Annotated in this window: 103 protein-coding genes, 1 tRNA gene and 2 pseudogenes (2 of these 106 cut by a window edge); 59 read left to right on the forward strand and 47 right to left on the reverse strand. The window is 56.0% G+C overall.

Translation table 11 applies throughout. The features are described 5' to 3' along the window. A protein-coding gene (locus GXX95_02470; protein ID NLT37007.1) for a hypothetical protein crosses the window boundary here: on the reverse strand, positions 1 to 787 show its 5' portion. It extends 41 nt beyond the left edge of the window; the window shows 787 of its 828 coding nt (coding positions 1-787); its start codon is at positions 785 to 787; its stop codon lies beyond the left edge, outside the window. 530 nt (positions 788 to 1,317) lie between these two features. Here GXX95_02470 and GXX95_02475 point away from each other — a divergent pair. The 4 genes and pseudogenes from GXX95_02475 to GXX95_02490 all read left to right on the forward strand — a co-directional run bounded on the left by GXX95_02475 (position 1,318) and on the right by GXX95_02490 (position 5,378). Continuing rightward, positions 1,318 to 1,935 carry a dimethylamine methyltransferase gene (locus GXX95_02475; GenBank protein NLT37008.1) on the forward strand — a complete coding sequence of 206 codons (618 nt, stop codon included), beginning with the start codon at positions 1,318 to 1,320 and terminating at the stop codon, positions 1,933 to 1,935. A gap of 4 nt (positions 1,936 to 1,939) precedes the next feature. Beyond that, positions 1,940 to 3,319 (forward strand): annotated as a pseudogene (locus GXX95_02480) (monomethylamine:corrinoid methyltransferase). Positions 3,320 to 3,392: 73 nt separating this feature from the next. Next, on the forward strand, positions 3,393 to 4,607 hold the full coding sequence (locus GXX95_02485) for an ammonium transporter (GenBank protein ID NLT37009.1): 1,215 nt from the start codon (positions 3,393 to 3,395) through the stop codon (positions 4,605 to 4,607). A 213-nt stretch (positions 4,608 to 4,820) separates the two neighbouring features. Continuing rightward, entirely contained in the window at positions 4,821 to 5,378 is a 558-nt protein-coding gene (locus GXX95_02490; protein NLT37010.1) for a hypothetical protein, read from the forward strand. A 137-nt stretch (positions 5,379 to 5,515) separates the two neighbouring features. On the opposite strand, the gene GXX95_02495 is transcribed toward GXX95_02490, so the two are convergent. The 7 genes from GXX95_02495 to GXX95_02525 form a co-directional block, all read right to left on the reverse strand. Beyond that, positions 5,516 to 5,794 (reverse strand): DUF2098 domain-containing protein, encoded by a 279-nt coding sequence (locus tag GXX95_02495; protein ID NLT37011.1) that lies wholly within the window; start codon positions 5,792 to 5,794, stop codon positions 5,516 to 5,518. 5 nt (positions 5,795 to 5,799) lie between these two features. Continuing rightward, entirely contained in the window at positions 5,800 to 7,464 is a 1,665-nt protein-coding gene (gene mcrA, locus GXX95_02500; GenBank protein NLT37012.1) for a coenzyme-B sulfoethylthiotransferase subunit alpha, read from the reverse strand. A gap of 3 nt (positions 7,465 to 7,467) precedes the next feature. Beyond that, complete coding sequence (mcrG, locus tag GXX95_02505; protein NLT37013.1) at positions 7,468 to 8,241, reverse strand: coenzyme-B sulfoethylthiotransferase subunit gamma; 774 nt, start codon at positions 8,239 to 8,241, stop codon at positions 7,468 to 7,470. A 5-nt stretch (positions 8,242 to 8,246) separates the two neighbouring features. Beyond that, complete coding sequence (gene mcrD, locus GXX95_02510) at positions 8,247 to 8,672, reverse strand: methyl-coenzyme M reductase operon protein D (GenBank protein NLT37014.1); 426 nt, start codon at positions 8,670 to 8,672, stop codon at positions 8,247 to 8,249. Positions 8,673 to 8,689: 17 nt separating this feature from the next. After that, positions 8,690 to 10,009 (reverse strand): coenzyme-B sulfoethylthiotransferase subunit beta, encoded by a 1,320-nt coding sequence (gene mcrB, locus GXX95_02515; protein NLT37015.1) that lies wholly within the window; start codon positions 10,007 to 10,009, stop codon positions 8,690 to 8,692. A 246-nt stretch (positions 10,010 to 10,255) separates the two neighbouring features. After that, positions 10,256 to 10,909: a TfuA-related McrA-glycine thioamidation protein gene (locus GXX95_02520; GenBank protein NLT37016.1), complete on the reverse strand. Its 654-nt coding sequence runs from the start codon at positions 10,907 to 10,909 to the stop codon at positions 10,256 to 10,258. After that, complete coding sequence (locus GXX95_02525; protein ID NLT37017.1) at positions 10,902 to 12,098, reverse strand: YcaO-related McrA-glycine thioamidation protein; 1,197 nt, start codon at positions 12,096 to 12,098, stop codon at positions 10,902 to 10,904. Before GXX95_02525 ends, GXX95_02520 begins: the two co-directional genes overlap by 8 nt. Positions 12,099 to 12,214: 116 nt before the next feature. On the opposite strand from GXX95_02525, the gene GXX95_02530 reads away from it, so the two are divergent. Next, positions 12,215 to 13,048 (forward strand): hypothetical protein, encoded by an 834-nt coding sequence (locus GXX95_02530; GenBank protein NLT37018.1) that lies wholly within the window; start codon positions 12,215 to 12,217, stop codon positions 13,046 to 13,048. Between the two features lie 42 nt (positions 13,049 to 13,090). Here GXX95_02530 and GXX95_02535 read toward each other — a convergent pair whose 3' ends face one another. The 4 genes from GXX95_02535 to GXX95_02550 all read right to left on the reverse strand — a co-directional run bounded on the left by GXX95_02535 (position 13,091) and on the right by GXX95_02550 (position 17,908). Next, positions 13,091 to 14,731, reverse strand: coding sequence for a methylamine methyltransferase corrinoid protein reductive activase (locus tag GXX95_02535; GenBank protein NLT37019.1), 1,641 nt, complete (start codon positions 14,729 to 14,731; stop codon positions 13,091 to 13,093). A 229-nt stretch (positions 14,732 to 14,960) separates the two neighbouring features. Then, positions 14,961 to 15,962, reverse strand: coding sequence for an MtaA/CmuA family methyltransferase (locus tag GXX95_02540; protein NLT37020.1), 1,002 nt, complete (start codon positions 15,960 to 15,962; stop codon positions 14,961 to 14,963). A gap of 350 nt (positions 15,963 to 16,312) precedes the next feature. Further along, positions 16,313 to 16,957 carry a hypothetical protein gene (locus GXX95_02545; GenBank protein NLT37021.1) on the reverse strand — a complete coding sequence of 215 codons (645 nt, stop codon included), beginning with the start codon at positions 16,955 to 16,957 and terminating at the stop codon, positions 16,313 to 16,315. A 225-nt stretch (positions 16,958 to 17,182) separates the two neighbouring features. Beyond that, entirely contained in the window at positions 17,183 to 17,908 is a 726-nt protein-coding gene (locus GXX95_02550; protein ID NLT37022.1) for a metallophosphoesterase, read from the reverse strand. 215 nt (positions 17,909 to 18,123) lie between these two features. On the opposite strand from GXX95_02550, the gene GXX95_02555 reads away from it, so the two are divergent. Both GXX95_02555 and GXX95_02560 read left to right on the forward strand, forming a co-directional pair. After that, positions 18,124 to 18,795 (forward strand): exonuclease, encoded by a 672-nt coding sequence (locus GXX95_02555; protein NLT37023.1) that lies wholly within the window; start codon positions 18,124 to 18,126, stop codon positions 18,793 to 18,795. A gap of 10 nt (positions 18,796 to 18,805) precedes the next feature. After that, positions 18,806 to 20,392 carry a DHH family phosphoesterase gene (locus GXX95_02560; protein ID NLT37024.1) on the forward strand — a complete coding sequence of 529 codons (1,587 nt, stop codon included), beginning with the start codon at positions 18,806 to 18,808 and terminating at the stop codon, positions 20,390 to 20,392. Here GXX95_02560 and argF read toward each other — a convergent pair. Further along, on the reverse strand, positions 20,376 to 21,284 hold the full coding sequence (gene argF / locus GXX95_02565) for an ornithine carbamoyltransferase (protein NLT37025.1): 909 nt from the start codon (positions 21,282 to 21,284) through the stop codon (positions 20,376 to 20,378). The genes GXX95_02560 and argF overlap by 17 nt on opposite strands. Positions 21,285 to 21,569: 285 nt before the next feature. On the opposite strand from argF, the gene GXX95_02570 reads away from it, so the two are divergent. Further along, positions 21,570 to 21,642, forward strand: a tRNA-His gene (locus GXX95_02570). A 172-nt stretch (positions 21,643 to 21,814) separates the two neighbouring features. On the opposite strand, the gene GXX95_02575 is transcribed toward GXX95_02570, so the two are convergent. Genes GXX95_02575 through GXX95_02585 form a run of 3 tightly spaced genes read right to left on the reverse strand, consistent with a single transcriptional unit; the run spans position 21,815 to position 25,448 of the window. Continuing rightward, complete coding sequence (locus tag GXX95_02575; GenBank protein NLT37026.1) at positions 21,815 to 23,020, reverse strand: DUF835 domain-containing protein; 1,206 nt, start codon at positions 23,018 to 23,020, stop codon at positions 21,815 to 21,817. Positions 23,021 to 23,071: 51 nt separating this feature from the next. Next, a complete protein-coding gene (locus GXX95_02580; GenBank protein ID NLT37027.1) occupies positions 23,072 to 24,271 on the reverse strand; it encodes a DUF835 domain-containing protein in 1,200 nt (399 codons plus the stop codon). A gap of 52 nt (positions 24,272 to 24,323) precedes the next feature. Then, the gene (locus tag GXX95_02585) at positions 24,324 to 25,448 is read right to left on the reverse strand and encodes a hypothetical protein (protein ID NLT37028.1); all 1,125 of its coding nucleotides are present in this window, start codon (positions 25,446 to 25,448) and stop codon (positions 24,324 to 24,326) included. A gap of 121 nt (positions 25,449 to 25,569) precedes the next feature. Here GXX95_02585 and GXX95_02590 point away from each other — a divergent pair, with 121 nt between their 5' ends. Continuing rightward, the gene (locus GXX95_02590; protein NLT37029.1) at positions 25,570 to 28,443 is read left to right on the forward strand and encodes an RNA-splicing ligase RtcB; all 2,874 of its coding nucleotides are present in this window, start codon (positions 25,570 to 25,572) and stop codon (positions 28,441 to 28,443) included. Here GXX95_02590 and GXX95_02595 read toward each other — a convergent pair. The 5 genes from GXX95_02595 to GXX95_02615 all read right to left on the reverse strand — a co-directional run bounded on the left by GXX95_02595 (position 28,440) and on the right by GXX95_02615 (position 32,102). Beyond that, on the reverse strand, positions 28,440 to 29,750 hold the full coding sequence (locus tag GXX95_02595) for an HD domain-containing protein (GenBank protein NLT37030.1): 1,311 nt from the start codon (positions 29,748 to 29,750) through the stop codon (positions 28,440 to 28,442). The two genes, GXX95_02590 and GXX95_02595, sit on opposite strands and share 4 nt — an antisense overlap. Positions 29,751 to 29,828: 78 nt before the next feature. Then, entirely contained in the window at positions 29,829 to 30,125 is a 297-nt protein-coding gene (gene sepF / locus GXX95_02600; GenBank protein NLT37031.1) for a cell division protein SepF, read from the reverse strand. Between the two features lie 132 nt (positions 30,126 to 30,257). Next, on the reverse strand, positions 30,258 to 31,238 hold the full coding sequence (locus GXX95_02605) for a hypothetical protein (protein ID NLT37032.1): 981 nt from the start codon (positions 31,236 to 31,238) through the stop codon (positions 30,258 to 30,260). 40 nt (positions 31,239 to 31,278) lie between these two features. Further along, positions 31,279 to 31,776 (reverse strand): RNA-binding protein, encoded by a 498-nt coding sequence (locus GXX95_02610; GenBank protein NLT37033.1) that lies wholly within the window; start codon positions 31,774 to 31,776, stop codon positions 31,279 to 31,281. Between the two features lie 44 nt (positions 31,777 to 31,820). Then, positions 31,821 to 32,102 (reverse strand): hypothetical protein, encoded by a 282-nt coding sequence (locus GXX95_02615; protein NLT37034.1) that lies wholly within the window; start codon positions 32,100 to 32,102, stop codon positions 31,821 to 31,823. A 144-nt stretch (positions 32,103 to 32,246) separates the two neighbouring features. Between GXX95_02615 and GXX95_02620 the strand changes: the two genes are divergently transcribed. The 4 genes from GXX95_02620 to GXX95_02635 all read left to right on the forward strand — a co-directional run bounded on the left by GXX95_02620 (position 32,247) and on the right by GXX95_02635 (position 34,765). Continuing rightward, positions 32,247 to 33,062, forward strand: a complete 816-nt coding sequence (locus tag GXX95_02620; protein ID NLT37035.1) for an LEA type 2 family protein — start codon at positions 32,247 to 32,249, stop codon at positions 33,060 to 33,062. A gap of 1 nt (position 33,063) precedes the next feature. Continuing rightward, positions 33,064 to 33,567, forward strand: coding sequence for a hypothetical protein (locus GXX95_02625; protein ID NLT37036.1), 504 nt, complete (start codon positions 33,064 to 33,066; stop codon positions 33,565 to 33,567). Between the two features lie 106 nt (positions 33,568 to 33,673). Further along, complete coding sequence (locus GXX95_02630; GenBank protein ID NLT37037.1) at positions 33,674 to 34,387, forward strand: hypothetical protein; 714 nt, start codon at positions 33,674 to 33,676, stop codon at positions 34,385 to 34,387. A 9-nt stretch (positions 34,388 to 34,396) separates the two neighbouring features. Then, entirely contained in the window at positions 34,397 to 34,765 is a 369-nt protein-coding gene (locus GXX95_02635; GenBank protein ID NLT37038.1) for a PadR family transcriptional regulator, read from the forward strand. A gap of 3 nt (positions 34,766 to 34,768) precedes the next feature. On the opposite strand, the gene GXX95_02640 is transcribed toward GXX95_02635, so the two are convergent. Then, entirely contained in the window at positions 34,769 to 35,497 is a 729-nt protein-coding gene (locus GXX95_02640) for a HesA/MoeB/ThiF family protein (GenBank protein ID NLT37039.1), read from the reverse strand. A 120-nt stretch (positions 35,498 to 35,617) separates the two neighbouring features. On the opposite strand from GXX95_02640, the gene GXX95_02645 reads away from it, so the two are divergent. Continuing rightward, positions 35,618 to 36,565, forward strand: coding sequence for an ABC transporter ATP-binding protein (locus GXX95_02645; GenBank protein ID NLT37040.1), 948 nt, complete (start codon positions 35,618 to 35,620; stop codon positions 36,563 to 36,565). Then, positions 36,562 to 37,677: an ABC transporter permease gene (locus tag GXX95_02650; GenBank protein NLT37041.1), complete on the forward strand. Its 1,116-nt coding sequence runs from the start codon at positions 36,562 to 36,564 to the stop codon at positions 37,675 to 37,677. Before GXX95_02645 ends, GXX95_02650 begins: the two co-directional genes overlap by 4 nt. A 59-nt stretch (positions 37,678 to 37,736) precedes the next feature. On the opposite strand, the gene GXX95_02655 is transcribed toward GXX95_02650, so the two are convergent. The 4 genes from GXX95_02655 to GXX95_02670 all read right to left on the reverse strand — a co-directional run bounded on the left by GXX95_02655 (position 37,737) and on the right by GXX95_02670 (position 42,292). Beyond that, positions 37,737 to 38,762, reverse strand: a complete 1,026-nt coding sequence (locus GXX95_02655; GenBank protein NLT37042.1) for an ABC transporter permease subunit — start codon at positions 38,760 to 38,762, stop codon at positions 37,737 to 37,739. After that, positions 38,759 to 39,682, reverse strand: coding sequence for an ABC transporter ATP-binding protein (locus tag GXX95_02660; GenBank protein ID NLT37043.1), 924 nt, complete (start codon positions 39,680 to 39,682; stop codon positions 38,759 to 38,761). The genes GXX95_02655 and GXX95_02660 overlap by 4 nt, the downstream gene beginning before the upstream one ends. A gap of 326 nt (positions 39,683 to 40,008) precedes the next feature. After that, positions 40,009 to 40,665 (reverse strand): hypothetical protein, encoded by a 657-nt coding sequence (locus GXX95_02665; protein ID NLT37044.1) that lies wholly within the window; start codon positions 40,663 to 40,665, stop codon positions 40,009 to 40,011. A 46-nt stretch (positions 40,666 to 40,711) separates the two neighbouring features. Continuing rightward, positions 40,712 to 42,292, reverse strand: a complete 1,581-nt coding sequence (locus tag GXX95_02670; protein NLT37045.1) for an aldehyde dehydrogenase family protein — start codon at positions 42,290 to 42,292, stop codon at positions 40,712 to 40,714. A 95-nt stretch (positions 42,293 to 42,387) separates the two neighbouring features. Here GXX95_02670 and GXX95_02675 point away from each other — a divergent pair, with 95 nt between their 5' ends. Then, positions 42,388 to 43,419, forward strand: a complete 1,032-nt coding sequence (locus GXX95_02675; GenBank protein NLT37046.1) for a HAMP domain-containing histidine kinase — start codon at positions 42,388 to 42,390, stop codon at positions 43,417 to 43,419. Here the strand turns inward: GXX95_02675 and GXX95_02680 are convergent. Both GXX95_02680 and GXX95_02685 read right to left on the reverse strand, forming a co-directional pair. Further along, complete coding sequence (locus GXX95_02680) at positions 43,416 to 44,684, reverse strand: oligosaccharide flippase family protein (GenBank protein NLT37047.1); 1,269 nt, start codon at positions 44,682 to 44,684, stop codon at positions 43,416 to 43,418. The genes GXX95_02675 and GXX95_02680 overlap by 4 nt on opposite strands. A gap of 318 nt (positions 44,685 to 45,002) precedes the next feature. After that, positions 45,003 to 45,842 carry a universal stress protein gene (locus tag GXX95_02685; protein ID NLT37048.1) on the reverse strand — a complete coding sequence of 280 codons (840 nt, stop codon included), beginning with the start codon at positions 45,840 to 45,842 and terminating at the stop codon, positions 45,003 to 45,005. A gap of 228 nt (positions 45,843 to 46,070) precedes the next feature. Between GXX95_02685 and GXX95_02690 the strand changes: the two genes are divergently transcribed. Next, a complete protein-coding gene (locus GXX95_02690) occupies positions 46,071 to 46,973 on the forward strand; it encodes a DMT family transporter (protein NLT37049.1) in 903 nt (300 codons plus the stop codon). Between the two features lie 505 nt (positions 46,974 to 47,478). Further along, a pseudogene (locus GXX95_02695) lies at positions 47,479 to 47,757 on the forward strand (helix-turn-helix transcriptional regulator). Positions 47,758 to 47,851: 94 nt separating this feature from the next. Here the strand turns inward: GXX95_02695 and GXX95_02700 are convergent. Next, a complete protein-coding gene (locus tag GXX95_02700) occupies positions 47,852 to 48,745 on the reverse strand; it encodes an NAD-dependent epimerase/dehydratase family protein (protein NLT37050.1) in 894 nt (297 codons plus the stop codon). Between the two features lie 129 nt (positions 48,746 to 48,874). On the opposite strand from GXX95_02700, the gene GXX95_02705 reads away from it, so the two are divergent. Together GXX95_02705 and GXX95_02710 are read left to right on the forward strand one after the other, a co-directional pair. Then, positions 48,875 to 49,087: a hypothetical protein gene (locus GXX95_02705; GenBank protein NLT37051.1), complete on the forward strand. Its 213-nt coding sequence runs from the start codon at positions 48,875 to 48,877 to the stop codon at positions 49,085 to 49,087. Between the two features lie 122 nt (positions 49,088 to 49,209). Then, entirely contained in the window at positions 49,210 to 49,515 is a 306-nt protein-coding gene (locus GXX95_02710; GenBank protein ID NLT37052.1) for a hypothetical protein, read from the forward strand. Between the two features lie 517 nt (positions 49,516 to 50,032). Here the strand turns inward: GXX95_02710 and cobO are convergent. The 3 genes from cobO to GXX95_02725 all read right to left on the reverse strand — a co-directional run bounded on the left by cobO (position 50,033) and on the right by GXX95_02725 (position 52,429). Beyond that, on the reverse strand, positions 50,033 to 50,578 hold the full coding sequence (gene cobO, locus GXX95_02715; protein ID NLT37053.1) for a cob(I)yrinic acid a,c-diamide adenosyltransferase: 546 nt from the start codon (positions 50,576 to 50,578) through the stop codon (positions 50,033 to 50,035). A gap of 74 nt (positions 50,579 to 50,652) precedes the next feature. Beyond that, complete coding sequence (locus GXX95_02720) at positions 50,653 to 51,717, reverse strand: hypothetical protein (GenBank protein NLT37054.1); 1,065 nt, start codon at positions 51,715 to 51,717, stop codon at positions 50,653 to 50,655. A gap of 133 nt (positions 51,718 to 51,850) precedes the next feature. Then, positions 51,851 to 52,429 carry a flavodoxin family protein gene (locus GXX95_02725; GenBank protein ID NLT37055.1) on the reverse strand — a complete coding sequence of 193 codons (579 nt, stop codon included), beginning with the start codon at positions 52,427 to 52,429 and terminating at the stop codon, positions 51,851 to 51,853. Between the two features lie 100 nt (positions 52,430 to 52,529). Here GXX95_02725 and GXX95_02730 point away from each other — a divergent pair, with 100 nt between their 5' ends. The 21 genes from GXX95_02730 to GXX95_02830 all read left to right on the forward strand — a co-directional run bounded on the left by GXX95_02730 (position 52,530) and on the right by GXX95_02830 (position 70,763). After that, positions 52,530 to 53,891, forward strand: coding sequence for an anthranilate synthase component I family protein (locus tag GXX95_02730; protein ID NLT37056.1), 1,362 nt, complete (start codon positions 52,530 to 52,532; stop codon positions 53,889 to 53,891). Further along, entirely contained in the window at positions 53,888 to 54,469 is a 582-nt protein-coding gene (locus GXX95_02735) for an aminodeoxychorismate/anthranilate synthase component II (protein NLT37057.1), read from the forward strand. Before GXX95_02730 ends, GXX95_02735 begins: the two co-directional genes overlap by 4 nt. A 62-nt stretch (positions 54,470 to 54,531) precedes the next feature. Continuing rightward, positions 54,532 to 55,437, forward strand: coding sequence for an anthranilate phosphoribosyltransferase (trpD, locus tag GXX95_02740; protein ID NLT37058.1), 906 nt, complete (start codon positions 54,532 to 54,534; stop codon positions 55,435 to 55,437). Positions 55,438 to 55,450: 13 nt separating this feature from the next. Then, on the forward strand, positions 55,451 to 56,221 hold the full coding sequence (locus GXX95_02745; protein NLT37059.1) for an indole-3-glycerol-phosphate synthase: 771 nt from the start codon (positions 55,451 to 55,453) through the stop codon (positions 56,219 to 56,221). Beyond that, the gene (locus GXX95_02750) at positions 56,218 to 56,838 is read left to right on the forward strand and encodes a phosphoribosylanthranilate isomerase (protein ID NLT37060.1); all 621 of its coding nucleotides are present in this window, start codon (positions 56,218 to 56,220) and stop codon (positions 56,836 to 56,838) included. Before GXX95_02745 ends, GXX95_02750 begins: the two co-directional genes overlap by 4 nt. Next, positions 56,829 to 58,016 carry a tryptophan synthase subunit beta gene (gene trpB, locus GXX95_02755; protein ID NLT37061.1) on the forward strand — a complete coding sequence of 396 codons (1,188 nt, stop codon included), beginning with the start codon at positions 56,829 to 56,831 and terminating at the stop codon, positions 58,014 to 58,016. Before GXX95_02750 ends, trpB begins: the two co-directional genes overlap by 10 nt. Beyond that, complete coding sequence (locus tag GXX95_02760) at positions 58,013 to 58,789, forward strand: tryptophan synthase subunit alpha (GenBank protein NLT37062.1); 777 nt, start codon at positions 58,013 to 58,015, stop codon at positions 58,787 to 58,789. Before trpB ends, GXX95_02760 begins: the two co-directional genes overlap by 4 nt. A 372-nt stretch (positions 58,790 to 59,161) precedes the next feature. Next, on the forward strand, positions 59,162 to 59,464 hold the full coding sequence (locus tag GXX95_02765; GenBank protein NLT37063.1) for a hypothetical protein: 303 nt from the start codon (positions 59,162 to 59,164) through the stop codon (positions 59,462 to 59,464). Positions 59,465 to 59,468: 4 nt separating this feature from the next. After that, positions 59,469 to 59,807 (forward strand): hypothetical protein, encoded by a 339-nt coding sequence (locus GXX95_02770; GenBank protein ID NLT37064.1) that lies wholly within the window; start codon positions 59,469 to 59,471, stop codon positions 59,805 to 59,807. A 567-nt stretch (positions 59,808 to 60,374) separates the two neighbouring features. Beyond that, positions 60,375 to 60,899 (forward strand): precorrin-6Y C5,15-methyltransferase (decarboxylating) subunit CbiT, encoded by a 525-nt coding sequence (gene cbiT, locus GXX95_02775; protein ID NLT37065.1) that lies wholly within the window; start codon positions 60,375 to 60,377, stop codon positions 60,897 to 60,899. Then, positions 60,899 to 61,507, forward strand: a complete 609-nt coding sequence (locus GXX95_02780) for a cobalt-factor II C(20)-methyltransferase (GenBank protein NLT37066.1) — start codon at positions 60,899 to 60,901, stop codon at positions 61,505 to 61,507. Before cbiT ends, GXX95_02780 begins: the two co-directional genes overlap by 1 nt. Before the next feature lies 1 nt (position 61,508). After that, complete coding sequence (locus GXX95_02785; protein ID NLT37067.1) at positions 61,509 to 62,228, forward strand: cobalt-precorrin-4/precorrin-4 C(11)-methyltransferase; 720 nt, start codon at positions 61,509 to 61,511, stop codon at positions 62,226 to 62,228. Beyond that, positions 62,225 to 63,091 (forward strand): cobalt-precorrin 5A hydrolase, encoded by an 867-nt coding sequence (gene cbiG, locus GXX95_02790; protein NLT37068.1) that lies wholly within the window; start codon positions 62,225 to 62,227, stop codon positions 63,089 to 63,091. Before GXX95_02785 ends, cbiG begins: the two co-directional genes overlap by 4 nt. Beyond that, a complete protein-coding gene (gene cobJ / locus GXX95_02795) occupies positions 63,060 to 63,860 on the forward strand; it encodes a precorrin-3B C(17)-methyltransferase (protein NLT37069.1) in 801 nt (266 codons plus the stop codon). The genes cbiG and cobJ overlap by 32 nt, the downstream gene beginning before the upstream one ends. After that, positions 63,808 to 64,470, forward strand: a complete 663-nt coding sequence (locus tag GXX95_02800) for a precorrin-8X methylmutase (protein ID NLT37070.1) — start codon at positions 63,808 to 63,810, stop codon at positions 64,468 to 64,470. Before cobJ ends, GXX95_02800 begins: the two co-directional genes overlap by 53 nt. Before the next feature lies 1 nt (position 64,471). Next, on the forward strand, positions 64,472 to 65,479 hold the full coding sequence (locus tag GXX95_02805) for a cobalt-precorrin-5B (C(1))-methyltransferase (protein NLT37071.1): 1,008 nt from the start codon (positions 64,472 to 64,474) through the stop codon (positions 65,477 to 65,479). After that, complete coding sequence (locus GXX95_02810) at positions 65,476 to 66,066, forward strand: cobalt-precorrin-7 (C(5))-methyltransferase (protein NLT37072.1); 591 nt, start codon at positions 65,476 to 65,478, stop codon at positions 66,064 to 66,066. Before GXX95_02805 ends, GXX95_02810 begins: the two co-directional genes overlap by 4 nt. Continuing rightward, complete coding sequence (locus GXX95_02815; protein ID NLT37073.1) at positions 66,063 to 67,418, forward strand: cobyrinate a,c-diamide synthase; 1,356 nt, start codon at positions 66,063 to 66,065, stop codon at positions 67,416 to 67,418. Before GXX95_02810 ends, GXX95_02815 begins: the two co-directional genes overlap by 4 nt. A 192-nt stretch (positions 67,419 to 67,610) precedes the next feature. Further along, a complete protein-coding gene (locus tag GXX95_02820; protein NLT37074.1) occupies positions 67,611 to 68,705 on the forward strand; it encodes an iron ABC transporter permease in 1,095 nt (364 codons plus the stop codon). After that, positions 68,702 to 69,493 carry an ABC transporter ATP-binding protein gene (locus GXX95_02825; protein NLT37075.1) on the forward strand — a complete coding sequence of 264 codons (792 nt, stop codon included), beginning with the start codon at positions 68,702 to 68,704 and terminating at the stop codon, positions 69,491 to 69,493. Before GXX95_02820 ends, GXX95_02825 begins: the two co-directional genes overlap by 4 nt. Before the next feature lie 181 nt (positions 69,494 to 69,674). Beyond that, the gene (locus GXX95_02830; GenBank protein ID NLT37076.1) at positions 69,675 to 70,763 is read left to right on the forward strand and encodes an ABC transporter substrate-binding protein; all 1,089 of its coding nucleotides are present in this window, start codon (positions 69,675 to 69,677) and stop codon (positions 70,761 to 70,763) included. Positions 70,764 to 70,963: 200 nt separating this feature from the next. On the opposite strand, the gene GXX95_02835 is transcribed toward GXX95_02830, so the two are convergent. Together GXX95_02835 and GXX95_02840 are read right to left on the reverse strand one after the other, a co-directional pair. Then, positions 70,964 to 71,923 carry an FAD-dependent oxidoreductase gene (locus GXX95_02835; protein NLT37077.1) on the reverse strand — a complete coding sequence of 320 codons (960 nt, stop codon included), beginning with the start codon at positions 71,921 to 71,923 and terminating at the stop codon, positions 70,964 to 70,966. A gap of 883 nt (positions 71,924 to 72,806) precedes the next feature. Then, the gene (locus GXX95_02840) at positions 72,807 to 73,544 is read right to left on the reverse strand and encodes a metal-dependent hydrolase (protein ID NLT37078.1); all 738 of its coding nucleotides are present in this window, start codon (positions 73,542 to 73,544) and stop codon (positions 72,807 to 72,809) included. 173 nt (positions 73,545 to 73,717) lie between these two features. Between GXX95_02840 and GXX95_02845 the strand changes: the two genes are divergently transcribed. The 3 genes from GXX95_02845 to GXX95_02855 all read left to right on the forward strand — a co-directional run bounded on the left by GXX95_02845 (position 73,718) and on the right by GXX95_02855 (position 76,413). Then, on the forward strand, positions 73,718 to 74,467 hold the full coding sequence (locus GXX95_02845) for an ABC transporter ATP-binding protein (protein NLT37079.1): 750 nt from the start codon (positions 73,718 to 73,720) through the stop codon (positions 74,465 to 74,467). Next, a complete protein-coding gene (locus tag GXX95_02850; GenBank protein NLT37080.1) occupies positions 74,443 to 75,669 on the forward strand; it encodes a SufD family Fe-S cluster assembly protein in 1,227 nt (408 codons plus the stop codon). The genes GXX95_02845 and GXX95_02850 overlap by 25 nt, the downstream gene beginning before the upstream one ends. A 297-nt stretch (positions 75,670 to 75,966) precedes the next feature. Then, a complete protein-coding gene (locus tag GXX95_02855) occupies positions 75,967 to 76,413 on the forward strand; it encodes a hypothetical protein (GenBank protein NLT37081.1) in 447 nt (148 codons plus the stop codon). 111 nt (positions 76,414 to 76,524) lie between these two features. On the opposite strand, the gene GXX95_02860 is transcribed toward GXX95_02855, so the two are convergent. Beyond that, positions 76,525 to 76,947, reverse strand: a complete 423-nt coding sequence (locus GXX95_02860; GenBank protein ID NLT37082.1) for a hypothetical protein — start codon at positions 76,945 to 76,947, stop codon at positions 76,525 to 76,527. A 476-nt stretch (positions 76,948 to 77,423) separates the two neighbouring features. Here GXX95_02860 and GXX95_02865 point away from each other — a divergent pair, with 476 nt between their 5' ends. From GXX95_02865 to GXX95_02885, 5 genes are read left to right on the forward strand one after another with little or no spacing between them, the layout of a single operon-like run. After that, entirely contained in the window at positions 77,424 to 78,260 is an 837-nt protein-coding gene (locus GXX95_02865) for an ABC transporter permease (protein ID NLT37083.1), read from the forward strand. Continuing rightward, the gene (locus GXX95_02870) at positions 78,260 to 79,504 is read left to right on the forward strand and encodes an ABC transporter ATP-binding protein (protein ID NLT37084.1); all 1,245 of its coding nucleotides are present in this window, start codon (positions 78,260 to 78,262) and stop codon (positions 79,502 to 79,504) included. The genes GXX95_02865 and GXX95_02870 overlap by 1 nt, the downstream gene beginning before the upstream one ends. A gap of 21 nt (positions 79,505 to 79,525) precedes the next feature. Then, positions 79,526 to 80,626: a GDP-mannose 4,6-dehydratase gene (gmd, locus tag GXX95_02875; protein NLT37085.1), complete on the forward strand. Its 1,101-nt coding sequence runs from the start codon at positions 79,526 to 79,528 to the stop codon at positions 80,624 to 80,626. Positions 80,627 to 80,629: 3 nt separating this feature from the next. Continuing rightward, positions 80,630 to 81,844 (forward strand): DegT/DnrJ/EryC1/StrS family aminotransferase, encoded by a 1,215-nt coding sequence (locus tag GXX95_02880; GenBank protein ID NLT37086.1) that lies wholly within the window; start codon positions 80,630 to 80,632, stop codon positions 81,842 to 81,844. Beyond that, entirely contained in the window at positions 81,841 to 82,782 is a 942-nt protein-coding gene (locus GXX95_02885) for a GDP-L-fucose synthase (GenBank protein NLT37087.1), read from the forward strand. The genes GXX95_02880 and GXX95_02885 overlap by 4 nt, the downstream gene beginning before the upstream one ends. Before the next feature lie 87 nt (positions 82,783 to 82,869). Here the strand turns inward: GXX95_02885 and GXX95_02890 are convergent, their stop codons facing one another. Further along, complete coding sequence (locus tag GXX95_02890; GenBank protein ID NLT37088.1) at positions 82,870 to 83,685, reverse strand: glycosyltransferase family 2 protein; 816 nt, start codon at positions 83,683 to 83,685, stop codon at positions 82,870 to 82,872. Between the two features lie 594 nt (positions 83,686 to 84,279). On the opposite strand from GXX95_02890, the gene GXX95_02895 reads away from it, so the two are divergent. Further along, entirely contained in the window at positions 84,280 to 85,203 is a 924-nt protein-coding gene (locus GXX95_02895; protein ID NLT37089.1) for a glycosyltransferase family 1 protein, read from the forward strand. 44 nt (positions 85,204 to 85,247) lie between these two features. Here the strand turns inward: GXX95_02895 and GXX95_02900 are convergent, their stop codons facing one another. Together GXX95_02900 and GXX95_02905 are read right to left on the reverse strand one after the other, a co-directional pair. Then, the gene (locus tag GXX95_02900) at positions 85,248 to 86,474 is read right to left on the reverse strand and encodes a glycosyltransferase family 4 protein (protein ID NLT37090.1); all 1,227 of its coding nucleotides are present in this window, start codon (positions 86,472 to 86,474) and stop codon (positions 85,248 to 85,250) included. A 218-nt stretch (positions 86,475 to 86,692) separates the two neighbouring features. Continuing rightward, complete coding sequence (locus tag GXX95_02905) at positions 86,693 to 87,994, reverse strand: hypothetical protein (protein ID NLT37091.1); 1,302 nt, start codon at positions 87,992 to 87,994, stop codon at positions 86,693 to 86,695. Positions 87,995 to 88,265: 271 nt separating this feature from the next. Between GXX95_02905 and GXX95_02910 the strand changes: the two genes are divergently transcribed. Next, positions 88,266 to 89,600: a nucleotide sugar dehydrogenase gene (locus tag GXX95_02910; GenBank protein NLT37092.1), complete on the forward strand. Its 1,335-nt coding sequence runs from the start codon at positions 88,266 to 88,268 to the stop codon at positions 89,598 to 89,600. Between the two features lie 42 nt (positions 89,601 to 89,642). On the opposite strand, the gene GXX95_02915 is transcribed toward GXX95_02910, so the two are convergent. The 4 genes from GXX95_02915 to GXX95_02930 all read right to left on the reverse strand — a co-directional run bounded on the left by GXX95_02915 (position 89,643) and on the right by GXX95_02930 (position 95,357). Further along, positions 89,643 to 90,740 (reverse strand): glycosyltransferase family 4 protein, encoded by a 1,098-nt coding sequence (locus GXX95_02915; GenBank protein NLT37093.1) that lies wholly within the window; start codon positions 90,738 to 90,740, stop codon positions 89,643 to 89,645. Continuing rightward, positions 90,734 to 91,843 (reverse strand): glycosyltransferase family 4 protein, encoded by a 1,110-nt coding sequence (locus GXX95_02920; GenBank protein NLT37094.1) that lies wholly within the window; start codon positions 91,841 to 91,843, stop codon positions 90,734 to 90,736. Before GXX95_02920 ends, GXX95_02915 begins: the two co-directional genes overlap by 7 nt. A gap of 221 nt (positions 91,844 to 92,064) precedes the next feature. Further along, positions 92,065 to 93,393 (reverse strand): hypothetical protein, encoded by a 1,329-nt coding sequence (locus tag GXX95_02925; protein NLT37095.1) that lies wholly within the window; start codon positions 93,391 to 93,393, stop codon positions 92,065 to 92,067. A gap of 938 nt (positions 93,394 to 94,331) precedes the next feature. Then, complete coding sequence (locus GXX95_02930) at positions 94,332 to 95,357, reverse strand: hypothetical protein (protein NLT37096.1); 1,026 nt, start codon at positions 95,355 to 95,357, stop codon at positions 94,332 to 94,334. A gap of 149 nt (positions 95,358 to 95,506) precedes the next feature. Here GXX95_02930 and GXX95_02935 point away from each other — a divergent pair, with 149 nt between their 5' ends. Both GXX95_02935 and GXX95_02940 read left to right on the forward strand, forming a co-directional pair. After that, complete coding sequence (locus GXX95_02935) at positions 95,507 to 96,508, forward strand: GNAT family N-acetyltransferase (GenBank protein NLT37097.1); 1,002 nt, start codon at positions 95,507 to 95,509, stop codon at positions 96,506 to 96,508. A 551-nt stretch (positions 96,509 to 97,059) separates the two neighbouring features. Further along, entirely contained in the window at positions 97,060 to 98,046 is a 987-nt protein-coding gene (locus tag GXX95_02940; protein NLT37098.1) for an SDR family oxidoreductase, read from the forward strand. A gap of 138 nt (positions 98,047 to 98,184) precedes the next feature. Here the strand turns inward: GXX95_02940 and GXX95_02945 are convergent, their stop codons facing one another. Both GXX95_02945 and GXX95_02950 read right to left on the reverse strand, forming a co-directional pair. Beyond that, a complete protein-coding gene (locus GXX95_02945) occupies positions 98,185 to 99,288 on the reverse strand; it encodes a glycosyltransferase family 4 protein (GenBank protein NLT37099.1) in 1,104 nt (367 codons plus the stop codon). A 77-nt stretch (positions 99,289 to 99,365) separates the two neighbouring features. Next, a complete protein-coding gene (locus tag GXX95_02950) occupies positions 99,366 to 101,540 on the reverse strand; it encodes a DUF2206 domain-containing protein (GenBank protein NLT37100.1) in 2,175 nt (724 codons plus the stop codon). Between the two features lie 346 nt (positions 101,541 to 101,886). On the opposite strand from GXX95_02950, the gene GXX95_02955 reads away from it, so the two are divergent. Beyond that, the gene (locus GXX95_02955) at positions 101,887 to 103,149 is read left to right on the forward strand and encodes a glycosyltransferase family 4 protein (protein NLT37101.1); all 1,263 of its coding nucleotides are present in this window, start codon (positions 101,887 to 101,889) and stop codon (positions 103,147 to 103,149) included. Positions 103,150 to 103,165: 16 nt separating this feature from the next. Here GXX95_02955 and GXX95_02960 read toward each other — a convergent pair whose 3' ends face one another. From GXX95_02960 to GXX95_02970, 3 genes are all read right to left on the reverse strand, one after another. Beyond that, positions 103,166 to 104,683 (reverse strand): oligosaccharide flippase family protein, encoded by a 1,518-nt coding sequence (locus tag GXX95_02960; GenBank protein NLT37102.1) that lies wholly within the window; start codon positions 104,681 to 104,683, stop codon positions 103,166 to 103,168. 205 nt (positions 104,684 to 104,888) lie between these two features. Further along, positions 104,889 to 105,320 carry an acyltransferase gene (locus GXX95_02965; protein NLT37103.1) on the reverse strand — a complete coding sequence of 144 codons (432 nt, stop codon included), beginning with the start codon at positions 105,318 to 105,320 and terminating at the stop codon, positions 104,889 to 104,891. Between the two features lie 202 nt (positions 105,321 to 105,522). Continuing rightward, positions 105,523 to 106,083: a GNAT family N-acetyltransferase gene (locus GXX95_02970; GenBank protein NLT37104.1), complete on the reverse strand. Its 561-nt coding sequence runs from the start codon at positions 106,081 to 106,083 to the stop codon at positions 105,523 to 105,525. Positions 106,084 to 106,196: 113 nt separating this feature from the next. Between GXX95_02970 and GXX95_02975 the strand changes: the two genes are divergently transcribed. The 5 genes from GXX95_02975 to GXX95_02995 form a co-directional block, all read left to right on the forward strand. After that, positions 106,197 to 107,189, forward strand: a complete 993-nt coding sequence (locus tag GXX95_02975; protein ID NLT37105.1) for a PHP domain-containing protein — start codon at positions 106,197 to 106,199, stop codon at positions 107,187 to 107,189. 205 nt (positions 107,190 to 107,394) lie between these two features. Continuing rightward, a complete protein-coding gene (locus tag GXX95_02980) occupies positions 107,395 to 108,546 on the forward strand; it encodes a GNAT family N-acetyltransferase (protein NLT37106.1) in 1,152 nt (383 codons plus the stop codon). Positions 108,547 to 109,171: 625 nt separating this feature from the next. Then, the gene (locus tag GXX95_02985; GenBank protein ID NLT37107.1) at positions 109,172 to 110,557 is read left to right on the forward strand and encodes a hypothetical protein; all 1,386 of its coding nucleotides are present in this window, start codon (positions 109,172 to 109,174) and stop codon (positions 110,555 to 110,557) included. A gap of 447 nt (positions 110,558 to 111,004) precedes the next feature. After that, positions 111,005 to 113,449 (forward strand): hypothetical protein, encoded by a 2,445-nt coding sequence (locus GXX95_02990; GenBank protein ID NLT37108.1) that lies wholly within the window; start codon positions 111,005 to 111,007, stop codon positions 113,447 to 113,449. A 240-nt stretch (positions 113,450 to 113,689) separates the two neighbouring features. Further along, positions 113,690 to 115,343, forward strand: the 5' portion of a protein-coding gene (locus GXX95_02995) for a hypothetical protein (protein ID NLT37109.1). 71 nt of this gene lie beyond the right edge of the window; only the first 1,654 of its 1,725 coding nucleotides appear in the window; its start codon is at positions 113,690 to 113,692; its stop codon lies off the right edge, out of view.

Genomic DNA, 115,343 nt, shown 5'->3' on the forward strand with positions numbered 1-115,343 from the left:
TGCCGACCTTCTTGATGTTATTCTCGTTGTTCTTAATCATCAGAAGCCGCTCCAGACCAAAACCTGCACCTGACCACGAATCAGTGATACCGTGTGCCGGGTCCAACTTGTGAGGGCCCAGAGCGGCCGAGGCCACCTCCACGCCGTTCACCTCGACATCGATCGTCCTTCCGTAAACATCGGACTCGCATTCGCACAGCTCGTATTGCAGACCAATGGCGTCCATAACGGTCTGTATGTGATGACGAAGGCGAACCAACGGATCCTCCTTCGTACCCATCTCCACTAGGTTTAGCATGGTGAACTCTTCGAGATGATTGGAGCCGTGTGATTCCTTCCGGTAGCATGGACCGATCTCGAACATCTGAAGTGGCATCCTGACATTTCTTTTCAGGTGACGCATAAGGAAATAAAGGTTAGGAGCCAGCATCGGCCTTAGGCACCTTGAACCATCCAGCCAGAAGACCTGATCATGAAGGGGATGTTTTTGGTCGATGCCCATCTTGGCCAGCGCGTTGCCGGAGATGATGGTCGGGGTCCTGACCTCGAAGAAGTCATCGGCGATCAGTGCTTCGGCGATCCTCCCCTCTATATCCGCGAGAAGATGACGCTCACGTCTATCCTGTAAATCCCTGATCTCCTTACGATTCAGGGATTGATAGTAAGCTACCTCTTTAGTGAAGGCCGCGTCCCGTTCCCCCACTGTTTCAAACTTCATCTCCCCATTGTCCGCTCTACCCAGCTCTCGGAGACGCTGTTTCTGTGAAGGGCTCCATTCAACGGCCATAGAAGTCTCCTCCGTTGAGTTCGTATCGACTAATAATGGCGAAGGGCCCGGGAGTTGAACCCGGCTGCCTTAGCTGTAGAGGCCAGGTGGTCCCGGACCAACCCTCCAAGGCTGCGCTAAACGCACTCACCGCTTTTATATTAGTTAAAAGGAACTTCCTTTTCTTATAGAGTTCTATCGCATCTAGGGGGGCCTTAACGACAGCATGCCTAGGCGAATGATTATCGAGACCGTGATTTTTATATAAGCCTTTTCCTCCGCTCAGCTTCATATAACTCTCCCTAACGCCTTCTCGATCTCCTCAACCCCATAACTCCATTATACAGTATATAAACATTTTCACTTAAAAAAAATAAAAAATAAAGATGTATAAGAAACTATGCTTCTAACTATAAAACCTAAACTTTATTAATATATAAGTTTATCTGTTCAACAGTATTAGTTTTTATACTAGAAAAACCATTGAGACACAAACTATTTCAACCATAGATTAAACAGGAGGTAAATGTGTGAGTGACAAAGCTGCAATAATGGGACGTCTCAAGAAATCCATAGAGACTTGGGACAAAAATCTCGCCGAATCTGCGGCAAAGGAGGCTTTGGCAGCGGGAATCGCACCGGGCGATGCTGTCGAGAATGGCCTGGGAAAGGGGATGGAGGTCATCAGTCAACAGTTCGACGATGCTAAGATCTACCTGCCTCAGGTCCTGGCCGCCTCTGTGGCCATGGAGACCGCGCTGAAGGTGTTCGAGCCATCAATGACCAAGGGTCAGACGGCGCAGAAGGGCACCGTTGTAATCGCGACGGTCCTTGGTGACATCCACGAGATCGGCAAGAATGTGGTAGCGGCCATGTTGAAGGGCGGAGGATACAACGTCATCGACCTTGGAAGGGATGTGGCTCCCGAGAAGTTCATCGAGGCGGCCAAGGAGCACAAGGCCGGCGTGGTTGGCGCATCCGCTCTCATGACAACTACGGTCGTCGTTCAGAAGGACATCGTTGACCTTCTGAAGGAAGAGAAGATGAAAGCAAAGACCATATTCGGTGGCGCACCCGCGAACGAGGAGTGGGTAGAGAGCATCGGCGGTGATATGTACTGCCCGTCCGGGGCCCAGGCCGTAGAGATGGTCAACACTCTGATGGGGTGAAAAAATGGCACCAGCACGAGCATTGACAATCTTCGACGTGTACGAGCGGTTCACTAAGGGAAAGAAAGTGACCGAGGCCGAGTGGGACTACCAGATAATCCCCACAAATGCCGCCGCCATGAAGGACAAGTACAAGATCAAGTTCGGCAAGGAGATGATCCCTGAGGACAAGGATATGAAGAACCGGCTGTTCCAGGCTGGTATGGATATGCTTGTCACTACTGGTTTCTACAACTGCGACCTTGGTCGTGTGATGAACGTAACCGAGGAAGAGGTATGGGACGGCATCAAGAAGACCCCCAAGTGGTTGCTACTTGGAGAGGGCAAGGATGCAGCGCGTTTCGATCCCCGGCACGGGAACGATGCCAGAAAGCCCATTATCCAGGGTGGACCGACCGGAGCCCCGGTCTCTGAGGAAGTGTTCGTTCAAGTCATGCAGAGCTATGCACAGGAGGCCGTGGTGGACACTCTGGTCAACGGAGTTATGGCCACCATCGAGGGTCACAGTGCCAAGACCAACACTCCTTGGGAGATAAAGGCAGAGCTCGCAGAGCTTAGAGCGGTGAGGGAGGCCAGGATCAGGGCCGGACGACCGAATATGGCTATATAGGGTCCGGAGACACCGCTGTCCGCAGCGGGGCGTCTCGCTTCGAACCTTATGGGCGGCCTCAGGCCTTGCGATTCTCACGAATGCTCTCAGCTGAACGAGCTGAAGATCGACATGGCGGCCCTCAATATGCTTTCGGGATGGAGCCAGAACGGTGACACCATCATGATAGAGCAGATGCCCATCTTCGGTGGGTACTGCGGAGGAGTGGAGGAGACCACCATATGTGACATCGCCACCACTCTAGCGTCGTTCACCATGTTCCAGGGCAACTTCCATCTAGATGGACCGATCCACATCAGGTGGGGTATCACGACCGCGAGGGAGACCCTCCAGATCGCCGGTCATGCCGCTGCGGCAATTGATGCCAACACCGACCTGCTGATCGCCAACCAGTACTACCCCATCGCCGGCCCATGCACGGAGATGTGTCTGCTCGAGACGGCCGCTCAGGCCATCGTGGACACTGCTTCCGGCCGTGAGATGCTGTCCGGTTCCGCCGCCGCCAAGGGCGTTGCCATGGACAAGACCACGGGTATGGAAGCCAGGATCATGGGAGAGGCGGCCATCGCCACATGCGGGAAAAAGATCTCGGAGATCAACGGCATCCTCGAAAAGCTCATCAGCAGCTACGAGAAGAACTATCACAAGCCTCCTGCTGGAAAGCGCTTCCAGGAGTGCTACGATGTGAAGACCGTGATGCCCACGGACGAGTACCTGCAGATCTACGACAAAGCTGTCGAGACCCTAAATGGCTTTGGCCTTGCGATAAAGTAAGCCTGGCTAAATCCCTTAAACCCTCTTTTTTTTATTTTTTTAAACTCGAGGAGGAGCGATAGGAGGAGAAAAAATGAGAGTGGAAACGAAAAGACTGCTGACGTTGGTGTTAGTTGTTTCATGTCTCCTAATGGTCATGCTGCCAATGGGTTCGGCATCGGCGGCGGGGGAGGAGCTGATAACGCCCTCGGGGCAACCAGGCACCACTTCCGATACATCCCTGATAGATGATGAGAGCGATAGATGGACCAAGAACATGGATGTCTGGTTCATGCTCATGTTAGTGGCGTTCTTGATGATGTTCATCCGGAAGTTCGAATGGGCTGTTGCCCTGGCCGTACTTCTCGTGACCGTCACTAGCTTCCTGACGTATATGGCAGTTCAGGAGTTCTATTTCGACCGGTCATGGGACATGTCATTGATGCTGATGGGAGTGATATGCTCGATAACCGTGGTGATCGCCATCGGGATGTTCCTCGGAACCGTGAAGATGTGGCAGTACCTATTGGTAGGTGCCATCTTCGGTCCGGTGTTCGCCCTTGTGGAGTGGTTCATGTTCTCATATCTTGATGGTGTGGTCGATCCCGGTGGGTCTATACTTGTGCACATGTGCGCCGCGTACTTCGGTATGGGTGCAATCTTGACCATCAGAGAAAAACGAGCGTTCAATGAACCGATGTACTATTCCACACACAGCATAAGCTTCGTGTGGTTGGCGTCGATGCTACTCTGGATATTATGGCCATCTTTCGTCACGTGTCTGCTTCCCGCAGATCAGCAATCGTGGGGTATGATCACGTGCTACATGGCTGGCATAGGGTCCATCTTAACCACCTATATCGTCTGCGTGGCCGCACAGAAGAAGGTGAACCCGACGGTCTTCACCTACGCGATGCTTGCTGGACCCGTGGCCATCGGTTCCCCGTTGCTTTCGGTGAACCAGTGGGGCGCTCTGGTCATCGGCCTGATCGCAGGTACTCTGTCCGCCCTTTCGTTCATCTATCTGCAGCCATGGCTGTGCAAGAAGATAGGTGCACTGGATGTCATGGGTGTGCACAACCTGCATGGCGTCGGGGGCTGGATAGGCGCCCTTACTGCTGCCATTATCGTCGGGAGCGGGACCAATGTCATAGCTGCTGTCGGTGTCGTCGCTATAACCATGGTCACTGGTGGAATCACCGGTGCGATACTGAGGGCGACACGGGGTAAGATCGCTGATGAGGACATGTTCGAGGACAAGGCCGACTTCATCCTGAACGAGGCGCCTTCGACGGAGGCTAGCCAATAAGATGGACGCGTTGGCCAAAACAGGAGGTGGTCCTAAGAAGGGTTGTCAGGATCAAGCAAGTTCGTTTAGCATCGGTCCCTTTCCGATGCCTGGAGTCTGCCACCTCCAAAACCTCTACAAACCCTTTCCCATATTTTTTTCCACACCATCCCTCATTCACGCAAGCATTTTATCGTCCCGGAATAGTCTGTTTACGGTCAAGGTAGATCCGATATGAAAACGAAGACATTGAACGATATTCTCGATATGCTGAGGAGCATGAGAGGCACGGTCGAAGCCTTCGTCCTCGATGATGGATGCAGGGAGAGGATCATCAACATCGAGAGGAGCATCAAAAGCACCATGGGCATCCCCATCATCAATAAGGGAGTCGAAGAGTGCCTTCAACGTAAGTATGTAGTTTGCATAATAAAGAGGGTGGGTTTTAGACCTCCCCCCGAGCCCACAGTCATGTTGCTAACAGATACCGGAGTGGTCCTGGGAGAAGAGGTTCTTCTGCCATACAGGAAGAGGTTTCTGGAGAATATCAACGAGAACTTCATTTGGCTCGCGGATGACTTCGTAGTCTATCCTGATAGAAGAGGTGGTACGAGGGAATTCTTCATCATGCCTCCGGTCTCGTTCCCGGAAGTGTCACAAATGGGAATGAGGAACGTGGTGTCCTGCTCACCCTCCGCTCCTTCCGACGCGATGTTGAGGAAAGAACATGGTTTCGAGGACAATCCCAAGCTAGCCTCGATCCTCATCGGATTCGATCCCGATGAGGAGTAGGAATTATAACGACCATCTTTAGATCGAGGCCTCCATGTTTTTAAAAAATATTCCACTTGTTGGTGGTGTATAGAGCTTCGCCTAAGCGGTAGATATCAGAAAAATGTGAAGGGAAGGGGTTTGGGTTGGGTCGAAGCTCAACCCGCGCCAGAGGGAGTGATCCGCTGGGCCTTCTCAGCAGCCTCCGCCATTTCCTGACGGAGCCTCTCGAGGTCCTGCAGCTGGTCCCTCTTGCCGAAATCACGCTCGGTGGCCGCCTTGTACTCGTCCTCGGTGGCAGGGTCGAGCGCGGACATATCATAGTAGAGGTCCGTGGTGTCCAGGAGAGCCCAGTTCACCTTTTCCTCTTCCATGATGTCCACTATCTTCCCTACTGTTCCGGTGTTCCGATACTTGGCAAGGTCACCTACGATCATTCAGCTCACTGCGCGGGGATGATGGTGCTTCTCTCGCCGGCGGGCATGAACTCCCGCAGTGCGCCACGGCCGAACTCCTTCGTGATGTTGGCGAAGTCGAACGGCATGCTCTTGTCGGCGAAGGCGACCTTGATCAGCGGGTTGCAGGCGAAGGCATCGCCGCGGGCTGCGTGAGCAGCAGCCGCGATACCGCCGTATCCGGACAGGTGACCGACGTTCATGGCGTAGTTGGGGTAGTTCGGGCCCCTCAGCTCGAAGGGCAGGCCTTCGTCGCTCCTGTAGGACAGAGAGTTGCAAGAACCGCACTGGTCCTGCAGGTCGTACCCATAGAAGCCGAGACGTCCGTGCCTTTCCTTGTGCTGGAGCATGGAGAGGTACCAGCCGTTGACACCGAAGTCAGCGTTACCAGTGGCCATCGCGCAAGCGATACCGGTGGCAGCAGCAGCGACGGTCGCACGCTGGGATCCACCGAAGTGGGTTTCCATGGCGGCGGGGTACTTCTCGTACATCTCGAGGGCGTAGGTGTTGACCTCAGAGCCTAGCTTCTCCATCAGGTCCATGGAGGGCTTGCTCTTGCAAAGCCCGCCGTACTTGGACTTGACGAGATCAAGGGCCCAGTAGGTGTAGTCCTCGAGGATGTTGTCGGTGTAGGCGGCGGTAGCGTACTGGGTGAACCCGACACCACCGGACATGTAGGACCCGAGGTATATCTGGTCGAACACGACTGCGCCCAGGGCGACGGTCTCCAGAGCCTGGCGGCCGGGGTCGTCGGGGTGCACACGGAGCGACTGGACCATATCGGCAAGGAACCCGAAGGGTATTCCACCGGGCTCGTTGGGTCCACGGGCACGCCTGGCGGGCATCATGGTACCCATCTCCACGACGGACGCGTGCTTCGCGGCGAAGGCGAAGTCGGCGATGGCGGCCTCACCGGCGGCCAGTCTGTAGGCGCTGATGAAGGACATCGAGATCTGCATGGCGCTCCAGCGGGACATGGTACCGCCGTCGCAAACACGGCCGACGATGGTCGGGCAAGCGACCTTCTGCCACATGGACTTGCCAATGGCCTCCTTCAGCTGCTTGGCCTGGTCCTTGGGGAACTCCTTGTTGATGTCGATGACGAACCGCTTGTCGATCTGGCTGATGAGCTCGTCGTCGCCCGAGAAGACCTTGACGTAACAGTCGGAGGTAAGGGCGGGGCTGCACTCGGCCATGTGCTCCTGCACAACGGCGCCACCGGGCATCGCGTGGTTCACGGTCTCGAGGTAGTGGTTAATGGTCTCAGGAGTGACCTCCTTGCCCAGCCTCTTCTCGATGACAGCGTGCGCGGTGTCCAGGCCGGAGATGACGGTCCTGCGGATATCGTCCCACGCCTGCTGCATAGCGGCGTTGTTGACGAAGTGCAGGTCATCGCCCTCGGCGTATATGTCGGTGTGGGACAGCTGGTAGGGCATCAGGACACGCTGGCCGAGAGGAACACCGATGTCGGGGTTCATCATCGGGATGCCACGGGCCTTGGCGACCTTGTTAGCCTGCTCGACCCACTCCCTCTTCCTCTTGGACTGCTTCCAGCCACCGTAGGTGTAGTAATGGGTGCTTACTTCCGTCGGGGCCTCCTTGAACTTCTTCTTCATCGAATCCAAGAATAACTTTTCCTTTTCCTTAGCCATTGTTTACTCCCCCTTAAGGGCGTAGGCCTGGAATCCGCAAAGGGTCCTCAGCCTGTGGATCCTCAGGTTCACAGCGGTTACCTCGGGGTCGTCCCTCATGTCCACGCCGTCCACCCTGAAGATGGTGGTCATCTTCTTCAGCTCGGCATCGGGCAGGGGCTTGCCCACGGATATGGGCTTGTCCAGCGGGATGGCGACCTGGTCCTTCGTGTACTCGATCTCACCCTTCTTGGCGTTCCAGCGGTACCTCTGCCAGGCATCGAACATCAGGCCGTTCTCGTCCAGCCTGCAGGCGTGCCCGTGCACAGTGGCGCCTCTGATACCGGTCTTTGCGGGGTCAAAGGTCTCGTTGTCGATGAGCTCCTTGGCGACCTTCTCAAGGTCCCTCTCCCTCATCTCAATGATCTGTCTGCCAGAAAGGGTACCGGTGTCGAAACCGCGCATCCTGGTGAAGTACATCCAAGCCCTCAGGTATGGAACCATAGGGGCGAAGTACACCGAGTCGGTGAACTGAATGTACCTGATCCTGTCTCCCTTCTTGGCACCCTCAATAGGGGTGACCAGCTTTCTGATGAGGTCATCCGGCTCGTTGCCCTCCTCGAGTGGGGGGTGGATGGACTTGTACTCCTCACCAGGGGCCCTGTGGCCCATGATCCTCACAACATCGTCCATGGACACATCCCTCAGCTTCTTCAACTTCTGGGAGGGGTCCATGTAGCGGCGCCTGTTCTTGGCGACCTGGCTGGTCCCGGGATAGAACTGTCTCTGGTATGCCATAATAATTACCTCTTGCATCCTTTTGCGTAATCGGTCACTGTTGGCTTGTACTTGGAGTACCTTCCGACCTCCAGATTGAACCCGAAGGGCATGAGATCGGTGCATATCGCATCGATCTCTTCCAATGCCTGCTGGACATTGTCGATATCGTCGATCTCGACGAACACCCTGCCCACTAGCAGGCGCAGCTCCACTTCCTTACCCTTCACGTTGATCACTTTTCGCTCAGGATGCTCATTGGCCAGGCCTTTTCCTGGTCCAGAGCCTAGCACAGCCGGTAGACTTTCACCAGATATGTTTACCTGTCTAACGTGAGGGACTTCGTAGAGCTTGTTCAGGAGCTTTTCGGTCGTTTCCGCTTTTAAGAGCCTGGTCGGAAAGATCAGGATCTCAGGCAACGGGACCGCTTCGGAGGAGTTGGTACTTTTCATCAAGCCACACCAACCGTTTACTTCAGCTTCTTTGCCTCCTTACCGATAGCCTTCAGCGGTGCCTTGAACTCAGGAATGTCACCGAACACGTCCCTCACGAGGGAGGAAGTGCTCTCAGGCGAGAAGTACTGAGTACCAGCATCGAGCGAGCAAGCGGCGGCGATGCACGGGATGACAAAGCCCTTGGAGTGCTTGGTCACGACGTGGTTACCATGGAACAGACCGGGTCCTCCGCCACCGTAGATGGAGTGGCTGAAGAAGGACATACCAACGGAAACACCCATGGCACGGCCGAAGTCGACACCGGGAAGTCCGGTCTCATGCTCTAGCAGATCGTTGTAGTACAGGATGGTCGCAGGCACGGCCTGAGAAGCCCTAGCAGCACCGATGTTGACCATGTTGGCGGCCAGCATACCGGCGGCGGCGTACGCGTTCCATAGCGGGAAGTCGTTGGTGGTGTACACCTTGTATCCAGAAGGCAGCTTCTCCTTCACCTTGATGACCTTGTCCTCGATGGCGCGTCCGACGATGGACTCGATAACGGTACCGACGGTTCCGGTCTTGCCGTTCTCCTTGACCATCTCCACAACGAGGTTGTTCGCGTTCAGACCCTGGTAGGCCAGACCTAGCAGGTGGTACCTCTCGAAGGGTCCAATGGCGTCACCGAGCTCGAACATTGCGGTCTGCTCGAAGATCGAGGACAGCGCCGCGGCGTTCATCGAGTTCTTTCCGGACAGAGCGACCAGGTGGTTGGCCATGATGTTCCTCAAAGCGTAACCAGCACCCTCGTTGTTCTGCGGGACTTCCAGGATGGACTTCAGGTTCGATCCCAGGAAGTTCAGGGACTGAGGATATCTGCCCCATACTGCTCCCTTGACCATGTTCGCACGGAACATGTCAACGTTGAATTCATCTATGACGGCCTGGGTGACCGCAGCAGCTGCAGCGGTGAAACCAGTGGTGTACTCAACACCGGCGTCGACCCTGTTGGTGGGGACCTGGATGATCATTCTCTTCCCACCCATGATGACCTTTACTTCAGTGTCATCGTCCTTGTCGACCTTCAGGATGTCCTTGACCCTCTTGGCGATCTTGTCAGCGCTGCCAACTATGTCCGCGTTGATCTCCTTGCCCTTGATGACTCCGCCGCCGACACGTCCGGTCTTGAGGCTCTTCTCAAGTCCAGGAAGGTCTACCGCGATGGTTCTCTTGGCCAAGGAGGCGATCCTCTTTACAGCGGGGTTGTTCAACGGGCTGATCGCATCGAGGGGCACATCCTTCTCGATGAGCTTACCCCTGTCGTCATACAAGTCTATCTTGTCCTTGTATTTCGCCAATTTCATACCTCCATTCCATGTTTTCCTGCACCCGGAAGAGTCGCCCCGACCGGGCTAAAATAATTAGTGATCTTCATCGCTTGAGCAATGTTACCCTTGGATGAAAATCGAATCCCCTTGTTGAGCCCCTGTAAGCATGGAGAGGCATATAAACATGATGTTAGTTGGATGTATTTTTCACTTTATTTCTTGCATTTTTTTACCATTAGCCAGCTAAGGATCGCTTTTCTTAACGGAACAAAATTTTCAATTTTTTTCGATAACTGCTTTAACGGCGTTAATTAACAAAATCGCATCATTTCGTTTGAAATCGATTTTGTTCTTTCGCAAGTGTTCCTCTAAGACCTGCGCATCCTTGTTTAATAATATATTATTTGCTATATAAAATAGTTTTTCGTATGAACGCCAAGGGTAGAACTCCTTCTTTAATTCTCTTATTAATGCACACACATCTGACGGGGTTATGATCCCCCTCTCACAGGCATCAATGAGGTTGAGACGCAGGTTGATCAACGGCTCTGAGAGAGCTGCCTGGGTGAAGGGATCGAAGGATAGGACCACCTCATCATCCCCTTCCACGCGTCCAGAGCTGTATTCCTCGAATATCCTTCCCACACCGACCATACCCATATCCGCAAGCTCGGCTGCGCGCAGGGCGCCCATGCTTCCACCGCCGAAGACCGATACACCCCGATCGAGCAGGCTGAGGATCTCGCGGTGGCCGACCGCTGCATCCGTCAACATCAACCCGTCCACTATCCCCACGACCTCAACCTCTTGGGGTATCTGGAGCAGATCACCTCGCTTCACTGGAGGCTTGTAGTCAGCATCCAAGATGGATATCGCCTCATTAATGTCAAGGCTCGGCCCGAGGAATATCACTGGTCTCAGCTCAACCACCCAACATCCTACGACCTACACGGTCCTCGTCTATGGCGAAGATCTCCAATCCCGGCACTATCACCCTCACCACCGGAATGTCCAGTTCCCTCCTGGTCAGGTTCACCACCACCGTGCTGTTCAGCCCCCTGGAGTTCAGCTGGGTCCGTACCACCTGCAGATCATCAAATATGTCGTCAGTCTCCCGGTTTGGCAGGTCGGAGAGCCTCATACTATCACCTTCCTCGGTCAACCACATGGCATTGATACGCTTCATGCGCTCGTAGCCAAGCTTCCTGGTGTGCTCCCCCCTCACCGTATCCTCGCGAGCTCCATGGATCTGGGTGAGACGACTTTGAGCGACCTCAAGGAGAGCCTTCACCGCTGCCACCTCCGGGTTCAGATGGCAACCGATGCCCAGGGTAAGGAGGGCAGGGTCCTGCATCTCCATGTCGTCGGTGGCCGCAGCTATGACAGGTACTCCGATATCAGATGTGAGGTTCTTTAGATGGACCTCGATGCCCTTGGATGTGAAACGGTCGTATAGATCCCGGACCCTCCCGTTCTCCGGTACCTCCACATTCCCGTTGAGCTTCCTACGCCCCTCTGCCAGGGACCAGGCATCCCGCTCGATGACCTCGCACATGCCATGGAGTATGGCCTCCTCGAGGTTGTTTCCCGAGGCCAACCCGTTGGTGTTCGTTCTGAACAGGGCCAGGTCCGATTTCGCGACATAGGGGTGGAAGACCCCGCTGGCAGGGACCCATGTCTCGTCCATGGAGTTGAGTTCCACGCCCTTCACCCAGGCCACGGACATACCTGCCAGGTGATATGCGGCCACGGGCGTGATGATGAGGTCCAATGGGTGAACGGCGTTGTGAGATGCCATGAACTCCTCTACCCCTTGGCGGATGATGTTGTACCCCCTCACTTCGGCGCTGTACCTCTCCACACCCTCCATGATGGCAGAGACCTTGGCCTCCTCATTGGTGAAACCCTTCCCGTTGTAGACGGAGATGGCCCCCGTCTCCGCCGATGGCCTTATGGCCGAGAACACAGGGATGCCCACGCGGTCCAGGTCGGTGATGTCCGCCACCCTGGTTATTCCAGCCTTCTTCATCACTGGCTCTATACGGGCCAGGGTATCATTGATATCTACTGTTCTCTGCCCATCTGTCGTGGACCTCTTGGGAGAGGGGGCGAGCTTCATGGTTCTGCCAATATTATCTATCTGTAATAAACCTCGCGAACCTCGAACTGCCTTTCAAGCAAGTGTATGAGCTGAAATATAGGGGGTCCGCGTTCTTATCCCGGCCGGGGTTCCGCATGAAGCTTTTCGATATCATTGGTTTGCCGAAGTTAGATTTTTTAGAGCCTGCTTTCAACGTGCTGCCTGACGAGGCGTACACGGACAGTTTGCTGATGTTGTCGGCGGACAAGGCCTTAATGGTCGTGGATGAGGAAGAATGGCCGGTCGCCCTTGCAGTAAGAACGGAGCATGGTTGGAAAGGTGCGAACTTCATACTGCGGGGACCGACGGTGGAGGTGGTGGAGAGGTATGGGGAACTGGGCGGGGAAGTGATGGAGACCACTCAGGAGGCTTGGATGAGGGGGACCAGGGAGATGTACTCGCTCGCCCTACAGCGGCTGACGCCCCCTTCCATGGAGGACTTCTCACCAGAAAGGGCATCTCTCGTCAAGAAGCTGATAGAGGACAATTGGGGAGAGGGTAATGGAGAGGTGTGCCTCGACTGCGGGTGCGGCTCAGGGATGGGCGCAGCGGTCCTAAGGGGCCTGGGGTTCAGCTCACTTGCCTACGATAACGATCCATCCCTGCTGAGCCTGGGCCTCGCCAAGGGGCGGCTCCTCCCCGAAGAGACCATGCTCATCGACGCATCACTGGCCACCCATTATTTGCGCCCTTCGGAATATGGTCTGGCACTAATGGCCGGCACCATTAACGAGTACACCGCACTGGTGTGGAAGGGCATATTGAAGGAGCTCATGGACCTATGCCAGGAGACCATGGTGACCGTGGAAAGCCAGAAGGAGGCCGACCTGGTGCGCCTGTGGGCGCTGGGAGCGGGCAGAAGGGCACGTATCGTTGAGAACCTGAACGATGCGTTCTACGACCGCTGGATTTGCCTCATCGAGGATTGATGCCCCGATCGCGCCCTGACACGAGCTGATATCCGGTAAGGATCAGGAGCGATCGGTTATCTTGAGGTCGCTGAACATATACACGCCCTGAGGACATATCTCTTCGCAGTGCTTGCATGCCGTTCCCAGACAGTGTTCCGTGGCGACCCTTATGAGATAACGTCCCGGCCCTGCATCCAGTACCTCCAAGGCATTCTCGGGGCACTCTTGGGCGCAGGTCCCGCATCCGACGCAGCCCGCGAAGCTCCCGGTCAGGTACACTCCGATGTTGTCCAGTACCCTGAGACCATTATCGCCGAGCACGGGTATGTCCGAGCTGACGATGCGTGTGCTAGAGCGTGGGCGAACGATGGCGGGGAGCTGCCTGAGGCCGGCGTTCCTGAGGGAGGTGTTGTACATCTCTATCGGCATCCCCTCTCCCCAGTAGGCGATCTCGTTCACGTACATCTCTTCGAACACCTTGCTCATTGCGAACATCACATGCTTGGAGGCGAGGGAGTCCGCCACCTGCTGCATCTCGTCCAGAGTCTCGTCCTTGACCAGCAGATCATAGGCCATCATCAGCGAGGTGTTGCCCACCTGGACGGTCCTCTCCACCACCCTAGGGACCATTCCCACGGTCTGGGCCTTTATGGGGTCGACATATGTGCCCGAGGCCCCCGCCAGGTACATGGTACTGACCTCCTCGTCATCGATACCTACCTCCTCGATGAGGGTACGGTGGCCAGCCCGGATGGCCCCCATGGCCTTGCCGGCCTCTCCCAGGTCCTTCTCGCTGAAGGTCAGGCCGCCCTGGAAATGAAGCATGTTATCTCGCGTCATTATGTGAGGCAGCTTGATGAGCCCGGACTCCAGGCCCAGGGCCACGGCCGCGACCACTCCTGTTCCGGTTATTCCCCTGGCTTGGCATCTGCTGCTTTCCAGGACCGTACCGTTGGAGGGATCTACCCTGGAGGCCAGAACAGGTTTGAGGGTCTCATCGAGTACCATGTTGTCCCACAGGCCGTCCTCTCCGATGTTGAGGTCGGAGATCGCGAAGGGCGCCGCCAGCATCCCATGCTTTATGGCCTGCCCCTCCATCGCCGGCCCGGCCGCGGCCGATCCGGTGAACAGCTCCCCATCGTGGAACAATCCCATCTCGGCGTTGGTGCCATAGTCTGTCACCATGCACGTCTCTTTAGAATCAAGGAGCCCCGATTTCATCACCATGGCCAGAGCATCGGCGCCGATCTCATGACGTATGGCCGGGGGTATGACCACTTCCGATTCGGGCCTCAGGGCCGTCAGGCCTATGTCCCCTGCGGTCACGGTCTTACCCCTCCTGTCCGGCACATTGACGTTCAACCGCTTCAGCATGGACGGGCCAGCATATGTCAGGTCCCTGACCTCGATGCCTTCGAACATTGACACCTGAGCCGGGTTGCCGCATACGGCGAGACGGGAAATGCTCTCGATCTCGGCCCCATGCGTGCGGATGAGGTTGCCGACCGTATCCATTATTATCTTGTGGCCCACTTCGGCGCCGTTCTCCAACCAGAAGTGCAGGTGGTCCATGATGTTGGCCCCGGGTAGGGGGTGCCTCATGGTGATCGCTGTGGAGATTATCTTACCGTTCCTGGAGAGATCGACCAGCTGAGACCTATACCCGCTGGTGCCTACGTCGAGAGCTATGCCATAGGACAAGGAAGTTTCCCGACCGGAAATGTCTTGAGGTAATAATAATCTGCTCGGTTCCTAGGCCTGAGATCAAAGGCCAGGTCATGCGATATGCAGCATCGTCAGGCGTAATCAAACTTGACATGGGCCTCATGACCATAAAAGATCGACCGTTCGCAAATAAATAATATAAAAAACGGGACAAAAAATGAAGGTTGAAGGGGTTTGATCTACCAGATCCGGTATCGGGACCTGTTCAGCCCTTGACGGCCTTGACCATGGCCTCGAGGTTGGCCTTGGGGACCTTGGCGGCGAGGCCGCAGCCGGGAGCTACAAGGTTGAAGCCTGCATCCACGACCTTCTTGGTCTCCTCGAAGGACTGCTCAGCGTTGCCCATGAAGAGGGGCTTGACGACGCCGACATTTCCGACCAGGGCAACTCTCCCTGCGACGATGTCCACTGCGGAAGAGGGCGAGACCTTCTCCTCGATGCTGACGGCGCTGGTGCCGGTAGCGATCATGTTCTCGAGCAGAGGGGTAGTGTTCCCACAAATGTGCAGGATGTTCTTGGTGCTGCCGCAAGCCTCGACGATCTGCTTGATGTAGGGAGCAGCGAAGACGTTGAACATGTCAGGGTGCATCATGTCGGTGGAGGCAGAGGGATCGACGATGACGATGACGTCAGCTCCAGCCTCGATCAGGGCCTTCACGTACTTGACCTCGAAGTCGGTGGCCGCCTGAACGAACTTCTTCACGGTGTCCGGCTCGGTTATGCACCAGAGCAGCAGGTTGCCGGTCTCAACGAGGTGACCAGCGAGGGTGAAGGGTCCTGCGATACCAACGACAATGGGGTACTCCTTGCCGTACTGCTCCTTCAGTATCTTGGTGGCCTCGATGACAACGCCAGGCCTTCCCTGGTGGGGGTCCTCGGGGATAACAGGCTCGGACTCGGAATCGAAGGGGTGGGCCTTCAGCATCGGGGTCCTGTCTACCTTTCCCAGATCGACGGTGGCGCCGAAAAGCTCAGCCTCAGCGGTAAGGTCGAAGGGGATCCTGATGGTCTCCAGACCCAGGTCGGTGGCGGCAGCAGCGAGCTTGGCCATGAGCTGGGGGTCGCTGTGGGCCTCGGGCCAAGATACACCTACTGCGTTCATCTGGTCAATGGTTGCGCTCTGAGTGACTATGCCTACTGGAGGCCTGTCCAACTTCTCAAGGTTAAGGGCTGCCAATACTCTCTCTCTTGGAGTCACAAAATTCATCTCCTTCTTGTGCTACCTAATCAAAGGTACGTTATTTCCGAATGAAACCACCGTATAAATTAATTTTGCATCTTTGAAGATGTTAACATATGTCCTCTGGCTGAGCATATTGCGACTCATTCCTCCATCCATACCATGGTGACATTTATCAGTCCTGGGATCAGCCGGCCGCTCATCTCTCTGATCCCGTAAACTAGCTCACCCATCGTCGGAGAAATGAGGTCAAAAGACAATGAGATGGAGCTGTTACGTACGAAGAGGTGTTGAGTTGGAAGTAAAGAACGAAAAAGGAGAAGTTGTTTGATGCAAATTATTTGAGATGTATGGGAATGGTATCTCCACACCGTCCCTTACTCAGCAAGCATGCCGTCCACGACCTCAACGGCTTCTACGGCATCGTACGCCCACGCATCGCAACCGATCTGGGCTGCGAACTCTTTTGTGGTCGCCCCTCCGCCGATGATGGTCTTTACCTTTCCCTTGAGGTTCTCTTCCTTTAGCACCTTTTCGATCTCCTTCATGACCGCCAGAGTTGGTGTCATAAGAGTAGAGGTGGCCAGCACTTCAGCGCTCTCCGCCTTGCACTTGTCAATGATGTTCTTCACGGGCACATCTCGTCCCATGTCAAATATGGTCAGGCCCGCCCCGGTCAGCATGGCCTTGACGATGTTCTTGCCGATGTCATGAACATCTCCCTCGACGACCGCTAGCACGACCTTCCCCGGCATCTTGGCCTTGGTGTCCACCTTCATCTTGGGGAGCACCACGTCCAGGGCCTGATACATGGTCTGGGCGGCGAGGAGAACCTGGGGAAGGAAGTACTGCTTGGTCTCGTACTTCTGCCCTACCGAAGCCATGGCCTTGCTCAAACTATCAAAGATTATCACCTTGGGGTCGACCCCGGCCGCCAAAGCCTGCTCCGCCAGAGGCTTCGCTTCCTTGATCTTACCCTTTACAACGACATCCGCCAACTTGTCAAGTATCTCGTTGCTCAAATGAATCCCTCCAATGATGGGAATTGCGATTTTACAGTGGTAATACAGCATGATTATATAGTCTTTTATAACCCCTATGTCTACAAAAAGAAACCGCCTTTTAAGCCCCATCTAATATGATATTATCACGCTGGCTCTGAAAATTTTATCGTCGTAATCAATTATTCAATATAAAAGTAAATATAGTATAATATGAATAATAACATCTATTCATAGCCTCCTGCATCACAACCTTAGGTCGCCAAGAGACGCCACCTTTCCAAGGGGCAGGATGCCGATGTCGCTGCAGGCGAAGACCTCTCCGTTGTTGATGTCAACGTTGCTCAGGATAGGGGACAGATAGTCCGATGATGGGACCCCGGTTATGTCCGTTCCTGAGGCCAATGGACTGAATGCCGGTAGAACCAGTACCTTCTCGTCCCTCAGGAACATGTGGCAGGGAAGCTTGATGTAAGCCCCCACCCGGTCCACTATCTTCACCGAAGGGTGCTCATGGCCAATGACCAGGGGTCTAGAATCACAGGGCTGGTGCCCATGGACGAAGGTTATGCCGCCCAGGGAGTACCTGTCGACCACGGGTATCTGGATGCGTGAGACTATGTTCTCGATGAAGTTGTCATGGTTGCCCTTCACTATCACGATGTCCACCATCTCAGATATGCTGTCCAGGACCGAGCGGACGTCCCTGACCTCCTGCCCCAGGTTCCTAGAGAACTCATGCTTCACATCGCCCAGGAGGACCACCCTCTCCGCCTCATGCCTCTCGATCAATCGGACCAGGGCTTCCTTCACGGTCTTTGTCTGGACCCTCGGGATGTGTATGCCCTCCGCCTCCAAAGCCGATTCGTAACCCAGGTGAAGGTCTGCCACCACTATCGTTCGTTCGTCTGGTAGATGAAGGCACAGGTCCGAGGTTATGCGCGCGCCATAGAAGACCTCTATCTCGTCCATATACATCCGCCGTCTGGTAGGTTTCCAAACATGGTGCCCTATTTCAACTTACTCCCGGCCATCCGACCAGGTTCAGGCCGGCTCCCGAAAATTGTTTGAACCCGAACGATTGTTGGTGGTTCGTGATAAGGAGGACCTTTCAGATACTCCCATCTGTTGGACGCGGAAAGGAGAGGAATCTCTGGAAGAGCGGAGTATCCACCTGGGAGGACTTCATGTCCGTCAGTAAGGTCCGGGGCATCTCCGTCGAGCGGAAGGCAGGCCTGGACAGGCACATCGAGCGGGCCGAGAATTTCCTGGCGAGGAGGAATACTGAATATTTCTGCAAGATCCTGCCTTCGGTGGAGCACTGGCGCCTGTACGATAAGTTCCGTTCGGACACGGCCTTCCTGGACATAGAGACCGATGGACGCTCCGCATATTCCAACGTCACCGTGGTGGGCATCCACCGTATGGACGGAAGGGATCGGACGCTGGTGAGGGGGCAGGACCTTAGCGCGGCCAGTCTAAGGGAGGCGCTGGAAGGAGTCAAGATGCTGGTCTCCTTTAACGGAAGCTCCTTCGACCTCCCCATCCTGGAATATCATTTTCCCCTGACCGTGCCCCGTGTGCCTCACTTCGACCTTCTTCACGGCTGCCGCCGGGTAGGCCTCCGTGGGGGCCTGAAGTCGGTGGAGAAGCAGATGGGGATTGCCCGAGCGAGGGAGGTGGAATACATGACCGGAGAGGAGGCGGTCTACCTCTGGCGAGCATGGGAGAGGTCAGGTAGGGAGAACGCCCTCAGAATGCTGAAGAGGTATAACGAGGAGGATACCGTCAACCTCGAGCCCATCGCAGAGCATGTCTACACGACCCTCCAGGAAAGGACCTTGGACCTTACCAAATGAGGTGAACGGAATGATCAGGGATGTCGACGGTTTCGAGCGGGCCAGCAGGGTGGCGGCAGAGAGGTTGAAGCGAGTAGGCTCCGCCCTCATCGTAGGCCACATCGATGCCGATGGCATCACTGCCTCTTCCATCGCCACCATGTCCCTCAGACGGGCAGGCATCGCCAACAGAGTGCAGTTCGTGAAGAAACTGGATGAGGCTGCAATCTCCAAGGCCCACGCAGATCCTGCCGAGGTCCTGTGGTTCGTCGATCTGGGCTCGGCCGCACTATCGAAGCTGGATGTGGACAGGTGCATCATAACCGACCATCACCGTCCTGAGCCCTCGAAGGATGAGGTGCTTTACAGGGAGGGTCATGTCAACCCCCATCTCTTCGGCATCGACGGCTCCACCGAGGTCTCGGGCTCGGGGGTGACGTACACGGTCGCTAAGTGCATGGACACCCGGAATCAGGACCTCTCCGCACTTGCCATGGTAGGGGCCGTGGGGGACTTTCAGGAGGCCGCGGAGGGGCGGCTGGTCGGATACAACAGGAGGATCTTGGACGATGCCTTGGTCCTGGGATTGATCAGGGCGGAGAAGGACGTGCGGTTGTTCGGCCGGCAGACGCGGTCCATTCCCGCTCTTCTGCAATATTCCAGCGACCCTGCCCTGCTGCCGTTCATCACCCACCGTCGGCGCGTGTCCATCGCGGACGTGATCGACGAGGACCGAACCGCTCACGACGAGGACCATATGGAATGCATAGACCTGGTACGGAAGGCGGGTGTGGAGATCATGGAGGACGGTGGCATGAGGACCTGGAGCCAGCTCACCCGGGACGAGAAAAGGCGTATCGTAAGCGCCGTGGTCGACCGCATCATCGAGGCCGGCAAGGGGGTGGCGACGGTGAGGCGCCTCATCGGAGAGGTGTATTCCCTATCCCCGGACCTTCCCGGTTCACCACCAGGCTGGCTTAAGACAGTCAGTGTTGATAGTTCTGGGAAGGTGGGCGAGGGGGCGTTCCCACTTGCCATGAGGGCGGTCCTGGACGCCAAGGAGTTCGCCACATTGCTGAACGCCTGTGGCCGTCATGATCGCCCCGAGGTAGGTCTGGCCGTTTGCCTGGGAGACAGAGGGGAAGGGCTCGAGGAAGCCGTACGGCAGCAGGAGGACCATCGCCAGAGCTTGAGGAAGGCCATCGAGCTGGTCCAGTACGATGCGGCGTTCGGCCTTGCCACCGTGACCGGCGGAGGTACGGCCCTGACCTCGGTGCGTTATTTCAATGCGCGAGACCGTATCGAGGACACCATTCTGGGAACGGTCGTGGGCATCCTCATCGGGAGCGCGGGCACTCCGGCGGACCGCCCCCTCATAGGGTTCACTCAGTCCAGCGATGGTACCTGCACCTTAAAGGTCTCTGGCAGGGGCACGCCAGGTCTGACCGCCTTGGGGCTGGACCTGGCAACAGCGATGCGGGAGGCCTCGGCCTCCGTAGGCGGTGCCGGGGGCGGCCACAACGTGGCCGCAGGTGCCACCATCCCCGAAGGGAGGGAGGAGGAGTTCCTCCTCGCCATCGACAGGTTGGTCAAGGGACAGCTCAGCCCATCAGCTTGATCAATATGGCCTTCTGGGCGTGCAGCCTGTTCTCCGCTTGGTCGAAGACCACACTGTGCTTGCCCTCGATGACCTCCTCGGTCACCTCGTGGCCGCGGTGCGCCGGCAGGCAATGCATGAACAAACTGTCCTTTCTTGCCAGGGACATAAGGGAGTCGTTGATCTGGTAAGGCCTCATCACCTGTTCCTTGCGGTGCGCCTCACGCTCCTGGCCCATGGACACCCAGGTATCCGTATAGATAACATCGGCATCCTTGGCGGCAATTTGGGGATCGGTGATGCACTCGCAGGTATGCCCCTTAGTTCGCGCGATCGAAGCCGCCTTATCCATGATGGAAGCGTTCGGGGCATACTCCTTCGGGGTAGCGGCCACGAAGTCCATCCCCATGAGGGCAGCTCCCAGGGCCAGGGAGTTGCATACGTTGTTGCCATCCCCCACGTAGGCCAGCTTCAGTCCCTCCAGCCTCCCCTTCTTTTCCTTTATGGTGAGCAGGTCGGCCATTACCTGGCAGGGATGCTCGAGGTTGTCAAGAGCGTTGATCACGGGCACCGTGGAATGTTTGGCCAGTTCCACCATGTTCTTGTGGTCGAAAGCCCGGTAGATCATGCCGTCCACATACCGACTGAGGACCCTGGCGGTGTCGGCCACGGTCTCTCCCCTTCCCAACTGAGAATCATGCTGACTTAGGTAGATGGTGTTTCCACCGAGCTGGAACATACCGGTCTCGAACGATACCCTTGTGCGCGTGCTCGACTTCTCGAATATCATCGCCAGGGTCTGCCCCTGAAGTTGCCGGCCGTTCTTCTTGTTCCTCTTTAGCTCTTCGGCTAAGGAAAGGAGGTCGAAGATATCGTCCCGTACGTCCAGCAAAGAGATTAGGTCCTTCTTCATGTTTTCGAGGTGTGAAGATGGGGGCTTATTATAACGGTTATGTAGTGAATTGTACACCTGTACAGTTTTTTGTCTCAAGATGGTCGCCTTCATGGCCTCTCTCGTTGACCCGAGGATGTGATCCGACGAGATAACAGGGCGAAGGCCGCCCACGGGTCTAGATGCACTCCATTGGACGGCCCACTCTGTTGCTCACGCTCTCCACCATGGTCTTAAAATGTTCCGCACCATACAATCTCAAAGAAAGATTTAATTAGATTAAGGCATTGAGGAGATGCCATTATGGCCGGGTTGGGGTAGCCTGGCATCCTGTGGGACTGTGGATCCCTAGACTCGAGTTCAAATCTCGGACCCGGCCCCCTACATTGTTCTGAAGATCTTCGAACGGCTAGACCGCTTCGGGGTCAAATTCTAACACCTGTTGGAACTGTGTCTTGGTCGGGAGGATAGATCTGAGGCCTTGTCCGCTTTGGACTCCATCATCCATAATCTCGACCCCCTCAGAAATTTGGTGGTCTCCATCTCAGAGATCATTCCATTTTGGGTAAGGCATCCTCGATGACGAAGAACTCCCTCTCGAAGAAAGCCATGTCCTTGGTGGACATAATGTTGGGATCGATAGGCACTATGAGCTTGGAGCCTGTGATCACCACTGCATCATGCACCGAGTAGATGAGCCTCAGGACCTTGTCCACCTGGTTCTCCGTGGCCAGGTACTCCAGTCCGTCCAGCAGTATGACGGACTGGGGGCTCTTCTGGAGGAAGTCGATCATGGTGTGCTGTACGATGGAGAGTGAGGCCGGGTCCAGGCGATCGGGGCCCGGCTGTCCCGACAGCCACATTATCGGTGTCTTAACGAGACCGTACTTCTCCCTGATCTGATCAGGATGCACCCTGGTGATGAGGAGACCTTTATTGCCTGCAGCGATCTCCGAAACGAACATGCGGTATGATAGGTCCACCTTCTTGCTCTTGACCAGATCGCAGCGTCCCGGGACCAGCTTGATATTTACCTCCTTTGTCGGTTCGCTCTCGTCCATGGTTTCCAAGGGCTTGGAGAGGCTGCGGGGGTTGGAGCGTATCTCGAAGGCGAACAGTAATGCTGACAACAGCATGCCCAGGGGAGTTAGGTGAACTATCTCGATGCCGGACCATACCATGAACATATCGAAGCATACGAGGAGGAACGGAACAATGGTCCCCAGTGTGACCACCGAAGCCCTCTGCTGTATGATGTTGTCATCTGACCTGTTGTTAAGACCGAGGACCATCACCAGGGGGATCACCGCCAGGACCCCCAGCATCACCAGCCATGCCAAGAGCGAGTAGCTGGGCTCGGGCCAGTAGCCGAAGGTTCCCGATGCGAAGGGACCGGCGATGATGGCAGATGTCAACGCCATGACCAAGATGATCGCATAGGAGTGATACCTCTTCTCCAGTAAGCGCTGCTTTTTTGTATCGAACACCAAGTCCAGGGCCAGGTACAGGAAGGAGACGAAGACGAGTACACCAGTGAAGTACATCACCCGGCCGAAGGATTGGGCCGACTGCGCATCCGGGGCATTAGCGAGAAGGAACAGGGCAGCACAGTTCATGAGGACCATGCACATGGATATCATGTACGCCTGGGAGATGCGCTGGTCACCTTTTTTTGTTAGAACGTAGACGCCTAGACACAGACACACTAGCCCTATCGATAGGGGGATCAGTGAATAAGTTAAGGCTGGGTCTACCATGAACGCGTCAATATATTCATCTATGTAAAAAAATTAACGCATCCAATGATACTAATCTGAAACGGAGAAACCAGTCATTACGGTGAACTCCCTCTCGATCAAGGCCTGGTCCTTTATCGACAGCGTGCTCGTGTCCAGGGGCATTATCAGTTTCGCCCCGGAAATGACCGCGGCGTCCCTGAGGGTGTATATAAGGCGCAGCACCTTGTCGATGCTGTTCTCCGAGACCAGGTATTCCACGCCCTCCAACAGTATGACGCCGTTCTTGTTGTCCCTCATATGCTCCAGGAGGATGTTCTGAAGAATGGAGAGGCCTAGGGGGTCCACCCTGTCCGCACCCGGTTGGCTGCACAGCCACAAGGTGCGGGAGCTTCCGATCTCGTACGTTTCCCGCACCTGGTCGGGATGGGTCCGGGTCACGATCATCCCCTCCTTACCTTTGGATAGCTCCTGGATGAACATCTCGTACGCCGGTCTGGTGTCCTTGCTTTCGATGAGCAGAGTGGAACCGGTGAGCGCAGGATCGATGATGTCGCCATCGGCCTGCATGCCCCGGCCATCCATATCGGGAAGCTGGAACAACTTGTGGACGACCACCAGGTGTATGAGGACGCCTTCAGTGGCCAGAAAGCATATGGCAGAAAACGTTATCAGGCCTCCCAGGCCAAGCCCCATGTATATCGATTCCACACCCGCGAGGGTGATGATTAGCCCGCCGGACAGGATCACGCACTGGGATCGAAAGGTCTCGTCAGTGGAGGAGGCCCTCGCCTGGAAATAGCTCTTTATGGATGCACCGGCGAGAAGGGAGATCGATGATATAAGGACCATCACGCTCAGGCCGCCGGTGGTTCCGAACCCGGACCAGCTCTGCGGCCTCCCATCCATCATAAGTGCGATGATAACGCCGGCGGTGGACACGCCCACGAGTATGGCCCTGCGCCCGTTCATCCTCCTGGTGGCGTCCATGCTGGTGTCCAGTTCCAAGGAGAGCGCGAGCATGGTACCGAAGCACATCATGCTCGCCAGTGCGTGCAGGCGGATGGCCAGGTTTATAACATCGGCCTGCGAGGTGTTCTCTATCAGCACCTCCAGCAATGTGATCGCCGCGAGGGAGAAGGCGGCTATGGCGAAGTACACGGAGGACTTCTGCCGATGGTTCTTGGAGAGCACGTAGATACCCAGAGACAAGAACAGGACCCCTGTGGTCCCGAGCACCACCGAATCGAACCCTAGCACGCCAGATACCATCCATAGGCACTTCTTTTTCCTTTATAATATCATCTAGGACAATATCTTGAGCTCATACCCAGTCGGTGTCCCCGAGCATTATGTGGGCCCTCAGGTCCTTTTTCTTCATGATGTCCATTAGGGCGTGGCCTCCGCCCCTTTCCAGGGCGATCACGCTCATTGGTCGCTCCCCCGTGTACCGGACCTCGGATCGGAAACCGGCCTCGGAGAGGCTCTTCTCATAGGGATGTCCTTGGGGAAGGCAGCAGAGGATGGTCTCTATTTTTAGGTCCTGGGCAAGGGACTTGCAGTCGGAGATTAGCCTGGAGTGGAGGTGGGAATATTGGGGATCCATGAGATAGTCCACAATGTTCAGGAATCGCGTACCGTCACGCTCCTCCTCCTTGTGCACCATGTAGCCTGCCAGATCACCGTCGCTGCGTATGATACGTATAATGAAGCGGCCGGCACGAGGGTCCCCATAACGCCAGGCCAGGTGACCGCTGTCCCTGACGATCATCATGTCGAAGTCCCTGCTCGCGCTCTCATGGAGGCGATCGAACTCCGCCCCTATGGTCGTTGCCTCCTCCACCACTATGCCCTCCCCCAGGTCCACGGGCCTGCTCAACGACCTCCTGACAGCCTCCATGGAGCCGTAGCCCAGCTTCTTTATGGAGCCGAAGCGTACCTTGCTGAAGAACAGCTCGGAGTCGACGATGTAGCGGTGCTGCAGCATGGTGATGTTAAGGTCCTGGAACCCCTGCTTCACAAGGCTCAGCTGGTACGCCGCGTGGTTGGGAAATCCGAAGTCCAGTGCTACGGAATGATCGTCCTTTATCTTGTTGCGGCACTTCATGGTCTGTCCGATCAGACCATGGCCACGGAAGGCGGGATCGGTCACCAGGTCCACTCCCTGGGAGGCGATCACTATCCCCTGACCGACCTTCATTCGTGTGGGAAGCGATGCTGAGTGCGATATCATCTCGCCGTTGCGTTCGGCCACGCATACCAGGTGGAACCCCAGGGGGTTTCCGAGGAACTTCCACCGCCAGTGGTCCAGATGGGGGACCGAGGATATCACGGAGGGCCATCCCATATACTTCTCCAGGAAGGGTACGATCCTGTTCTCGTCCCCATCCTCGTATCTATGGACGCGGGCGTCCCCGGTCGGGTCCCCCTCGGCAGTGGTTGATGACAATGTCTTCGACCCCAGATGCCAGGTGAAAATGTAACGGGGATTAATAATCTTCCGCCCAGGAGGCCTAACGGTGCTAAGATGGCGTTTCTGGAAGGGATTATATCATAGTTTCCCATAGACAATGATGGAGAGCACTATGGGCTACAACGGACCGCTGGAGAAGGTGGACGACTATCGCTGGAAGATTCCGAGGGAGTACAAGAGCGGGATGAGGACCGACGCCATAATCTATGCCAGCGAGAAGATGGTGCCCAGTCTGAGAGAGGACAACGCCCCCGAGCAGGCCGCCAACGTGGCCTTCTTGCCGGGTATCGTCGGCAACTCCCTGGCCATGCCTGACATCCACTGGGGCTACGGCTTCCCCATCGGTGGGGTGGCGGCAATGGACGCCGAGGAGGGAGTGATCTCTCCGGGCGGAATAGGTTTCGATATAAACTGCCTCTGCGAGGGCTCAAGGATCAGCACTGACCTTGGCGGATGGATGCGGATAGAGGACTTTGAGCAGGAGTTCAGGACGATCATCCAGGCGAGCGAATACTCGCTGGGCATTCAGGGTGGGAAGACATGGATAAAGACGCATGGTGCTGGCCTCATCGAGAAGAGGCCTTCCGCCTTCATGAAAAAGGCCAGCGACAAGAAGGTCTGCAGGATCAAGACTAGGACGGGCCTCGAGCTTCTGTGCTCAGAGGACCACCCCGTGCTCACAAGCATGGGGATGAGGGAAACAGGGTCCTTGAGCAGAGGGGACAGAGTGGCGGTGACCTACTTTCAGGGGGTAGAGCTTGACCCTTCAGCAGATAGGCGGGAGATCATTCTAGCCAAGATCTTAGGCTACCTCCTGGGCGATGGCTCTCTACATACGACGGGGAAAAGGATCCGAAGTTGTGCCTACGGTGAGCTAGCGGATCTGGAGAGGATGCAGAAAGACCTCCATGAGCTCGGCTACAGCTCCAAGATCTATCAGAGAAAGAGGGATCATCACATACCAACACAGTATGGTCTGGTCGAGTTCAGCTCGACCAACTATGAACTTCACATACACTCAGCGGATTTCTCACGATTGCTTAAAGAGAGGGGGATGCCCGTCGGGGTGAAGACCGTCTCCGACCACAGGGTTCCTGATTGGATAATGGCGGCAACGCCCGCAATAAAAAGGGCATTCCTGTCAGGCCTCTTCGGTGCCGAACTCACAGCTCCTCGCACCAATACTAAAAATGGTTTTTACTGCCCGATCATCGCCCAAAACAAGAACGATGATCACTTGGAGGCGGCAAGGTGGTTCTTCATCGATCTCATGCATCTGCTTCAGGAGCTGGGCATAGAGACGACCAAGATCAGCGAGCGGAAAGAGCATTTCAACAAGCATGGAAGCACTTCCAGGCTCAGGCTCCTGATTAGTTCGGAAGAAGAGAACTTGGTAAAACTTTATCGGACTATCGGTTACGAGTACTCCGGAAGGAAGAGCAGGATAGCGGAGATCGCTACCAGATACATCCTCCTCAAGAAAGAGCTCCACGCGAGAAGGGTCGCGGCCGCTAAGAGGACCAAGGACCTGAAGGAGAGGGGGCTGAAGCTGAAGGAGGTGCAGGAGCTCCTTAAGTGCGATGACATCAACACGCGCTTCATTGAAAGGCACTACTCTGAGGATGCAGGACAGCGCATAACGCTGGACTTCGTCTCTTTCGAGGAGTTCCTTGATAGAGAGCTTAAGCAGATAGAATCAACTGGTTTCCTCTATGACGAAATCATCTCTAAGGAGAGTGTCCCGTACGAGGGTCAGGTCTACGATCTCACGGTTCCAGAGACCCATAATTTCATTGCCAACGGTTTGATAGTCTCTAACTGCGGCGTCCGCCTGGTGCGCACCGATCTGGAGGAGAAGGACGTTCGCCCGGGCATCAAGGACCTTATCGGCACGCTCTTCAAGAACGTCCCCGCCGGGGTGGGTTCCAAGGGCATCGTCGACGTGGTGTCCTCGCAGATAGAGGATATCCTCCTTCTGGGGGCGGAATGGGCCGTCGAGAGCGGTTACGGCTGGGATGAGGACCTGCAGAGCACGGAGGAAGGGGGCCGCATGAGGACCGCGGACCCCACCAAGGTCAGCTCCAAGGCCAAGCAGAGGGGGATCCCCCAGGTAGGCTCCCTGGGCTCGGGGAACCACTTCCTGGAGGTGGACGTGGTGGAGAAGATATTCGACCAGGAGGCAGCTGAGGCCTTCGGTCTGCGAGAAGGGCAGGTGACGGTGATGGTCCATTGCGGCTCTCGCGGCTGTGGGCACCAGATAGCCACCGATTACCTCCAGGTGATGGAGCGGTCCATCAAGCAGAGCAACCTCGTACTTCCTGACCGGCAGCTGGCCTGCGCCCCGGTACAGTCCAAGGAGGGGCAGGACTATTTCCAGGCCATGTCCTGCGGGGCCAACTATGCCTGGGCCAACCGCCAGATGATACTCCATTGGATCCGAGAGTCCTTCGAGGAGCACTTCAAGCGTGAGGCTGAGAGCATGGGGATGCACCAGGTGTACGATGTGGCTCACAACATCGCCAAGCTCGAGGAGCACAACGTGGAAGGGAAGAGAAGAAAGGTCTATGTGCACCGCAAGGGCGCCACCCGGGCCTTCCCCCGCGACCATCCCGAGATACCTCAGCAGTATCGCTCGGTGGGGCAGCCAGTGCTGATCCCCGGGGACATGGGCCACGGCAGCTACGTGCTGGTGGGCACGGACCGGGTCATGGAAGAGGCGTTCGGTTCCACCTGCCACGGGGCCGGAAGGGTCATGTCGCGGAACGAAGCGTTGCGCAAGTTCACGGTCCAGGGGATCAAGGACGATCTTGCTGGCAAGGGCATTTTCCTCAAGTCCGCCACGAAGGACGGGATCCTTGAGGAGGCGCCCGAGGCCTATAAGAACATCGAGTCCGTGATCGACGTGGTCGCCGGTGCCGACCTGTCCCAGAAGGTGGCCAAGCTCACCCCCATCGGGGTCATGAAGGGCTAGTCGAACAGTACCTTCATGGTGGCCCTCTCCACTTCCTCGCGGTGCTCCGGGAGGGTGGAGACCATCACCGCCCAGTCATGGACCCCTCTTGCTTGGATGGCCTTGGCCAAGGGGCTGTAACGTGAGAGCGGTCTCACCCTGTCACCATCCAAAATGGGCACGTCGGTCTTGCCGATGCGAAGTTCGGATAGGAGAAGGGAACGGTCGGGGATATCCAACAGGACGGCGGTTTCAGGCACCCCGGCCCGCGACGCGATCTCCTTTTCCTTGACCTTCCGTTTCCGGTACTCAGAGAGATCGATGAGCAGGTCCAGCCTATCATCGGAGAGTGAGGATATGGGAAGCATCAGCGCCCTCTTGTACAGACGCCGGTAGTCGAGCTTGGTCATGAGGACCGAGGTAGGTCCGGGACAGGAGCGCAGGAGGGATGCCAGCGAGCAGTCGGTCTCCAGATGCAGGTCCACCAGCAGCTCGGAGGGAGAGTTCTCCACCGACTTGCATAGCATCTGCTCTGCTATGCGCGCGGTCTTGTGGTAGTACACCGAGGTGTACATCAAGGCCCTGGCCACCATCAGGCCCTCGGCCGCCACCAGGCCTCCCTTGTTGATGACCAGGTCCCCGTGGAACAGCGCCACCGTCTGCAGGAGACGGTCCACATCTATGGTGCCATGGGCCACTCCGGTGTAGTAGGCGTCCCTCTTGAGGTAGTCCATCTGGTCCACGTCCAGAGGCCCCGAGATCATCTGCCCCAGGTACCGCTTGGTCCCGAAATGGGCCTGCCCTTCCTCCACCAGAAGGGTCTGCCCCGAACGCAGGTCCTTCCTGGATGAGGCTATCAGCTCGCACACCTCTTCCACGTTGACATCGTTCTCCTCCAGGACCTCGCTGATGGGCTCCAGGGGGCCGAGGACCTCGGCCACATTGTCCTTCATCAACCGCGCCCTTCCCCGGATTATGTCCGTGGTCACGTCCATATGGTCCTTGCCGATGCGGTCCTGCAGGACCTCCTCCAGAGTGTGCGAGAAAGGGGGATGTCCGATATCGTGAAGGAGCGCGGCCACCAGCAGGGTCCTCCTTTCGTCATCAGGTAGCTGGAGGGATTGGCTCATGAGATGGGCCATGTGGTAGGTGCCTAAGGAGTGCTCCAGGCGCGTGTGGTTGGCCCCCGGGAACACGTAATGTGCCAGGCCAAGCTGATGAACCCCATGGAGGCGTTGCATCTCCGGCCTCTCCAGCAGTTCCAGGATAAGGCCCTCGACCTTAACGCTGCCATGCACGCAATCATGGATTATCTTGGAACCAGGCACGAACTATAAAACGACCAGAAATATAATAATCCTTGGCCCGACCAGTCAAGGGGGACAAAGGATGGAAAGAAGGGGCGACTACTTGAATCCACCGCGGATCTTGTTACGGTCGATCTTGTAACCCCTAGGCGTCACCACGATGAGATCGTGCCCGATGGCCGCAACATCCCCATTGGTGTCCCTGGCGACCGCCTTTAGCTCGCTGGTGATCCTTCTGAGCGTGTCGGTGTCGTTGGCGATGTTGGCATAATCAAGTATCAGCACGTTCCCGTCATATACAGGCTGGGTAAGATCGGAAAGGTCCTCATAACGATAGATCTCCGCGAGCTTGACCATTCCCTTTCCGGCCGTGGCGGCCTCCTCCTCGAAGTACATGGCCCCTAGGTCGATGTACTGGTCCGTCTCCACGGTTTGAACGTCCTCCTTCTTCGTAATAAAATTCCTTCTACCTAGCAAAGGCATGGCATCCCTACTTTTTAGGAATAAGCGGGTGCCTATATATCTTTTTCACACACCGTCCGAAATATCAAGACTATCATATCTGGATAATATGCGGTGCACAGCGTAGGTCAGGATCCGGGAAGGCGCCTTCTTCTGCCCGAAGTCCCAATCCTTCCAAGGCAACCACACCGAACCCGGAGTGTACCGGCCGTCCTCATCGCCCTGCGCGGCGATCACTTTGACCATGTCCTGGAGGCGAGGGTCGTCGCGAGATCGGTCGGAGCGGGCCAGTACCTCGGCCACGTGCATTATGTCATACCACACCAGTGGGTACTTCAGCTTCCGGAAGTCTGTTCCCATGTGGAATATGTAGGGATGCTTGGTACGGCTGTGCTCCCACAGGTCCAGGAGGCATTCCCTCGCCCTCCCCGTTTCCTCCGATGCGGGGAAGACCAAGGACAGGAGTTTCAACATCAGCAGGGTGGCGTACGGGCAGGGGTCCTCCTTCCGGCCAGGGCCTCGGAAGCCTCCCAGCGACGATGAGGTCACGCAGCGGTACCCGTTGGGGCTGGCGAGGGAGGTCAACTGACGAGTGGCCGATTGGATGTCAGCATCGTCCCCTCTGCCTAGCTTGATGGCAGAGTAGACCAGGGTGGGAGCGTCGCACAGAGCCCAGGCGAGGGTCTCCTTGCCGGTACCGCCGTGCTGGGGTGTTATGACCATGGGGAGCCGGGGCACGCCCTCCTCATCCACCGAGGCGATGATGCGGTCCAAGGCCTCCTCCACACCCAGCTCCTCGCCGCTCGCTCCCAGCTCTGCCAGGAAGGAGAGCTTGTGCAGCGGGTGGTGGGCGCTGCGATGGCTATTGATCGGAGGCCAGGGATAGGTCGAGACGTCGTACACGAGGGCGCGGACCTCAGGGAGGGCGAGCATCCTCTTCATGCGTTTCTCCCGCCCCTTGCCGCTCATGCCGGAGTCGACGGCCATCAGGAAGTCCACCATCGGGTCCTTCTTCAGCCACCCCTCGTCGGCATGATTCGCCTTCATATCACCATATCGCAGGGGCGGGTATTAATCCAAGGGGTCATCACTGGTCCTCATCGACCTTCCATAGCTTATCAGCGACATGGTGTATGCTTTTAATGACCTTGCCCGGGGAACGCGTCCTCATCTCCTCTCCGGATATGAGCGCCTCGCCGATCGCCAGCGGACGGCCGTTCTTTACGTCCTTGATCCATACTATGTCCCCTGGGACGATGGCGGGATCTGCGTCGACGATACCCGGCCCCATGACGTCCGCGCCCTTGGTGACGAAGGGGACCGCTCCCATGTCCACGACCACGTAGGCCTTGGGAGCGGGATGCTTCAAAAGCCCTCTTACCGTCAAGAATACCTTTCCTTGGTAGATCATCCCTTGGACTTGGTTGTCGATGAACAGGACATCGAACTCGGTGCTTTCCGCCCTATCTACCGCCTCCCCGGGGACGAACACGTCAACACCTAGGCGGGAGCGGAGCTCCTCGTCTAAGACCTTTATCTCCTTCTCCCGAAGACGATGGCGTTTCCTGATCCTGATATCGCTCATCGGGCGCTCATTCCCCTACCAGGTAATAACCTTTTCAAGCCGCCCTACCGCTTCTTCTTGAAAAACTTACCTAACAGGCTATCTTTGCGTTTCTCCTCCCCGGCCGATTCTGGAGAAGAAGTGGCTACAGGCACCGGGTCTACGACCTCCTCGGTCGCAGTGACCACTGCCTCGGCCTCCTGCACATTGATATCCTGGGCGACCTTCTGCAGCTCCTCCACGCCGGAGAAGGAGAACTCCGCCCCGCAGTTGGGGCACTGGGTCGCATCCGAAGGTACCTTGTGATCGCATACCGGACATTCGACCTCTAATTTATCTGATACCATCTCTTAACCCGACGTTCCTATCCTGAGCGCCGATATAAAATTACTGGTCTACCTTGACGATGTCGATATCATGACCTACTGATCATTCTCAAATCGTGTCCCTAATGTCGCAAAGATGAAAATACCTGAAGGGTACGCACCATCATGCGTTGGAGCCTTTGGGCGGTCAGATCGGCCATCATCGCGGTCGACCTGATCATCGTAGCCATCATAGTGCTTAGCATCCTCCCCCTGGCCACCGGGGACCTCAGTGTCAGCATCCCCGATGACCAGGAGAACGAACCCATCATGGAAGGCGACAAGATCACCATGTCCCTGCCCATCGACGTCACCAACTACGGCTACTTCAGCATCGACGACCTGACGCTCATGCTTAAATTGAGCAACGGGGACCTGGTGTTAACGGACCAGAGGTCCCAGCCGGTGGACATTCCCACCGGTGGTACCACCCGGGTGAACCTCGCCCTGAGCATGGACCTGGACTCCATCTCCGATGAGGCCCTGAAGGACATGGTCTTCAATAGCACGGAGCTCCTGATGAAGCTGGGGGTGGAGGCTGGTTACTCCCTGAGCCTTGTCAAGGCGACGGTCAACATTGAGGAGAGCATGGATTGGGACCCCCTGATAAGCAACTACAACGTGGACACCAACAATGTGCAGGTCGTTGCCAACGGCTCCAACTACGACATGTCCGTTCCTTACACCTTCAGTGCTTCCGAGCTTATTCAAGGACGGACCCTGGACATACATTCACAGCTGGTCAACAGCACAGGGGTGATGAGTACGGCCGTGAACACCGTGGCGATAGGGCAGAACAATAACGGGCTTATCACACTGGCGATACCCCAAGAGGCCGCCATATGGTTCATGGAGCATCCCGAAGAGCTCCGCCTGCTGATGGACCTGGACTTCGAGGGCGCCACCATGCACCAAGAGGCCGCGATTGTCTGGGCGGGTTGATATGAACGAGTTCTCTTTGAATGAAGGCAATGTCGGAAAGGGTATTGCGGCATCCATCATCTCGGCCGTGAAGTACCTGATATTTCCACTGCTGATATTGATGAGCGCCACCTCCCTTCTGATAAATAATGGAGGGGGAGAGGTGGCGGAGCAGCTTAGACTGGAGGACATCAAGTACGTCCTTCTCATATTGGGCATCCCCATAACCATCCTCAGCTTCTTCCGTGGGTTCTACCCCAAGGGCTCGATCTCCCGCTTCACCTTCGGGGCCATCATCACCGTCCTGATCTGCCTCTGGATATGGATGGTGACCATGGGGGGCAACCTCATCCTGGAGTTCGAGCAGTTCGGGGTGACCCTCAACTTCACCGGGCTGGTACTGCTGTTCATACTGGCCGCGGCCTTGAAAGGCGTGTACTACTTCGTGGAGATGCTCTCTTACCGTCGCGAATGGCTAGGCTCCAAGAACGTCGCTCCGGTGCTCGGGTCTCAGATCGTCCCCTGAGAGTATGATCCTAGGAGGGTCACCGTTTAGGTCATCGTGCAAGGGAACCCATAAATAGCATCCCGGAGCTAATGCCCCAAATCGGGGAACCATTATGGGTATCAGCATGGCAATTTGTGAGCTGGACAGCGTGAACTCTCTATGCAAGATCGGAAAGGAGACCGTCGTAAAGGCTCGCTTGGACTCGGTGCAGGGCTTGGAGGCATTCGCTGATTACGATGAGGTGGTGGCGAGCGAGGACGCCAAGAAGGTCTTCGGCCCGGACTGGGAAGGGTTCCTCAAGAGGAACCGCCTGGACGGGGAGAGGGAAAGCTTCCTCCTAGACAAGGTCAAGAAGGAGGAGGACGTGGCGAAGCTGCGTCCTGTCGCCAGGAAAGAGTATTCGGGCTGGCTCGTTCTATCGAAGATGCCCCAGGCCCAGGCGGGCGAAGCCACCAAGAAGGCCGGACCCGATAATCTCCTGACACAATGGGACACCATCCCTCTGGACGAGACCAACGTGATCTGCGGCAAGTGCGTGATGTCCTGGGACAAGGGCCGCGGATGCATCGGCTCCTTCGGCCCGGAGAACTCCCAGCTGCCTGAAATCGCCAAGAAGTACGACTGCTCCATCGTCGCCAGAGTGCCAGAGCTGGCCAGGACCCGGGAGAAGCTCTCGGCGCAGGACGCCGCGGAGCTGGTGAGGGAGTGCAAGGTCCTCAAGGAGAAGCTGGAGGTGGAGGGCAAGGGCCCCGCCCGCAGGTACGGTGGCGTGGTGGAGCGTATGGAGGCCATGGCCAGCCTTTGTGCGCAGAACGGCATGAGGTTCTATTTCCTGTGAGGGCTGGGATTGGCTAACCTTGGGACGCCATGCAACAAGGGGCTCAAGGAGACCTTCAATCTAACCACCTTTCACTCCGGCTTCTTGAAACTGGCCATCCTTAAGCTGGTGTCCGTACGGCCGATGCATGGGTACGCCCTCATGAAGGAGATATACCGTCTGTCGGACCGCACCTGGAAGCCCAGCCCCGGCTCGGTCTATCCAGCTCTCGGAGAGCTGCAGTCATTGGGCCTCATCATCCAAGAGGTGGACGGTCGCAAGAGGGTCTACCGCCTGACGTCCGCGGGGGAGGATGTTCTCGCCGATGCCGTCCTGCACACCCAGAACGGTATCCGGAGCCTGCAGGGCCTTCTCGACTATCAGCCACTGGACGAGTGAGGTTCACTTCTTCTTTCCGCAGGCCGGGCATTGCCGAGAGCGGGAGATGTCTATCATCTCCCAGCTATTGTACTGTAGATCTCCCACGAGGAGCTTGGATAACAGGGGTTTGCCTGCGCCGGTTATGAGCTTCACTGCCTCCGCCGCCTGCAGGCTACCGAACACCCCGGCGGTCGCCCCAAGGATTGGGATTTGATCTTTCTTAGGGGGCGGATGGGGTACCAGGCATCTCAAGCATGGTGTAAGGCCGGGCTCGATCACCGTGATCTGCCCGTGGAGGCCTTCCACAGCTGCATGTACGAAGGGTACACCTTTGCTCAGGGAGTGATCGTTAAGGATGTAGCGGGGGGCGAAGCTGTCCAGGCAGTCCAGGACCACGTCGACGCCCTCAAAGACCTTCCCGATGTTGAGGGAGCTGACCTCCTCCTCCCTCACCTCGACCATAATATCCGGGTTGAACCTCTTCAGCTTCCATGCGGCCGATGCCGGCTTGGAGCGCTGGCCGATGTCCTCGGTCCAGTGGAGTATCTGGCGGTTGAGGTTGGTGATATCCGGTTTCTGATAGTCGGCGAGGATCAGGTGGCCCACTCCGGCCGCAGCCAGATAGTAAGCGGCGGGACTGCCCAGCCCCCCCACGCCCATTATCCCCACAGCGCTGTCCGTCAATTGTTCTTGAGCCCTCTCGCCAAAACCCGGTAGGGCAATCTGTCTGCTATATCGCTCTCTCGACATCCTCCACCGCCCTTAGTTACATAAGAAGATTATATATTTAAAAAAATAGTAGATGTCAATGGATATCATCCACAGGTCAGCCTTATTATATGTCCGGTTTCTTTCATATCTCGGGAAAAAATGGTCGAGAGCGTCATCACAGTGCAGGGTCTTGTGAAGCGATATGGCGACCTCACCGCCGTGGACCACATTGATTTTGAGGTCTTCCGGGGGGAGGTCTTCTCCATGCTGGGCCCGAACGGGGCGGGAAAGACCACCACCGTTGAGATCATGGAGTGCCTACGGACCAAGACCGATGGGGACGTCACGATCCTGGGAATGGATATCGAGAGGAAGGTCCGGGACATCAAGAAGCGCATCGGGGTGCTGCCTCAGGACTTCAACGCCTTCGACCTACTGACCGTCAAGGAGAACATCGAATACTTCGGAGGGATGTTCAAGCACCAGCTACCCGCCGATGACCTCATCGAGATAGTTAACCTGGGCGAAAAGAGGGACGTCTACTTCAAGAACCTATCCGGGGGGTTGAAGCAGCGGGTGGGGGTCGCCATCTCCATGGTGAACGATCCCGATATCATTTTCCTGGACGAGCCCACCACCGGCCTGGACCCTGTAGCCCGGAGGGAGGTATGGGAGGTCATCAAGGACCTCAAGTCCAACGGCAAGACCATCATCCTGACCACCCATTACATGGAGGAGGCCGAGGTGCTATCTGACCGGGTGGGCATCATCGACAGGGGCAAGTTCATCACCATGGGCAGCCCCAACGACATAATCGATCGTTACGGCACTGGTACCACTATGGTCGTTCGGGGCGGGGACGGTTCCGCCCTAGAAAAGCTGCAAGGCCTCTCCAGCAAGGTGGAGCGCAAAGGTAACGACATCGTGGTGAACGTGGACTCCAAGGATGTGCTCCCAGAGGCGATAATGCGCCTCCATGAGGGCGATGTTCACTACGAGGAGATAATGTTGAGACGATCGACCCTGGAGGACGTGTTCCTGACCCTCACCGGCAAGAGGCTGGAGAACGGGGAGGAAGTGAAGAAGAAGGGGAGGGGCAAGAAATGAGCGGCAGGCTGATGTCCAGCAAGGTGATGATCAACCTCGTCGCCCAGATCAAGATGTTCTTCCGGAGTCCAGGATCGGTGTTCTGGACAGTGGCGTTCCCTGTCCTTCTGATCCTCCTGTTCGGGGCCATCTTCAGCGGCACCGGCAACACCAAGTACAGCCTCTATGTCCAGGACCTCGACGGCTCGCCGATCTCCGAGGAGTTCGTGCAGGCGCTCAACAAGACCGGCGTGCTCATAATAAATGAGGTAGACCCGGATATCGATGCGGACCGATACATCAAAGATAACTCCATAGCGTCCTTCCTGACGATACCTCAAGGTTTCAGCTCGTCATTCCTACCGGAACCCGAACGGCAGAATTCCACGTTGTTGCTGAGGATCGATAATTCCAGTTCCTCCGCTGGAACGGTGGCTCAGATCCTGAACTCGGTCTCTCAGAGCATCAACCTGGAGCTGGCAGGAGGGTCCATCGTCGTAAGCACCGCCATTATGGGAATATCCAATACTGCGCAATACAACTTCATCGACTTCTTCCTGCCCGGGGTCATAGGCCTCACCGCATTGACATCAACGGTCAACTGGATGGTAGGCTTGCAGACCCGTTACCGGCAGAACGGCATCTTCAAGAAACTGGCCACCACGCCCATCACCCAGATGGATTGGCTGGTGTCCCTGATCATATGGCAGATCGCGACCGTGTTCATGTCGGTGGTCATCATCCTCGCGGTAGGGATCCTGGCGTTCGACGTCCATCTCACATTGGATCCCATATCGATAGGGATCATCACTCTGGCCAGCGCTTTATTCTCGGCCTTGGGCCTTATCATCGCCCGGTTCGTTAAGGACGAGGAGACGGCGGGGGCGGCGGCTGGAGCCATCACCTTCCCCATGATGTTCCTGTCGGGGAGCTTCTTTCCTCTGGAGTCGATGCCCTCGTACCTGGCAGCGATCGCCAAGGTCATGCCCCTGACCTATGTGAACAACGGGCTCAGGGATTCTATGATATACGCCAACACCGCCGGCGCCATCAACAACCTGCTGATCGTGGCCATGCTGACGGTGGTGTTCATGGTGGTAGGCGCCGCGATATCCACATGGAAGCAGGAGTGAGCAGATTCGCCGAGGTCCCTTGAAGGGCTCCCCGAGTTCTTCGAAGAGCCCCGAGGGACTTACTTCCAGCGCACCAAGATGGACTCCCTCTGGAATACCTTGAGACTGAAGTAGATGATGGCGAGGTCCACCAGGAGCACCGCCCCCGACAGCAGCAACATTATTTCAGGTCCGAGCGTGAACACTCCTGCCAGGGCGACGATGAAGAACACCACCAGGGGAAGGACCACCAAAGATCCCAGCTGCTGGGATGCCCGGACGTCGTTCACCTTAGATGATATGATCACGTTCAGGCAGATGCTCATGATGCAGAACAGTGGCGCGATGATGAAGACACCTATGAGCCACACCAGGTCCGGTAGAGGAGCATAGCCCAGGATGCCGGAGACCATGAAATCCACTATGATGGTGAAAGGTATGAACGAGAGCCAGGTCGCCAGCATGCAGGGTATGAATATGGCTGCGGCCTTACCCAGAAGCAGCTCGGAATCGGTCGTGGGGGTGGCCAGGAGAGGCTCCAGGCTCCGGTTGAGCTTCTCGCCCACGAAGGAGTAGGAGGCCATGACCGTAGGCAGCACCACCGGGATCATGATGAAGAAGATGAGCAGGAAGCTGATGAACTGCTTCAGGAACTCGATGTCCTCGTTGACCCCGCTGACATCGACCGACCCGCTGATCGTGGAACCTGATGTCGTCAAACCTTGGAAATTGGAATGGAACAGAGCTGAACCATTAAGTGTGGAGTTGCCGACGAAAGAGTCCCGCACCAGGCAATTGGTGAGGTTCGAGGCCTCAAATCGGCAGTTGCTCGCCACCACGTCGCGGAGCTCGCAGCGTATGAAGGACGTGTCCTCGTAGGTGCCGTTCACCACTACCTGGTCCATGATCTGCATGGATATGCCCTCGTTACCAACGTCAAGAGCCTGGGTGGCCGGTGGCATCATCACGAAGGCGCTGAGGTATATCACCGGAAGAACGGTCGCCAGCAGCAGGGGCATGAGGAGTATGGAGTACATCACATACTTGTTGGTGCGGAACTCGGCAAGGTCCTTCTTTGCCACCACCCACAACTTGTCCAGCCTCATTTTCCACCTCCCAGGAGCCTAAGGTACACGTCCTCGAGGCTGCGCTTGAGCTCGTTTACCGACTGCACCTGACCGCCCTGATGGACCAGCTCCCTCACGATGTCAGGGTTCACGGAGGCGGGATCGGTGACATCTATCATTAGATGGTCCCCCTCCTGAACGACATTGGTCACTCCGCTCAAGCTCCGTAAGCCGCTGATCATGTAGGGGCTGATGTTGTGCAACTGCACCACGGTGGTTCGCCCCCAGAACTGCCGGGACAGCTCCGATGGCGATCCTTTCGCCAGTAGGCGGGTCCTCATCACTCCCACGGTATCGCACAAGCGTTCCGCATCATCGAGGTTGTGGGTGTTCAGGAATATGGTCCTGCCCTCCTTCTTCAGCTCCAGGAGGAAGTTGCGAACGGTGAGGGCGGCCTCGGGGTCCAGACCGGACGTGGGTTCGTCCAGGAACAGCAGCTCAGGTTCATGGACCAGGGCCCTGGCTATGGCGATCTTCTGCTTCATGCCCTTGGAGAACTTCCCCACGATATCATCGCGGCGGTCCCATATCTCCAGCATCTCCAATAGCTCCCTTATCCGGACCTTCCGGCGGTCGATGGGCACACCATAGAGAGCGGCAAAGAAATCCAGGTTCTTGTAGGCGGAGAGGGCCTCGTATAGACCAGGGATCTCCGGTAGCAGCCCGACCTGGGACCGTATCTGCAGTGCCTCCGAAGGTTTGGACGCATCGAGGCCATTGACCAGAACGGTCCCGCTGGTAGGGGATATGAGGGTGGTGATCATCCTTATGGTGGTGGTCTTCCCGGCGCCATTGGGGCCGATGAAGCCGAAGACCTTGCCATCCTCGATCGTGAGATTTAGTGAGTCCACCGCCACATTGCCGTTGAACCGTCGGGTGAGGTCCTGCAGCTCGATCATAAAACATCCTCCATCTCGTACCCGGCCTGCTGCTGGAACGGCATCTTCATCATCCTGGTGCATTTGGTGCAGGGACCTTCTAGCAAGTCCGCCTCATTCATCAAACTCGTCCGGATCGCACCTGCTTCGTGGAGCAGTTCACGGCCTCCCCACATCCATCGATCCTGCCCCTGGTCCCGCATGCCCGGTTAGATGGAAGAAAGGGATAGAAAAGGATTGTCCTGAGATATCGACAGTTCGAGAAGTGGGCGGGGGCAAGGTAGCGTGTAGGAAGGATAGGCCTGGTGCTGCGGACCGATCGGCGAGCGGCATCTATCCCTAATTGGTCAATGGACGGACCTTCCCTCAGCACCCCCCGTGTTCAAAGCATCGCTGATTTCCCTCTCGCTCCCCTCGCGGACCTGGTTGACGGTGAGCGACAGGATCACCATGTCCCCCACGGCCCTTATCGACCCGGTCGTGACGTTCACCAGTGGGGGGGCCGCCTTGTCGCTGCCCTTTTCCCACAGGCCCTTTGCCTCCCTGGAAAGCTTGACCTGTATGAAAGGGATGCGCCACCCATCGCTGGTGTCGATCAATATGTTGTCGACATGTCCCAGAAGGACAGCGTCGTCACACATCACCCTCATCCCTATGAACGCACCGGCGGGCATCATCCTCTCATCCTCGGGCATCACCTGTTCCTTCAGTGCCGCCAGGGGTTGCTTCATCATCACCGCGTCCGAGACCCGTCCGAGATTAACAGTGTTGATCAGGACCTTGTCCAGCATGAAGAACCTCGTCTGGCGACCGATCAGCTTCTCGGTGCCGCGCCGCAGCCCCACCCTGATGGCCCTCACATACCATTCCGATACGTCTATGGACACGCCCTCCACCGTGCCAATGGCCCTGGCGTCCGAGCTGATAAGCTCCAACCCTACCAGCTCCTCGAGGCCCTGCATCGAGAGAGGTATACTGCCTTTTCCATAAAAATCCTCGGTCATCGAGCCACCTCGTCCCAGAGAGCATGGAGGCTGCCGCTGTCCGCGATCAACGGCAGACCGTCCGGCTCTGTTCACGCATGAACTGAGGAAGGTAGTGGATCGAACCTGTCCCCTTGCCAGTGGACCCTGATACCTTCCACCCGGCGAAGGCCTGCCCTCCCACCATGGCCCCGGTGGACCCGCCCCGTTCCCTGTTCACGTAGACCACGCCGAACTCGATCCCCTCAAGGAACTCGGATATCTCCGTTTGGTCCCGGGAGAACAGTCCTGCGGTCAACCCGAACTCGGTGGAGTTTGACTTCAGCACAGCCTCTGATAGGGAAGAGCAGGGCTGGGCGCACAGCAAGGGTGCGAACAACTCCTTTTGCATCAGTTCATGGGCATCAGGCAGGCCGGTGACTATGGTCGGCCGGGCATAGTACCCATGGGTCAGCGCTCCAGTCCTGTCGCGGCTTCCCCCCGTCAGGACCTTGCCGTCCCGCGAGGCTTTCCTCGTCCAACGTAGATAGTTGTCCATCGACGTCTTCGTTATGAGCGGGCCGATCGATGTTTCCCTCTCGAAGGGAGACCCAACCGTTAGGTTTTCCGCCATCTCCACCATCATCAGCATGAACTCGTCGAAGACCGCCTCGTGGACGTATAGCCGAGAACAAGCCGAGCATTTCTGGCCCGAGAAACCGAAGGCAGAGGAGGTCACACCCTGAGCTGCCTTCTCCAGGTCTGCGGAGAGGGAGACGATGATCGGGTTCTTGCTTCCCAGCTCCGCTATGACCGGCCTCGGCCTGCCCAGCGGGGCCGACCTCATGATCTCCTGCCCCACCTGAATAGACCCGGTGAAAGCCACGCCGTCTATGGTCGGATGGTTGGCCAGAGGATCCCCCACCTCGGTGCCGTAGCCGGACACCAGGTTCAGCACCCCGTCGGGGAGACCGGCCTGGTCCAGGACATCGTAGAGCAGGTGCACGGGCAGGGGCGCGGAGGAGGATGGTTTCAACACCGCGGTGTTCCCAGTGAGAAGGGCGGCCACGGTCATCCCCGTGGTGATGGCCAGGGGGAAGTTGAAGGGACATATGACAGCCCACACGCCGTACGGCCTCAGCAGCACCCTGACCTCCTCTTCGGGATACGGGGGGTCCCCCATCCTTTCGAAACCATTGTTCCGCCGCATCTCCGAGCAGTAATAATTGATGAAATCGATGGCCTCGTCCACGTCCGCCACGGCCTCATAGCGGTTCTTCCCGTTATCCAGGGAGATGGCCGCCGCGAGCTCGTACTTCCTCCTCCTCATGATGTCAGCGGCCTCCGTGAAGAATCGCATCCGCTCCGCCCAGTCCATCTTCGACCACATGGGAAAGGCGTTACGGGAGGCCCTCACGGCATCGTTGACATCACCGGAGTGCCCTCTCTGGAAGACCCCCACGAGGAGGCGCTCGTCCCCGGGGCTGACGTCCCGAAAGCGATGGGCGGAAAGTCTCTCCTTGCCATCGATGTGGTCCGGATGATTTAACGGAGACTCCTTGACCTCGTCCAATAGTCTCTCCACCTCCCTCTCATAGGATGTGTGGAAACATTCGCCGTTGCCCTGAGACTCCAGACGATGGAGGGTGTTCTCGTTCTTGTAGGTCATACACCTCGTTCTTAACAGGGTCGCTCAGTATCTATAAAGGTTGTTGGCATCGATAGGTATATGATTTGAGGCCATCGTTCGCGGGATTGGATCCGATGAACATGCCAGCATCTGATGGGAGTGGGGATCTGTGGACCAGGGCTTTCGCGGAGGCCAAGTTCCCCGTGTTTGTTCTCAGCAGCGTCCACCAGGTCGTCAGGGCTAACCGCGAAGGGGAGGCCTGGGTGTCCCGTAATGGGGGCCTACTCCCGCAAACTGAACGCAAGGGTGACGGTAGCCAGAAGCTGTATGAGGTTCCTCCCGATGGCAAGACCCCCGCGGCAGTGATGCTGGACCTGAGCGACGGCAGCACCCTGGTGTGCCTCGCCACTGAGGGCTCGTGCGGGGTGAAGGACTACGTTCGCCTGTACCAGGTCGCTGCTGCCCAGGAGGAGGTCATCCGTTCCAGGGACGACCGACTTGAGGTATACCATGAACTCTTCACCCACGATGCGCCCAACTACCTCACCGCCATCTACGGTTACCTTCAGATGATGCAGGGCCAGGACCTCCCCCGGGAGAAGATACAGAAGTATGTGGACACCTCCATCCGCCAGGTGGAGACCCTGAATCATTTGATCGACAATACCCGTAACATTCGGCAGATGGAGACCGCCCCCCGGAGCATGGTCATTCCCATGGACCTGGGGACCGCCATCGGCAAGGCCATCACCGCGGTCCAGACCTCGGCAAAGGCCAAACCCGTGGAGATAAGGAACGATGTTCCGATGGGAGTTCATAAGGTGATGGTGGAGGAGCAGTTCACGGAGACCTTCCGGATCATCCTGAACAACGGTGTCGCCTACTCCGAGCGGCCGGTCATCTCCATCTCGGTCCAGGACGGAGGTCAGTATTGGAATGTCCGTTTCATGGACAATGGACGGGGCATACCGGACGATAAGAAGGAGTTCCTGTTCCTGCGATTCCACTGCCTCAACAAGGAGAAGAAGATCAGGGGAAGCGGCATAAGCCTATCTCTGGCCAAGATTCTCACGGATAGGCAGGGAGGCAGGATCTGGGTGGAGGACGCTGTACCCGGAGACCACACGAAGGGCAGCGTGTTCGTGGTGGCACTGCCCAAGGCCTAGCTGGAAGAGCCGTTCTTCTTCATCGGCCGCCACTCCCTCTCCACGATTATCAGGTAGATGGCGCTCAGCACCACGATGAACATTCCCGTGGCCACCATCACCAGGACCAGGATCATGGGGGTGAAGGTGATGCCGCTCGCAACCACTGCGAATATCATTGCCATCAGGACGATGACCGACATCCCCAAAATGGTCACGTAGGCATGGCCATCGGTGGCTAGACCGTAAAGCATGAACAGGTTGGCGAGCCCCAGCAGGAGGTATGCGATACCCAGCCCCTGCAGCAGCGGAGCGATGAGTTCCCTGTACGGGTTGGCAGGTATGAGGATGCTGAGGATGAAGTCAGGCAGTAGGAAATACACGGCCACCACCAGTCCGGAGAGGGCCAGGGTCATGAAGAAGGCCGTGGTCAGGATTCGGGAGGTCTCGCCCTTCACCGCGTGCGCCCGGGAGATCTTGGGGAACATCACCGTGGAGACCGCTCCCGGCAGGAAGAGGATTATCTTTGCCAGGGAGGACGCGGCAGCGTAGTAGCTGGCCTGGTCCTTGGGCAGAAGGCTGGTGGCGAAGATGACGTCCACCATAGTTAGGATGGTGAAGCACAGCTGGGCGACGGTGGCGGGGACCGTGTACCACCAGATCTCCCCGCTGTCCGTCGGCGTACCCTTGCGCAGGAGGTACTTCCTGACCATGAACAAGGATAGCCCGCTTGCGAAGGCCAGCCCGATGAGCACCCCGCCGATGCCCCCCGCCACACCGTAGCCCAGAATGACCAGGCCCACGCCCATCGTGAGCTTCAGGACGAAGTTACCTACGGTCAGAGTGCCGAAGGCCACGAAGCGTTGGAAGGCCTGCAGGGGGCCCTGCCCTACAGGCGACAGCATGGCGAAGAGGACCGCAATGCCCAGAAGGAGTACCCCCAAGTTCGAGGAGATCTTCAACGTGGATGCGACCTCAGGGATGCTCAGTACCAGCACTATGACTATGGCGAGCGCAACACCCGCCGATGTTGTCAATATGAATATCCTCTTCATCAGCCAGGAGATCACCTCCGGTTTTTCCAATGCGTTGTACTTGGAGACATAACGAATTAGCACGTTCTGGACGGCCGACGCAGGGACGGTGACGATGTAGAGGATGGCCAGCAGTGTGTTCAGCTCTGCCAGGTCATCGGGGATCAGGTTCGCCATCATAACCTGGTAGATGAAGTTGCATCCACCTCCGGCAACGGTGGCGATGAGCATGATGAACGCCGCACCGGCCATCCCTCCAGCGCCAAGAAAGCGAGCTGATCTTTCGAACATCGGTCACGAAGGCCATGACGACCTCTATCTTAATGGTTACCTTGGGCCGTAGTTACGTGCCTCGGTAGTTCCATAGTACGTGGACAGGCGAAGATGCAGTGAATTGCTCCATTAAGAAAGGTTCAGATCTTGATCTGCTTCAACCCTTTGTGATAGACATCCGGGTAATAGCTAATGACTTTACGGTCGCGAGCAGCGCAGAGGTCGGACGGTCCTAGGGGACCGTTAATGATGGACCGATGTCTTCTTACTCGGGGAAGCAGCATGGTGCTTCGCTTCTCAATCGCAGGGAATTACCAGCAGAGGTATGGTGGACCTGCGCACCACGGTCTCGGAATTGCCTCCCAGGGTTATCTCTCGAAGTATGCTCTTGCGGTGGGCACCGAGAATGATGACGGAGGCATCAAGCTCCCTGGATGCCTCGAGGATGTTGTACGGGACCGTGCCGAAGTGAACATGGGTGGACACCCGGCCTCCCCGACCCTCCAGCTTGCTCCTCATCTCGTCCAGGTCCAGCATCACCTTGTTCAGTACCTTCTGGAAACGCTTCCCATCCTGGATGTTGGAGCGACCGCCCTCCACGACGTGGAAGAGGACCGCCTCCCTGAGGCCATGGCTGGAAAGCTCTGGAAGCATCTTCATACACATATCTGTGCAAGAGGAGAAATCGATCGGGACCAGCGCTTTCTGGAATATGAGCGGCGGTCCTGCATTTCCCTGTCCACTCACCATGCTGGGGAACTTGTTTATCAGCACCGGCCGAGTTGTGGAGCGGAGGATCCCGAACGATGTGGACCCGATGAGAAGCTCCTGCGTTCTCCCCTTTCCGCTGGATGCCATGGCGATGAGGGATGCATCCTCGGATTCGGCGATTTTCACGACCTGCTCCACGGGGTCACCCGCCCTCACCACTTCCCGGACCTCGCACCCTTCCTGGCGAATGTTCTCCATTACGCGATCCAGGGTCTTCCTCTGATCTGACGTCAGGGATGTACCCTCGGAGGCAACGTGGCACAGGACAACCTCCTTGAGACCAAAGCCCCTCAGCTCTTTCGCGCATTCAAGCATCCTGAGGGAGGGCTCGGAGAAATCAAGAGGAAAGACGATCCGCGCGAACATGGCCAAGGATAGTAAAGACCTTTGTAGCCCAAAATATTTTTCCAAGAAAACCCGGTCCTGACGGGCGTGGGCGGGGGCGAAAGGCAGTGTTGATATCCTCGACGGGTGGTTCCTCCTTTCCGAGGGTCGGTAACACCTTGGGTCCGATAGGCGATACAAGAACAGTGTTCAGGCAATGCGAAAGGCTATGTGCGGGAAGGAGTTCTTCCCGCTCTGGGAAGTGAATAGATGAGGGTCACCACGCTCAGCATTGAGGAGAGGAGCGCACGCTCGGCACTGATGCTGTCCCTGGTGGCTAGCCTCCTGTACGGCTCACAATATGTGGTCATAAAGAACGGCATGGGCGGGGTCAATCCCCTCCTGTTCGGCGCCGCCACCATGGGGATCGGTGGCATCCTGGCCCTGCTCCTGGTCCACAGAAGGAAGCGGCTGGACCTGTCCATATTCAAACGTTGGGAGGTATGGGCGGGTACTCTCTTCGCTACCGCTATGATAGCCTGCCAATACATAGGGCTCACCCTCTCTACGGCCTCCATTGGTGGCTTGATAGTGGGAAGCAACGTGATCTTCGTGGCCCCCTTATCCGCCATCATCTTTCGTGAGGTCATCGGAAGGAAGCAAGCGTTGGGAGTGGCGGTGGGCTTGCTGGGGCTCATCACCATCACCACCGGCTGGGACCTCAGCTCTCTGGGGTCCAGCGTCTTTTGGGGATATCTGCTCCTGCTCATCGCATCCTTCTCCATCGCTGCCAACTATCCGATTACCAAGTTCGCCGTCAAGGTGATGGGGAACGATGAATGGGTCATGTCCTTCCACCTCCTGAGCGCTTTCTTCCTCCTCATCCTCAGCTTCTTCATCGGCGGCACGGGGGAGGTCGGGTCCCTGTCCATCCCCGCAGTGCTGTTCGTGGGTTTGTTCTGCACTTCGGTGCCGACATTGCTGTGGGCCATAGGCCTGGGGTCGTTGTCCATGACCACCTCGGCCACTGTACTGCTATCAGAATCTGCCTTCGCCGTTCTCCTCGGGGTCGTGCTGCTCAGCGAGCCCTTGGACAGCATGACGGTTCTGGGAGCGGCCCTGGTGTTCCTTGCGATATTCACGGTGTCAAGAACAGTAACTCATAAGAGGTAGGGAAAGGGTTTCGGACGTCGGGCGTCAAGAAGAGCTTACTTCTTCTTCTCTACCTTGGCGTCCTTCTTCTTGTCAGTTGTGCACTTTCCACAGCCCATTTTGAAGCCTCCGCCAGAAAACATGCTGGCTGTTTATATCGTTATCGCCACAAACAACAACATATCGAATTGAAACCGTTCTCTGGCGGCGTCTTTCCCCATGTAAGGTGGAGAACGACCGTTCACGGAAGGGAAGAGACCATCCGCTCCCTTTGTACGAGCCTAGCTCCCGCTTGAGAGCTGTTCATTATTTTTATTTTGATAATTAAATACAAATTTATCACTTTATGAAAGGTCAAGGTGGTGAGAATATCCGATCGTATTCCGAATCCCGATATCGAGAGCAGAGGTCCTTTCTTTTTCGATAATGACCCACTGGCCAGTGATAGAATCACCAATTCAAAAGTGATAATCTATAGAGATATTTTATATATATCACTAGACGGTTAAACCATCAGGTGAATTAGTTGCACGCTTTGGAGACATCAAGGCTCTTGACGGAAGAATATTCGGCGAAGATCCTGCTAGCCACCATGGGTAAGGCGAAGAGCGCGTTCGAGCTTTCTGAGAAGCTTGGTATTCCCATTGCTGCATGCTATCGTAAGATCAATCTGCTCGAGTCTGCCGGTCTCATCTACTGCGACGAGAGAAAGCTCACTCAGGCAGGAAAGAGGATAAACCTTTACAAAGCGCGCGTGAAGAACGCCCAGATCACCTTCGAGAAGAACAAGATCAAAGCAAAGATAGAGATGATCGACGGCACCACAGAGGATTACAACTACAACATCGATATGACCGTCTTCATAAAAGAGGGTCAGAACATCATCGATCTGTAAACCCTTAGGTCCGAAAGAACGCCTTGAGTCCTTCCTCCAGGGAGATGCGTGTGCTGAAGCCCACCATCTCCTTGGCCCGTTGCACTTTGGCGACGGAGTTCTTGATATCCGCTGTGCGAGGGGCTATGTGCTCGACCCGGACCTCTCCAGGACATACCTTTTTTATAACCTCTGCCAGGTCCATGATGCTTGTTGCCTGACCAGAACCGCCGTTCAAGACCATGCCGCTGTTATCGGACTCCATGGACAGCCGCACCAGACGGGCAACGTCGGCGGCATGGAGGAAGTCCCTGGTCTGGGACCCGTCCCCCTCGATCCTCAGAGGTAGACCAGCGATCGCGTTCTGGGTGAATTTGGTGATCACGCCGGAGTATGGGCTCTTGGGGTCTGCCCGCGGAGAGTAGAAGTTGAACGGGCGGATGATCACCCACCTCAAACCATATGACGAGCCGAAAGCCTGCACGAAATGCTCCGCCGATAGCTTGCTGGAGCCGTAGACGGAGAGGGGCGCCACAGGGTGGTCCTCATCTACAGGAATGTAATGGGGGTTGCCGTACACAGCGGCGCTGGATATGAACACGAACTTGGACACGCCAGCATCTTTGGCAGCCTTCAGCGTCCGAACGGTTCCCAGAACGTTCGTCTCTACGTCGAAAGCAGGGTCCTCCGTGGAGCGCTGGACAGAGACCTGGGCCGCAGTATGGATCACCGCGTCCGCGCCCTTGCATGCCCTCAGCATTTCTTCCGGGTCCCTGATGTCAGCGATGGTGACCTTCCCCAGCGCGCTGGTGAACTCGGGCTGGCGGATATCGACCCCCCACGCCTCATGTCTAGATGCCATTTCCTCGAAAAGATATGAGCTCAGCTGTCCTGAAGCGCCTGTGATCAGTACGTTCACGGGCCTGCTCTAATAATTTCCAAACTATATTTCTTTGGCGATGACATCCATCTTTTGGAAAGGACCGATGCGCACCTTCCATAAATAAGCTTGAAGAGCCCCATGATGTTTCGTCCATAGGGTCCACTCATGTTTATTCTAGGCACGGGTCTGTCGTGGCTCGCTCTCCTGCTGCTGTTGATGGCGGGGTTGGGCATATTGATCTTTATCATCAAGAGCGTTCGGTTCTTCCTTGTTCCAGCCATCGCGGCCCTGGTAATATACTTGATAACGTCCGATACTACCCTGACCGGGATAGCGTTCATCATTGTGACGTTCCTGATGCTGTTCATCCGGAGATGATCTCTCCCTTTTTACCGATCCATATTTCCAGTGTTGTCAGATGACAGGATTTTGTCTAGACGAAAAAGTTCATAATGCTTAAATGGTCCTTTTCATTGATTATATGGAACGGTGATACGAAAATGATTGCTCCCGAGAACGAGAGGATAATGGAGATGGGCTGTATCAAGTCCAGGGTCGTGATAACCACTGATGGCCGGAAGATCGGAACGCTGAGCGGCGCCTGGGTAGACCTTAAGAACTGGAACGTGACGGCCCTTGTCGTAGACCTCGATAAGAACGTGTTGGAAGAGCTCAACGTGAAGAAACCGATAATCGGCAGCGCCAAGATATCGTTGCCTACCTCCTCGATCATGAACATGGCGGATGTGGCCCAACTGAACATCGACATGACAACATTGGGCAGGATGGTTCAGACCAACCCCTGAAAAGGTAATATCTCGGGGGCAGTCCGACATCATATGCTGAAAGAAGAATGGTCCTCGGTCTATTCCGATGAAACAAGGTCGGACGTCCCTCTCCAAACCGTTCGTTTTCAGGCCTGGGTGAACCCATATTCGCCCATCCCTATCATCTCCAGTATACACAGTCATCCGGTCAGTAATGGAATAACACGCTGACTGCTCAAGATCGCTGAATATTTTCGATGGCGGCGAGGGTCAGGTAATGATGGACAACGAGGAGATGGAGCAGTATTCTAGCGACCAGGGGTGTTGAGGCCCCTCCGAAGATCATCGGGGAGGGCACTGATATATTCGTTTGGTAATGGCTGGCTTTGTCGAACGCTCCTCCTGGATGGCGGCATCCATGCATGCTCCCTAGAGGCACGAGATGGTGCCACTGGGTGACATTACGCATGATGTCTACATCATCACGAGCCGGGAGCGGAAGAGTACCGTGGACGAGGCCTATGCCGCCTTCGTCCGGGGATGCTGTTCCAGCCTATCAACGCTCGATGCCGTCCCTCGCCGGAACGCCCTTGGTGAAGGGGTGTTTTATGCACTTCATCTCTGTAACCAGGTCCGCGATCTCCAGCAGCTGGGGGGGAGCATAACGGCCGGTCAGGACCAGCTCCACACACGGGGGGCGGTTCTTGATGACCTTAACAACGTCATCTACGTTGACGAGGTCGAACTTAATGGAAACGTTCACCTCGTCCATGATGACCATGTCATACTTGCCAGAGTGCATCAGCTCCTCGGCCTTACGAAGTGCGGCCTCGGCGGCCTCCTTATCCTCTGGCAACGGCTTCTCCGCGTTGACAAGGCAGTCCCTGCCCATAGGCAGCAGGGTGAAGTTGGGCAAGGATTTTGAGATCTCGTACTCGCCATAATACTGGGGGCACTTCATGAACTGTATCATGGCAACGTTAAGGTCGTTGCCCATGGCCCGCAATGCCAGGCCCAAGGCCGCGGTGGTCTTGCCCTTACCATTGCCGGTATAGACATGAACAAGCCCCAGATTCTGCCGAATATCTTCCTTAACTGTCATGATCAACGAACTCTTGGATTATCCATCCAACTCAACGGCTAAAAGCTTACCGGTCGAAAGAAGTTCATATTCACTCACCATCCGTACCTGAGGCTCAGGAGGAGGGCATTGTAGAGTTGCCTGTACTTGCCCCTGGTGAGGTATGCCCCCAGCCATGACAGGGGGTTGCCGTCGACGCCCCTGGAAGCCTTCTGATAATCATCATCAGTCATCTTTCCGAGGCTGACGTATGCATCCATGAACCTCGCCGGGGACAAAGGCGTCCTGTCCCACCAGTTCTGGTAGGCCTGAGGCTTCCCGGAAGCGATGGCCTCGGCGGCCCGGCGTCCGGAGATCATGGATGTCCTGATCCCTCCCCAAGTAATGGGATTGGCCATGGCTGCGGCGTCCCCGACGAGGTACACGCCCCCCCGCTCCACGCATCTCACCCCTCCGATGGGGATGTTCCTTCGATGGCGCTCCACGACCTCACCTTCCACTGCGTCGGAGCCGCGGGGGAACCCCACACAGCACAGGTCTCCTGCGGGAAATTCCCAGCGGTAGCCCCCATGGTATCTCTCCTCCTGGATGAAGGTGAGCGTGTCCTTGCGCACCTGCTTGCGAACAAGGCATTGCTCCATCCTGAGCGTCACCGGAGGCTCCTCGCCGAAGAGCGATCTTCTGACCAGCGATCGTGAGCCATCGGCCGCGACAAGTTTGCGGGCTCGGATGGTCCTGCCATCAGTAAGGTAGAGCAAGGTTCCGTCACCGTCGCGAGCGACCGAGCCCAGCGCTGCCGTCTCCATCTCCCCGCCCAGGGAGCGGAAGCGGTCCGTTATCCCTTTCAAGAAGCCGGGGCGGTCCAGAACATATCCATGGCTTTTAAACTCAACATAGTTGCCCTCGGACCATTCGTCCCTCAGGTGCTTTATCCGGTGCAGAACGTTCTGGGGTTTCAGGGGTGCAAGGTCTCGGAACGCCGCCCTGGATATCGCCTGGCCACACATGCGGTGATACTTGGAGTACTTCTCGCCGGTGAGACGGTCCAGAAGGAGAACGTCCCTCTCAGGGTCTATCATCTTCAGGAAGAACGCGGCCGCTGCACCTGCGGGACCTGCCCCCACAACTACCGCTTCCCTATCCTCCATTCTCTGCGTCATGCCAATTTTCCTCTAACGGCTCAATGTTGGCGGCGAAATATCCAGATCTCAAGGCTTCGATTCCATGCAGGGGAGAGAGGCGAACCTTTACGCGCCCCTAACATGCTGCTGGACATCCATCGGCCGAGGATACCTAGGGCGCCCTGATCTTCTTGATCAGCCACGCCATGTTCCGCCCCAGGTCCTGCATCGTCCGCAGACCTTCCTCGTCCTGCTCGATGTCGCCGGGTTTCAATGCGTTGATCACGTTCCAGTATGAAGAGCCGACCACGATCATCTCCCCTATCAGAAAGAAATCGTTGATCGACTGGAAAGTGGCTAAAGCCCCCGCGCGACGGTTGACGGTGACCGCTGCACCCACCTTTCTTCGGAAGAGGTTGCCATTAGCACGGTTCACGAACCCTACCCGGTCGACGAAGGCCTTGGTCTGCGCGGTCATGGAGCCGAAGTACACCGGGGAACCGATGATGATGCCGTCCGCCTCGATCATCATCTGGATCCATTCGTTGACCTTATCGTCCTTGCGCTTGCATTTCCTGTCCTTCTTCTGCGCGCACACGTTGCATGCCTGGCAGGGGGCGAGGTCCTCGCAGCCCATCTGCACCAGCTCGGTGTCGATGCCCTCCTTGGCGATCTCCTGTAGGACCACCTCCAGAGCACGGTGGGTGTTCCCGTTCTTGCGTGGACTACCGTTGAACGCGATGACCTTCATGATTAACGGAAAAGGAACCGGGGTTATATGAATAATCATGTTATATGATGTATATTTCTATACAACTATGGTTAAATATGCGTAATAATGTACCCTAAATATGCAACAGACGAAGATCACTCTTAAAAGGCTCGACCTCACCCTCCCTCCTTTCGAAGTATATCGGCGCCTACGCCCGGAGTTCGATACCTCCTTCATGTTGGAATCCGCGGTGGGAAGCAGCAGGACGGTCGCCTACTCCTTTCTGGGGTTCGGCCCCGGGGAGGTGCTCACCTGCAATGAAGGAAAGGTCGAAGGCGGCATAGGCCTCGACCACCTACGGGATGACCCTGGAGGCTACCTGCGGAGTTTTACCGCGGGGTTCGGTCATCCTTGCGACCGATTCCCTTTCGTGGGAGGTCTGGTAGGTTACTTCTCCTACGAGTTCGCCGGCCGGGCCGAGCCGTCCTCAGTCAGATACTTTCCATCGGAGTTCCCGGAGTTCGAACTGGGATTGTACCGGGAATGCCTCGTATACGATCATTCCAGCTTTCAGGTCTACCTCCTCTCTGTCGGTGAGCCGGGACCACTGGAGGAGATCGTGGGGTCCATGCCCGACCGCACGGACCATCGTCAGCTGACCGTCGATGGTCTGGTTTCGGAGCAGGGGCGGGAGGACTTTGAGGAGGGGGTTCGTACCATAAAGGGCCGCATTACTAACGGGGAGACCTTCCAGACGGTTTTGTCACGCAGGCTCTCCTGCCGCTACCGCGGCGACCTACTGAACCTGTACCGGTCCCTTCGCACCCTCAACCCCTCTCCCTACATGTTCTTCCTGGATTTTGGGGAGAGGATAATACTGGGGAGCAGCCCGGAGACCCTTCTCACGGTCAGGGGACGGGAGGCCACGACCTACCCCATCGCTGGGACCAGGCCGCTCGGCCAGAATGCCACCGACCGAAAGCGGTACCGCGAGGACCTATTGCAGGATGATAAGGAAAGGGCCGAGCACGCCATGCTCGTGGACCTTGCCCGTAACGACCTCTCCCGAGTGTGCACAGGTGGATCTGTATCTGTCCCGGAGTACATGCGGGTCGAGGAGTTCTCACACGTCCAGCATATAGTATCCAAGGTCCAGGGGACTCTCCGAGAAGGGTGCTCGGCAGTGGAGGCCTTGCAGGCAGTGTTCCCGGCGGGAACGGTGTCAGGTGCTCCCAAGCCACGTGCCATGGAGATCATTGGAGAAGTGGAAAGAGACAGCCGCGGCCCCTATGCGGGGGGCGTGGGCTACGTTTCCTTCAACGGGAACCTGGACTCCGCCATAACCATCCGCTCGGCCTTCGCCTCCGGCGGCAAGCTATACTTCCAATCGGGCGCAGGCATTGTGGCCGACTCCGATCCCACCCGGGAGTTCGATGAGACGGAGCACAAGCTGTCAGCGATGAAAGTGGCCCTGCGGCACGCCTCCGAGGTGATGGTATGAAGCTTATCATAATCGATAACTACGATTCCTTCGTGTACAACCTGCACCAGGGCTTCGAGGACCTAGGCGCGGAGTGCGTGGTCGCACGCAACGATGCCCTGTCCCTGAAGGACATCGAAAAGCTGGACCCTGACGGCATCGTGATTTCCCCGGGACCGGGGAGGCCGTCGGAGCGGCGGGACTTCGGCATCTGCGGTGACGTCCTCACTACCATCTCCCAGGAGGTACCAACGCTGGGGGTGTGCCTCGGACATCAGGGCATCGCCCACTTCTATGGGGGCAAGGTGATCGGCGCCGACCGCCTCGTCCATGGGAAGACATCGCTGGTGGATCACGATGACGGCGGACTGTACGACGGCCTGCCCAACCCCTTTACCGCGGGGAGGTACCACTCCTTCGTGGTGTCCCCGGACCTGCCACATGAATTAAAGGTCACCGCGACCACCCCCGAGGGCACGATAATGGGCATACGCCATCGACGCTATCCGATAGAGGGCGTACAGTTCCACCCTGAGTCCATACTCACGCCTCAGGGATCGAGGATAATGTCCAATTTCCTGCGGGGGGTGAGGTCGTAATCGCTGCCTCCCCTGAGCTTCTGGCCCATCAGCTCATAACAGGAACTTTCGAAGGACCGGAGATGGTGTCCTCCCTCACCGAGATGGCCCGGAGAGGGGAGACCCCGCAAGAGGTGAGTGCCCTCGCCTCGGCCTTCCGAGATGCCTCTGTTCCCGTCAACACGGTGCACCCTGTGGTCCTGGACATGTGCGGCACCGGCGGCGCGAGGTTTCGGACCTTCAACGTGTCCTCCATAGCCTCCTTCATCGTATCATCTCTGGGCGTTCCGGTGGCAAAGCATGGCAACCGCTCCAACCGCGGTTGCGGCAGCGCTGACCTTTTCGAGGCCCTGGGAACCAGGCTCATGCTCACACCGGAGGAGGCCGGGGCCTCCCTGGACTCTATGTGCTTCGCCTTCCTGTACGCTCCCGGGTTCCACCCTGCCATGAGGTATGCGGTACCCATCAGAAGGGAGATCTCGACCCGTACGGTGTTCAACATGCTGGGACCCCTGCTCAACCCGGTGAGGTCCCGACACCGGCAGCTGCTGGGCGTTTACTCCCCCCAGTTGCTGGAACTCCTGCCCAAGGTAGTTAGGGACATCGGTACGGAGAGGGCCTTATTGGTCCACGGCCGTCCGGGCATGGACGAGGTATCGGTGGTCGGGCCCACCTCGGCCGTCCTGGTCACCAGTGATGGGGAGGAGAGGTTCCTCATCGACCCTCGCGAGCTGGGTCTCTATCATCCGGACCCCTCGGACATATGCGAACTGGACCCCATCATGTCCGCTGCCGCGGCCCGGGACATACTAGGCGGTACGGTCGGGGCCCGCCGGGACATGGTGGTGCTCAATGCCGCCTGCGGCCTGTTGGCGTATGGGGCCGTGGACGATCTGGACCGGGGCATAAGGAAGTGCGAGGCCGCTATCGATACGGGAAAGGCGCTAGCAAAGCTTAACCAATACGTGAGCCGCTTCCGTTCTCTTTAGCGGTGCTGATAACATGCAGGACAAGCTGTCTGAGCTGATCATGAACGCTGAGGCTTTGGTGTCCAGCGGCTATTACGGGCAAGGGGCCAGGCATTACGAAGGAGCTAGCTTATCAAGGTCTCTGACCACCCATGCTACATTCCCCGTGATTGCCGAGATCAAGCTGGCCTCTCCTTCCATGGGGCGCTTGAGCACCTATGGGCCCCGGAAGCTCATCGATGATTACGTTAGGGGCGGGGCCGCAGCGCTGTCGGTGCTGACCGAGCCCCGCTTCTTCCACGGTTCCCTTAAGAACCTAGAGCTGGGAAGGCAGAGCGGATTGCCCATGCTCATGAAGGACGTTGTCATAAACGAGGATCAGGTCCGGGCAGCCTCGCTGCACGGGGCCGGCGCGGTGCTCCTTATCCAAGAGGTCTTCGACCATGCCATCTCGCCTGGACGCCGTGATGACCTGATTGATTGTGCGCACAACTGGGGCCTGGAGGTGGTGCTAGAGGCCACGTCCGAGGAGGGATTGAACAAGGCCAGGGACAGCGAGGCTGACCTCCTGGGCATTAACCAGAGGGACCTGAGGACCCTGAAAGTGGACCTCACCAAGGCCATGGCCTTCCTCCCCCTGCTCTCGGAGGAGGACCGTCCCATCATTGTGATGAGCGGGATCGGAAGCCGAGCGGTCATCGAGGGCATCCGCGATCACGGCGGGGATGCCGTGCTGGTGGGAGGACATCTATCCTCCGCAAAAGATGCTGAGGAGACCCTGCGGGCCCTGGAGGTCCCGCGATGACCCAGGTCAAGATCTGCGGCCTGATGGGCGAGGCCGATGTGAACGCATCATCAAGGGCGGACTACCAGGGGTTCGTCGTAGCCACGGGGACCCGCAGGTCCCTGAGCATAGAGGCTGCTAGGCATCTTGTTACCCTCGCCGAACGCCCCAGCGTGGCCGTTACCACCTCAGTGGACGCACAGATCGTAACAAACATGGTCGGGAAGGTCCGCCCGGACGCAGTGCAGCTGAACGGGGATGTGGACGAGGACACCCTGCGCAAGGTCCGCAGGAGAGTGGACTGCGAGGTGTGGGTGGCCGTCCACGTGGGACCAGGGATGGGGGAGCGGAAGTTACGGTTCGTCGGTGAAGCGGACTGCGTGGTCCTGGACACCGCCTCTCCTCAGGGAGGGGGGGCGGGGATCCTCCATGACCATGCTGTCAGCGCCCGTCTGTGCCGGGAGGTCCGGCCGACCCGCTGTGCTCTGGCGGGAGGCCTCACCCCGGAGAACGTGGCCGGGGCCATAGCCGTGGTGCACCCGGACATCGTGGACGTCTCCTCCGGCGTGGAGACCAATGGCTCCAAGGATGCTTCGAAGATCGACAGATTGATTGATACGGTGAGAAAATGCCAATGAAGGACAGGACCCGCTTCGGGCAGTACGGCGGTAGATACGTTCCGGAGATCCTCATGCCCGCGCTGGAGGAACTGGAAAGGGAATATGACCGCGTGAAGGGCGACAGCGCTTTCCAGGCCGAGCTGCGCGAGTACATGGCACATTATGGGGGACGACCCACGCCCCTGTACTTAGCTCGCAGGCTCACGGAAAGATGCGGGGGTGCCAAGATCTACCTCAAGCGGGAGGACCTGTGCCACGGGGGGGCCCATAAGTTCAACAACGTCATGGGCCAGGCGCTCCTGTGCAAGCGCATGGGCAAGGAGCGCGTCATCGCCGAGACGGGCGCAGGTCAACATGGTACCGCCACGGCCATGGCCGCGGCGGTGCTGGGGCTGAAAGCCGAGATCTACATGGGAACGGAGGACATCGCCCGTCAGCGTATGAACGTCTTCCGGATGAAGCTAATGGGGGCCAAGGTACATCCGGTGGACTCCGGCTCCCGCACCCTCAAGGACGCTTTGAACGAGGCTTTCCGTGACTGGGCGGCCACCGTGGAGAGTACCTACTACCTCATGGGCACGGCGGCGGGTCCGCATCCCTACCCTGCGATGGTAAGGGACTTCCAGAGCGTCATCGGTAGGGAGATCAGAAGGCAGATCTTGAGCCAGGAGGGAAGACTTCCGGACCTCCTGGTCGCATGTGTGGGCGGCGGCTCCAACGCCATAGGTACCTTCCACCCCTTCCTTAACGACCCTGGCGTGGGGTTCCTGGGCGCGGAGGCAGCAGGTGAAGGTTTAGCCACAGGGAAGCATGCGGCATCCATCAGTGGCGGGAAGGTGGGGGTCCTGCATGGTTGCAAATCCTACCTCCTGCAGGACGAGAACGGAATGATATCGCAGACTCACTCCGTGGCCGCAGGATTGGACTATCCAGGGGTGGGACCGGAGCACTCCCTTCTTAACGACATCCACAGGGCACAGTACACCGGCATCACGGACCAGCAGGCCCTGCTCGCATTCCGGACGTTGAGCGAGGTAGAGGGGATCATACCGGCCCTGGAGTCATCGCACGCGGTGGCCGCTGGCATGGAGCGTGCTGCCGAGATGTCCAAGGACCAGGTCATCGTCATCACCGTGTCCGGCCGGGGGGACAAGGACCTGGAGACCGTTATCGATCTGATGGGGGTGGACGATTGAGCAGGATAACAGAAGCACTATGCAAGGGGCGGGGCCTCATATGCTACCTGACGGCGGGATTTCCGTCGGAGGAGCTGTTCATCGAGCACGCGATGGCCATCGTGGAGGGGGGCGCGGACGTTTTGGAGATCGGTGTCCCCTTCACCGACCCCGTAGCCGACGGCAAGGTCATCCAGGTGACATCGCAGAAGGCGCTGGATATCGGCATCACGCCGATGAGGGTGTTCGAGCTCACGAGGAGGCTGCGAACATTGACAGATGTGCCGCTGGTACTGATGGGATACTACAACCCCATCTTCCAGCTGGGGGAGGGACCTTACGCGCATCTTGCCAAAGAAGCGGGTGCTGATGGCCTCATAGTTCCTGACCTTCCCCTAGAGGAATCCAATGGACTTAGACAGTCCTGCGCCTTAAATGGTATGGACCTCATCCAGCTGGTCGGCCCCACGACATCGGAGGAGCGCATGTCCAAGATCGTCCGGGCATGCATGGGTTTTCTTTACGTGGTAAGCGCCCTGGGGACCACCGGCGCGCGTTCGTCACTGTCCAACGACGTCGAGGCGTTGGTGAAGCGCGCCAAGAGGGCCGCGGGTCCGCTTCCTATCGGAGTCGGGTTCGGCATATCTCAGAGAGAGCATACGGAGCGGTTATACGCGCAGGGAGCGGACGCCGCCATTGTAGGCAGCGCTTTATTGAAGAACATCATCGACGGGGCCGCCCCCGAGGATACTCGCAAATTCGTTGCTGGCCTCAGGGACGGCAGGACATCATAGTCGAGTGGGTCGCTCTTACGAGCGCATGGCAGTAAGGTCATAATGGCAAGTGGCAAATGTAATATACCGTAGAACTCAAGAAATCTCAAAATGGTCCTATATAAGGCCTATCGATACACACAGGATAGACCTTCACTCTATGTTGCTTTTCACTTCTGCTCCCATTATTCTAGAAAAATTTCATCTAATGGACTCTCAAAATTAGTGATAGCCGATAAGGTACAAACATGATGGCGATTCATCCCCACGTCGGGAGGGTGTTAGACCAAACGACGTGCTTCCATAGATCCCATCTCGGCCATGGATAACTACTTTATACTTCATTTTGATACTGATATTACGAAATAGAAATTAGTATTACGGTGATAATAAATGTGGCTGATAACAACTTTACTTGCAGCTCTGGCGGTGACCGCAGTGTGGTTCATCGCCCCAAAAAAGTACCAGCTCAATCTGCTCGCTCTCATGTTGTGGGGGCTGAGCGTGATGATCCTGGTCGATCACATTATGGGCTATGCCGGAAGCGGTCCGTTCTTAGAGATGGAGACGGACGGACTAATTGAGAACGGGATCGTTCTCGGTATCGTAATGCTAATCCCGATATTCTTCATCTGGGAGGTAGCTGTGATAATGTCCAAGATCAAGAGCAAGGCAGTAAAACCAAGTATGAGGTGAAAAAATGGCATGCTTTCTAGTACCGATGTCAGTGGCCGTAGTGACGACTGTGTTCAGAAAAAAGATCCCGGAAAAACTCCACATCATGTGGTTGAACGTGTTGCTGTGGGGAGGGGTGGTCGCTCTAGCTATAGAACATATAGCCCACGAAGAGGTAGTTCCATACTTCCCGTTCCTTTCGGCGATGAGCGACCCCGCAGATACCGCCACCATGTTGGGGGAGATGGCGACGATAGGGACAGCGATGCTCCTGGCATGCGTGGCTGTATGGGCGGTAATGGTCTACGTCTATAACCGATACGCGGGTACAGAGGAGAAGGAAGAGACTGTCGTGACAGCATAAGTCACTCAATGATGGCATGTAATGAGTCCGATATGCCATCATTGCATTTTTTTCATTATACTTGGGTCATTCTATAAAAATGCCCAGGGGACCAAAGATCGAGCTCGATATTATTTATTAAATAAATACAAGGGATCAAACCAGTAACCTCAACATACGTTGTCGTCCAATGAAAATAATTCAGAACCTTATTAAAAAAACGATCGGATCAAGGAATACAAATTAGTATTACGAAATTATATATCGTAGCACGTTTTATCAGAATATGGAGACGGGAATCCCTTGTTCTACCGCCAAAGTTATCCTCCAACCCCGTTTCCCTCCAACTTTTTTACAATAATTGAGTTTTGTATTCTGTTTGAAAAAGAAAATAACTCCCTGGAAAAGTAACATGCAGATATGGGAAATATGGTAAGCCAGATGAGATATTTCTACTGACCCTAACATAACCGAAAAAAAATAGGTTATGAGGTAGTGTTACGTTTATTATGTTTCTTATGTTATAATTGGACCATAGCTCCAACACGATTAAATACTAAGTTGGATGATTCCTCCAACTCTGATAACATGAAAGTGAGCGGAGGACCGACACAGGACGAGGTGATGGCCATTTCCTTGTTCAAACTGGCTTTGAGGGAAGGAGATATCATGGCAGATGTGGGTTGCGGCACCGGTAAGGTATCCATCGAGGCCTCGAGAGCCTGTGCTCGGGTCTACGCTATCGACGTCAGGGACGAGGCGATAGCGGCCACCGCTCATAATGTGGCAGAGAACAACGCCCATAAGGTACAGGTGTTGAAAGGGAGCGCGAAAGAGGTGCTCCCGGAATTGGGAAGATTGAACGGGGCCTTTGTGGGAGGATCGCAGGAGCTGGAAGAGGTCCTACGCATTCTCACAGGCCAGGTTACAGGCAGGATTGTAGTGAACGCGGTTCTACTTCGGACACTCCAACGAGCGGTGTCCACGATGCAGGAGCTTGGCATCTTCGAGGAGGTCGTTCAGGTCTCTGTCTCTCGGTCATACTCTCTAGCTGATTCCTTCCTTTTCCGTCCCATCGACCCCGTGTACATAATTGTTGGTAGGTGCAAGTGATGTTGATAGCGTTAGGCATTGGACCAGGTGAGAGCGATCTGATCACCGTGCGGGGAGCCAAGCTCTTGGCCGAGGCAGATAAGGTGTTCGTTCCGGGCAGAATAGCCAGGGACATCGTCGCCCCATTCGCGGACGCCGAGATGTTGGATTTCCCCATGACCGATGATTATGAGAAGGTACGCGCCGCCATGGAGCGTAATTGTGCTGCCATCGCTCCCGCGGCACGAAGCGGAACGGCTGTCCTGGGCATCCTGGGAGATCCAGGCTTCTACTCCACCTTCGGTAGGCTGTGCGATGTCATGAGGCATAATTATCCTGACATCGAGTTCAAGGTGGAGCCTGGTATAAGCTCCATAACGGCCTTCGCCTCCCGCCTGAACCTTTCAGTGAACTCTGGCTTGTTGGTGACCGATGGGTCGGAACAGCGATGCCTGGTACATTTGAAGGTTCGCGCTCCCCGGGATATGATGAACGATCTCCGCTCTCAGGGCTATAACGAGTTCCACCTGGTGGAACGGATGCACATGAATGGCGAGAGAGTGTATCGCGAGGACGATATGCCGGAGACCTGTGACTACATGAGCGTTTTGTTCGCTCGGAGGGCTTAGGATGTACACGCCTGTGGTCTGGTTCGTGGGAGCGGGTCCGGGGGACCCTGATCTGATCACCATGAAGGGGAACGACCTCCTCGTCGGTGCGGACGTGCTGATCTATGCCGGTTCCTTGGTGAACCCTGCCCTGGTGGAGCGCTCTCGCGCAGGGGTGAAGATGGACAGCTGGGGAATGTCCGTGGAGGAGATGGTCCCCATCATGACCGACGCTGCCAAAGCCGGCAAGCGTGTGGTGAGATTGCACAGTGGCGATCCCGCCCTCTACGGCTCCATAGTGGAGCAGATCGCCGAGCTGGAGAAGCATGGAGTGGAAGTGCACATCGTTCCCGGTGTGAGCTCCCTGTTCGCTGCCTCCGCGGCCTTGAAGACGCAATACACTCTGAAAGGGGTCTCGGAATCGCTGATAATCACCAGGCCCGCAGGCGAGACCCTGGAGGAGGACGACATCTCCAAGCTGTCAGAGATGGGGTCCTCCCTGGTCATATTTCTGGGCACGGACAAGCTGGGAGAGATCGTGGGGAAGCTACGGTGCCCGGGAGACACCCCTGCGGCGGTCATCTATCATGCCTCCTGGCCCGATCAAAAGATCGTGAAGGGGTGCGTGACCGATATCGTCCACAAGGCAGAGGAGGCAGGGATCCATAAGACGGCCCTAATCCTCATCGGGGGGATCGTGGAGCCCATGGAGCGGTACCATCGGTCGGTGCTATACTCATGAGGTGCGTGATCATCCATATCGACCGCTCACCGCAGGCCAAGCAGCTCGCGGAATGGCTGAGCGCCGATATGATAGAGTACTCGGACGATGCCTTCGAACGTGCCTTCCATGAGTATCAGGCTGTCGTCGCGGTGATGGCCAGCGGCATCGTGGTGAGGAAGCTGTCATCATATATCCGTGACAAATGGGTGGACCCCGCGGTGGTCGTGGTCACTCCCGACCTAAGGTTTTGCGTCCCTATCCTTGGGGGCCACCATGGAGGGAACGATATCGCCAGGAAACTGGCATCCCATGGCCTGACGCCAGTTATCTCCACAGCCACTGACGCCCTGGGAAAGGACTCAGTGGAGGATATTGCGGTCCGCTCAGGCTTGGAGGTCGTGAACAAGGCTTCTACAGTCGCGGTCAACACCGCCTTCATACATGGCGAAGTTCCAGTATATCGTATCGAAGGTCCGGCGGTGGTGCTGATAACGCCCGGCGTTTCCATCCTGTCGCGGCCGGGAGAGTTCGTCGTGGGAATCGGATGCAACCGAGGGACCGCAGCCAGGGAGGTGGTAGGTGCGGTACATGATGCCCTTAAAACACTCAGCATTCCAGAGAAGGAGGTGCTGGTCTATGCGTCCACCCTGAAGAAGGCGGACGAGGAGGGCATTACCGCCGCAGTCCGCGAGCTCGGGGGCAGCCTATACTTCCTCGATGATGACACCATCAACTGTCAGCCTGTGGCCTCGAGGTCAAAGGCTGAGCTGATAGGTCTTATCGGGGTGGCCGAGCCGGCGGCCTTGGCCCTGTCAAAGCATAAAGAACTAGTGATGAGGAGGAGAGCTTATGGAAATGTCACCATCGCGATCGCAAGATGAGGTCGCCGGAACACTGTATGTTGTTAGCACCGGGCCAGGGGACCTGGAGAACCTGACCCCGCTCGCTCAACGAGCGATAAGGGAGTCGGATGTGGTCATCGGCAACCGAATGTACCTGGACCAGATGGAGCCGTTGCTGGAGGGTAAGATCGTCATCCACTCCTCCATGGGGAAGGAGGTCGAGCGCGCCCGTGAAGCCGTGAGGCTCGCAAAAGCATCCAAGGTGGCCATGGTCAGCGGCGGAGATGCCGGGGTCTACGGCATGGCCAGCATCGTCCTGGAGCTGGTCCAGCATGAGGCGCCCAGCCTAGATGTAAAGGTCATACCGGGGGTGACCGCGGCAACGGCAGCGGCCTCGATACTAGGCTCACCATTATCAAGCGATTTCCTGGTCATCTCTCTGAGCGACCTGCTGACACCGTGGGAGGTCATCGAGAAGCGTCTGGACCTGGGATTCCAGATGGGGATACCTATGGCCGTGTACAACCCCCGCAGCCACACCCGCCCGGGGAACCTGAAGAAGGCGCTGGAGATCGGGCTGCGGCATGCCAAGCCGAACACGCCCGTAGGCATCGTCAGGAACGCATACAGGGGCGAGGGAGAGAGCTTCCTGGTCACAGACCTGGGAACGCTCTTCGCGGACGATAACGTGGTGGACATGCACTCCATGGTCATCATCGGAGGAGAGAGCACCCAATTGTTCAAGGAGGGAGAGAATGTCAGAGGGATCATCACACCGAGAGGGTACCACCGCAAGTACGTATATTGACCTGGGCGCCGACACCGTCGAGGGGTACAGCATATCCAACCGAAGCCGGCAGCTCGCCCGCAAGACCATCGGCAACGAGACGCCGGAGGACCGGATCAGGCAGCGCTGCTCCATAGCCGTGGGGGACTTCTCCATGGCCGACCTGATGCACTTCCGTCTGGACCCTATCGGTGCTGGGCTGGCCGCACTGCGGGCGAAGGCGACGGTATACGCTGACATCCGCATGGTCCAGATCGGTATCCAGAAGAAGGGTCACGATTGCCGGGTGGATTGTCTCCTGGACCATGCCTCCGAGCGTACTGGTCCCAAGGACATCACCAGGACCAGCGCGGGCATGCTGGCCCTGGGGGAGAGGCTGAACGGCTCCATCGTGGTCATCGGGAACGCCCCGTCCTGCCTCCTGTCCTTATGTGAGATGTACAAGCAGGGGATAACCCCTGCCTTGGTGGTGGGCTGCCCGGTGGGCTTCGTGAACGCTGCGGAGTCCAAGGAGGAGCTGCGGAAATTGGACATCAGCTCCATATCTACAGTGGGCACCAGGGGCGGGACGCCGGTGGCGGTGGCGGCGATGAACGAGATAATAACGATGTTCGCCGAGAAGAGTTGTTGAGATGATCGACCCCGTGACCAAGTTCAGGTATCCCGAGGCCTGGGCATCACTGTGCGAGAACGAGGAGGAAAGGGCACTGGTAGAGAGCGGCCGCGCCGTTCTAACCTCCAGCGGCCGTATATTGAGAAGAGGCTTCACCACGGGAACGACGGCTGCAGCAGCCTGCATGGCGGCCATAAGGTCCCTCGGAGCAAAGGATGTGGGGAGCGTCGATGTCAGGTTGGCCTGTGGGCTGACGTTCCCGGTGGAGGTCACGGGCCGGGATGGCACGGCTAGCTGCTTCAAGTACTCGGGGGACTACCCCAGCGATGCCACCGCGGGCATAGAGTTCAAAGCCAAGTTCATCGAGTTCTGCGATGAGGCCGTTCTTGAGGCGGGCATGGGCATCGGAAGGTGGGACCGGGACACGCCGAGGTTCTCTAAGGGCTCCCCGGCCATCAGCGCCACGGCCATGGATTGCATCCTGGAGGCCATATCAATAGCGTGCCTATCCCATGGCAGGAAGGGAGCGCGGGTAAGCCTCCACGCCCTGAACGGCGAAAGCATCGCGCGCAACACTCTCAACGGGAGGATCGGGGTCCTGGGAGGCATATCGGTCCTCGGTTCCACGGGACTAGTGGAGCCTTGGGACGATCACCTCGGCCAGGACTCGGTGGACCGTGCACGGAGGGCCGAGCGGGCCGTAATAACCACCGGCAGGATCGGCCTTCGGTACGCTCGCCTGCAGTATCCGGACCAGGAGGTCATTCTTGTAGGCGCGAAGATGAAACAGGTCCTTGACTCTCGGAACGAGGGTCTTACGCTGTTCGGCCTGCCCGCCCTCATAATCAAGTTCATCGAGCCATCGGTTCTGGTCGGGTCCGGGTTCAGGACCGTGGAGGAGCTGGTGACATCGGAGAACGGGACGGGCGTGGTGCGCTCCTCGATAGAGCAGTTCAAGTCCATGTATCCCGGGCACAGCATAGCCCTCATCGACCGCACGGGTAGAGTGCTGGGGGCCTCGGCATGATCGTCGTGGGCGTGGGATGTGGCCCGGGCATGCTCACCATGAATGCCATGGACCGGTTGAAGAAGGCGAAGAACGTCTATGGGTCGGACCGAGCTCTGGCGATGGTCCGTCAGTACCTTCCCGCGGAATGCAGAACGGTCACCTTGAAGGACTACTCGCGTCTGAACGAGCTTCCCGAGGACTCCATCGTCCTCTCCACGGGTGACCCCATGCTGGCCGGCCTAGGTCATCTGGGTGAGGAGGTCGTACCCGGCATATCGTCCATGCAGTGCGCGTTCTCCCGACTTCGCCTTCCTTTAACGAAGGCGGTCGTCGTGGACGCTCACGGGAAGGATGAGGATGTGGCCCGAAGGGAGATGGTGGAGGAGGTGGAGCGGGGGAGGATCCCCTTCGTCCTGACCGAGCCGGGCTTCGATATCATCGCGCTGTGCCACGTGATGCAGGAGAAGGGCCTGAAATGCAAGGTCATCGCCTGCGAGAACCTAGGCTACGCGGACGAGATAATATCCTTCGGCGATACCACGCGCCCTCCCATGATCACTTCCAGGCTATTCTCCCTCATTTTGGTCGGGGAGGGTTGCCGGTGAACCGACCCCGTCTAATGGTCTCCGGGGAGAGGAGCGGGGTGGGAAAGTCGACGATAACGGTGGGTATAATCGCCGCCCTCAATGAGAGAGGTCTTGATGTCCAGCCGTTCAAGACGGGGCCGGACTTCCTCGACCCCATGCATCACAACGAGGTGACCGAGCGGAGGTCCAGGAACCTGGACACCTGGATGTTCCCGGGATGGGTACCGTACTCGTTCCAATCGGCCTCAGCCGGGGCCGATGTGAGCCTGGTGGAGGGGGTCATGGGACTGTTCGACGGTTTTGACGGGAGGAGCGAGGAGGGGAGCTCGGCGCATCTGTCGAAGGTCCTCCATTGTCCGGTGATCCTGGTCGTCGATGCTTCCGCCACCTCCCGTAGCGCGGGCGCGCTCGTCAAGGGGTTCAAGACGTTCGATGAGGAGACCTCAGTAATGGGTGTGATATTCAATCGTGTCGGCGGACGGAGACACCTGGATATGGTGGAGGATTCCATACAGGGTCTCGGCCTGGTCAGTCTCGGAGGCATACCTAAGAACAAGGATATCGCCCTGGAGAGCAGGCACTTGGGATTGGTCCCGGCCAAGGAAATGGACAACACCGCTAGGTACGAAGGCATTAGGTCCCTCGTCGAGGATAATCTCGACCTTGACCTGATGCTGGAGATCGCCTCCAACGCCCCGAGCTGGGATGAGGTCCGTGAGAGCCCCCTCGACGCGATGGGGCAGTTCCGCTTGGGACTTGCCAGGGACGATTCCTTCAACTTCTACTACCAGGACAACCTCGACATCATGCGATCTCTGGGAGCGGACATCGTGGAGTTCTCTCCCACGGCGGGGGACCTGCCGGCCGCTGACGGGTATTACTTTGGAGGCGGATATCCCGAGCTCCACCTCGATGAGCTGGCCGCGAATAACTCCATGAAGGAAGCCTTGGCAGAGAAGGTGCAAGAGGACGTTCCAGTCTATGCTGAATGCGGGGGGATGATGTACCTGTGCAAGAGCGTGAAGGGACAGGACGGACTGAGCAGGGACATGACGGGGGTCTTCGACGCCACCGTGGAAATGACCCCCCGCCTCCAGGCATTAGGATATGTGGAGGCTACCTGCGTGAACGACTGCGTCCTGTCCCCGGCGGGAGGGACCGTCAGGGGGCACGTCTTCCACTACTCCCGTGTGGCGTCCCACAGTGGGGAAAGGTTCTCCTATAGGCTCTCAAAGGACAAGGGCATCGACGGAGCAGCGGACGGTTTCACCAAGAACAACGCCCTGGCATCGTACCTGCACCTCCACTTCGGGAGCGAATTGCGGTTCGCGGAGGAGTTCGCGGCCTCATGCCTTGGGCAGAAGTGGTGAGCCTGGATGCAGGGGCTCCGCATGCAGTTGAGAAAAAGTAGATACGGGGCTCAGATGGCAGAAGGCTCGGGGGCAGCGGTCTTACTGGATGGGTGATGTTAACTGACGCCTAACAGAAAGAGCGCGACCTCCATTCTGAGAGGGTGGCTTCAGGTACCGGGAGAAGGCGGGAAGGAGGAAGCGGATGGGGTGATGGGCACATTCAACGCGTCCAAGCGTAGGAAGGTGCTGTTCATCGCTGTTCTGGCAGCCTTGCTGGTGCTGGTCTCGGTGATCGCTCTGGGCGTCGGAGCCGTGGACATCCCCATCATAGACACCTTGAAGGTCCTGGTCAATCAGGTCTTCCCTGGCCTGATGGATGGTCCCGCGGAGAGCTACTATTCTACCATAATAGTTCAGAACCGTGAGCCCCGGGTCCTCCTGGCGATCCTGACCGGAGCGAGCCTGGCCATGTCCGGGGTGGTGATGCAGGGCCTGCTCAGGAACCCCCTGGTGAGCCCGTTCACGCTGGGCCTGTCCTCGGCAGCCTCCTTCGGGGCGGCAATAGCCCTGGTCATCGGGCCCCTGGTACTGGGTGCGGCATACTACGGAAGCTATGACTTCTTCGGAGAGACCATAACCACCAAGAACCTGCTCATCATCCTACTGGCCTTCATCTTCGGGATGGCGAGCATAGGCCTGGTCCTGTTGATCGGGAGAACCCAGCATCTGGCGCAATCGGTGCTGGTGCTCTCGGGGATCGTGGTCAACTACCTGTTCTCGGCCGGCATCTCCTTCATGAAGTACATCTCCGAGGACAACACCCTGCGCGAGGTCACCCTGTGGCTCATGGGGGGCATGTGGGGGGCGTCCTGGAGCTCGGTCATCATCCTCATCCCCTTGGTCCTGGTGTGCTTCATACTGATGGAGCGGACCACCGTGGACATGAACACTCTGTCCGGAGGGGATGATGTCGCCAAGAACCTGGGGGTCAATGTGCACAAACTGCGGATATATGGTCTCGCGCTCTCCGCTCTGGTGACATCAGCCTGCCTGGCCTTCACCGGGGTCATAGGCTTCGTGGGCTTGATGGCCCCTCATATCTGCAGGATGTTCATTGGGAACGACCATCGTTACCTGCTCCCCGCCTCTGCCCTGATGGGCGCGCTTATCCTGTTGCTGTCGGACACGGTGGCAAGGATCATAATGAGGCCGACGGAGCTGCCCGTGGGGATAATCATGTACCTCATCGGAGGGATTTTCTTCATCTGGCTGGTGACGAGGAAGAGTGGGAGGTACCTAACATGAGGATAGCGGCAGAGAACATTTCCCAGAGGTACGGAAGCCTCGAGGTGCTAAAGGATGTTGATTTTGTAGCGGACTCGGGTGAGGTGATAGCGCTCCTAGGCCCCAACGGGTCTGGAAAGTCCACTTTAATAAGGACGCTTTGCAACCTCCTTCCACCCGCGTCCGGACGAGTGACCGTGGATGGCGTGGACATATCTGTCCTGGACCCCACCGAACGGGCCAAGATGATCGGTTATGTACCCCAGAACGTGCAGTATTCGCCGTTCACCACCGTGCTCGACACCGTCCTGGTGGGCAGGCGTCCATACATGCAGTGGTCATACACCCGGGAGGACCTGGAGATTGCCGCCAAGGCCCTGGAGACGATGCATACCATGGACCTGAGGGACAGGTACATCAATGAGCTTTCTGGGGGTCAGAGACAGAGAGTGTTCATCGCGCGCAGCCTGACCCAGGCGCCGAGGTTCTTCCTTTTCGACGAACCCACGAGCTCGTTGGACCTGCGTTACCAGTTGATGACCATGAGGATCATGCGCAATGTGGTCCACAAGGAAGGCTGCGGTATGATCGTCGCCATGCACGATCTCAACCTCGCCCTCCGTTATGCTGACAAGGTTATGCTCCTGAAGGACAGGGGACTCTATGCGTTCGGGAGGCCGGAGGATGTCCTGACCACTGAAACCATCCAGGACATCTACGGTGTGGATTCTTACATCGTCAAGAACGATCGGGGCCTGTTCATCCTTTCCTACGATCCATCGGACGAGATGCCGATTAGCATACCATAGTGATCACACAGAAAACTATCGGAAAATGCGGATAATCATCATAAATAATGGATATTAGAAATAATATTATTTTTCAATTAGCCAGATAATCAATATTTCCCCGTATCATGCAGGCATAGTTTTAAATCATATAGCTCGATAACAATCGAGTTGGATGGTACATCCAACTGGTGATAGGCATATGAAAAAAGGCATACTAGCGGCAGTAGCTGTCATCGTTGTCATTGCAGCGTCAGTGGGGGGATACGCCCTGCTGTCTGGCTCCAATGTCGGTGACGACCCGAGTTCCCAGTCCAAAGTGTATCCAAGCTCCGTAACGATCACCCAGAACGATGGAGAGAAGATTACGGTGGCGACCCCAGTGGAGAAGGTCGCCGTCGTCAACGTGAACGCTGCGGAGTTCATGCAGGTGCTGAACGTCACTGATCGCGTGGTCGGGATCAGCGAGTCCATCGCCGAGGATGATGATTTCGGATACATCTACGAGGGTGTGGAAGTAGTCGGAACGTACAGTGAGCCCAGCGGTGAGAAGATCCTGGAGCTGGGGGCTAATGTGGTGATCGGTCAATGCACCAGCATGAGCATCAAGGATACGGCTGCCCTCGAGGACCTGGGGATCACCGTCGTTCTACTGGACTGCTACGGCCTTGACCAGATAACGTCAGACCTGGCGCAGCTGGCGAGCCTCTTCGGATTCGAGGCGCAGGAGAGGGCGGTGCAATACGCAGAGATGTTCAACGAGACCGTGGGCATGGTCACCGCTGCCAATGCCAGCATGGGCGAGGACGTCACTTGCTACATGGAGCTGAGCAATGGAAAGGCCTACACATCGAAGGCAGAGATGTCATCCCTGATCGACCTCGCGGGCGGGTACAACATAGTAAAAGTTCTGGTAGCGGACCCTACATCCTCTACCCAGCTGATCAGCAACGAGGCCATCATCGCCTATGACAACGGACTAGGTCCCGATTTCATCCTGGTCCGGGTAGGAGGCATAAATGATAATGCCACGGCTGAGCTGGAGTATCAGTCCATGGTAGGTCGGGCAGGGTGGAGCACTCTGAATGCCACACAGAGTGACAATATATTTATCATCACTCAGTCGGGAATCCTGTCGGGTCCTCGTGTCTATATAGGGATCGTGTATCTGACAGAAACGTTCCATCCAGGCGTGTTGTCTGTATCCGCGGATGAACTGCTGGCGGAATATAACCAAGCGTTCGGATATGACATCACTCCGATGATGGACTACCGCCATACTGCCACCTGAGAGGCTGGAAGTTAGAGCTGATCGCTCAGATGGGGGGTCCCCCATCTAATTTTTTTCAATTTGTTCCGAACAAGACACCCAGAACGGACGTCATAGAGAACCAGGTGGAAGGTTGCTGACCTTTCTGCGTTGGTCCCAAAGATATGCCGGTGATGGGGCGATCGTAGGCCCCAAGGCCGGCCTCGAAGTAAAAAACCCGGTCAGCCATCTTCCCTTCGGGTCAGGTGCTCATGGACGTCCAGCGCTGCCGCCCTCGCGTCCCTGATCGCCTCTTCCATCATCATCGGCCGCTTGACCGATCCCGCCAGGAAAACCCTGTTGCGAGGCGTTGCATTCTTTTCCGGAAAGCCGGTCGGACCCGCCTTTATATGCAGATCATCGAACATGATGGAATTGCTTGAGCACGGCCTCAGACCGGTCGCCAGAACGACCAGATCGGCAGGTATCTCATACAGTTCCCGAAGCAAGGTGTTCTCACCGCACACCAGGAGCTTTCCCTCCTGTTCCATCACCAGAGACGGCTGTCCCCTGATGAACCTGACCCCTCTGCAGCGCGCCTCTCTGTAGAGAGCCTCTTGCTCCGGTCCCGCGGTCCGCAAATCGATGTACAGAACCGTAACTTCCCTCGAAGGGTCCTCGTTCTTCAAGAGCAGGGCGTTCTTGACGGAGCTGGTGCAGCAGTATGTGCTGCAATGGGGAACGCCCCTCCTCTCGGTTCGGGAACCCACGCACTGAATGAAAACCACGGAACGCGCCTCAACCACGATGGGGCTCTTGCCTTTGGACAGCATCTCCTCCAGCTCTGAGGTTGTTAGAACGCCGCTCTTGAGCCCATGCCCGTACTCCGGTATCAGCGAGGGAGGTACCTCCTCCAACCCGGTGGCCAGCACCATGGCGTCAGCCCTTATCGCGGTGCCGTCGGAGAGCTCGGCAAGCCCTTGAGAACCATCGAATCTCCAGCTTTCGAGCGTTAGGGACGTTTTCACGTGAATGTGGGGACCTTCCTTGATCTGGTCGATCATAGAGGCGAGGAGGTCCATCCCTGAGCCGATACCGGGGAAGGGATGGTGCAGAACGCAGACCTTGCCACCCAGCATCGGTGCCCTCTCCACTATGGTGACGTCGTATCCGAGCAACGACAGGGCATTGGAGACGCTCATGCCCGCGATCCCTCCGCCAACAACGAGGATGTGACCTTCGCTCATTAAGCCAGGAAACACCGGGCGATTTCATCAAGGTATCGGAGGGGGGTCATTTCCTTGGAAGTCGAGCTAATCTTCGATTCCGATATTACCAGATTGCCAGATCACACCACAAAAAAAGCCGGGAAATTAGCCAGTATGACGACAAAGCTGTTTTTAAAGAATGTGGTCCATTTTAATTTAGCCAGCATATATTCTAATAGGAATAGATTACCGATCTGGCTGAAATGTCCAGCTGTTCAGGGATAAGGCTGAAAAGTAAGTGAAGGGATGGGATATGATTCGTGTTTACGTTCAAGAAAAATGGTTTAAATTAGTGTTATCAACAAAGGTATTTGTCCTATGAGCACTATATAGTTTGGTCAAGTTACAATGGAGTGCAGAACCAGACAATATGTCCACACGATCTTTGAGGTTCGGTAAGAACCCCATCGTTCTTTGACATAGGTTCGGTCGTTCACCCCTCATAGAAAAGTCGGGTGAAGTGCTTCGTAACTTTCCAGTGGAGGGATGATGAAAAAAACAGCGCCTGCACGAAGCCTGTCTCTATTAGGATTGATCGGTCTGCTTATCGCAGCTCCCATGATATTGTTCGGCGTAGTGTTAGGCCATTTAAATAAACGTGAGAATAAGGTACGTTCTATCGAATACGTCCTAATCCCGCCCGCTGATTCCAATACCGGATCGCCAGAATAAGTCCAGAACTGCAAGAAGTCAGTAACCGGTAACAGTGATATCACCGACATATACGAACGGCTCGATCGGTGCTCCCGCTGCTGGTTTACGTCCAAGGACCCCCCCCCCTCATAGAACTTGTTCCGGCTAAGGTCCCCAGATTTTGTTAGTTCCTTTCCTGAGAGGATGCGATGGACCGGTCGGAGACCACTTCGCGATGGATCAATAGTATTCCACCAACAAGAGCACTGGAGCCCGTTAGAAGTCCGGACTCCAGGTCCATCAGGTCCATAGGCATAGCTAGGAAGGTACCGGCGATGGTCATCGCTCCTCCCAGAGCTAGGAGGACATACAGCGGGCGGCGCAGCGTGGCGACGCTGGACAGGAACTTTTCGCTCAGCCCATTGGTCGAATTTCCGAACACCTCCAGCGTGATCATGATTATGGAGAGCCCGGCCAACCACTCCAGGGGTGCGGTGATCTCAGTTATGAAGGCGTTACCGAAATAGTCTGGATAGGAGTGAGGCAGGAAATCGCCCAGTGCCGGCCAGAACAGCGTATTGGGAATGTTCCACATGCCGTCCAGCAACAGGTGGGTCAGTATGCCACCGCCTAGCACAAGAAGCAGGGGCGAGGACCGTGACCTCCAGTATAGGATGCCGGCAACCATTACTATGCCCAAGAACAGGAGCGTATGGGCATAGATTCGCCCTGAGTCCAGCGTGCCTCGGAGCAGGATGTGGCCCAGGGGCTTATCGATAAGGTCGGGCAGTATCGCACCGATCGCCGCCACCGGGATGGCAGACCGAAGACCGTAGCGATGGTACACCAGTAGCCCGAGGATGCACCCTATGAGCAGATGTCCGATCAAGAGCACGAAACGCCAATACCGGATTCCGTTCAAATAGATGACCGTCATCGCCGGTGGGGAACGATAATGACCTCCTGCATGAACATGGGTCCGGAACCAGCACGGAGTAATATCATACGGTTCACCGCCGCTCGAACGTTCGTCCGTGGCGGTCATCCCTATGAAAATATTATTAACGCCCGGTTGAATGTTAGAGCGGGAGGACCATGCTCGAGATCAAGAACCTCACGGTGCAAGTGGGCGAGAGGAGGGTGCTCAATGACGTTTCCATGTCTGTGCCATCCGGCGCCACCTGTGTGCTCTTCGGGCCTAACGGCTCCGGCAAGTCAACGCTGCTGTCCACCATCATGGGTCTGGGCAGCTACAAGGTGGTGGATGGCCAGATCATACTTGATGGCACAGATATCACGTACATGCCGATACATGAGCGCGCAAAGCTAGGTATAGGACTAATGTCCCAGCGACCCCCCAACCTGGTCGGGGTGCAGCTGCGGACGATGCTGAAGGTGACAGGTCAGGGCAGGGTGGACCCGGCGAAGCTCGCCGGTACATTGGACATGGAGCGCTTCCTGGAGCGGGACGTCAATGTCGGTTTCTCAGGAGGCGAGATCAAGCGCTCGGAGCTGCTCCAGCTTGCTGCCCAGAACCCCTGCATCTACCTGCTGGACGAGCCTGAGTCCGGCGTGGACCTGCAGAGCATCGAGAGGGTGGGAACGATGATCCATGAGCTTATCACCGGCGGCATCGCCTGCGCCGGCAAGAGGGAGAAGGAGGGCAAGAGCGCCCTGATCATCACCCATACGGGCCAGATACTGGATTACGTCGAGGCGGACCGTGGCTACGTGATGTGCGACGGGACCATGTACTGTTCTGGGAATCCCAGGGAACTGCTGAGGGAGATCCGAACGAAGGGGTACGAGGAGTGCATACAATGTCGGCTAGTGAGAATGAACTGAGAAAGCGCGCTGAATCTGCCCTGGAGAAGCAGGCCAAGCTAGGTGAGGACTTCGACCTAAGCAAGTTCGAGGAGGGAGCCCGGGACATACCCTTATCATCGAGCCTGGACGAGCTTTCCGATGACGTGCAGGAGACGATGATACGCTGTGGCGTGGTCCCATCGGAGGCTGGAAGGGTAGGTAGCATGGTGGTCCTGGACAACTCGGTGGTGGCCTCTACCCAGACCGGGAAGGGCTTCGAGATGATGGACACCAGAGATGCCCTAAAGAAGTACAACTGGCTCAAGGACTATTCATGGAAGGCGGTGGATGTAGATGCTGACAAGTACACGGCCACCGCATATCTCAGCGACTCTCCAGGATACTTCATACGCGCCATGGCCGGCCACAAGATGAAGATGCCCATTCAGACCTGCCTCATGGTCGGCCACGATCGGACGGCTCAGACGATACACAACATCATCATCGTCGAAGAGGGAGCTTCCCTGGAGATCGTGACCGGCTGCACCACCAAATCCGGTGTGGAGAGGGCCATCCACTTGGGGATCTCGGAGATCTACGTGAAGAAGGGCGGCAGCCTCACTTTCACCATGATCCACAACTGGGCGGAGCAGGTAGGGGTCCGCCCCCGGACGGGCATCATCGTGGAGGAGGACGGATCTTTCGTAAACAACTATGTCACCCTCAAGAAGGTCCGCAGCGTGCAGACGTACCCCACCGCCCGGCTGGTAGGCAGGGGAGCGGTGGGGCACTTCAACACCGTGGCGGTAGCCCCTCCTGGCTCAGTACTGGACCTAGGCTCGAGGGTGGTGCTGAGCGCTCCTGATACCAAGGCGGAGATCATCTCCCGGTCCATAACAACGGGCGGCGAAGTTATCAACCGCGGCCGTCTCGTAGGCGAGGCCCCTAACATCAAGGCGCACCTGGAGTGCCGGGGCCTGATCCTCGGCAACAAGGGAGTAAATGTAGCCATCCCCGAGCTGGAGGCCCGGGTCCCGGACGTGGAGATGACCCATGAGGCTTCCCTGGGAAAGATCGCCAGGGACCAGGTGGAGTACATCATGTCCCGCGGCCTGAGCGAGGACGAGGCGGTGGGCATGATCGTCAGAGGCTTCCTGGAAGTAGGCATCAGGAACATACCAGAGGGGCTGAAGGCGGAGATAGACGATACCATCGCTCAGAGCGACCTCGCCCCCGGATGAGCATGAACCCTGAGTAAAAAGGGGCCTTAGGACCTCAAATCCTTTTTCTTTTTAATAATTTTTCCACTTTGTGATACTACTTTCTCATTTGTGGATACCATTCGAACATATCACTGCGTCTATGTAACATTCTCTCAACAACATTTCTATATTTTGAGTACGCTTAAGGGACGGAAAGGGGGTACGACACCGCCTTATCTGGCCGTGTTACATTAGAACATTGGGTTCAACGGACCCGTAAAAAGTTTAATAAAGGACATTATCTTCCTGAAATTGTAGAACGGAGGCACCTTAAATATGAGGATCTCAACTGATCAAGAAGAGCTTTGCATCCTAGAAGCCATAAGGACCGCAAACGCTCACCGTGAGGAGCTCGCAGAGGCACTGGTAGACAATTCTGTGCTGATAATCATGGCCGCTACCGCTAGGCGCGACCTTACCGTGCGCGAGGTCTCCAACGTCACCGATATTCCTTTGGCAACGTGTTACAAGCTGGTAGAGAAGATGGCCTCCTTGGGTTTGTTGGCCGAGACCGGAAAGGTCCGCACCTCCACCCGCGGCAAGGCTTCCATGTACAGCTCCTCCATGAAGACGTTCTCTGTCGATGTCTCCAACGGGTACATCGAGATAAACATCGTATGGAAGAACGGGCAGACCATGAACGTGGTGAGGGAAGTCTGCTCCCCCGTCATCACCGGGGATATGGTCGGCAACGTAGACGCGCTCGGCCTGGCCACTAAGTAATATCTCTCTTCTGAGCAAAGTAATGATTTGAATGGAATAAACCAAGACAGGGGCTGGCAGAATGCCAGACCTCCTTCAACATTTTTTTACGATGGGTCCACTCTAATGCGCTTATCTTTGGCCGCTCATCTCGATGACCTCGTACTCGTTCCCATCGCTGTCGGTGAATCTCGCGATAAGTCGACCGTATTGATCGCGCATTGGCTTCAGCGTGAAGTCCACGCCCTCGTCCACCATGTCCTTGTGGAAGTCATATATCGAATCAGTGGCGAACACCACACCAGTACGGATGCCGGGCTGCTCCTGGTCCTCTTCCTTGGACCGGTAGAGGACGATGGTGGCACCATCCTCCAGTAACAGCTCAGCGTGGTCTCCAGAGATATCCTTTTTCTTGAGGGTAAAGTGAAGCACCCCGGTGTAGTCCTCTACGGCCGCGTCCAGGTCGGTCACCGGTACCCATACCTGTTGCACCCTCCTCAGTCTACCACGTTCGCTCTCCGGGGCCTCTCCTCCCATGGGGTCGCCGATAGGCATGAATGCTTATGTTTCTGAATGGTCATATTTTTTTCATAACATCACTGCAAACATTCTGATGATGGACTTTAACATCATAGCGATAGAGAATGATGGAACCCATACGAAATCCGCCTTCAGTTTCCTCTCCAGAGTGAAGGTGTTGATATTAAACGTGTGAGCATACTGACCTGAGGTTGAGGCGATTGAGGAGAATGGCGGTCTAAATGAACTCCTGGCAATGTTATATTTCCATCTTGGTCTCCTCAATGTCTAGGAATGTACCATGAAAGAGGTCAATCTGGGATTCTGGGAAGTTTCTGCCTACAGCCAGTATGGCTTGCGGAAGGACATTGAGGTATGATGCACTGTGGCTCTGTACCGTTTATCGAGCGAAGCACTCACATCCGAAATAAGCTCATATCTGGCAGATGCCATTCGCTGACCCAACCATTTATAGGGGAAATTCCTTCTCTGGATGAGCTCAAGGTTTTCAGATGGCTGGCGAGAAGGTCCGATACATCCGCCCCAAGGCATCCAGGCTGGAGCTGGGCCTCAAGGAGGTGCTCGGCTACGCAGAGCTGCTGTACTTCCTCACTTGGAAACAGATAAAGACCAAGTACAAGCAGACGGCCATTGGCGTGGGATGGGCCGTTCTTCAGCCGCTAATAACCACCATCATCTTCGCGCTCATACTATACAACCCTGATGTGGCCGGGCTCAGGACCCCGAGTGGTATTGAACCGATTCCCTTCCTTTTTGCTGGGCTGATGCTGTGGACCTTCTTCTCCACCACCCTGAACGGGGCTTCTATGAGCCTGGTGAGCAACTCTGCCATGATAACTAAGATCTACTTCCCACGGATGTTGCTGCCGCTGAGCCTGGTGATCGCTGGGCTACTAGACTATGGTGTCGCGTGGGTGCTGTTCATCATCATCGTGGCGCTTACCAATGCCTCTGTATCAGTGTGGATGTTCCTGGCCATCATCCCCCTGGTGCTCACCTTCCTGCTATCATCTGGCGTGTCCCTGTTCATGTCGGCGATGTCGGCGAAGTACCGGGACGTGCAGTACATCGTCCCCTTCTTCATCCAGATCCTCCTGTTCGCCTCGCCGGTCCTCTACTCCACCAACTTGATACAGAACGAGAGCCTGAAGTGGATCCTGTACTTCAACCCCCTGGCAGGCATCATGTCAGCACAGCGTGCGTTCATCTTCGGCACAGATCTGGACCTGGTGATGCTGGGGGCGGCTACCGTCTTGACCCTGATCGTGTTCTTCGCCAGTCTCCTGTACTTTAAGGCGTATGAGAGGCGCCTGGCGGATGTGATCTGATGGAACCTGCGATCGAAATCAGGCATCTGTCCAAAGAGTATGTCATCGCGTCCAGCAAGGGATATTACCAGGCAGGTGGACGGCTGGGAGAGAAGCTTGCATCCGTAGTCCGCCATCCGCTCAGGACCGCCCAGCATATACGGCAACCCAAGGAGACGTTCTACGCCCTTCACGACATCAACTACACCATGCAGAAAGGGGAGAGCGTGGGCATCATAGGCCGCAATGGGGCGGGTAAGAGCACTCTCCTGAAGATACTCTCTCAGATCACTTGTCCGACCGAGGGCGAGGTCGTTCTACGAGGCACTGTGGGAAGCCTCCTGGAGGTGGGCACGGGCTTCCACCCCGATCTTACTGGTAGGGAGAACATCTACCTTAACGGCGCCATCCTCGGAATGCACAAGAAGCAGATCGAGGCCCGCTTCGACGACATCGTGAGGTTCGCGGAGGTGGAAAAGTTTCTGGACACACCCATCAAGCGCTTCTCCTCGGGCATGTACCTGCGCCTGGCCTTTGCAGTGGCTGCGCACCTGGAGCCGGACGTGCTCATAGCCGATGAGGTCCTGGCCGTGGGCGACCAGCAGTTCCAGGCCAAGTGCCTGGGGAAGATGAGGGAGGTGTCCCAGGAGGGCCGCACCGTTATCTTCGTATCGCATAACATGCACGCCGTGAAGACCCTATGTCAGAACGCCATCCTGCTGCAGGGTGGGAAGATGTTAACGAGCGGACCGTCGGAGGAGGTCATCGGCGAGTACGCCAGTTCCCTGGAGGGGCATAATGGCAACTTCCCTGTAACGGCCAAGGACATCACAGTATGGGATATGGACGTACGTCAGGGGGGCGCTGGTAAGATGCTTATCGACGGAGCGCGACCGTTCGACATCCACGTACGATTCCAGCTCCATGAACGGATGCAGCACCTGCGCATGGGGATCTTCGTAAACAACTCCCTGGGCGACGAGCTCATCCGTACCCTCTTCTCCGATTGGGACGCCTCCCTGGAGGACTTGGGGCCGGGCACCTACCAGGCCACGATGACGTTCCCCGGGAAGCTGCTGGTGCCGGGCAACTACACCCTGGTCCTCAGCGCGCACCGCCAGGGAGGGTTTGACATGCTTGCTGGCCACCGGGTGGAGGCCGGGATCAATGTGTCCGCTCCTCACGACTTCAACTCCGGAGGGGCAGGGGACCCCCTGCAGGCGCAGGTCATCCTGGACCGACGCTGGGACGTGCGCAGGGAGTAAGCCTTAGAGTGCACCGGAAGCATGCTGGACAGAGAACGATTATATGGGTCCAGCATATTGATAGTGGGTAATATATTGACCAAGTCCGCGCTCATCACCGGTATAACCGGCCAGGACGGATCCTACCTCGCAGAGTACCTCCTCTCGAAGGGCTACGAGGTGCACGGCATCATCAGGCGGGCGAGCACCTTCAACACCGCCCGCATTGATCATATCTTCCGAGATCCCCATGAGAAGGGAGCGAGGTTGTTCCTTCACTATGGAGACCTCACGGAATCTGAGACCCTATCTAACATCATCTACAACGTCAAGCCCAATGAAATATACAACTTAGGCGCCCAGAGCCATGTCAGAGTCTCCTTCGATATCCCAGAGTATACAACAAATGTGGTGGGCATAGGCGTGACCCGGTTGTTAGAGGCCGTGCGGGGCTCCTGCAATAATATTCGCATATACCAGGCTTCGAGCTCGGAGATGTTCGGGTCGGCTGACCCGCCTCAGAGCGAGAGCACGCCGTTCCAGCCTCGAAGCCCATATGCCTGTGCTAAGGCCTATGCGTACTGGCTCTCTAGAAACTACCGTGAGGGTTATGGGATCTTCGTCTGCAATGGCCTCTTGTTCAACCATGAGTCTCCCCGCCGGGGTGAGACCTTCGTCACACGAAAGGTCACCCGAGGTATCGCGGCCATCCTAGCCAAAAAACAGGATTACTTGTACATGGGCAACATGGAAGCACGACGCGATTGGGGATACTCACCGGAATATGTGGAGGTCATGTGGAAGATGCTCCAGTTGGACCATCCAAGCGATTATGTGGTGGGAACGGGGCAATCACACTCAGTGGAAGATTTCGTGAACACGGCCTTCGAGTACGCAGGCCTCGATCCAAAGAAGCATGTTAGAACTGATCCTCGCTACTTCAGGCCAACTGAGGTTGAGGACCTTATCGCCGACACAAGCCGTGCCCAGAAGGTACTGGACTGGAAGTATAGGATCGGTTTCGATGATCTGGTGAAGATCATGGTGGACGCGGACATGCGCTCCGCCGGCCTCACCCCTGTGGGAGAGGGGGACAGGATATTGGAGAGGAAATACCCTGATAGATGGTGGATAGGCGATTGAGCGATGGTAAAAAAAAGCAGGTTGAAGGTTCGCGTCGGTGACTTGGTCATCGGTCCCGAGGAAAGGGAGGCCATAATGGGCGTTCTAGATTCGGGTAAGATCTCCGAGGGGAAATGCACGCGGTCGTTCGAGCTAGAATGGGCTAACTACATCGGGACAAGGGAGGCGGTGGCGACGAACTCCGGCACTTCGGCCCTCATCGCTGGGTTGACGGCATTACATTATGTTCCCGAGGGCATCGCCCCTTGCTCGAAGATCATAACCACGCCCCTTACATACGCCGCGACGTCCAACGCCGTGGTCCTGACAGGACACGAGCCTGTCTTCGTGGACGTTGACGCCGATACCTTCGGCATTACGACCGAGGCTATCAAGGAGAAGCTAGAGAGCAGCGACGACCCGACCGAGTTCTCCACGCTGCTCCCTGTCCACCTCATGGGCTACCCCTGTGACCTGAACGGTATGGTGAGGATCGCGCGGGAGAACGACCTAGTGCTCTTCGAAGATTCCGCGCAGGCACACGGAAGTGTGTACGATGACCGTCGCACCGGCTCCATCGGCCGCTTGGCAGCCTTCTCTTTCTACATAGCCCACAACATCCAGGTGGGAGAGCTGGGTGCGGTGACCTCTAGCGACGAAGCACTGATCAAGAGGATAAGGCAGGTCAAGGCCAACGGCCGGATGTGCGACTGTCCAAAGTGTGTGCGCGATGAGAAGGGTTGTGTGAAGAGAACCTCTCTGGATGACCCTGACGCCCGGTTCACCCATGAAATCATAGGTTATAACTTCAAGACCATGGAGTTCCAGACCGCCCTGGCCAACGTGCAGCTAAGACAGATCGATAACATAATCAGGAAGCGGCAGGAGAACGTCAGGTACCTAAATGATGGTCTCTCTGCACTGTCCGGGAACATTAAACTGCCTTTCTTTAGCAATAAGGTAAGCTATCTGGGATATCCTGTGGTCATCGAGGATAGCCGGTTCGTCAGGAACCGTGTCCTCAAGCAGCTGGAGGATCGGGGGGTGGAGACCAGGCCCCTGTTCGGCTGCATACCTATGCAACAACCGTCCTACTCTTCGTTCAAGCATCGCTATGAGGGGCGTCTTCCTAACGCCGAGCATTTGGGAGCCCATGCGTTCTACATCGGCTGCCATCAGTACCTGACCGAGGACGACCTCGAAATGATCATCCGGACCTTCAGGGAGGTCTTCGCGTGAGCGACTATTGGCGGAAAAAGAAGGTACTGGTCACAGGAGGTTACGGTTTCCTCGGCTCCCATGTGGTCGCTGCGATCCTGGCACGGGGTGTGGAACTAAAAGATGTTAGGACATATGGCTCCAGCGAGCTGGACCTTAGAGACATGGGAAATTGTCGCACCGCGGTAAAGGGCATAGACATCGTCCTACATGTAGCTGGAAGAGGAGGGGGCATCGGATACAATCAACGGAATCCCGGATCCCTGTTCTTCGACAACATCACTATGAACACGCACCTCATGGAGGTGGCCCGACAAGAGGGCGTAGAGAAGTTCGTAGGAATAGGGACAGTATGCTCGTACCCCAAGTACACTCCTGTGCCGTTCAGGGAGAGCGATCTTTGGGAGGGATACCCGGAGGAGACGAACGCATCCTACGGGCTCTCTAAAAAGATGATGATCGTACAGTCGGAAGCCTATCGTAGGCAGTATGGGTTCAATAGCATCAACCCCCTGCTTGTTAACCTTTACGGGCCGCGGGACAAGTTCGACCTTAAGGATTCACATGTTATCCCTGCCCTGATACGAAAATTCGTGGATGCTCGTAGGCGCGGGGAGAGGGAGATCATCGCCTGGGGCAGTGGGAAGGCTTCCCGTGAGTTCCTTCACGTCCGAGATGCGGCAGAGGGTATTCTTTTAGCGGCAGAGAAGTACGACCGGTCCGAGCCCGTCAACATCGGGAGCGGTTGCGAGGTCACCATCAAGGAGCTCACCGAGCTCATCGCCGAGCTATCAGGATTCCAGGGAGAGATCCTGTGGGATACATCGAAACCTGATGGTCAGCCCCGTAGGTGCCTTGATACTTCCCGAGCCCTCCAGGAGTTTGGCTACAGAGCGAAAATACCTCTGAAAGAGGGGGTGCAGGAGACGATTGAGTGGTACATGGCCAATAATAAATGATGTTCTAACACTGGTCTTTCATTACGCGGAATTCGAGGATCGTACCGTATTGGATGCTCGTTCGTATCGCGGCCTTTTCACCTCTAGCTAAGGGTCAGTCTTCGCAGTGGGATCGATACTATGGAGATTGCGTTTTCTTCTCCTGCCCCTGTGAAGCAGATAGTAAAAAGGACTGTAGACGAGCCCGGCCCGCTCAATGAAACCCTCATAGATCACTTTGAGGGGGGGCTCCCCCTTCATGATGCGGTTCAACCTCCACCCATCTGATTTGAAGATATTTGGGATGAGCTGCTTGTGCCTGAGGTATAGAGGAAAGACCGTTAGGGAATAGTGGACCTTGTTGCGTATCCATTTGCTGGGATAGTCCCTGGAGATATCCATGCCGATTGTCTCAGTCCTGTACAGGCCTGCGGCGAACGCGTCCACGCCCCTCCCCCGCTTCATACTCCGCAATGTGATGTCCAGATCGTCACCGCCTGTGATGTTAATATCATAGCCTTTTAGAACGTCTAGGAAGAAACGGCGGCGGAAAATCCATGTATAGTGCTCTGTGGGCCTTTCCCCCCAGCCACCATATAGAAAATCATTCTCTGATGCTAGCACCGAGAACTTATCCATGTCGAACTGATGGATGATCACATCATCATCGCAGATAGCTATCCACTCGCTGCTGCTAACAAAAGCCCCATAGTTCCTGGCCTCCAATCGGTCCATGTCCGCCTGGACCAGCTTTACATTGTATTCTGTGCAAAGTTCCTCTATCTCTCTCTTCTCCTTGATCGAGGAATCGACCACTATGACCTCGTTGAACCCTTGGTCTGTAGAGTGAATGAGGGTCTTGGAGAGGTACCCATACTTGTCCATTGTGGGGATGACCAATGATAAGGTGGTTTTTTTGCTCATGGCGATGACCCCTTGGATGAGCTAGCAATTGCTCCATCGGCTTTCATACTTGTGCTCTGGATGTCATGCTGATATCCCTAAGTCTCTGCCCGATGTTGCGCAATGGGTAATTCATCCTTATGCGCCGGTCTGCACGTAGGAGGAGGAGACGCTGGCACGCCGACGACGGAAAGCTGATGACGAACCCTAGATCAGTTAGGATCATCTGCTTTTACAACTGCACGCGGTCCCGTGTATCATCGTCCTATGAGGATATGGGTGAAATAAGAAGGTGACCATAACGGCCGGTCACAATCCGGCCTAGTGTTTCAGCTCCAAACAATACATATAATAGTGTCCCTTCCTGCCTGCTATCAAATAACTATGACTGGCCTTGTCCAAAACATCCCCTCGAAACTGCGGGCGTGCAGAAGGGAATGGAATCTGTTTAATCCCCTTAGTGATGACATCATAAAGAAGAACTATCTGTCCAAGGAGGAACAAATCGCCCGCATAAACGCATCTTTGATGAAGAGGAATAAACCGTTCCTAACAAAAGATAGGCCCAACGTGTTCATCGCCGTCCGCCACGTGAATTGGGAAAAAGGTGGTCTGGTGGAACCTTGGAAGGATATAGCTTCCATCACCCATTACGACTGGTCACTAGATGGTTACGACCAAAATGCACCCTTCTGGCAAAAGGAAAAAAAGAAGGAGTTCAACGACAAACTATTGGCGATGGTGAGGAAAAGACATCAGGAAAAGAGGATCGATATCTTTTTCTCCTACTTATCGGGCCGATGGGTCTATCCAGAGACAATAGAAAAGATCGGCGACCTAGGGATCATCACCGCCAATATCAGTTTTGACGATAAGATGCTGTATTGGGGCTATCGGGAGGGAGGTGGGCTATCGGGGAACGCCGAGATAGCCAATCGTTACGACGTCTGCATAACCAGCCAGGATCGGGAGGACGTGGGTAAGTACGTACACTCGGGCGCTAATCCTCTCTTTCTCCCAGCTGCGGGAAACCCCAACATATTCAGCTATCTGGATTTGGACCGCACGATTGGTGTTTCTTTCATCGGCCAGTGCTATGGGGTGCGGCCCAAGTACATCAGTTATCTGAGGAAGAAGGGCATTGACGTGCGGACCTATGGCCTGGGATGGCCATCGGGTTCCATCACCTTGAAAGAGATGAACGATGTCTATAATCGGTCCTTGATAAATCTTGGATTCAGCTTCATCAATAGTAACGATAAGATCAGGGGTCTGAAGGGGAGGGATTACGAGATTCCTCTAGCAGGGAACCTTTACCTAACGTCCTATCATCCCAGCCTGGAGGAGGTCTACAAGATCGGTACTGAGATCGACTGCTATCAGGACAGGGAAGATCTCTTGGAGAAGGTGAGGTTCTATCTAAATCACCCCGACAAGGCGATGAAGATTGGGTATATGGGCAGAAAAAGGTGCTTACAGGACCATATTTGGACCAACCGCTTTGCTGAGCTTCTCACGGTACTGCGGGGTCCAGCCTGAACGATTCAAGGAAAGGCCGGATGGTAAGATCCAGATAGGGAAGGTCAGTCACTTACGACCGCTAACTTGTATTGATATAGGACCTTCTGGGCATGGACCAGATGAGAATGGTTCTTCCTCACGTACTCCAATCCGCTGAGGGCTACACTCTCTCCTGCGTCCCTGCTATCGAATATGTAAATCGCACGATCTGCGATAGCATCAGGATCTTCCGCCGGTACCTTGAAACCATTGACCCCGTCAGTGATTGTTTCCTTCAAGCCCCCGATGTTGGAGACGATGACCGGTCTCCCACAAGCCATTCCTTCGAGCATGGAAAGCGAAGTGGCTTCCTCCACCCCGAAAGATGGTATCGAGGGTATCAACACGATGTCCGAGCACTGGTAGTATGAGGGGATGGCCTTATGCGCCACCGAGCCTAACAATAAGACGTGGCCCTCTAGGCCAGTGTCGACGATGACCTTTTGAAGATGGCCCTTCTGAGGCCCATCCCCTGCGATCAGCAGAATGGCCTCAGGATGCTTCTTTGTTACGGGAACCATCGCCCTGATAGCAAATTCCACGCCGTTCTTCGGCACCAATCTTCTAGGGCAAAACAACAGCTTGGCCTCTTCCGAGATATTCAGGGACCTCCGGAGGGTTTTCCTGCCCGGCCCTTGTATGGGGTGGAAAGTGAGGGTATCAACGGCATTAGGAAGGACCTCCATCCGGTCCTTGTCGATGCCTGCATACAGTCCTATATAGTCTCTAATCCGGGTATCGACGCAAATGATCCTCCTTGCCAGAGCATATGAGGACAACTCCTCCTGGAGCTGTTTTTCCACGAGCGGTGATGCCGGATCCAATCCCTCGGCACTGACCATCTCCCTCACATAGTAGCCATGGGCAGTAAGGACCATGGGGATTTGGATTTTTCTTCGCTCCATCTCCGTGGCGACCACCTGGAGGGAGAGCGTGTCCTGGGGATTGAGGACTTGGCAATCTAGGTCGCTCTCGCGAACTCTGCGTCTCAGCAGCTCTAACTTTTCCCGGCCCCACGATTCGACCCTTCTCTCTTTCGAGGACTGCATCTTCCTATACAAGGCTCCGGGGTACCTCGTGATCAGCCTAAAACCCATGGTCTCATGGGGGTAGATAGTTCCCACCTTCACGCCTAAGCTCTCCAGGCCAGAGGCAAGGAGCCTGATGTGGGTATGCTTACCGCCCACTCCCCCACCCTTGAAAGGGTCATCGTTGCTGGGGATAATTACCTTCTCGACGGAAGCGTTCATCTCAGGTCCTTTTGGATGATAAATAAGTATGATATTTCATCGTTCTGCCACCGCTTCCTTCATTCCAGAACCCCACATGAGCTTCCACTCCCTCGGCCGAGACCTACGTCACGGCTTTTTACAGCTACTCCATCTCCCCCACGCAGTCATAATCGCACGTTGGTGCTTAGGGGAGGCGTTCATGATCCGCCGATCCATTAGGGCAATCCGAGCATTGGTCAATCGTTACCGCTCTGGGAGCTGGGGCTCTCGGGGCACTTGGCGTCCACTCTCTGGAAGGGGCGCTGTACCATCCTCCGCACGGCGGCCAGGGCGCGCTTCACCAGGGCCCGGAAGGCCTCATCGAGCAGTAGAACGCTCACCAGCCAGTCGTTGCGGTGGAACTCCCGGCATACAAAGCGGTCGGCCTTCATGTCCCCCACCCACTCCCGCAGCGAACGCTTTGGCGTATCGGCCCCCATGCGGCTGTACACGATGCAGTTGAGGAGATCGAACACGATCCGGGCGAACCTCACCTTCCCCTGGAAGGGAACGATAGAGGCGGGGTCCAACGTCCCTGCGAGGTCCTGGTACGCGATGAGCGGGAAGTTCATCCCGCACGGCAGGCCCATACCGCACCAGGCCCACAGGTGAGGGTTGACCTCGATGAGGACGAACTCATCGTTCCGGGCATCCTTCTTGAACTCGAACTCCACCACTCCCACGTAGCCCAGCTCGCGGACCATCCTCTCCGCCATGTCCTTTATGGAAGCCGGGGCGGTCACGTTCTCGCCCAGGTTGGTGTCCCCGTGGTTGGTCATGCAGCCCCGGACCTTATGACCGGCCAAGGATGCGAGGACCTGGTGGGACCTATCGATGTACATACCGATGTTGTAGATGCGGTCGGAACCGCCGCGCACGTACTCCTGGAAGAACATATGCTCCATGAGGCGGCTCTCTTTCTTCAGGAACCTCTCCAGCTCCCACCTGTCCGCTATGATGGTGTTGCGGAGCCTGATCATGTCGGCGTGAAGGTGTTGGGGATCGCCATTGCCTGACCACCGATGCAGCCGGGGCTTGACGACCACTGGATACTCTTCCGGGGGCAGGCGCAGCACCTCCTCCTGCGTCCATGTCCTGGGGGTCTTGATCCCCCTTTCCCGGGCCCACTGAGAGAACCGGTCCTTGTGCAGCATCAGCTCCACTGCCTCCCATTCGGCGGTACAGGGAATGGAGACCTCCCGAAGGCGGCTAGCATGCCTGGCCACGGCCATGGACCACTGGTCGGTGACCGGTAGCACCACCGGGAGGTCACCCTCCTTCTGGCAGAGATCATAGAGGAAATCTATGGCCCTGTCCTCCATGGTAGATGGATCGGGACACTGCGCGTAGGTAGCGTAGCGCGAGTAGGTGGCGATGGCCCGGTGATGGTTCAGGACCACGCACCGCACGCCCTCTCCTCCCAGGTCCTGGACGACGCTAAGGTTGTTACCCAGGACGATCACTTTCCTCTTGGCCTCAGGAGAGTTCTCAGCGCTCAAATGCCCCACCCCACGCTACGTTATTAAATCTTTAAGCCCGTTAATTGGTTCGAGGTATTAACTGGTATCGGCCTCGTCATCGAATTATGTGGTACGGCACTGGTATATCTTTTCCACTTAAATGTACCGAGGAATTTGTACCGATAGATAATTAAGCATTGCCAGTTTCTACCATGGCCAAGAAGGGGAAAGATATTGAAGCTGGATATTCTCTCCTACGCATTATATATGGTCAGTAAATTCTCCATGTGCATTTACAAGAGGAGTTCATATGTCGTTCACTGAAGATATCATCAGCAAGATCGAGGACAATTCTCTGGTGGTGGGGGTCGTGGGCCTCGGCTATGTAGGCCTCCCCTTGGCCACGGCGTTCGCCAAGCGTTTCAAGGTCATCGGCTTCGACACCTGGGTGGAAAGGGTGGAGATGCTCCGCCATGGTATCTCGTACATCGATGATGTGAAGGAGGTGGGGAACGGTAAGTTCAATCCCACCACCGACGTCGGAAAGCTTGCGGAGTGTGATGTCATCATAATCGCGGTTCCCACTCCCCTTCATGAGAACAAGCGCCCTGACCTCAAGCCGGTGAAGAGCGCCTCCGAGTCAGTAGGGAGGATCCTGAGGAAGGGTCAGTTGGTAGTGCTGGAATCGACCACCTACCCCGGTACCACAGAGGAGATAATGCTGCCCACCCTGGAGGAGTTTTCCGGGCTCAAGGTCCTCGAGGACTTCGGGGTCGCCTACTCTCCGGAGAGGATAGATCCTGGTAACAAGACCTACTCCGTGACCACCACCCCCAAGATCGTCGGCGGTCTAACCCCGGAATGGACGGAGGTCACCGCCAAGGTGTACGGAGCGGTGATCACTAACATATTCAAGGTCTCTGACTGTAAGACGGCGGAGATGGTCAAGATCTACGAGAACGTCTTCCGCAACGTCAATATCGCCCTCGTCAACGAGATGGCCCTCATCAGCGAGCGCATGGGGATAGATATGTGGGAGGTCATCGAGGCGGCCAAGACCAAGCCCTACGGCTTCATGGCCTTCTACCCCGGACCCGGTGTCGGAGGGCATTGCATACCCTTGGACCCTTACTACCTGGCATATCGATCCCGCCAGTTCGACTACATACCTCAGTTCATCGAGACCTCTGGCGAGGTCAACGACTACATGCCGGTACACGTGGTGAACCTTGCCAAGAAGGGATTGGAGAAGGTGGGGAAGCGGATCCACGAGGCCAACATCGCGGTCCTGGGCATAGCATACAAAGAGAACGTCACCGATACCAGGGAATCTCCCGCGGTCCCCATCATCGAGGAGCTTATCGATCGCGGGTCCATCGTGAAGGTCTATGATCCCCTGGCAAAGTCCATCAGGATCGAGGGCGCCATACTGGAGTCCAAGGGGTCCATCGAAGAGGTCCTTCAATGGGCTGATTGTGCCATACTGCTGACGGCGCACGCCAAGCTCCGCGAGCAGCTGCGCGCGGTTATGCCGACGATGGAACGCACGGACTTCGTGTTCGTGGACACCCGCAACGTGATCAGGGAAAAGGTCGACGGCTACCGAGGCATCATGGTGAAGCTGGGCTCTACCAAGGAGAGATGAACTAACTAGACATCTCCCCCTTTCTATCAATTTTCCTTCCAACTACCTTCTGACAATCTGGAACTCTTCCAGGTACTGCTGTGAGATCTTCTTCCAATCGAAGTTCTCCACGGCGTACCGCCGGGCATTGGACGCTTGACGAACCATACCATCGTCTATGAGCGCACGGACCCGGGACGCGTCCTGGACGGGGTCTCGACAGGAGATGTGCAGGCCGCACTGGGCCGTTCTCACGATGGACGTCCCGGGTATGTCCGACACGATGCACGGCAGGCCTGAGGACATCGCTTCCAGCAAGGACAGGGAGAGACCTTCGTAGATGGAGGTGCTGAGGAAGAGGTCGGCGCTCCCGTAAAGCTCAGGCAGCTGGTCATATGGTACCGGGCCGAGGAAATGAACGTTCTTGATCCCGCTCTCATCGGAATATCTCTTACACTGATCGAGCATGTCCCCTCCCCCGGCCATCACCAGATGCGCAGGTGTCCCCGACATCTCCAGAGCCTTCACCAATCTCAGCTGGTAAATCGGGTTCTTGATGGATGTGACCCGCCCCACGGAAAGTATGAATGCGGCGCCATCAGGTATGCCCAAACGCTCCCTGACCGCGCCCTTGTCGGCCAGGGGAGAGAACTTCTCGGTGTCGGTCCCGTTCAATATGAAGGATGGCTCACTGACTTCAATGCCTTTCAGCTCTTCCATTATGCCAGTGTTCTCGGTGGTGAAGCGCGCACCTTCACCTGAAAGCCCCTTGTAGCACCGGTGCTCATGCCAGGCGAACCACCTGTAATACGCGTAGGGGTAGGGGAACCGGCTTACAGCGGCGCGTCCAGTTGCAGTGGAGTGCAGAGTGACCACGGCGTTACCGGCGCCTATCCCCGGCACCAGGGGGTTATGCAGCCACACGGCGTCGTAGGTGTTGTTCTCGGCGAGCCATCGACGGACCCCTTTCCAGTAGCTCGTGAGACCGAACCTCCCATGGCCCCCGGCGGGTATGATCACGTCGGGACCTGTGGGGGAGCAGACTTGTACATCATGCTCCTGCCCCAGCAAGGTAGCGACATTATGGGCGACGATGGCGATCCCGGACCCCTGGGGGTAGTACTCCGTTGCGCAGACCAGTATCTTCAGGGAATTCACCATGGCCGTTTTCTCTCCTCGATAACGGTCTTGTATAGTTCAATGGTTTCCCTCATCGCCGAGTCCCAGGAGTAGCTGGTCCTTATGAGCTCGCTACCGCTGGCGCCCATCCTTCTCCTCATGCTCTCATCGGAGGCGAGGGCTAAGATGGCCTCGGCGAATCCTTTGGCCGAGTACACGGGGACGAGCATGCCGTGCCCTCCCACGATGGGTCGGAGCTGGGGCAGGTCTGTGCAGATGACCGGGAGGCCGCAGGCCATGGACTCCAGGATGGTCCGGGGGACCCCCTCGTAGTGGCTGGTGAGAACGAAGATGCTGGAATCGCGGTAGATGTTGGGCATCTCGTTGTTGGGCACATAGGTGTTGATGGTGACCTTGTCCTTGATGTTCAGCCGGGCGATCTGGGCCTCGATCTGATCCTTCTGGGGGCCGTCACCCACCAGCAGGAGATGGAGCTTAGGTTCCTCCTTCAGAGCGAGTGCGAAGGCGTCGATGAGCGTGTCCACTCCCTTCCCGGGAACGAACCTGCCTGACCACACCAACCTTACAACGTCGCTGGACTCGCGGGGCTGGGGGGAGAACAGCTCTATGTCCACCCCGTTGTGTATTATGGCTATGCGGCCTTCAGCTATGCCGAGCTTCATAACCGCCTCCGCATCCTCCTTGGTGTAGCAGATTATCCTTTCAGCGGATTCCAGCGTCCACTTGGCGATCGTCGGCATATAGATGTCCTGGACCCACTTCGGCATATTCGTAGATATCATGCCATGGTTGGTGATCACAAGAGGACTATCCCCGATGCGGCGGGCGAAGGCTCCCATGTTGGTCGAGAAGAACAGGTGGGAATGCGCGTGCAAAATGTCGTAATCCTTCTGCTGCTTCAATATGGCATTCAGCATGGAGGGGGCGATGGCATTGCCCTTGGGTTTCATGATGCTATTGAACTCCTGGACCTCATAGCTTCGCTTGAACCCGTTGGTCTTGGAACCCCTGATGGAGATGACCTTGACCTCATTACCATGCTCGCTCTGCCACTTGGAGATCTCATGAGCATGAAGGCCTAGGCCCCCCACCACATGAGGGTAGAGGTCGCTCACTACGCGCAATATTCTAATGTGCCATCCCCCGTTTACGGTCAGCAATTAATCATTAATTAAATTATCCACTTACTACCTGGGTAATTTAACGATGGTCGACATATTTATATTTTTTGCAATAAAATAATATCTAAAAAGATTTTATTAATTCCCCATTTTATTCGATGAAAGAAAAAAACAGGAAAGAGGCCCGAGGGCCGTTGAAAGGTTTCTGTTCATACGGTCCGTGATCAGCTGTTGTTGCTGACAGTGTTTCCGGAGGTTATCTTGTACTCCGTGTAGCACCCAGTGACGACATTGTTGGTCACGGTCGAGCTAATGGTCTTGGCACCGAACATTATCCCATACGCGCAGTTCACCACCTTGTTACTGGAGATGGTGTTCCCGGAACTGGTGTGGGTGGAGTCGGATGTTATCCATATCCCCCTGCCCTTCTTGGCACCGGAACCGTCCTCGACGTAGTTGCCGGTCACCTTCATCTTGTTGCTGTTCCAGGTGTATATACCATGGCCTCCCTTGGTGATGATCTTGTTGTCGGAGATCGTCCAGCTAGAGCATCCGCTCGTGTAGACGCCACTGCTCTTGGCACCGGTGAAGGTGCAGCCCTTGATCACGGTCCCCGTTGTCCCGGTAGAGACCAGGTTGGTGTCATCATCGTCGACCTGCACATTGATGAACTGGTTGTTGTTGGAGTTGGCGTATCCGCCCTTGTTCCAGACGGTTATGCCGGTCGTCCTCCCGGACCAGCTGGTCAATGCCTTGATGACGGTGTTGCTCACCACGTTGTTGTTCCCCGGTTCCCAGTTAACTCCGACCATGGAGCAACCGGTTATGGTGCAGCCATCGATCTTGTTGTAGGTGCTGCTGACCCCTGCGACCTGGCTTCCAGAGCATATGCCGTTCCCATACTGATTACCGTAACCTATGTTAGCAATTCTGCAGTTCGTCACGGTATTGTATGAGGAAGCCTGGAACTCGATACCATGGCTCTTGGGGAAGTGGTGGATATAGATGTTGGACAATGTACAATAGGTACATCTTACCAGCTCGATGCCACCGTAGATTCCGCTGGTGTAAGTGGCACCTTTGCCATCCACCTCGAAGTTCGAGAGCGTGATCTTGCTCAGAGCGGAGAAGTCACGCTTTGCGACCTGTACCATGGTGTCGGTGCCCAGGTTCTTTGCCGCCACCAGCTTGGTGGAGGTACCTGCACCGACCAGGTTCTTGTTTATCCAGATCTTACCGGTCAAGGAGAAGGTGCCGGCAGCTAGTGAGACTGTTCCCCCGGTGGGGGTTTTATCATTGGCCCACTGGATACATGCAGTGGCCGTTCCCGAGTATACTTTTTTACCCGAGGCATCTAGTACGTAAGTAGGCGTGACCTTGTAAGTATATGCCGGAAGTTCAGTAGAGGATTCATCATAGGGATCGATGGTCACTTCAGAAGAATCGTTCGACAGAATCACAGAGCTGTCGGAGAGCGTCCCTACGACATCCTTGCTACCCTTCGCCCCTATATAGACAAGAGTCGAAGCGGCAAGGAAAACACCGATAACCAAAATAGCAACGAATTGCTTCGTTCTATTTCTATAATTAAGATATTTTTTTATTTTATTGTATTCCTTTACCAATATTACCACCTCATTTCTTTAATCACCTTCTCACTTGGAAGACAAGCCTTCTCGTTTTTGCCTCACTCATGCAAATCGCCTTACTGGCTTAGCAGCAATGTATCCGGCGAGATGCAGCCTGCTCCTTCGAGTGATGCCATTACTTAATCATTGATAAAGGTTTCAGTTCTAGTATTATTATTAAAAGCATTTACAGAACTTTTTATTAATATAGTAAAAATTCTATAAATAAAATATTTCATAATAAATATCCTTTATAAATCGTCAATGGACGTATAGGTGGTCAGAAATTTGCATTAGTCTGAATATTGTGCACCTTTTTCCCCTTTTTTCATCAGGTCGATATCACGAATAATGGTTGCGAATCGCGTAAATCATCAATTGATTTGGCTGAAAATCGATTTTATTTTTCCATAATTCAAGCCTTAAGTACTGTTATGATACGACAAACCCCAGGTTTAACCGGGGTTAACATGTTTTACGATGTTGTTTTACGATTGACGTTTCCCAAAATCAATAAGAATTGATTATTTTCTAGGGCGAGAACAGTAAATTAGATTCATTCCTGCGCTCCCGTTGCCGTTAGGGACTAATGCCGATCTTGCGGGTCCCTTTAGTATCATACTAACGGCTAACTCCGTTGGTTTTTTACGGGGAACATCCAACTCGGATTTTGAAAACGTACACCGAACCCTATTAACGCTCCTTCACAGGACATTATTAGAGGCTTGATAATCGATTCGTTCAAACCTCATTCGTTTGTACATTCTTTCTGACTAATCACAATCAAATAAACAGTTGAGTGAGATCGCACAGTGTTTTCATCACAAGAATCCGACGGGTCGGGGTGAAGTAGCCTCCGGACCTCATATCTCGATTGTTACTTCCTGTTGAAGCTGCTTGCCGGTAGGCATCCACGCCTTCCTTTCACTGCAGTACTGCAGTATCTTCTCGTACAACCTCAGAGTGTCCCCCTGCATGTTGGTATTGTGCCAAAGAATGCCCATCGTCCCTCTCTGGGCCTCCACCACATCGATCAGCTCCTTCACGAGGTCCCAGGCCCCCCGTACATCGAGCCTCATGTAGTTCTGGAAGAGGGAGGCGTCCATAATGACCAAGGGGATCTCCCGAATATCGATGGTGCTGCCGGTCCCGAGATCATATGGGAAGAAGGGGTGGCACATGCCTCCCCTGAAACCAGCACAATCAGCATAACCTAGGGTGGTATCGTACTTGAACCCGGCCTGCTGCAGCAGATTCCAAGTCAGCGGAACCTTGAACCTAAGAAAATGGTTCCTGTATCCCACAACCTCTTTTCCCAGGGCCTCTTCGAGCAGAACCTTCTCCTTTTTCATCCGTTCTAGGTCGGCATGCGCGGCCTGACTTCCATGAAGGCCCACCTCCCAACCTGAGCCATCTATGAACTTGAGGTCGTCCTTTATATCCTTGATATCGTAGGACCGGTCAGGTCCACCCTCCACCGCGATGAAGTAGAAGCTGGAACGTGCTCCATATCTTTCCTCCAAGGCCATGATCTCTCTGCTATCGAGGAACGGGCGGACCACCCTTGGTCTACTCAGTTTATCGATAGTTCCTCGGAAATCTCCGACCATGAACGAACGTATCGAATCCAGTTCCTTTCGAAAGTAGTTATTTGGGCAGAGAACGTCCACATCGTGGGAAAGGCAGACGGCGAACTTATGACCATCCGGGTACTCTACCCGCATCCCCCGGTTGTTGAGATATCGCGAAACTGTAGGCTCACGGATGTTCCTTTCCTCACTGGCATAGTACGGGAACCTACCGAAGCTGTCGCGAAGCCCCTCGCGATACTCTTCCTCACGGGCGAACATATTCAAAAGCGACCGGTCGCCGCGAAGTAGGTCCAACATCCCGTCTTTATTCATTCGATACTCGATAAAAATCAGGTTATTAATAGATGGTGGCCGAGAGCCACGAACTTGCTGATTCCGTCCTATCCCTTCTTTTTTCCCAGGAGCCTACGAATAAATATATGGTCTCCATTGAAGTGAGGAGGATAATGTCCGACAGGACTAAATACAGAGAACTTTGCATGGCCGAGCCCACCATACCCATATTCTCACAGGACTGGTGGCTGGATGCGGTGTGCGGAGAGGCCAATTGGGATGTCATCACTCTAGAGAAGAACAATGACATCTACGCCACCTTGCCCTACTATTTCCAGAACAAGCGGGGTTCCCTGTATATTACGATGCCTCTGCTGACCCAGACGCTGGGTCCATGGATGAGGCCGACCAAGGCACAGAAGTACAGGACCAAACTAGGCAGCGAGATGGACACGCTGAGCAAGCTTGTCGAGGCCATACCTCCCTTCAAATCCTTCGAGCAATATTTCCATCATTCTATCACCACCTGGCTGCCGTTCTACTGGAACGGCTACCGGCAGACCACGCGTTACACGTACATTTTTCCGGACCTCACCAACCTGGACAGGATATACGAGGATGTGGACCATGGAGTCAGGAAGTACATCTCCAAGGCCAAGGATGAGATAGATGTGGTGGAGACCGAGGACCTGAGAAGGTTCTATGAGATCAACACCGCGGTATTCACCAAGCAGGACCGAAAGGTCCCCTACAGTTATGAATTCCTCTCCCAGCTGGATGGCACCCTCCGGAGGAGAGGTAAGCGGAGCATACTGTTTGCTGTGGACAAGAGCGGAGAGCTTCGAGCAGGGTTGTACCTGGTATGGAGCGGGGATTGTACCTACTCCCTCATGTCGGGGATAGACCCCAAGTTCCAGAATGACGGAGCCCTCCGACTCCTGTTCTGGGAAGGGATAAAGAACGCCAGCAAGGTGACCAGGACGTTTGATTTCGAGGGGAGCATGCTGAAGCCGGTGGAAAGGAACTTTCGGAAGTTCGGGCCTATCCAGACCCCGTACTTGCACGTCTACAAGAAGAACACCTTCCAGGACAAGCTGACCAAGAGCTTGTCAGACCTGAGGCACGGAAGGCGAGGGTCGTCAAAGCCCAAGGCAGATACTGATGCAGAGTCATGAAGTTCACATGCATGTCCGGGAGAACAACGCTGCGTAGCCTTGCTCAATTAACTCCCTTACCCCCTACTTCTATTATCATATAGTATAATGATAACAGCAAAAGAGGGCAGGACGATAGCTTGAAATTTCCTGAGTGAATTTTGTGAAGACGTGGGGTCTCGGTCACAGAGCACGCCTCGGGATCGGACCGACCCGTAGATGAGAGTCTTCGTTGTTGTATCTGGGTTGGGGACAAAATGGCCGCGGGAGGCAAACCAATGAGGGCCCTGTCGAGCACGGCCAGCATCCACGATCCTTATGATCGGCGGACCATGGATGTTCATAGGCCTGATTATAAATCTATCTATATAGATAATAATAATTTATATATTGAACAACAGTGTTTGGATTGATGTAGCAGGATACCAAACAGTTCAATTGCCCCAATAGAATCTTAAAAATAGGCATTAAAAATGACTGTTTCTTAGCGTGGGGCGGGGTATATACAAACTTTACTATAAAAAAGCACACAAGATAGCTTAATATAAATGATATTATCAATCACTACTCCGATGCCTCAGAGAGTAGTAGTAACGGGCGGAGCAGGCTTCATCGGTTCCAATATAGTGCATGAACTCCTTGACAAGGGTTACGTAGTCAATATCATCGACGACCTATCTACCGGTAGGTTCGAAAACATCGCACCCTATGTAGATCGGGGGGAGGTGAACTTCTATAGAGGGTCCATTTTGGACTGCAATCTCTTGAAGTCAGCGTTCAGGGACGCTGATTATGTGCTGCACCAGGCAGCCTTGCCGTCGGTCCAGCGGTCCATCGAGAACCCCCGGGCGACGAACGACGTCAACGTCACCGGCACGCTCAACGTGCTCATGATGGCCAAGGACGCTGGCGTAAAGAAGGTGGTCCTGGCCTCATCCTCATCGGTGTATGGGGACACCCCTGTGCTGCCGAAGGTTGAAGACATGAAGACCAATCCCAAGTCCCCATATGCAGCTACCAAGCTTATGTGTGAGAACTATGGCTCCTCCTTCACTGATATATTCAACCTACCTGTGGCCTGTCTGAGGTACTTCAACGTCTACGGGCCCAACCAGAACCCAAACTCCAACTACGCTGCGGTAATCCCGCTCTTCATCAATGCCGTCCTCAAGAACCAGAGCCCGAGGATCAACGGTGACGGCAGCCAGACCCGTGACTTCACTTACATCAAGGACGTGGTGGACGCCAATCTCCTGGCTATGAAGTCCTCGGCTACCGGCGCGTTCAACATCGCCTACGGCTCCCAGGTCAGTATCCGCGCTCTTGCGGAGAAGATCATGGATATCGTGGGCAACTACCCGGAGCTGAAGTTCATCGATGCCCGTAAGGGTGATGTCAAGGACTCGCTGGCCGATATCACCCGGGCCAGGAACGGCTTCGGCTACGATCCGCACTACAGCCTGGATAGAGGTCTGAAGGCCTCGGTGGAGTGGTACGAGTCTCGGTCCAAGGTGGACATCTGCGCCCCGTCCAAGCTGATGGCCGTCTCCACGCACTAAACCCTTAGTTTTTAGTCTTCAGAACGAGAGGGTGGATGATCTCCCCCAATACTAGGGGGGTGGGGGGACATCACCTCTCTATACTCATTTCTCCGCAGGTTATTTTTAAATTGGTGCTGGGTGGCGACGGCTTTCAGCTCATCGACGCTTGATCTCGTCGTAAACCCCAAGGGTCATGTCGGCGATGCGGTCCCAGGAGTATTCTGAATCTGCCATCACCTGTCCGCGCTGGCCCATCTCCTGGGCCTCGGAGCAGTTTTCGGCCATGTGGACGATGGCTTTCTTGAGAGCGGTAACATCCGCAGAAGGCACAAGGAGACCGTTCACACCCTCCTTGATTATCTCCGGCAGGCAGCCGACGGTGGTGGATATCACTGGCTTCCCTAACCCTAGGGCGATCTGGACGACCCCGCTCTGCGTAACCTCGATGTACGGCAGCACCACGGCCATGCAACGGCCGAAGATCTCCGGGACCTCATCGTCGGCCACATAGCGGTTGATCACCTCGAACCACGGGCGATCCTCCATATCCTCTTTGTAGGGGCTGAGGTCTCCCTCTCCTGCGATGATCAGTTTTAGATCATGGCCCTCTGCGTTGAGCTCGTTGATCGCCTTCACCAGGTAGCCGATACCCTTGTACTCGGAGATCCGGCCGAAGAACAGGAAGGTCCGCTCCGTTCCCTCGACGCAGGTCTGGCCACAGGAGAAGAAGGAGTAGTTACCGTGGGGGACGATCCTCACTATGCCCTTGTCCACGTTCCGGATGTTGTCCCTGGCATACTCGCCATGGACGATGACCCTGTCGGCGTATGAAAGAAGCATGTCGCGTACCGATTGCACATCGGTCCTACTGCTCCCTGGATGGGGCACGATGTCGTGTATGGTCATCACTGTGGGTATATCATCGATGAACGGCAGGATGAAGTTCATCCAGGGGTAGCATCCATTGAAGTGCACCACGGACGGCCGGCGGTCCCTTATGAACAATATGAGCTCGATGATCTTCCAGAACTCCACGGTGTTCTTGATGAAGTTCTTCTTGGTGTTCCCGATGTCCATCTCCCTAACGTTGACCTTGGAGGAAATGTGCTCAAGCTCGCTCCCCCGTGGCAAGATCAGGTCCACCTCGGCCTTTTGGCCCAGGGCGTTCGAGAGCTGAGTAATGTAATGATGCAGTCCCCCTCGGGTGTTGAAGGAGACCACGACGATCCGTTCATTCCTGTGTCCGTCATTTCCGTTCATATCGGCCCACACATCTCCAGGTCATTGGTCGAGGACTATCATCGAGCTTCATCATGCTCAGAAGCCACCAGCCTCCGTCAGGTGGACTGGACAAGGCTATGCTGGTTATTGTACACTGTGGAATATTTGTACAGATCATATGGCACATAGGTGTACGGGAAGACCGCGTTCCTGGTCAAACTATGCTCGATGTTGTACGAGCCCAGGTATATCAGGCTTCCTTTTTTCGCGGTGGAGATGAAGTCCAGGTCATCAACCCCCCAGAAAAAATACTCATGGAACACCGGGGAACGGTAGGAGTCGGCGTACGCGGTACCTACCTTTTCGGCCACGATCCACTTCTGGCCCATTACCTCGAAGTCGTTGTACCGGACATAGTCCAGGTCTAGATCGAGGGCGAAGGAGGTATGCTGTGTCTTCTCCACCTGGTATATGAGGCCGGTGTTGAACATCAGGAACACTGACAGGAAGAGCACTACAGAGGCTGTGATCCACCTGGACGAGTACCTCAAAGGCTTCCGCTTGGTTATCCAGGCAGTGAAGGCCCTCCACAGGTTGAAGAAGTAGAATATCCCGGCGACAGACATGGGGGCAAGGACCAGCAGCATGACCTGAATGATCCTGCTGGTGTTCAGGGAGCTGGCGAAGTTAGGCACGGCGATGCAAGCTAGCAATACCAGGAAGGCCGCCACTGCCATGTTGGTGTAGGCCGCGGGGAAGTGGTACCTGCTCTTCTTGGAGAAGAGCGATAGTAAGCCTAGACCTATCAGGCCCTGCGCTCCCAGCTGCACTACCTTTCCCACGGAGTGCAGCGGAGTGTTCGCTTCTCTGGTGATTATCTCCATGCCCTGTGCGGCCGAGGGACTGAAGAGGTCCGTCCACATGGACTCGGCGATGTTGAATACGATGTTGACGATGCTCTTGAACGCCGAGGCGTTGGTGACCGAGGTGTACCAGAGTATGGTCATGAAGGCGACCGCCAGGAGCAGACCCAGATTAAGGATCAGCGGACGCTCCATCCTTCGAAGCGCGGGGACCGTTTCCTTCTTGATGGCCCTGCCCAGTTTCAGCAGGATGAACCTTCCCAGGTATACGAACAGAGCTATTATCCACAGCAGCAGGAACATGTAGGTGGTGCCGTAGTGGGAAACGATCAGGCAGAAGCTGAACACGCCGGTGAGCAGCAGCTTCGCTCTTCCGCTCATCTTGAGACTGGTGTCCATGAGCAGAGCCAGGACCAAGGTGAAGAACAACAGGGCCACCTCCTGCCTCCCCAGCTGGGGGAACTCCTGATAAAAAGCGTAAAAGGACACGGCGAAGGTCAAGGACATGAAGGCGAACCACCTGGACGAGTACCTCGATATCAGCGGGAACAGGGCCAGAGGTGCAAAGGCGAACAGCATGGGGCAGATGAGCTTGAACACCGTGGTCAGGTCCAGATTGCTTATCAGCGAGTAAGTAGGAACGAGGACCACGATGCTCAGCATGGCGTTGATGTTGGAGTAGAAGTTGAAGTCCCATCTGGCGTTCTGGATGACGGTGCTGGCGATGTAGTACTCCTTGTGAATATCCCAGCCCCAGATGTGGGAGGAGATGAACGAGGTGTGCAGCAGTAGGCCCAGGGCGATGCCGTACAGGAGCCAGGGATAGGCCCGATCATCCCTGGACCTTGAAAGTCCAGCGTAGATTATGGCAGCGAAGATAAGGGCGAGGGCGATGTACTGTACGAAGGTGTTCTGGTACTCGGTGGCGATAAGTGATCCCAGGGCTGTGACCACGGGGATGAGTATGGCCAGGTAGATGAAGGGGTCGCTCCAGTTGACCAACTTCTTCTTCGTGTAGGTGATGGTGGGACAGTCACAGAACAGGTACACCAGTATGATGATGTTCAGTAAGCATAGTATCACCAGAAAGAGGTTGGAACCGGTGATGACCCCGGTGACCCCGGTGAGGAAACCTATGGACATCAATATCAGGCCGCAGGCGAAGATGAAGAATATGCTCAGGCCCACGATCATGACCACGGCCATGGTCAGGTCCAGCTCCTTGATGCGGAAGAAGCCTAAAAGGAACGTCCCCGGGATGAAGGTCAGCAGGAAGACGAAAGCGATCTGCCTCACGATCTCCAGCGGAGCGTAGAGGTCGGACATGAAGATGGAGTAGACGGCGACTATCTGCAGGACATAGGTCACCACCAGCAATGTCCGCAAAGGGAAGGCCTTCTGATTGGCCCTCTCGTGTGTCCACATCATCTCAAGCCCTCACTGCCCAGAACAAGCATGCACCGCTCTTCTTTTGATATTCATCTGCAAATATTATTGGAGACTGCATTAGGTTCAGGGGCCATAAATATCTATGCCTCATTAGCCCCTCCTTAACGGCCCTACTGGCACCTGTTTTCTACCTTTGTGAGAATAGATAAACACGGCCAATTTCGAAAGCTAGGAAGATGGCATAGAGGAGAGGTATCTAAGGTGGCGGGACGCTTTAATGGCGGAAGCAGGACCACTCCCTGTAAGAACTACTGATGTATTCCATCAGGAACATAGATTTAGAAAAAACGATTTATAAATCATGAACAATGGAGAACACGTTCCCATGGACAAGGTCCTCATAGTATCCCATTTCTTCGCCCAGTGCCGGCATTTCCGCAGCACCCGCATCAATGGCCTGGCCCGGTATCTGCCGCAGCAGGGTTGGAGCCCCGTGGTCCTGACGTCGGCGGTGGCCCCGGAGGTCACCGGCGACTTCACGTCGGTGGAGGTCCCCTACGAGGATTACCTCAGGCACTGGAAGGAACGATTGGGACTTAAGGCGGACCAGCCTCTGAAGGAGCAGGTCGAGGAGGGTAAGGCGGGAAAGCGCAGCCTCGCGGACCGTGCCCTGACCACCTGGGAAAGGGTCTATGGGTTCCCGGACCCCACGCTGTCGTGGGTGGGACCCGCGGTGGAGGCGGGCAGGAAGCTCATGGCCGATGGGGACGTCAAGGCCATCATCAGCTCCTCCGGGCCCGGGGCCTCGCACATCGTGGCCAGCAAGCTGAAGGAGGAGAGGGACGTGCCCTGGGTGGCCGACTTCCGGGACCTATGGGCCTGGGACCACAACGACGTCCGCTCACCGGTGCGGAGATTAATGAACGAAAAGCTGGAGCGGGACACACTGCGGAATGCGGATGTCCTCACCACCGTCTCCGATCCCCTGGCCGAGAAGCTGAAGGAGATACATCACAGGGACAGGGTCATCACCATCCCCAACGGGTTCGATCCCGTGGACATGCCCTCCCAGGCGGTCGATCTTGACCGTAAGTTCTCCATCAACTACACGGGGAAGGTGTACCGGAAGGGTATGGACCCCGCGCCCCTGTTCGATGCCCTGGGAAAGCTGTTCACGGAGGGGACTGTAGACCGCAGGGATGTGGATGTGAACTTCTACGGTGATCGGAACCCCTGGTTCATGACCGAGATCGAGGGGCGGGGCCTGGGGGACGTGATCAAGGTGCACGGCACGGTTCCCCGACAGCAGTCGCTGGACATTCAGAAGCGCTCTCAACTGCTCCTCATCCTGGCCTGGGACAACAAGAAGGAGAAGGGCGTGTACACCGGGAAGATATTCGACTACCTGGCGGCGAAACGGCCGATACTGTCCATAGGCTCCTCGGAGGACGTCATCAGCAAGCTGCTGGCCAGCACCGGAACGGGTCTGATCGCCACCGACGACCAGGGGCTGCAGCGTATCCTGGTCAGCTCCTACAAGGAGTACAAGAGCATGGGAGCGGTAGGGTACAAGGGAGATATGCCCAAGGTCATGGAGTACAGCCACGCCAACATGGCCAAACGGTTCGCCGATCTCCTGCGGCCGTAGCCATTTATCGAGATCTTCACTGATCGGACGCCTTCTTCCCTCTTTTCAGGAAGGAGAACACCATGGCCTTCATCTCAGCATCGCGGTAGATGTATATCGCGTAGTACACGATAGCGACGGCAACGCCGACCACTATCATCAGCAATGAGGATAGGTTCAGCACATATTGGCAGAGCGCCACCACGGCGATCAGCATGAGGGCTATGCTGACATTACCGGATATGGAGCGTAACAGATGCATGATGGAGACATTGGCCGTCTTCAGGATCCACACGGTCAGGACCAGTCCCGATAGGCCGCTGGCCACGGAGAACAGGGTCAGGCTGAGATAGATGTCGCCCATCTCCCCGCCGTAGGCCAGCGATGCGGTCCGGAGCACAATGAGGATGGCATTGTAGAGCAGCACCATCCTCATCTTCTTCAGAACGTTGAGGACGGAACTTAGGGGCGTGGAGACGAACACGATGAGCGTCCAGAACGAGAGTATCTCGGCGTACACTCCCGCCTCCGACCAGTGCGCTCCGAAGAAGATGGTGAACAGGTCCTCGCCGATGAACATCAGCAACAGGATCGGCAGGAATCCGATGGAGACCAGCTGCTTGGTGACCTTCTCCACGATGGCCCCCATCTTCTCCATGCTCTCGTGGAACGCCGCTGCCGCCCTCTGATAGAAGACCTTGGATATGGCCGTCCCCACCAGACTAGCTGGCAGCTGGACGGACATCAGCCCCCAGGAGTAGTAACCGACGATCTCCTTGGTGAAATAGAAGCTGAGGATGAAGACGGGTATCTGCAGGGACAGGACGTTGATGAATCCAGAGCCCATATCGAACAGGGGGAAGTCACGGTACTCCCTCATCTTCTCCCGCATCACCTTGCGGTCCAGGGACCTCTTGAAGAAATCCCAGTACTCATGAAATATCCGTATTCCAAGTGTGAAGGTGGCAACGGCCTGGCCGACGATGTTGCCCGCGATGAGGGAGCCGCTGGAGGCGTAGCCTGCATAGCCAGCGCCCAGCTGCGTGGCCGAAAGCGCGGCCGCCTTAGAGACCTGGGTCGTGGACAGACGTCCGAACTGCCTCTTCCTGGAATTCCAATAGTTGATGGCATTGTAGGACCCGGTAAGGAACACAGACAAGGGGACGAGCCATAGGTACTGCGCCAGCTCGGGGGTGTTCAGCATAGAGGCTAGATCGTTGCCTAAGAACCACAGTATGGGGACAAGGGCCAGGCTGAACACCAGGTTGATGATTAGGCTCAGCGCCAGGAGGTTGATGGCCTCCTTGTCGGTCTTGGGGAGCATTATCGAGAACTCATATCTCAGGCAGGAGGCCACCACCAGGGTCGTGACCAGGGCAGTGAAGAGGGAGGCGAGACCGACCATCTCGGCCTGGTACAATCGGGCAACGAGCAGGGCCGACAGGATGGTGATTATCTGGGCTATAGTGGTCCCGCCGACTATGGTCACCACATCGGTGGCGAACGATCGGCCCGGTACCTTATGCTTCTTCCCATGCGGCTCTTTCGTATCCATAGGGCTTACCACATCGCGGCCTGATCATTCCCCTGATCCCAGGTTCCAGGGCCGATAGCTACCATCGGGGATAGTAGTCCGGTAAGGATTGGCCGCCTGTTATTTAACTATCGTTCGTAGCTCAGTCGGAGAGAAATGACCTCCGGCTCGACCTCATCGGGCATCCGGCCCCAGACAACGAACGGGCGGAGGTGACGTTAAGGTGTCAACCTTTCTCCCCATAATTGGGCAGCGTCTTGATGACCTTGGCGGGTACACCGCCGATGACGCAGTTGGACGGAGAGTCCTCAACTACGACCGCTCCTGCGGCGACGATGGTGTGCTCCCTCAGATGCACCCCTGGGAGTATGACGCAGTTGGCCCCCAGCCAGCAGTTATCGCCGATCTTGATCGGCCCGGCCGGTTCGTGCTTGTCAAAATCGTTCAGATCATGATTGGCGGAGACGATGGTGACTCCGGGTCCGATGATAATGTTCTTGCCCATCTCTATGCCGTTAATGGCTTGTATGTAGCAACCCGGTGACGCTCCAGGGATGGCCCACCGGTCGGCCCGGACGATCTTGTCCCACCCCTTCACCTGGCTGGTGGGATGCACCTTCCATGGTACCTTGGAATTAATCCGGAGGATGCGCTGCATCGCGAAAAAGAAAAAGCACTTACGCCAGCCAAAATATCGGAGGTCCTCCCTGAAGTTGGAAATAAAACCCAATGCTTTCCCTTCCCTGCCATTCTATCATGAGCGGGCGTTATGTCGCCAGGCGACTTTCATATCATGCACCGTATATAACGGTTATTCCGTTAACGATAAGGCGGAGGGTCACGAAGAAGCGCCCCTGAAATCATCTAAGGTTCAGGTCCATGACGTTGCACGTCTTCCCCTTCCCACAAATGTTCTCCTTGGTACCTGTGATCAAGAACCCGTGCTTAAGGTAGAGGTTGACCGCAGGCTTGTTGTTCACGTCCGCGTAAAGCCGGATACGATGCACGTTGTTCTTACGGAGGTCCTGGATGCAGTCCTCCAGGAGAGTGTTGCCCAGCCCCTGGCCTTGGAACGCGGGATCGATGGCGATGGAATAAATTGCAGCGATCTTGCGAAGATGCATGCCTTGGAGCTCCAATCTCAGGTAGCATACGCAATAACCGATCACCTGCTCTGAGGGACCTTCGATTATGTAGAAGATGTCATCGAACAAGGAGCTGTATCCTTCGATGACCTTCTCCGATCCCCCCTCGAAGTTCTGCCTGTAGATCTGCAGCACCCGCTCCAGATCGCCCTTCTTGAAGGACCTCGTCCTCTCCTTGTGGTCCTGGAACCTCCACATAGAGGCCTTTCCCAGCAGATCATTCGTTCGGCGGCGCGTGCGCGTGAGCAGTCCCGGGCCCTTTCCTGTGCCTGCCATCGTGGCCGGAAGGTCGCTTATCGATTATCATTGTGTCGCTAATCCCCGCACCGCGAGGAGGTCCTGGGCTAGGAACGATTAAAGCCCCTCGCTCCCTTCATGTCACGGTCCAGATGAGGAAGGCCACTATCGTCATAATCGCCCTGATCGTCGTCGCATCTGTGTCCGTAGCGGCAGTATACCTCCCACGGTCCAACGATGGTCCGTCGGACACTACGCCTCGGAACGAGACGCCCACGGACGGCGTGGTCGTGTACGATCCCTACGCATCTGGCGGTCAATGGTTCAAGGGCCAGATGCACTGTCACTCCACTCAGTCGGACGGGGCCTTGGCCCCCCGGGACGTGGTCTCGCGGTACGCCGACCTGGGTTATGACTTCATCGCGCTGACCGACCATGAGAGGATCACCAAGGTCACCGGGAGCATACTGGTGTTGGGCCAGGAGTATGGCAAGGGTTCTGCGGAATCGACCGGGGAGACGCACATGAATGGCATCAACATCTCCTATGTTCCGTACAAATATGCGTTGGAGCAGGAGAGGGTGGACAACATGACCGCCCAGGGAGGCATCGTCACCCTCAACCACCCTGCGTACTACAAATATGCGTACGAGGACGAGGTCATGGCCGAGCTCACCAACTACACCTGCCTGGAGATAGCCAACGGCTACTACGTCTCCATGACCACCATCGAGTGGTGGGATGACGCGCTGACCTCCGGCAAGACGATATGGGGGCTGGCGGCGGACGATGCGCATGGTGTGTCGGACTACGACAAGGGATGGATAGTGGTCCGGACCTCTGAAGATCTAACTACGGACAGCATCATCGATGCCATCAAGCGGGGCTCGTTCTACGCGTCCACGGGTGCGATCATAGATGACGTCGTTGTCGCAGGCTCGAACATCACGGTCAGCACTCCGGGAGCGGACAACATCCGGTTCTTCGGTTCCGAGGGAAAGCTGCTGGCAGCGTTCAATGGTTCTCAAGCCACATATCATTTCAACGGCACCGAGGGGTATGTTAGAGCGGTGGTGGGAGCGAACGACGGATGGGGGTGGACGCAGCCGATATTCGTCGGTGCGAAGGTAAGCGTACAAGGGTAGGCGCGCATCACCTGCGCCCTCCTGATCAACTATGTGGATGAGAGATTCACAGCATCTCCTAACTGGATGCTGACTGGCGATGATGACCTCCTGGTCCTTCACTGCTCTCGAAACCATCCGTTGACGTATGCATATATAACCATGTGAATTGATATTTTCCAAAGACCTTGTATCTTAAGAACGATCGAGGACGGCTGGTAACGAATTGAGGACCATTCTGATAACATCCCCTGAGGAGATGGACGATCATATAGAACAGTGGGAGGCCCTGAGAGGACGAGCAGGGGGGAATGCCTACAGCTGCTGCCAGCTATCGAAGGTATGGCTGGAGACGTTCCAAGCCTCCGCCTCCCCCCGTCTGGTCCTGGTAGAGGACCAGGGGGACCTGGTCGGCATCGCCCCCCTGGCCACTTCCGATTTTCGAATGAAGGGACTGGCTCTCAAGACCTTGTCCCTCGTTGGTGGCATCCCTCAATGCCTCAGGCTGGTCACCAACTCCATAATGTACGAGCCGGGCCGCAAGGACGTCCTGGAACGGATGATCGCAGAGATGAAGCGCCTGAAGTGGAGCATCCTGTGGACCCAGAACATGGAGGATACAGCTGATATTCGCACATACATCGGTGCTGCCCATGATAGCTGGAACGCCGAGGACCAGACGCCCAACGTCAATCTGACGCTTCCCATCCGGCAAGAAGGGGACATAACCGAGACCTTCAGCAAGCATGCCCGCAGGACGCTGGGGAAGACCTTGAGGATGATAGAGCGTGAAGGCCACCACCTAAGCTTCCGGAAGGTCCCCTCTGAAGATATGAAGAAGGCAGTGGAGGTTTACGCGGAACAGCATATCCAGCGGTGGTGCACCAGGGGCGGCAGCTCTTTCCTCAGGCCTAGGAACTGCGAGTTCCTCGCCAAGGCCTCCACGATCGCCCATGATGGGTGCGAGGGTTTCGCCTACGAGAGCATCCTTGATGGTGAGGTCGCTGGCCAGCTCTTCGGTTTCCTCGATGCGAGCAATGCTTACATGTACCGTCTGGGGATGAATGACTCGCTCATGAGGTTCTCTCCAGGGTGGTTGGTCACCTACCATGCACTGAACGACCTGCGCGAGCGTGGTACCACCTTCACTGTCTGGGGCGGTGGGGAGCAGCGATATAAGTACGAGATGGGCTGTCAAAAGTCCATGCTTGTGGGTATACAGGCTACCAGGGGGGCAGCCTCCATGATGAGCAATTTACTGCGGTCCCGCCCTGTCCAGAAGTTGAACGACAGGTTCGGTCTGCAGAGGAAGGTTCTGGCCAAATTGTCAGTCCAACGAACTGAACTGGACCCATCGCAGGCCGATTGCGACATGTGAACACAGATCGAAATTATCCGATCATTGTGTGTCTCAGCGTATAGAAAAACATCAATCGGACGAACACATTTCAGAGCATCTTTTCAAAATAATATATTAGGTATGTTCATAGCAGATATTTCCTAGCATATTTTAACAGACCCCTATTGAAGATGTCATTCTTTTATGCTAAACCGCTGATCGAGTTCGGCAAACCATCTACACATCTTAATCCATGTTAACTGGCTCAGTGATACGGAGTAACCAAAACCAATACGGGTAATCGATAATTGCTATACAATTATTATCAAAATAGATACCATAAATAATTCATGACCCCCAGTATTTAGAAAATATTATATATGTTTTTTTTAATAAATATACATCTAAAATAAATATAATATATTAGATAATATTTATGAGCCAGTTCCCATTTTCGATATCGTAATAAATACTATTTTAGGTGAAATTTTCGTTATTATGATCATGTAAAATTGAAAGAAAAAATGGAAAAAAAGGAGTAAGAAGATGGAATGAAAAAACAGGAATGAAAGATCGTCAACACCAACAAAAGAAGGTGAGAGAAAAAGGTGTGAACATGGGAAGAATTTTTAGCAACTTGATGAAAAGAAATAGGTTGCCCTTGATGGTAGGGCTGATCGCCGCATCATTCATGATGATGGCAGTGATGTCCCCTATCGTCACGGAAAATGCCAGTGCGGCCACGACCTCGACATCGTACAAATACTTGGTCTATCCCTCTGGCAGCACCTATTATGTTAAGAATGCCAACGGAGCTGTTGTGTACTCCAGCACCAATGCGGCATCCGCAATACAGAAGGCCATCGACTCCCTGACCTCAGGGAGGACCACGAAGGAGACCGTTCTGCTTCAGGGAACGTTCACCCTGACCAAGGCCATCCAGATGCGGAGTTACACTATCCTACAGCTCAGCGGCAAGATCACGATGGGAACCAACTCCAATACCCACATGGCCACAGCGAGCGGCATAAGCAACTTCGAGATCGTGGGAGGAGAGTGGAATGCTAACCAGGCAGCACAGAGCCTAGGAGGGGTGGAGCGCCGGGCGCTCGACTTCGCCTCGTGCAAATATGCCACGATAAAGAACCTCAAGGTCCATGATGCCGCCTACGGCAATGTCGTGTTCTACAAGAGCAGTTACATCACCATATCTAACGTGGAGACGTACAATGCTGGAAACAAGGCCCGGGGCAGCGCCTGGCTGGGGCATGGGATCTTCATGTATGCATGCAACAACTGTGTGGTCGAGAACTGCAATATCCACGATACCGCTGCCGGAGGTTGCTACTTCTACACTGAGAACGATAAGGTGGTCCAGACCATCAACAACAACGTGATGCGCGGCAACCTGGTACAAAGGACCCAGACCTCCGGTCTGAGCATCAGCCTGCGCGGCACGGAGGACAAGGGTGTTGGCAACCTCATCGAGAAGAACACCATCATTGACAGCGGAATTGATGGGGTTCACTACGGAATAAACCTGGGGTATGGGGTTCCAGGCATGTTCGCGGACAAGTGCACGGTGCGTAACAACGTTGTGTATGAGACTGGGAAATACTACTCCGGTACCGGTGTCGGTGGCGGCATAGTTGCCATATGCCACAACAGCCTCATCACCAAGAACATCGTGCATGACACCACGGATGTGGGCATATGTGTCAGGGGCACCTACAACACCATAAGCTACAACGACGTGGATGTGGTGCGGAACAAGTACTACCCTGGGATCCAGATAGTTGATGGATCTAGAAACAAGGTGCTGTACAACACGGTCTCCAACTGCGTGAACGGCATATCCGTCCATATCTCCAAGACCTCGGGCAGTAGCTACAACCAGATAGCGTACAACACGATCGAGAACATTGCCCAGTACGTTGTTTCCATTGCCAATCCCGGCAGCACTGGGAACATCATCGAGTACAACAAGTTCGTCGGCAATCATGCCATCGGCAACAAGGGAACGGGCACCATCATCAGAGGGAACACCTAGACGATTGGCTTAGCAACATCCCCAATGCTCGATCTGAGGATGAAAACCTTTTCGAAACCCATCTTTTTTATTGATCCGTACTAAGCCTGAACGGGGTCCCTGGCCCCCTGAATCTGATGGCAAGTAGAAGATGTCTACACTTTTACATTCATTTATTATTTTTATTGTCCTTGAAAATGGACCTTCCGGAGAAATGCTAAGAACCACATCCCACTTTCGAACGGCCCTTTATCAGAATCTATCTTAATTATAAATATTGATAGTCAAATTATAATGCATAGTTTATAATTCTATTTCTTCATTATTATTTATTATTCTATTGGTGAGCTAGTTTATAACAATATAATAATTATTGAATAAAACATTGAAAAAGAGCGGAAGGTGGTTTAATTGTTTAGAGTGCCAGGAAAAAAATTGTTACTAACTTCCATTATCGCATGTGCTGTGGTGATCGCGGTCTTGGGTTCATCGGTCCTTGCCCCGATAACATCCACATCTAATACGGACCTTCGTTCCTATCTGAGCAAGAAGATCAGCACCTCGATCGTTCTAACTCCCGAGGGATCTGAAAACCGCGTCGGAACCAACGTTCACATCGATGGTATGCTCAACGGGACATCTGGCATCAGCGATGCGAAGGTGGGCATCAAGATAATCCCCCCTAATGGTACATTGACCTACCCTGTGCAGGGTCCGACGGTCTACACGACAAACGATGGTCGTTTCGATTTTGATTTCATACCCTGTGAAGCCGGATCATACTACCTCATCACCATCTTCTCAGGCACCGTAAAATACTCCCTGGCCTCCAAGAGCATGTCCTTGAACGTGGAAGAGGCTTTGATCCCCGAAGAGGAGGGACCGCAGCCTATGGTCAAGAGCAGCTCTCTGATCACGTTGACCGGTGTCTCGTCGACCGTGGATGTTGGGATAGCTGTTCGGGCTGATGGGCTTCTGAGCTCTGGGTCCGGGATCGCCGGGGCCAATGTCGATCTTCAGATAGTATTACCTGATGGTACCATGGCCGTCCCTGATCAGGGGGCCCAGTCGATCACTGACGCGGATGGAACGTTCTCCATCGACCACACGCCGGTGGCCCCAGGGACATATCGCTACATCGCTACGTTTGCCGGTAACGATATCTACAACGCCTCGGAAGCCAACGTGACCTTCGTGGCCGAGATGCCGGTGCCCTCTTCAAAGGCCAGGACATCCTTGTCCCTGACCGGGGATGCCTCCGTTCTTGTGGGAGGGACGGAGATAGTTACTGGGACCCTTCTTGATGATGATGGAAAGGCCATCACTGGGGCCACAGTAACTGCGTATACCGTCCGCCCCAACGGGGTCCAGACCGCCTCCTCCAACTTCGTCTTGGATGCCAACGGGCAGTTCACCATAACCTACCGCCCCTCCATGGAGGGCGTTTACGTGGTGTACGCTTCCTACGCCGGGGATGATAGCTATGAATCATCGAGCGATTCCATGAGCTTCGCGGTCAGCTCCCCTCCCATCGTAGATGATGACGATGATGATGCCAAGTACACCATCACCAGCTCAGGGAGCACCTACACTGCCACCGATGCTAATGACAACGTCCTCACCTCTGGCAGCAACGCTGCCACCGTCATACAGTACGCGCTCGACCGCTTGACCTCCGGCAGAACCGTCCAGGAGAAGGTCCTGCTGAAGGGTCAGTTCGTCCTCACCACCAGCATCAAGCCGTCCAGCTACACCACGATAGAGCTGGAAGGGAAGGCGACCACCTCCAGCACCTCCATTACCCACATGATCTATGCTAGCGGCAAGAGCTTCGTGACCATCGAGGGGGGGGAGTGGGACAACAACATGCTCCACACCATCTACAGCTCTGATGGAAAGGCCACCGGCGAGATCGTCAATCCCAACGGTAACCCCAATGGAGGACTGGCACGCGATGCTTTCTTCTTTGAGTCATGCAACAACGTGCTCGTTCAGAACCTGAAGGTGCACTCCTCCCCGTTCGGCAACATGGAGTTCCTGAGCTGCAGTTACTGCACTCTCTACAAGGTAGAGAGCTACGACAGCGGGGACATGTACACCACCGTCAACGCTGACAGGGGAATCTCCATCATATTCGCGTACTGCAGCAACTGCGTCGTGGACAGCTGCTACATCCACGACAGCGCCCGTGGAGGCTGCTACTTCTACACCGAGGACGATGGATCGGTCCAGAGCATCAACAACAACGTGTTCAGGAACAACCGCGTGGAGCGCACCGAGTGCTCCGGCCTGAGCCTCAGCACCAGGGGCAAGGAGGACATCTGCAACGGTGGCCTCATCGAGAACAACACCCTGGTGGACTGTGGCATGGACGGGGTCCACCCCATGATCAATGTTGGCTACAGCGACTCCTCGGGCGCTAGGTTCACGAGCAACGTGATCGTTCGCGACAACCTCTGCTATGAGACCGGCACGTACCATGCCAGCAAGGGCAGCAACGGGGGCATCTTCTGCTCCTCCCATGACGGTCTGGTGACCCGCAACGAGGTCCGCAACATCACCGACTTCGGTATGCTCCTCTACGGGGACCGCATCACCGCCAGCTACAACAAGATAGACCAGCCCAAGACGCTGTGGGCCCCCGCGATCGTGATCGTGGACTCCAACTACGCCGAGGTGGTGTACAACGAGATCTACGATCGGGCAGGGTCCGCGAGCCGGGACAGCATAGTGGTGTACGGGCCTAACAGCTACAACCACATCGCCTTCAACCACATCGAGAACTCGGTCCGCTACGCCGTGGACATCTCGGCGTCCTCATGCGTGGGGAACATCGTGGAGGGGAACGACATCGTGGGCAGCGGTACCATCCACAACGTGGGCACCAGCACTGTGGTCCGTAATAACACTTGATCCGAGGGCATCTCGATGAAGTATGGCCTAGGCGGCTGCACGCGCATCAAACCCCTTCCCCTTCCTTTTCCGGCCATGGGGGCGGCGATTGTCGCCCTTTCGAAAGCTGGCAGATATATTTATTTCAGATATTATTAGAAAGTTATAATAATGGTGAGCTCCCGATATAGACAAACATTATCCGAGTGAAAACGGATACCGTTCCCGCGTCACAGCCCGGGTGTATCGAGGAGGGCATCAGTGCGTAGTTCGAAGAATCACCTCAGCAAGACCGTATCGTTGACCATAGCTGTGATGTTGATCATCGTCATGGTCATCGCTGCGCTGGGCGTGGTCCTGTCCTCCAGGAGCTCGTCGTCCATCAGTCTGATGCCTGACTCCACCTCCACCGAGGTTGGCACCAAGGTGCATGCTGCAGGGCTCTTGCGTGGCTCCAGCGGCATCGCCAACGCATCGGTGAGCCTTAAGGTGGCCTTGCCGGACGGCAGCTTCTCCTACCCCCTTCAGGGACGCACCGTCGATACCTCCGCCGAGGGAGCTTTCTCCTTTGATTACGTGCCCATCATGGCGGGCGAGCATGAGCTCATAGCGACCTTCAACGACGACGGCACGTACGGATCAACCGTGACCAGCGCCAAGATAACCGCTGAGGTCCCCACCAACCATGATGTGCCCAGCTTTGTTGTCGTCAGAGACGATGAGACCTACCGCGTACAGAACAGCTCCGGCATCTACGTCTACAATGACACCGACGCCGCATCGGCCATACAGATAGCCATCGACTCTCTGACCCCAGGGAGGGATACGAGGGAAAAGGTCCTGCTGCGGGGCACTTTCGTCCTAAAGGATGCCATCAACATGCGGAACAACACCGTCATTCAACTGGATGGTAAGGTGTTCATGGAGGATGGGTCGAACACGCACATGGTGGTGGCGGAGAATGAGAGCGAGTTCGAGATCGTGGGCGGGGAATGGGACGCGAACCAGGCCGGCCAGGAGTACGGAGGTACGGACCGTGATGCCTTCCAGTTCATGTACTGCAACAACTTCACCGTCAGGAACCTGGCGGTCCACGACTCCCCGTACGATAATGTAGCGTGCATCCGGTGCTACAACGTGACCATCTCCGGCATCGAAACGTACAACGCCGGCAACATCGCCAAGGGCACGGGATGGCAGGGGCACGGCCTGATGCTGGTGGAGTCCAACAACTGCTCGGTCATCGGCTGCCACATCCACGACTGCGCCGCTGGCGGCTGCTACTTCTACTGCGAGAACGACAGCATCGAGCGGAGCGTTAACAACAACGTATTGCGTGGTAATCGAGTGGAGAGGACGGAGACCTCTGGTCTGAGCATCAGCCTGCGCGGTACGGAGGATCAGGGCGTTAACAACCTCATCGAGCAGAACACGATCGTGGACTGCGGGATCGATGGGGAGCACTACGGCATCAATCTGGGCTTCGGGAACCCGCTCGTCTATGCCCAGAACTGCACCGTCCAGAACAACCTGGTGTACGAGACCGGGGACTTCTACTCCATCGGAGGGGTGGGCGCCGGCATCGTGGCCATCTCCCACCGCTCCTGCATCGCCAACAACGTCATCTTCGACACCACCGACGTTGGGATCTGCATCATTGGAGATCATAACATCGTGAGCTTCAACAGCGTGGATGTGGTCCGCACCCCCTACTATCCGGGCATCCAGATCGCGGACGGGTCATACAACGAGGTGGTCAACAACACCATCACCAACTGCGAGGAGGGCATCACGGTAGAGACCACGTGGACGAACGAGAGCAGCTACAACCTCATAGCGTACAACCGCATCGAGAACATGGCCAAGTACGTGGTGATGGTAAGCGGGGCCGAGGACGTCGGCAATATGATCGAGC

This window comes from Methanomassiliicoccus sp., assembly GCA_012719175.1.
In the GTDB taxonomy this organism is placed as follows: domain Archaea; phylum Thermoplasmatota; class Thermoplasmata; order Methanomassiliicoccales; family Methanomassiliicoccaceae; genus UBA6.

Bases quoted from the DNA above. Each gene is read 5' to 3' on its own strand.
- GXX95_02945 (NLT37099.1), bottom strand. From the start codon at position 99,288: ATGAACGGAAATGACGGACACAGGAATGAACGGATCGTCGTGGTCTCC.
- GXX95_02560 (NLT37024.1), top strand. From the start codon at position 18,806: ATGATCAGGGATGTCGACGGTTTCGAGCGGGCCAGCAGGGTGGCGGCA.
- GXX95_02645 (NLT37040.1), top strand. From the start codon at position 35,618: ATGGTCGAGAGCGTCATCACAGTGCAGGGTCTTGTGAAGCGATATGGC.
- GXX95_02660 (NLT37043.1), bottom strand. From the start codon at position 39,682: ATGATCGAGCTGCAGGACCTCACCCGACGGTTCAACGGCAATGTGGCG.
- GXX95_02805 (NLT37071.1), top strand. From the start codon at position 64,472: ATGATCGACCCCGTGACCAAGTTCAGGTATCCCGAGGCCTGGGCATCA.
- trpD (NLT37058.1), top strand. From the start codon at position 54,532: ATGGTGTCCTCCCTCACCGAGATGGCCCGGAGAGGGGAGACCCCGCAA.
- mcrG (NLT37013.1), bottom strand. From the start codon at position 8,241: ATGGCATACCAGAGACAGTTCTATCCCGGGACCAGCCAGGTCGCCAAG.
- GXX95_02950 (NLT37100.1), bottom strand. From the start codon at position 101,540: ATGATGTGGACACACGAGAGGGCCAATCAGAAGGCCTTCCCTTTGCGG.
- GXX95_02485 (NLT37009.1), top strand. From the start codon at position 3,393: ATGAGAGTGGAAACGAAAAGACTGCTGACGTTGGTGTTAGTTGTTTCA.
- cobJ (NLT37069.1), top strand. From the start codon at position 63,060: ATGGAAATGTCACCATCGCGATCGCAAGATGAGGTCGCCGGAACACTG.
- mcrD (NLT37014.1), bottom strand. From the start codon at position 8,672: ATGAAAAGTACCAACTCCTCCGAAGCGGTCCCGTTGCCTGAGATCCTG.
- GXX95_02525 (NLT37017.1), bottom strand. From the start codon at position 12,098: ATGAAGCTCGCCCCCTCTCCCAAGAGGTCCACGACAGATGGGCAGAGA.
- GXX95_02495 (NLT37011.1), bottom strand. From the start codon at position 5,794: ATGATCGTAGGTGACCTTGCCAAGTATCGGAACACCGGAACAGTAGGG.
- GXX95_02930 (NLT37096.1), bottom strand. From the start codon at position 95,357: ATGTTGGACCTACTTCGCGGCGACCGGTCGCTTTTGAATATGTTCGCC.
- GXX95_02670 (NLT37045.1), bottom strand. From the start codon at position 42,292: ATGACCTACAAGAACGAGAACACCCTCCATCGTCTGGAGTCTCAGGGC.
- GXX95_02675 (NLT37046.1), top strand. From the start codon at position 42,388: ATGAACATGCCAGCATCTGATGGGAGTGGGGATCTGTGGACCAGGGCT.
- mcrA (NLT37012.1), bottom strand. From the start codon at position 7,464: ATGGCTAAGGAAAAGGAAAAGTTATTCTTGGATTCGATGAAGAAGAAG.
- GXX95_02800 (NLT37070.1), top strand. From the start codon at position 63,808: ATGTCAGAGGGATCATCACACCGAGAGGGTACCACCGCAAGTACGTAT.
- GXX95_02725 (NLT37055.1), bottom strand. From the start codon at position 52,429: ATGAAGGTCATCGCGTTCAACGGTAGTCCACGCAAGAACGGGAACACC.
- GXX95_02620 (NLT37035.1), top strand. From the start codon at position 32,247: ATGCGTTGGAGCCTTTGGGCGGTCAGATCGGCCATCATCGCGGTCGAC.
- GXX95_02915 (NLT37093.1), bottom strand. From the start codon at position 90,740: ATGGTGAATTCCCTGAAGATACTGGTCTGCGCAACGGAGTACTACCCC.
- GXX95_02910 (NLT37092.1), top strand. From the start codon at position 88,266: ATGTCGTTCACTGAAGATATCATCAGCAAGATCGAGGACAATTCTCTG.
- GXX95_02890 (NLT37088.1), bottom strand. From the start codon at position 83,685: ATGAGCAAAAAAACCACCTTATCATTGGTCATCCCCACAATGGACAAG.
- GXX95_02680 (NLT37047.1), bottom strand. From the start codon at position 44,684: ATGGCCGGTGCGGCGTTCATCATGCTCATCGCCACCGTTGCCGGAGGT.
- GXX95_02985 (NLT37107.1), top strand. From the start codon at position 109,172: ATGGTAGGGCTGATCGCCGCATCATTCATGATGATGGCAGTGATGTCC.
- sepF (NLT37031.1), bottom strand. From the start codon at position 30,125: ATGTACTTCGAGGAGGAGGCCGCCACGGCCGGAAAGGGAATGGTCAAG.
- cbiT (NLT37065.1), top strand. From the start codon at position 60,375: ATGAAAGTGAGCGGAGGACCGACACAGGACGAGGTGATGGCCATTTCC.
- GXX95_02765 (NLT37063.1), top strand. From the start codon at position 59,162: ATGTGGCTGATAACAACTTTACTTGCAGCTCTGGCGGTGACCGCAGTG.
- GXX95_02710 (NLT37052.1), top strand. From the start codon at position 49,210: ATGATTGCTCCCGAGAACGAGAGGATAATGGAGATGGGCTGTATCAAG.
- GXX95_02835 (NLT37077.1), bottom strand. From the start codon at position 71,923: ATGAGCGTCTCCAATGCCCTGTCGTTGCTCGGATACGACGTCACCATA.
- GXX95_02685 (NLT37048.1), bottom strand. From the start codon at position 45,842: ATGTTCGCGCGGATCGTCTTTCCTCTTGATTTCTCCGAGCCCTCCCTC.
- GXX95_02955 (NLT37101.1), top strand. From the start codon at position 101,887: ATGGACAAGGTCCTCATAGTATCCCATTTCTTCGCCCAGTGCCGGCAT.
- GXX95_02960 (NLT37102.1), bottom strand. From the start codon at position 104,683: ATGGATACGAAAGAGCCGCATGGGAAGAAGCATAAGGTACCGGGCCGA.
- GXX95_02610 (NLT37033.1), bottom strand. From the start codon at position 31,776: ATGAGCGATATCAGGATCAGGAAACGCCATCGTCTTCGGGAGAAGGAG.
- GXX95_02650 (NLT37041.1), top strand. From the start codon at position 36,562: ATGAGCGGCAGGCTGATGTCCAGCAAGGTGATGATCAACCTCGTCGCC.
- GXX95_02825 (NLT37075.1), top strand. From the start codon at position 68,702: ATGAGGATAGCGGCAGAGAACATTTCCCAGAGGTACGGAAGCCTCGAG.
- GXX95_02590 (NLT37029.1), top strand. From the start codon at position 25,570: ATGATGGAGAGCACTATGGGCTACAACGGACCGCTGGAGAAGGTGGAC.
- GXX95_02965 (NLT37103.1), bottom strand. From the start codon at position 105,320: ATGCAGCGCATCCTCCGGATTAATTCCAAGGTACCATGGAAGGTGCAT.
- GXX95_02555 (NLT37023.1), top strand. From the start codon at position 18,124: ATGTCCGTCAGTAAGGTCCGGGGCATCTCCGTCGAGCGGAAGGCAGGC.
- GXX95_02655 (NLT37042.1), bottom strand. From the start codon at position 38,762: ATGAGGCTGGACAAGTTGTGGGTGGTGGCAAAGAAGGACCTTGCCGAG.
- GXX95_02975 (NLT37105.1), top strand. From the start codon at position 106,197: ATGAGGAAGGCCACTATCGTCATAATCGCCCTGATCGTCGTCGCATCT.
- argF (NLT37025.1), bottom strand. From the start codon at position 21,284: ATGAAGAAGGACCTAATCTCTTTGCTGGACGTACGGGACGATATCTTC.
- GXX95_02540 (NLT37020.1), bottom strand. From the start codon at position 15,962: ATGAATTTTGTGACTCCAAGAGAGAGAGTATTGGCAGCCCTTAACCTT.
- GXX95_02735 (NLT37057.1), top strand. From the start codon at position 53,888: ATGAAGCTTATCATAATCGATAACTACGATTCCTTCGTGTACAACCTG.
- GXX95_02845 (NLT37079.1), top strand. From the start codon at position 73,718: ATGCTCGAGATCAAGAACCTCACGGTGCAAGTGGGCGAGAGGAGGGTG.
- GXX95_02770 (NLT37064.1), top strand. From the start codon at position 59,469: ATGGCATGCTTTCTAGTACCGATGTCAGTGGCCGTAGTGACGACTGTG.
- cobO (NLT37053.1), bottom strand. From the start codon at position 50,578: ATGACAGTTAAGGAAGATATTCGGCAGAATCTGGGGCTTGTTCATGTC.
- GXX95_02865 (NLT37083.1), top strand. From the start codon at position 77,424: ATGGCTGGCGAGAAGGTCCGATACATCCGCCCCAAGGCATCCAGGCTG.
- GXX95_02580 (NLT37027.1), bottom strand. From the start codon at position 24,271: ATGGTATCTGGCGTGCTAGGGTTCGATTCGGTGGTGCTCGGGACCACA.
- GXX95_02870 (NLT37084.1), top strand. From the start codon at position 78,260: ATGGAACCTGCGATCGAAATCAGGCATCTGTCCAAAGAGTATGTCATC.
- gmd (NLT37085.1), top strand. From the start codon at position 79,526: ATGCTGGACAGAGAACGATTATATGGGTCCAGCATATTGATAGTGGGT.
- GXX95_02705 (NLT37051.1), top strand. From the start codon at position 48,875: ATGTTTATTCTAGGCACGGGTCTGTCGTGGCTCGCTCTCCTGCTGCTG.
- GXX95_02530 (NLT37018.1), top strand. From the start codon at position 12,215: ATGAAGCTTTTCGATATCATTGGTTTGCCGAAGTTAGATTTTTTAGAG.
- GXX95_02750 (NLT37060.1), top strand. From the start codon at position 56,218: ATGACCCAGGTCAAGATCTGCGGCCTGATGGGCGAGGCCGATGTGAAC.
- GXX95_02720 (NLT37054.1), bottom strand. From the start codon at position 51,717: ATGACGCAGAGAATGGAGGATAGGGAAGCGGTAGTTGTGGGGGCAGGT.
- GXX95_02935 (NLT37097.1), top strand. From the start codon at position 95,507: ATGTCCGACAGGACTAAATACAGAGAACTTTGCATGGCCGAGCCCACC.
- GXX95_02605 (NLT37032.1), bottom strand. From the start codon at position 31,238: ATGAAGGCGAATCATGCCGACGAGGGGTGGCTGAAGAAGGACCCGATG.
- GXX95_02490 (NLT37010.1), top strand. From the start codon at position 4,821: ATGAAAACGAAGACATTGAACGATATTCTCGATATGCTGAGGAGCATG.
- GXX95_02810 (NLT37072.1), top strand. From the start codon at position 65,476: ATGATCGTCGTGGGCGTGGGATGTGGCCCGGGCATGCTCACCATGAAT.
- GXX95_02640 (NLT37039.1), bottom strand. From the start codon at position 35,497: ATGTCGAGAGAGCGATATAGCAGACAGATTGCCCTACCGGGTTTTGGC.
- GXX95_02785 (NLT37067.1), top strand. From the start codon at position 61,509: ATGTACACGCCTGTGGTCTGGTTCGTGGGAGCGGGTCCGGGGGACCCT.
- GXX95_02880 (NLT37086.1), top strand. From the start codon at position 80,630: ATGGTAAAAAAAAGCAGGTTGAAGGTTCGCGTCGGTGACTTGGTCATC.
- GXX95_02665 (NLT37044.1), bottom strand. From the start codon at position 40,665: ATGACCGAGGATTTTTATGGAAAAGGCAGTATACCTCTCTCGATGCAG.
- GXX95_02850 (NLT37080.1), top strand. From the start codon at position 74,443: ATGTCGGCTAGTGAGAATGAACTGAGAAAGCGCGCTGAATCTGCCCTG.
- GXX95_02830 (NLT37076.1), top strand. From the start codon at position 69,675: ATGAAAAAAGGCATACTAGCGGCAGTAGCTGTCATCGTTGTCATTGCA.
- GXX95_02475 (NLT37008.1), top strand. From the start codon at position 1,318: ATGGGACGTCTCAAGAAATCCATAGAGACTTGGGACAAAAATCTCGCC.
- GXX95_02780 (NLT37066.1), top strand. From the start codon at position 60,899: ATGTTGATAGCGTTAGGCATTGGACCAGGTGAGAGCGATCTGATCACC.
- GXX95_02690 (NLT37049.1), top strand. From the start codon at position 46,071: ATGAGGGTCACCACGCTCAGCATTGAGGAGAGGAGCGCACGCTCGGCA.
- GXX95_02550 (NLT37022.1), bottom strand. From the start codon at position 17,908: ATGGACGAGATAGAGGTCTTCTATGGCGCGCGCATAACCTCGGACCTG.
- GXX95_02900 (NLT37090.1), bottom strand. From the start codon at position 86,474: ATGAACGCTTCCGTCGAGAAGGTAATTATCCCCAGCAACGATGACCCT.
- GXX95_02820 (NLT37074.1), top strand. From the start codon at position 67,611: ATGGGCACATTCAACGCGTCCAAGCGTAGGAAGGTGCTGTTCATCGCT.
- GXX95_02730 (NLT37056.1), top strand. From the start codon at position 52,530: ATGCAACAGACGAAGATCACTCTTAAAAGGCTCGACCTCACCCTCCCT.
- cbiG (NLT37068.1), top strand. From the start codon at position 62,225: ATGAGGTGCGTGATCATCCATATCGACCGCTCACCGCAGGCCAAGCAG.
- GXX95_02940 (NLT37098.1), top strand. From the start codon at position 97,060: ATGCCTCAGAGAGTAGTAGTAACGGGCGGAGCAGGCTTCATCGGTTCC.
- GXX95_02970 (NLT37104.1), bottom strand. From the start codon at position 106,083: ATGGCAGGCACAGGAAAGGGCCCGGGACTGCTCACGCGCACGCGCCGC.
- GXX95_02745 (NLT37059.1), top strand. From the start codon at position 55,451: ATGCAGGACAAGCTGTCTGAGCTGATCATGAACGCTGAGGCTTTGGTG.
- GXX95_02625 (NLT37036.1), top strand. From the start codon at position 33,064: ATGAACGAGTTCTCTTTGAATGAAGGCAATGTCGGAAAGGGTATTGCG.
- GXX95_02615 (NLT37034.1), bottom strand. From the start codon at position 32,102: ATGGTATCAGATAAATTAGAGGTCGAATGTCCGGTATGCGATCACAAG.
- GXX95_02855 (NLT37081.1), top strand. From the start codon at position 75,967: ATGAGGATCTCAACTGATCAAGAAGAGCTTTGCATCCTAGAAGCCATA.
- GXX95_02575 (NLT37026.1), bottom strand. From the start codon at position 23,020: ATGGTAGACCCAGCCTTAACTTATTCACTGATCCCCCTATCGATAGGG.
- GXX95_02860 (NLT37082.1), bottom strand. From the start codon at position 76,947: ATGCCTATCGGCGACCCCATGGGAGGAGAGGCCCCGGAGAGCGAACGT.
- trpB (NLT37061.1), top strand. From the start codon at position 56,829: ATGCCAATGAAGGACAGGACCCGCTTCGGGCAGTACGGCGGTAGATAC.
- GXX95_02630 (NLT37037.1), top strand. From the start codon at position 33,674: ATGGCAATTTGTGAGCTGGACAGCGTGAACTCTCTATGCAAGATCGGA.